The organism is Streptomyces sp. NPDC021562 (genome assembly GCF_040640875.1).
Lineage (GTDB): Bacteria > Actinomycetota > Actinomycetes > Streptomycetales > Streptomycetaceae > Streptomyces.
The window spans coordinates 135,459-247,941 of the sequence record NZ_JBFACN010000010.1; the positions used below are offsets into that span (position 1 = coordinate 135,459).

Annotated in this window: 107 protein-coding genes, 1 tRNA gene and 1 riboswitch (2 of these 109 only partly in view); of the genes, 64 read left to right on the forward strand and 44 right to left on the reverse strand. The window is 72.1% G+C overall.

Annotated elements, in window-relative coordinates:
• From AB0G52_RS17630 to AB0G52_RS17640, 3 genes are all read right to left on the reverse strand, one after another.
• Positions 1–1,040: the 5' portion of an MFS transporter gene (locus tag AB0G52_RS17630; RefSeq protein WP_132886506.1), read on the reverse strand. 442 nt of this gene lie to the left of the window's left edge; the window shows 1,040 of its 1,482 coding nt (coding positions 1–1,040); its start codon is at positions 1,038–1,040; the stop codon falls past the left edge of the window.
• A gap of 76 nt (positions 1,041–1,116) precedes the next feature.
• A complete protein-coding gene (locus AB0G52_RS17635) occupies positions 1,117–1,818 on the reverse strand; it encodes a methyltransferase domain-containing protein (protein WP_361337199.1) in 702 nt (233 codons plus the stop codon).
• A gap of 53 nt (positions 1,819–1,871) precedes the next feature.
• On the reverse strand, positions 1,872–2,351 hold the full coding sequence (locus AB0G52_RS17640; protein WP_361337200.1) for a hypothetical protein: 480 nt from the start codon (positions 2,349–2,351) through the stop codon (positions 1,872–1,874).
• 171 nt (positions 2,352–2,522) lie between these two features.
• Here AB0G52_RS17640 and AB0G52_RS17645 point away from each other — a divergent pair, with 171 nt between their 5' ends.
• Both AB0G52_RS17645 and AB0G52_RS17650 read left to right on the forward strand, forming a co-directional pair.
• Complete coding sequence (locus tag AB0G52_RS17645; RefSeq protein ID WP_132886509.1) at positions 2,523–3,779, forward strand: histidine kinase; 1,257 nt, start codon at positions 2,523–2,525, stop codon at positions 3,777–3,779.
• Positions 3,767–4,417: a response regulator transcription factor gene (locus AB0G52_RS17650; protein ID WP_132886510.1), complete on the forward strand. Its 651-nt coding sequence runs from the start codon at positions 3,767–3,769 to the stop codon at positions 4,415–4,417. The genes AB0G52_RS17645 and AB0G52_RS17650 overlap by 13 nt, the downstream gene beginning before the upstream one ends.
• Positions 4,418–4,652: 235 nt before the next feature.
• Here AB0G52_RS17650 and AB0G52_RS17655 read toward each other — a convergent pair whose 3' ends face one another.
• A complete protein-coding gene (locus tag AB0G52_RS17655; RefSeq protein ID WP_132886511.1) occupies positions 4,653–5,864 on the reverse strand; it encodes a lipid-transfer protein in 1,212 nt (403 codons plus the stop codon).
• Positions 5,865–6,023: 159 nt separating this feature from the next.
• Between AB0G52_RS17655 and AB0G52_RS17660 the strand changes: the two genes are divergently transcribed.
• From AB0G52_RS17660 to AB0G52_RS17680, 5 genes are all read left to right on the forward strand, one after another.
• Positions 6,024–7,766, forward strand: coding sequence for an MFS transporter (locus AB0G52_RS17660; protein WP_361337201.1), 1,743 nt, complete (start codon positions 6,024–6,026; stop codon positions 7,764–7,766).
• Positions 7,767–8,154: 388 nt separating this feature from the next.
• Positions 8,155–8,808, forward strand: coding sequence for a class I SAM-dependent methyltransferase (locus AB0G52_RS17665; RefSeq protein ID WP_132886513.1), 654 nt, complete (start codon positions 8,155–8,157; stop codon positions 8,806–8,808).
• Positions 8,809–8,831: 23 nt separating this feature from the next.
• On the forward strand, positions 8,832–9,758 hold the full coding sequence (locus AB0G52_RS17670; protein ID WP_361337202.1) for an N-acetylmuramoyl-L-alanine amidase: 927 nt from the start codon (positions 8,832–8,834) through the stop codon (positions 9,756–9,758).
• A 117-nt stretch (positions 9,759–9,875) separates the two neighbouring features.
• Positions 9,876–10,706, forward strand: a complete 831-nt coding sequence (locus AB0G52_RS17675; protein ID WP_132886515.1) for a DUF5336 domain-containing protein — start codon at positions 9,876–9,878, stop codon at positions 10,704–10,706.
• A gap of 98 nt (positions 10,707–10,804) precedes the next feature.
• Positions 10,805–11,815, forward strand: a complete 1,011-nt coding sequence (locus tag AB0G52_RS17680; protein ID WP_361337203.1) for an LLM class F420-dependent oxidoreductase — start codon at positions 10,805–10,807, stop codon at positions 11,813–11,815.
• On the opposite strand, the gene AB0G52_RS17685 is transcribed toward AB0G52_RS17680, so the two are convergent.
• Positions 11,812–12,381 carry a hypothetical protein gene (locus AB0G52_RS17685; RefSeq protein ID WP_132886517.1) on the reverse strand — a complete coding sequence of 190 codons (570 nt, stop codon included), beginning with the start codon at positions 12,379–12,381 and terminating at the stop codon, positions 11,812–11,814. The genes AB0G52_RS17680 and AB0G52_RS17685 overlap by 4 nt on opposite strands.
• A 137-nt stretch (positions 12,382–12,518) precedes the next feature.
• On the opposite strand from AB0G52_RS17685, the gene AB0G52_RS17690 reads away from it, so the two are divergent.
• A complete protein-coding gene (locus tag AB0G52_RS17690) occupies positions 12,519–12,806 on the forward strand; it encodes a hypothetical protein (protein ID WP_132886518.1) in 288 nt (95 codons plus the stop codon).
• Between the two features lie 128 nt (positions 12,807–12,934).
• Here AB0G52_RS17690 and AB0G52_RS17695 read toward each other — a convergent pair whose 3' ends face one another.
• Genes AB0G52_RS17695 through AB0G52_RS17705 form a run of 3 tightly spaced genes read right to left on the reverse strand, consistent with a single transcriptional unit; the run spans position 12,935 to position 16,160 of the window.
• Positions 12,935–14,005 (reverse strand): prenyltransferase, encoded by a 1,071-nt coding sequence (locus tag AB0G52_RS17695; protein ID WP_132886519.1) that lies wholly within the window; start codon positions 14,003–14,005, stop codon positions 12,935–12,937.
• Positions 14,002–14,772, reverse strand: a complete 771-nt coding sequence (locus AB0G52_RS17700) for a class I SAM-dependent methyltransferase (protein WP_132886520.1) — start codon at positions 14,770–14,772, stop codon at positions 14,002–14,004. The genes AB0G52_RS17695 and AB0G52_RS17700 overlap by 4 nt, the downstream gene beginning before the upstream one ends.
• On the reverse strand, positions 14,766–16,160 hold the full coding sequence (locus AB0G52_RS17705) for a glycosyltransferase family 4 protein (protein ID WP_132886521.1): 1,395 nt from the start codon (positions 16,158–16,160) through the stop codon (positions 14,766–14,768). Before AB0G52_RS17705 ends, AB0G52_RS17700 begins: the two co-directional genes overlap by 7 nt.
• 220 nt (positions 16,161–16,380) lie before the next feature.
• On the opposite strand from AB0G52_RS17705, the gene AB0G52_RS17710 reads away from it, so the two are divergent.
• Positions 16,381–17,010, forward strand: coding sequence for a TetR family transcriptional regulator (locus AB0G52_RS17710; protein WP_361337204.1), 630 nt, complete (start codon positions 16,381–16,383; stop codon positions 17,008–17,010).
• 9 nt (positions 17,011–17,019) lie between these two features.
• Positions 17,020–17,201, reverse strand: a riboswitch (TPP riboswitch).
• 135 nt (positions 17,202–17,336) lie between these two features.
• Positions 17,337–17,981: a 1,4-alpha-glucan branching protein gene (locus AB0G52_RS17715; protein WP_132886523.1), complete on the forward strand. Its 645-nt coding sequence runs from the start codon at positions 17,337–17,339 to the stop codon at positions 17,979–17,981.
• Between the two features lie 287 nt (positions 17,982–18,268).
• Here the strand turns inward: AB0G52_RS17715 and AB0G52_RS17720 are convergent, their stop codons facing one another.
• Positions 18,269–18,502: a ferredoxin gene (locus AB0G52_RS17720; protein ID WP_132886524.1), complete on the reverse strand. Its 234-nt coding sequence runs from the start codon at positions 18,500–18,502 to the stop codon at positions 18,269–18,271.
• Between the two features lie 6 nt (positions 18,503–18,508).
• On the reverse strand, positions 18,509–19,966 hold the full coding sequence (locus AB0G52_RS17725; protein WP_132886525.1) for an aldehyde dehydrogenase: 1,458 nt from the start codon (positions 19,964–19,966) through the stop codon (positions 18,509–18,511).
• 245 nt (positions 19,967–20,211) lie between these two features.
• Here AB0G52_RS17725 and AB0G52_RS17730 point away from each other — a divergent pair, with 245 nt between their 5' ends.
• The 6 genes from AB0G52_RS17730 to AB0G52_RS17755 all read left to right on the forward strand — a co-directional run bounded on the left by AB0G52_RS17730 (position 20,212) and on the right by AB0G52_RS17755 (position 26,587).
• Positions 20,212–20,730: a toxin gene (locus tag AB0G52_RS17730; protein WP_132886526.1), complete on the forward strand. Its 519-nt coding sequence runs from the start codon at positions 20,212–20,214 to the stop codon at positions 20,728–20,730.
• Positions 20,727–22,145: an MAB_1171c family putative transporter gene (locus tag AB0G52_RS17735; protein WP_361337205.1), complete on the forward strand. Its 1,419-nt coding sequence runs from the start codon at positions 20,727–20,729 to the stop codon at positions 22,143–22,145. Before AB0G52_RS17730 ends, AB0G52_RS17735 begins: the two co-directional genes overlap by 4 nt.
• Positions 22,142–23,332, forward strand: coding sequence for a DUF6545 domain-containing protein (locus AB0G52_RS17740; RefSeq protein ID WP_132886527.1), 1,191 nt, complete (start codon positions 22,142–22,144; stop codon positions 23,330–23,332). Before AB0G52_RS17735 ends, AB0G52_RS17740 begins: the two co-directional genes overlap by 4 nt.
• A gap of 13 nt (positions 23,333–23,345) precedes the next feature.
• Complete coding sequence (locus tag AB0G52_RS17745; RefSeq protein WP_361337206.1) at positions 23,346–24,824, forward strand: FAD-dependent monooxygenase; 1,479 nt, start codon at positions 23,346–23,348, stop codon at positions 24,822–24,824.
• A gap of 78 nt (positions 24,825–24,902) precedes the next feature.
• The gene (locus tag AB0G52_RS17750) at positions 24,903–25,478 is read left to right on the forward strand and encodes a GNAT family N-acetyltransferase (RefSeq protein WP_132886529.1); all 576 of its coding nucleotides are present in this window, start codon (positions 24,903–24,905) and stop codon (positions 25,476–25,478) included.
• A gap of 59 nt (positions 25,479–25,537) precedes the next feature.
• Positions 25,538–26,587 carry an MBL fold metallo-hydrolase gene (locus AB0G52_RS17755; protein ID WP_361337207.1) on the forward strand — a complete coding sequence of 350 codons (1,050 nt, stop codon included), beginning with the start codon at positions 25,538–25,540 and terminating at the stop codon, positions 26,585–26,587.
• Between the two features lie 147 nt (positions 26,588–26,734).
• Here AB0G52_RS17755 and AB0G52_RS17760 read toward each other — a convergent pair whose 3' ends face one another.
• On the reverse strand, positions 26,735–27,316 hold the full coding sequence (locus tag AB0G52_RS17760; protein ID WP_361337208.1) for an XRE family transcriptional regulator: 582 nt from the start codon (positions 27,314–27,316) through the stop codon (positions 26,735–26,737).
• A 269-nt stretch (positions 27,317–27,585) separates the two neighbouring features.
• Between AB0G52_RS17760 and AB0G52_RS17765 the strand changes: the two genes are divergently transcribed.
• The 8 genes from AB0G52_RS17765 to AB0G52_RS17800 all read left to right on the forward strand — a co-directional run bounded on the left by AB0G52_RS17765 (position 27,586) and on the right by AB0G52_RS17800 (position 36,112).
• A complete protein-coding gene (locus tag AB0G52_RS17765; RefSeq protein WP_361337209.1) occupies positions 27,586–28,611 on the forward strand; it encodes a hypothetical protein in 1,026 nt (341 codons plus the stop codon).
• A gap of 367 nt (positions 28,612–28,978) precedes the next feature.
• Positions 28,979–30,220 carry a prenyltransferase/squalene oxidase repeat-containing protein gene (locus AB0G52_RS17770; RefSeq protein WP_361337210.1) on the forward strand — a complete coding sequence of 414 codons (1,242 nt, stop codon included), beginning with the start codon at positions 28,979–28,981 and terminating at the stop codon, positions 30,218–30,220.
• A complete protein-coding gene (locus tag AB0G52_RS17775) occupies positions 30,217–30,870 on the forward strand; it encodes an SCO2322 family protein (RefSeq protein WP_132886534.1) in 654 nt (217 codons plus the stop codon). The genes AB0G52_RS17770 and AB0G52_RS17775 overlap by 4 nt, the downstream gene beginning before the upstream one ends.
• Positions 30,871–30,913: 43 nt before the next feature.
• Entirely contained in the window at positions 30,914–32,005 is a 1,092-nt protein-coding gene (locus AB0G52_RS17780; protein ID WP_361337211.1) for a CbiQ family ECF transporter T component, read from the forward strand.
• The gene (locus AB0G52_RS17785) at positions 32,002–33,780 is read left to right on the forward strand and encodes an ATP-binding cassette domain-containing protein (protein WP_361337212.1); all 1,779 of its coding nucleotides are present in this window, start codon (positions 32,002–32,004) and stop codon (positions 33,778–33,780) included. Before AB0G52_RS17780 ends, AB0G52_RS17785 begins: the two co-directional genes overlap by 4 nt.
• Positions 33,777–34,586 carry an ECF transporter S component gene (locus AB0G52_RS17790; RefSeq protein ID WP_361337213.1) on the forward strand — a complete coding sequence of 270 codons (810 nt, stop codon included), beginning with the start codon at positions 33,777–33,779 and terminating at the stop codon, positions 34,584–34,586. The genes AB0G52_RS17785 and AB0G52_RS17790 overlap by 4 nt, the downstream gene beginning before the upstream one ends.
• Before the next feature lie 279 nt (positions 34,587–34,865).
• Positions 34,866–35,279, forward strand: coding sequence for a transglycosylase SLT domain-containing protein (locus tag AB0G52_RS17795; protein ID WP_132886538.1), 414 nt, complete (start codon positions 34,866–34,868; stop codon positions 35,277–35,279).
• A gap of 143 nt (positions 35,280–35,422) precedes the next feature.
• Positions 35,423–36,112 (forward strand): YoaK family protein, encoded by a 690-nt coding sequence (locus tag AB0G52_RS17800; protein WP_132886539.1) that lies wholly within the window; start codon positions 35,423–35,425, stop codon positions 36,110–36,112.
• A 279-nt stretch (positions 36,113–36,391) separates the two neighbouring features.
• Here AB0G52_RS17800 and AB0G52_RS17805 read toward each other — a convergent pair whose 3' ends face one another.
• Positions 36,392–37,627 carry a cytochrome P450 gene (locus AB0G52_RS17805; protein ID WP_132886540.1) on the reverse strand — a complete coding sequence of 412 codons (1,236 nt, stop codon included), beginning with the start codon at positions 37,625–37,627 and terminating at the stop codon, positions 36,392–36,394.
• A gap of 261 nt (positions 37,628–37,888) precedes the next feature.
• Here AB0G52_RS17805 and AB0G52_RS17810 point away from each other — a divergent pair, with 261 nt between their 5' ends.
• The 3 genes from AB0G52_RS17810 (at position 37,889) to AB0G52_RS17820 (ending at position 41,799) form a co-directional block, all read left to right on the forward strand.
• Positions 37,889–39,058: a steroid 3-ketoacyl-CoA thiolase gene (locus AB0G52_RS17810; protein WP_132886541.1), complete on the forward strand. Its 1,170-nt coding sequence runs from the start codon at positions 37,889–37,891 to the stop codon at positions 39,056–39,058.
• Positions 39,059–39,359: 301 nt separating this feature from the next.
• Positions 39,360–40,739: an MFS transporter gene (locus tag AB0G52_RS17815; RefSeq protein ID WP_132886542.1), complete on the forward strand. Its 1,380-nt coding sequence runs from the start codon at positions 39,360–39,362 to the stop codon at positions 40,737–40,739.
• Positions 40,740–41,127: 388 nt separating this feature from the next.
• Positions 41,128–41,799 carry an O-methyltransferase gene (locus tag AB0G52_RS17820; protein ID WP_132886543.1) on the forward strand — a complete coding sequence of 224 codons (672 nt, stop codon included), beginning with the start codon at positions 41,128–41,130 and terminating at the stop codon, positions 41,797–41,799.
• 9 nt (positions 41,800–41,808) lie between these two features.
• Here the strand turns inward: AB0G52_RS17820 and AB0G52_RS17825 are convergent, their stop codons facing one another.
• A complete protein-coding gene (locus tag AB0G52_RS17825) occupies positions 41,809–42,198 on the reverse strand; it encodes an FHA domain-containing protein (RefSeq protein ID WP_132886544.1) in 390 nt (129 codons plus the stop codon).
• Positions 42,199–42,300: 102 nt separating this feature from the next.
• Between AB0G52_RS17825 and AB0G52_RS17830 the strand changes: the two genes are divergently transcribed.
• Positions 42,301–42,735 carry a DUF1992 domain-containing protein gene (locus AB0G52_RS17830; protein WP_132886545.1) on the forward strand — a complete coding sequence of 145 codons (435 nt, stop codon included), beginning with the start codon at positions 42,301–42,303 and terminating at the stop codon, positions 42,733–42,735.
• A 1-nt stretch (position 42,736) separates the two neighbouring features.
• On the opposite strand, the gene AB0G52_RS17835 is transcribed toward AB0G52_RS17830, so the two are convergent.
• Together AB0G52_RS17835 and AB0G52_RS17840 are read right to left on the reverse strand one after the other, a co-directional pair.
• A complete protein-coding gene (locus AB0G52_RS17835; RefSeq protein ID WP_361337269.1) occupies positions 42,737–43,267 on the reverse strand; it encodes a hypothetical protein in 531 nt (176 codons plus the stop codon).
• A gap of 332 nt (positions 43,268–43,599) precedes the next feature.
• On the reverse strand, positions 43,600–44,247 hold the full coding sequence (locus tag AB0G52_RS17840) for a hypothetical protein (RefSeq protein ID WP_132886546.1): 648 nt from the start codon (positions 44,245–44,247) through the stop codon (positions 43,600–43,602).
• A gap of 150 nt (positions 44,248–44,397) precedes the next feature.
• On the opposite strand from AB0G52_RS17840, the gene AB0G52_RS17845 reads away from it, so the two are divergent.
• On the forward strand, positions 44,398–44,895 hold the full coding sequence (locus tag AB0G52_RS17845; protein WP_132886547.1) for a GNAT family N-acetyltransferase: 498 nt from the start codon (positions 44,398–44,400) through the stop codon (positions 44,893–44,895).
• On the opposite strand, the gene AB0G52_RS17850 is transcribed toward AB0G52_RS17845, so the two are convergent.
• The gene (locus AB0G52_RS17850; protein WP_361337270.1) at positions 44,888–46,921 is read right to left on the reverse strand and encodes an MDR family MFS transporter; all 2,034 of its coding nucleotides are present in this window, start codon (positions 46,919–46,921) and stop codon (positions 44,888–44,890) included. The two genes, AB0G52_RS17845 and AB0G52_RS17850, sit on opposite strands and share 8 nt — an antisense overlap.
• 164 nt (positions 46,922–47,085) lie before the next feature.
• Between AB0G52_RS17850 and AB0G52_RS17855 the strand changes: the two genes are divergently transcribed.
• Positions 47,086–48,033: a peptidoglycan-binding protein gene (locus AB0G52_RS17855; RefSeq protein ID WP_361337214.1), complete on the forward strand. Its 948-nt coding sequence runs from the start codon at positions 47,086–47,088 to the stop codon at positions 48,031–48,033.
• 111 nt (positions 48,034–48,144) lie between these two features.
• Here AB0G52_RS17855 and AB0G52_RS17860 read toward each other — a convergent pair whose 3' ends face one another.
• Both AB0G52_RS17860 and AB0G52_RS17865 read right to left on the reverse strand, forming a co-directional pair.
• Positions 48,145–48,801: an HAD-IA family hydrolase gene (locus AB0G52_RS17860; protein ID WP_361337215.1), complete on the reverse strand. Its 657-nt coding sequence runs from the start codon at positions 48,799–48,801 to the stop codon at positions 48,145–48,147.
• A gap of 219 nt (positions 48,802–49,020) precedes the next feature.
• Positions 49,021–49,602 (reverse strand): TMEM165/GDT1 family protein, encoded by a 582-nt coding sequence (locus tag AB0G52_RS17865; protein WP_132886550.1) that lies wholly within the window; start codon positions 49,600–49,602, stop codon positions 49,021–49,023.
• A 415-nt stretch (positions 49,603–50,017) separates the two neighbouring features.
• Between AB0G52_RS17865 and AB0G52_RS17870 the strand changes: the two genes are divergently transcribed.
• From AB0G52_RS17870 to AB0G52_RS17880, 3 genes are all read left to right on the forward strand, one after another.
• Positions 50,018–50,671, forward strand: coding sequence for an HNH endonuclease family protein (locus AB0G52_RS17870; protein ID WP_361337216.1), 654 nt, complete (start codon positions 50,018–50,020; stop codon positions 50,669–50,671).
• A gap of 64 nt (positions 50,672–50,735) precedes the next feature.
• Positions 50,736–52,358 (forward strand): alkaline phosphatase D family protein, encoded by a 1,623-nt coding sequence (locus AB0G52_RS17875; RefSeq protein ID WP_361337217.1) that lies wholly within the window; start codon positions 50,736–50,738, stop codon positions 52,356–52,358.
• A 147-nt stretch (positions 52,359–52,505) separates the two neighbouring features.
• Positions 52,506–53,111: a VTT domain-containing protein gene (locus tag AB0G52_RS17880; protein ID WP_361337218.1), complete on the forward strand. Its 606-nt coding sequence runs from the start codon at positions 52,506–52,508 to the stop codon at positions 53,109–53,111.
• 16 nt (positions 53,112–53,127) lie between these two features.
• Here the strand turns inward: AB0G52_RS17880 and AB0G52_RS17885 are convergent, their stop codons facing one another.
• Entirely contained in the window at positions 53,128–53,352 is a 225-nt protein-coding gene (locus AB0G52_RS17885) for a DUF2277 domain-containing protein (RefSeq protein ID WP_132886554.1), read from the reverse strand.
• Between the two features lie 90 nt (positions 53,353–53,442).
• Here AB0G52_RS17885 and AB0G52_RS17890 point away from each other — a divergent pair, with 90 nt between their 5' ends.
• Entirely contained in the window at positions 53,443–54,417 is a 975-nt protein-coding gene (locus AB0G52_RS17890) for a 2-dehydropantoate 2-reductase (RefSeq protein WP_361337219.1), read from the forward strand.
• Positions 54,418–54,439: 22 nt separating this feature from the next.
• Here AB0G52_RS17890 and AB0G52_RS17895 read toward each other — a convergent pair whose 3' ends face one another.
• Positions 54,440–54,901, reverse strand: coding sequence for a GNAT family N-acetyltransferase (locus AB0G52_RS17895; protein WP_361337271.1), 462 nt, complete (start codon positions 54,899–54,901; stop codon positions 54,440–54,442).
• 404 nt (positions 54,902–55,305) lie between these two features.
• Positions 55,306–55,869, reverse strand: coding sequence for a hypothetical protein (locus AB0G52_RS17900; RefSeq protein ID WP_361337220.1), 564 nt, complete (start codon positions 55,867–55,869; stop codon positions 55,306–55,308).
• A gap of 133 nt (positions 55,870–56,002) precedes the next feature.
• Between AB0G52_RS17900 and AB0G52_RS17905 the strand changes: the two genes are divergently transcribed.
• The 3 genes from AB0G52_RS17905 to AB0G52_RS17915 all read left to right on the forward strand — a co-directional run bounded on the left by AB0G52_RS17905 (position 56,003) and on the right by AB0G52_RS17915 (position 59,112).
• The gene (locus AB0G52_RS17905; protein WP_361337221.1) at positions 56,003–57,940 is read left to right on the forward strand and encodes an SMI1/KNR4 family protein; all 1,938 of its coding nucleotides are present in this window, start codon (positions 56,003–56,005) and stop codon (positions 57,938–57,940) included.
• 140 nt (positions 57,941–58,080) lie between these two features.
• Positions 58,081–58,731: a hypothetical protein gene (locus AB0G52_RS17910; RefSeq protein ID WP_361337222.1), complete on the forward strand. Its 651-nt coding sequence runs from the start codon at positions 58,081–58,083 to the stop codon at positions 58,729–58,731.
• A gap of 51 nt (positions 58,732–58,782) precedes the next feature.
• Positions 58,783–59,112, forward strand: coding sequence for a hypothetical protein (locus AB0G52_RS17915; protein ID WP_361337223.1), 330 nt, complete (start codon positions 58,783–58,785; stop codon positions 59,110–59,112).
• Between the two features lie 47 nt (positions 59,113–59,159).
• Here the strand turns inward: AB0G52_RS17915 and AB0G52_RS17920 are convergent.
• Positions 59,160–59,231, reverse strand: a tRNA-Val gene (locus AB0G52_RS17920).
• Positions 59,232–59,309: 78 nt separating this feature from the next.
• Positions 59,310–60,851, reverse strand: a complete 1,542-nt coding sequence (locus AB0G52_RS17925) for an IS200/IS605 family accessory protein TnpB-related protein (protein ID WP_361337224.1) — start codon at positions 60,849–60,851, stop codon at positions 59,310–59,312.
• 264 nt (positions 60,852–61,115) lie between these two features.
• On the opposite strand from AB0G52_RS17925, the gene AB0G52_RS17930 reads away from it, so the two are divergent.
• Positions 61,116–62,528: a hypothetical protein gene (locus AB0G52_RS17930; RefSeq protein WP_132886560.1), complete on the forward strand. Its 1,413-nt coding sequence runs from the start codon at positions 61,116–61,118 to the stop codon at positions 62,526–62,528.
• A 99-nt stretch (positions 62,529–62,627) separates the two neighbouring features.
• The gene (locus tag AB0G52_RS17935; protein ID WP_132886561.1) at positions 62,628–63,179 is read left to right on the forward strand and encodes a DUF4383 domain-containing protein; all 552 of its coding nucleotides are present in this window, start codon (positions 62,628–62,630) and stop codon (positions 63,177–63,179) included.
• Here the strand turns inward: AB0G52_RS17935 and AB0G52_RS17940 are convergent.
• The 3 genes from AB0G52_RS17940 to AB0G52_RS17950 all read right to left on the reverse strand — a co-directional run bounded on the left by AB0G52_RS17940 (position 63,167) and on the right by AB0G52_RS17950 (position 67,922).
• Positions 63,167–64,339 (reverse strand): amidase domain-containing protein, encoded by a 1,173-nt coding sequence (locus AB0G52_RS17940; protein ID WP_132886562.1) that lies wholly within the window; start codon positions 64,337–64,339, stop codon positions 63,167–63,169. The genes AB0G52_RS17935 and AB0G52_RS17940 overlap by 13 nt on opposite strands.
• Before the next feature lie 126 nt (positions 64,340–64,465).
• Entirely contained in the window at positions 64,466–65,764 is a 1,299-nt protein-coding gene (locus tag AB0G52_RS17945; RefSeq protein WP_132886563.1) for a hypothetical protein, read from the reverse strand.
• Positions 65,765–65,813: 49 nt separating this feature from the next.
• On the reverse strand, positions 65,814–67,922 hold the full coding sequence (locus AB0G52_RS17950) for a transglycosylase domain-containing protein (protein WP_361337272.1): 2,109 nt from the start codon (positions 67,920–67,922) through the stop codon (positions 65,814–65,816).
• Between the two features lie 620 nt (positions 67,923–68,542).
• On the opposite strand from AB0G52_RS17950, the gene AB0G52_RS17955 reads away from it, so the two are divergent.
• The gene (locus AB0G52_RS17955; RefSeq protein ID WP_132886564.1) at positions 68,543–68,749 is read left to right on the forward strand and encodes a zinc ribbon domain-containing protein; all 207 of its coding nucleotides are present in this window, start codon (positions 68,543–68,545) and stop codon (positions 68,747–68,749) included.
• Here the strand turns inward: AB0G52_RS17955 and AB0G52_RS17960 are convergent.
• The 3 genes from AB0G52_RS17960 to AB0G52_RS17970 are packed head-to-tail and all read right to left on the reverse strand — an operon-like array spanning position 68,746 to position 73,327.
• On the reverse strand, positions 68,746–69,558 hold the full coding sequence (locus AB0G52_RS17960) for an HAD family hydrolase (RefSeq protein WP_132886565.1): 813 nt from the start codon (positions 69,556–69,558) through the stop codon (positions 68,746–68,748). The genes AB0G52_RS17955 and AB0G52_RS17960 overlap by 4 nt on opposite strands.
• Entirely contained in the window at positions 69,558–72,125 is a 2,568-nt protein-coding gene (locus AB0G52_RS17965) for a phosphoribosyltransferase (RefSeq protein WP_361337225.1), read from the reverse strand. The genes AB0G52_RS17960 and AB0G52_RS17965 overlap by 1 nt, the downstream gene beginning before the upstream one ends.
• Before the next feature lie 29 nt (positions 72,126–72,154).
• Positions 72,155–73,327: an HpcH/HpaI aldolase/citrate lyase family protein gene (locus AB0G52_RS17970; protein WP_132886567.1), complete on the reverse strand. Its 1,173-nt coding sequence runs from the start codon at positions 73,325–73,327 to the stop codon at positions 72,155–72,157.
• A 177-nt stretch (positions 73,328–73,504) separates the two neighbouring features.
• Here AB0G52_RS17970 and AB0G52_RS17975 point away from each other — a divergent pair, with 177 nt between their 5' ends.
• On the forward strand, positions 73,505–74,305 hold the full coding sequence (locus AB0G52_RS17975; RefSeq protein ID WP_132886568.1) for a TerD family protein: 801 nt from the start codon (positions 73,505–73,507) through the stop codon (positions 74,303–74,305).
• Positions 74,306–74,335: 30 nt separating this feature from the next.
• Here the strand turns inward: AB0G52_RS17975 and AB0G52_RS17980 are convergent, their stop codons facing one another.
• The 6 genes from AB0G52_RS17980 to AB0G52_RS18005 all read right to left on the reverse strand — a co-directional run bounded on the left by AB0G52_RS17980 (position 74,336) and on the right by AB0G52_RS18005 (position 78,903).
• A complete protein-coding gene (locus AB0G52_RS17980) occupies positions 74,336–75,073 on the reverse strand; it encodes a Tellurium resistance (protein WP_132886569.1) in 738 nt (245 codons plus the stop codon).
• A gap of 108 nt (positions 75,074–75,181) precedes the next feature.
• Positions 75,182–76,321, reverse strand: coding sequence for a DUF475 domain-containing protein (locus tag AB0G52_RS17985; protein WP_132886570.1), 1,140 nt, complete (start codon positions 76,319–76,321; stop codon positions 75,182–75,184).
• A 107-nt stretch (positions 76,322–76,428) separates the two neighbouring features.
• Positions 76,429–77,004: a TerD family protein gene (locus tag AB0G52_RS17990; protein WP_132886571.1), complete on the reverse strand. Its 576-nt coding sequence runs from the start codon at positions 77,002–77,004 to the stop codon at positions 76,429–76,431.
• Between the two features lie 118 nt (positions 77,005–77,122).
• Entirely contained in the window at positions 77,123–77,698 is a 576-nt protein-coding gene (locus tag AB0G52_RS17995; RefSeq protein ID WP_132886572.1) for a TerD family protein, read from the reverse strand.
• A gap of 171 nt (positions 77,699–77,869) precedes the next feature.
• On the reverse strand, positions 77,870–78,328 hold the full coding sequence (locus AB0G52_RS18000) for a peroxiredoxin (protein ID WP_132886573.1): 459 nt from the start codon (positions 78,326–78,328) through the stop codon (positions 77,870–77,872).
• A gap of 137 nt (positions 78,329–78,465) precedes the next feature.
• Positions 78,466–78,903: a DUF3052 domain-containing protein gene (locus AB0G52_RS18005; protein WP_207921612.1), complete on the reverse strand. Its 438-nt coding sequence runs from the start codon at positions 78,901–78,903 to the stop codon at positions 78,466–78,468.
• 433 nt (positions 78,904–79,336) lie between these two features.
• Between AB0G52_RS18005 and aceE the strand changes: the two genes are divergently transcribed.
• Together aceE and AB0G52_RS18015 are read left to right on the forward strand one after the other, a co-directional pair.
• The gene (gene aceE / locus AB0G52_RS18010; RefSeq protein ID WP_361337226.1) at positions 79,337–82,084 is read left to right on the forward strand and encodes a pyruvate dehydrogenase (acetyl-transferring), homodimeric type; all 2,748 of its coding nucleotides are present in this window, start codon (positions 79,337–79,339) and stop codon (positions 82,082–82,084) included.
• A 107-nt stretch (positions 82,085–82,191) separates the two neighbouring features.
• Entirely contained in the window at positions 82,192–83,016 is an 825-nt protein-coding gene (locus AB0G52_RS18015) for a potassium channel family protein (RefSeq protein ID WP_132886575.1), read from the forward strand.
• Between the two features lie 67 nt (positions 83,017–83,083).
• Here the strand turns inward: AB0G52_RS18015 and AB0G52_RS18020 are convergent, their stop codons facing one another.
• On the reverse strand, positions 83,084–83,374 hold the full coding sequence (locus AB0G52_RS18020) for a small hydrophobic protein (protein ID WP_207921613.1): 291 nt from the start codon (positions 83,372–83,374) through the stop codon (positions 83,084–83,086).
• Between the two features lie 222 nt (positions 83,375–83,596).
• A complete protein-coding gene (locus AB0G52_RS18025; protein WP_132886576.1) occupies positions 83,597–85,216 on the reverse strand; it encodes an MFS transporter in 1,620 nt (539 codons plus the stop codon).
• A 66-nt stretch (positions 85,217–85,282) separates the two neighbouring features.
• Between AB0G52_RS18025 and AB0G52_RS18030 the strand changes: the two genes are divergently transcribed.
• The 3 genes from AB0G52_RS18030 (at position 85,283) to AB0G52_RS18040 (ending at position 88,148) form a co-directional block, all read left to right on the forward strand.
• On the forward strand, positions 85,283–85,909 hold the full coding sequence (locus AB0G52_RS18030) for a TetR family transcriptional regulator (protein ID WP_132886577.1): 627 nt from the start codon (positions 85,283–85,285) through the stop codon (positions 85,907–85,909).
• A 102-nt stretch (positions 85,910–86,011) separates the two neighbouring features.
• Positions 86,012–87,229, forward strand: coding sequence for an alpha/beta hydrolase (locus tag AB0G52_RS18035; protein ID WP_132886578.1), 1,218 nt, complete (start codon positions 86,012–86,014; stop codon positions 87,227–87,229).
• Positions 87,230–87,296: 67 nt separating this feature from the next.
• Positions 87,297–88,148 (forward strand): DUF4429 domain-containing protein, encoded by an 852-nt coding sequence (locus AB0G52_RS18040; RefSeq protein ID WP_132886579.1) that lies wholly within the window; start codon positions 87,297–87,299, stop codon positions 88,146–88,148.
• Positions 88,149–88,245: 97 nt separating this feature from the next.
• On the opposite strand, the gene AB0G52_RS18045 is transcribed toward AB0G52_RS18040, so the two are convergent.
• Positions 88,246–88,713, reverse strand: a complete 468-nt coding sequence (locus tag AB0G52_RS18045) for a MerR family transcriptional regulator (protein ID WP_132886580.1) — start codon at positions 88,711–88,713, stop codon at positions 88,246–88,248.
• A gap of 149 nt (positions 88,714–88,862) precedes the next feature.
• On the opposite strand from AB0G52_RS18045, the gene AB0G52_RS18050 reads away from it, so the two are divergent.
• The 3 genes from AB0G52_RS18050 to AB0G52_RS18060 all read left to right on the forward strand — a co-directional run bounded on the left by AB0G52_RS18050 (position 88,863) and on the right by AB0G52_RS18060 (position 90,920).
• Positions 88,863–89,333 carry a GNAT family N-acetyltransferase gene (locus AB0G52_RS18050; protein WP_361337227.1) on the forward strand — a complete coding sequence of 157 codons (471 nt, stop codon included), beginning with the start codon at positions 88,863–88,865 and terminating at the stop codon, positions 89,331–89,333.
• Between the two features lie 19 nt (positions 89,334–89,352).
• A complete protein-coding gene (locus AB0G52_RS18055; protein WP_132886582.1) occupies positions 89,353–90,177 on the forward strand; it encodes a serine hydrolase domain-containing protein in 825 nt (274 codons plus the stop codon).
• Positions 90,178–90,332: 155 nt separating this feature from the next.
• Positions 90,333–90,920: a hypothetical protein gene (locus AB0G52_RS18060; RefSeq protein WP_361337228.1), complete on the forward strand. Its 588-nt coding sequence runs from the start codon at positions 90,333–90,335 to the stop codon at positions 90,918–90,920.
• 65 nt (positions 90,921–90,985) lie between these two features.
• Here the strand turns inward: AB0G52_RS18060 and AB0G52_RS18065 are convergent, their stop codons facing one another.
• A complete protein-coding gene (locus AB0G52_RS18065) occupies positions 90,986–91,639 on the reverse strand; it encodes a pirin family protein (protein ID WP_361337273.1) in 654 nt (217 codons plus the stop codon).
• 73 nt (positions 91,640–91,712) lie between these two features.
• Between AB0G52_RS18065 and fasR the strand changes: the two genes are divergently transcribed.
• The 5 genes from fasR (at position 91,713) to fabF (ending at position 96,687) form a co-directional block, all read left to right on the forward strand.
• Positions 91,713–92,918 (forward strand): fatty acid biosynthesis transcriptional regulator FasR, encoded by a 1,206-nt coding sequence (gene fasR, locus AB0G52_RS18070; RefSeq protein ID WP_132886584.1) that lies wholly within the window; start codon positions 91,713–91,715, stop codon positions 92,916–92,918.
• A gap of 89 nt (positions 92,919–93,007) precedes the next feature.
• Positions 93,008–93,919 (forward strand): ACP S-malonyltransferase, encoded by a 912-nt coding sequence (locus tag AB0G52_RS18075; RefSeq protein WP_132886585.1) that lies wholly within the window; start codon positions 93,008–93,010, stop codon positions 93,917–93,919.
• Between the two features lie 17 nt (positions 93,920–93,936).
• A complete protein-coding gene (locus tag AB0G52_RS18080) occupies positions 93,937–94,968 on the forward strand; it encodes a ketoacyl-ACP synthase III (protein WP_132886586.1) in 1,032 nt (343 codons plus the stop codon).
• A gap of 89 nt (positions 94,969–95,057) precedes the next feature.
• Positions 95,058–95,306 carry an acyl carrier protein gene (locus AB0G52_RS18085; protein WP_046425089.1) on the forward strand — a complete coding sequence of 83 codons (249 nt, stop codon included), beginning with the start codon at positions 95,058–95,060 and terminating at the stop codon, positions 95,304–95,306.
• A gap of 118 nt (positions 95,307–95,424) precedes the next feature.
• The gene (gene fabF / locus AB0G52_RS18090) at positions 95,425–96,687 is read left to right on the forward strand and encodes a beta-ketoacyl-ACP synthase II (protein WP_361337229.1); all 1,263 of its coding nucleotides are present in this window, start codon (positions 95,425–95,427) and stop codon (positions 96,685–96,687) included.
• A 133-nt stretch (positions 96,688–96,820) separates the two neighbouring features.
• On the opposite strand, the gene AB0G52_RS18095 is transcribed toward fabF, so the two are convergent.
• Positions 96,821–97,315 carry a DUF3145 domain-containing protein gene (locus AB0G52_RS18095; protein WP_093503479.1) on the reverse strand — a complete coding sequence of 165 codons (495 nt, stop codon included), beginning with the start codon at positions 97,313–97,315 and terminating at the stop codon, positions 96,821–96,823.
• Positions 97,316–97,566: 251 nt separating this feature from the next.
• On the opposite strand from AB0G52_RS18095, the gene AB0G52_RS18100 reads away from it, so the two are divergent.
• On the forward strand, positions 97,567–98,463 hold the full coding sequence (locus tag AB0G52_RS18100; protein ID WP_361337230.1) for an SGNH/GDSL hydrolase family protein: 897 nt from the start codon (positions 97,567–97,569) through the stop codon (positions 98,461–98,463).
• A gap of 22 nt (positions 98,464–98,485) precedes the next feature.
• A complete protein-coding gene (locus AB0G52_RS18105; protein ID WP_132886589.1) occupies positions 98,486–99,460 on the forward strand; it encodes an aldose epimerase family protein in 975 nt (324 codons plus the stop codon).
• A gap of 214 nt (positions 99,461–99,674) precedes the next feature.
• On the opposite strand, the gene AB0G52_RS18110 is transcribed toward AB0G52_RS18105, so the two are convergent.
• Entirely contained in the window at positions 99,675–100,463 is a 789-nt protein-coding gene (locus AB0G52_RS18110; protein WP_361337231.1) for an EI24 domain-containing protein, read from the reverse strand.
• A 173-nt stretch (positions 100,464–100,636) separates the two neighbouring features.
• Between AB0G52_RS18110 and AB0G52_RS18115 the strand changes: the two genes are divergently transcribed.
• Complete coding sequence (locus tag AB0G52_RS18115; RefSeq protein WP_132886591.1) at positions 100,637–101,794, forward strand: serine hydrolase domain-containing protein; 1,158 nt, start codon at positions 100,637–100,639, stop codon at positions 101,792–101,794.
• A gap of 49 nt (positions 101,795–101,843) precedes the next feature.
• On the opposite strand, the gene AB0G52_RS18120 is transcribed toward AB0G52_RS18115, so the two are convergent.
• Positions 101,844–102,842, reverse strand: a complete 999-nt coding sequence (locus AB0G52_RS18120; RefSeq protein WP_361337232.1) for an NADP-dependent oxidoreductase — start codon at positions 102,840–102,842, stop codon at positions 101,844–101,846.
• A gap of 117 nt (positions 102,843–102,959) precedes the next feature.
• Here AB0G52_RS18120 and AB0G52_RS18125 point away from each other — a divergent pair, with 117 nt between their 5' ends.
• Entirely contained in the window at positions 102,960–103,409 is a 450-nt protein-coding gene (locus tag AB0G52_RS18125; protein ID WP_132886593.1) for a MarR family transcriptional regulator, read from the forward strand.
• Between the two features lie 48 nt (positions 103,410–103,457).
• Here the strand turns inward: AB0G52_RS18125 and AB0G52_RS18130 are convergent, their stop codons facing one another.
• A complete protein-coding gene (locus AB0G52_RS18130; protein WP_132886594.1) occupies positions 103,458–103,931 on the reverse strand; it encodes a carboxymuconolactone decarboxylase family protein in 474 nt (157 codons plus the stop codon).
• Between the two features lie 192 nt (positions 103,932–104,123).
• Complete coding sequence (locus AB0G52_RS18135; RefSeq protein WP_361337233.1) at positions 104,124–104,891, reverse strand: hypothetical protein; 768 nt, start codon at positions 104,889–104,891, stop codon at positions 104,124–104,126.
• A gap of 303 nt (positions 104,892–105,194) precedes the next feature.
• Between AB0G52_RS18135 and AB0G52_RS18140 the strand changes: the two genes are divergently transcribed.
• The 6 genes from AB0G52_RS18140 to mmsB all read left to right on the forward strand — a co-directional run.
• A complete protein-coding gene (locus AB0G52_RS18140) occupies positions 105,195–106,352 on the forward strand; it encodes a mandelate racemase/muconate lactonizing enzyme family protein (protein ID WP_132886596.1) in 1,158 nt (385 codons plus the stop codon).
• On the forward strand, positions 106,349–107,356 hold the full coding sequence (locus AB0G52_RS18145; RefSeq protein ID WP_132886597.1) for an alcohol dehydrogenase catalytic domain-containing protein: 1,008 nt from the start codon (positions 106,349–106,351) through the stop codon (positions 107,354–107,356). The genes AB0G52_RS18140 and AB0G52_RS18145 overlap by 4 nt, the downstream gene beginning before the upstream one ends.
• 114 nt (positions 107,357–107,470) lie before the next feature.
• Positions 107,471–108,445: a hypothetical protein gene (locus AB0G52_RS18150; protein ID WP_132886598.1), complete on the forward strand. Its 975-nt coding sequence runs from the start codon at positions 107,471–107,473 to the stop codon at positions 108,443–108,445.
• Between the two features lie 105 nt (positions 108,446–108,550).
• A complete protein-coding gene (gene chvE / locus AB0G52_RS18155) occupies positions 108,551–109,660 on the forward strand; it encodes a multiple monosaccharide ABC transporter substrate-binding protein (protein WP_132886599.1) in 1,110 nt (369 codons plus the stop codon).
• Positions 109,661–109,704: 44 nt separating this feature from the next.
• A complete protein-coding gene (gene mmsA, locus AB0G52_RS18160) occupies positions 109,705–111,255 on the forward strand; it encodes a multiple monosaccharide ABC transporter ATP-binding protein (protein WP_132886600.1) in 1,551 nt (516 codons plus the stop codon).
• A protein-coding gene (gene mmsB, locus AB0G52_RS18165; RefSeq protein WP_132886601.1) for a multiple monosaccharide ABC transporter permease crosses the window boundary here: on the forward strand, positions 111,252–112,483 show its 5' portion. 13 nt of this gene lie beyond the right edge of the window; the window shows 1,232 of its 1,245 coding nt (coding positions 1–1,232); the start codon lies at positions 111,252–111,254; its stop codon lies beyond the right edge, outside the window. Before mmsA ends, mmsB begins: the two co-directional genes overlap by 4 nt.

Here is a 112,483-nt window from a genome sequence, read left to right on the forward strand (position 1 = left end):
GAGACCGCCACCGTGCGCACCCCGAACCTTCGCATCAGCCGGGGTGCCGACTTCGAGCCGACGAGCACCGCGACCGAGCTGGGCACGAGGGCGAGACCGGCCTCCAGGGGGCTGTAGCCGAGGACGTTCTGGGCGTACAGGGTCATGAAGTACCACATGCAGAACATGGCCGAACCGGAGACCAGCATGGCCGCGTTGGCCGACGCCACCGACCGCCGGCCGAGCAGCCCGAGCGGCATCAGCGGGGCCGTCGTACGCGCCTCGACGGCGAGGAAGAGACCGATCAGCGCCACCCCCGTCACCAGCGGGACCAGGGTGGCCGCCGCCGTCCAGCCCTTGGCCTCGGTCTGCGAGATGCCGTAGGCCAGGGTTCCCAGGCCCGCCGTGACCAGCAGCGCGCCGGGCAGGTCGAGCCGCCGGCCGTCCCCGGTCCTGCTCTCCGTCAGCCACAGCACGGACCCGGCGAGGACCAGCGCGCCCACCGGCACGTTGATCAGCAGGACCCAGCGCCAGGACAGCAGGTCCACCAGCACCCCGCCGACCAGTCCGCCCGCCGCGCCGCCGCCGGCGCCGACCGCCGTCCAGGTGGCGATCGCCCGCGCCCGCGCGGGCCCCTCCGGCACGGCGGCCGTCAGCAGGGTCAGGGTCGACGGCGCCAGCACGGCCGCGCCGAGCCCCTGCACGGCGCGGGCGAGCAGCAACTGCCAGCCGTCCTGGGCGAGTCCGCCGCCGAGCGAGGCCAGCGTGAACAGGGCGAGCCCGACCAGGAACATCCGCTTGCGACCGTAGAGGTCGCCGGCGCGTCCGCCCAGCAGCATGAACCCGGCGAAGGCGATGGCGTACGCGTTCACCACCCACTGGAGACCCGTGGCGCTCAGGCCGAGTCCGGCCCGCATCGACGGGAGTGCCACGTTCACCACGGACACGTCGAGCACGACCAGGAACTGCCCGGCGCAGGCCAGCGCCACGACCAGCCAGGTGGGGGGTGCCGTACGGCGGGGTATGTGTGCGGTGTCCACGGCTTCCAGCATGAGAGTCATGCTCTCAAGCACATTGCGGCCCTTGCATCGGCTTTTCGGGCCGCCCCTGTCGGCACCGCACCACGACAGCCTCGCCTCATCGCCGCCGCCCGCCGTCGGCGAGGTGCTCGCCCCGGGGAACGGGCGCGTGGGCTCCGCAGGGTCGGAAGCGGGCAAGGTACGCCGGACTTGGGCCGCGGCGCTCGGACAGGTGCAGGCCGGCGGCGTCGGCGAGCCGGTGCAGCCGGCCGAAGGGGATCCAGTGCCCGTCGAAGAACTCGCCGATCACCAGTCGCCCGCCTGGTGCCAGCACCCGTGCCGCCTCGCCCAGCACCCGATCCGGCTCGGGGATCTCGCCGAGCGCGGTCACGGCGTACACGGCGTCGAACGTCCCGTCGGCGTAGGGCAGCTCACGTGCGTCCGAGCAGGTGGGCGTGATCGTCGCCAGGCCTGCGCGCTCTGCGCGGCACATCACGTGGTCGAGCATCTCCTGCTGGATGTCGAGCACGTCGAGCCGGCCCTCCGGGCCGAGCTGCGGAGCGACGTGCAGCGACTGCAGTCCGGTCCCCGGGCCGATCTCCAGGATCCGCTCCCCCGGCCGCGGCCGCAGGACGGCGTCCGTCCGGTCGGCGGTCAGGAAGGGCAACGGCACTTCGAGCAGGCCGCGTTGGGCGTAGGGATAGGGCGCCGTGTCGCCCAGCCACCAGGTGGCGGCCAAGGCGGCACCGACGCCGGCGGCGACCGCCCAGCGGGTCCGGGCGGGGATCGGGGCGACGGGGGCGGTGGTGCTGCGGTGCATGGTGTTCTCCGGTGGATCGATGTGGTCCGTGGCGTGTGGCTGGGCGGTCGGCGTCACGCGGGCCGGCTCAGCGCCCGCAGCGCCAGCCGGCCGCACAGCGCGGCGAGCGGCAGTTCGGCGCCGAGCGCCATGGCGACCGCGGTGGCGAAGTCGCCGCCCGCGGCGGCGGTCGCGGTGTCGAACCAGGCGTCCACCGCAAGCAGCGTCGCGGTCGCGGCGGCTGCCAGGGCATGCCGCCGGTCGCCGCGGGCGGCGAGGAGGCCGGTGGCGATCAGGCCGAGCGCCTCCAGCGCGTCGAGCCCGACCCAGGCGACCGGCCAGTGCGCCGCGGTCGCGGTGGCCGGCAGGCCGGTGGCCAGCACGTACAGCCACGGCAGCAGGCCGAGCCCGCAGGCGACCAGCAGCCCCCCGGCCCGCCGCATGCCCCGCGCCGGGCGCGGCTCCTGCGCCTCTTCGCGCAGCGGGACGACCTCGGCGCGGCCGAAGCCCTCGGCACCGGCCAATTCGTCATTGCGCAACACCAGTTGACGCATCCTCTGCCTCCGCTCTCCGTCGGCTGTCCCCTTCACGTGTTCCAGCCTCCGCCGTGCACTGGGGCGCCGTCAGTCACGCAGGGTTCCGACCCGGGGTGGAGAAAAGTGCACCCCCGAACCGGGCGAGAACGTCATGGCACCCGGATGGCCTGCGGCTTTACCGTTTGACGCATGCAACTCACGACGTGGCTGCGGCTGGTGCCGGGCCGGACCTTCCGCGGGGCGGGACACCGGACCGCGCTCGTCGCCGCCGGCCTGCCGCTCCACCTCGCCGTGGTGCCACTGTGGCTCTGGCTGGCCGCCGCGATCGCGGGGGCGCCGGCCGTGATTCCGCTGCCCGTGCTGCTCACGCTCTGGGTGACACCCCTGCTGACCGTCGGGCAGCGGCGGCGCTACCGGGCGCTCGCCGGCAAGGACCTCCCGCGCCCCGCCGCAGCCGGGCCCGGACGCGACTGGAAGTCGGCGGTACGCCGGCTGGGCAGGCGGGCCTTGTGGCGGCAGGTCTGCTACCACGCCGTGGCGGGTCCGCTGCTCGCCGTCCTGGACCTCGCCGTCCTCGCCGTCTGGGCCGCCGCTCTCGTGGCCGCCTCCTTCTACGTGTGGATCTGGGCGCTGCCTGCGCAGTGGCGGGTCACCGACCTGGGGTACACCACGCAGGCCGTGTACGTCACCGCCGGCGGCCTCGCCCTGCTGTTCCTCGGGCCCCGGCTGACCGGCGCTCTGGTGCGGCTGGACACCCGTACGGCCGAGGTCCTGCTCGGCCCCAGCCGCACGGAGAAGCTGGCCCGCCGGGTGGCCGACCTCGCCGAGAGCCGGGCCGGGGTGCTCGACGCCGCCGACGCCGAGCGGCGGCGGATCGAGCGCGACCTGCACGACGGCGCACAGCAGCGCCTCGTCTCACTCGCCGTCAACCTGGGCCTGGCCAGGTCCACCCTCGGCGACCTGCCGGAGGACGCCCGCAAGGTGATCGACGAGGCGCACCGCGAGGCGAAGGAGGCGATCGCCGAGCTGAACAACCTGGTGCGCGGCCTGCATCCGGCCGTCCTTGAGGACCGCGGCCTCGACGCGGCGCTGTCCGGGGTCGCCGCCCGCCTCCCGATCCCGGTGCGCGTGGCGGTGGACCTGCCACAGCGCCCCTCACCCACGGTGGAGGCCGTCGCGTACTTCGTGGTCTCCGAGGCGCTGACGAACGTGGTCAAACACGCCCGGGCGACCCGGGCGGACGTGACCGTGGAGCGGATCGGGGAGACACTGCTGGTGGTCGTCGCGGACGACGGCGCGGGCGGCGCGGATCTCGCGGCGGCCGTCGGTGGCACCGGGCTCGCCGGGCTCGCCAAGCGCGTCGCGTCCGTCGACGGCACGTTCTCCTGCCGCAGCCCCGCCGGGGGCCCGACCATCATCACCGTGGAGCTGCCGTGCGGGCCGTGATCGCCGAGGATTCCGTCTTGCTGCGCGTCGGCGTGGCCAAGGTGCTGGAGGCGGCCGGCTTCGACATGTGCGCGCAAGTCGCCGACGCGGAAGGGCTGCTGGCCGCCGTCGAGGAGCACCGGCCCGACATCGCCGTGGTCGACGTGCGCATGCCGCCCGGTTTCACCGACGAGGGAGTGCGCGCCGCGCTGGTGATCCGCCACCAGTACCCGCGTACCGCCGTGCTCCTGCTGTCGCAGTACGTGGAGGAGCGGTACGCCGCCGATCTGCTCGCCGCCAACACCTCGGGCGTCGGTTACCTGCTCAAGCAACGGGTCGCCGACGTCGAGGAGTTCGCCGAGGCGGTACGCCGGGTGGCGGGCGGTGGCACTGCGCTCGACCCGCAGGTGGTCGCGCAGTTGCTGGTGCGCCGGCACAGCGATCCGCTCGACCGGCTGACACCGCGTGAGCGGGAGGTGCTGGAGCTGATGGCGGGCGGCCGGTCCAACTCCGGCATCGCCGCCGAGCTGGTCGTGAGCGAGAGCGCGGTCGCCAAGCACATCAACAGCATCTTCACCAAGCTCGACCTGCCCAAGGCCGACGCCGACCACCGCCGCGTGCTGGCGGTGCTGCGCTTCCTGGGGGTCGCGACCGCATGATGCGCGATCACGCCCGCATGCCCGGTCGGCAACCGTGCTGAGTCCTCGCGGCCGACGGCAACCGCGGGTCCCTGCCATCCCAGCTCACCGCCTTCCCTCCCCGACGGCGTGGACGGCCCCGTACCCGGCCGGCGCCAGCCCTCGCAGACAAGGCGTGTGCGTCGCGGGCCGTCCGTGAACACCTCAGGTGGCGTGCGACGCCCGCGACGGGAAGACAGCGGCCAAGCGAAACGGGCTAGACCCGCGGCCCTACGGCCCGCGTCGTCGCCCGCAGCAGCGTGACCACCGCCGCCCCGCCCAGTCCGATGTTGTGCGCGAGTCCCACCCGGGCGCCCGCGACCTGCCGGTCCCCCGCCGTGCCGCGCAGCTGCCAGACCAGTTCGGCGGTCTGCGCGAGACCGGTCGCGCCCAGCGGATGCCCCTTGGAGATGAGCCCGCCGGAGGGGTTCACCACCCAACGCCCGCCGTACGTGGTCGCGCCGGACTCGACGAGCGCGCCCGACCGGCCGGGCGCGCACATGCCGAGCGCCTCGTAGGTCAGCAGCTCGTTGACGGAGAAGCAGTCGTGCAGTTCGACGACGTCGACGTCCTCGATGCCGAGGCCCGAGCTGTCGTACACCTGGCGGGCCGCCGCCCGGGACATCGGCTGTCCCACGACGTCGATGCACGAGCCCGACGCGAAGGACTCCCCGGTGTCGGTGGTCATCGCCTGCGCGACGATCTCGACCAGGCCGGTGAGCCCGCGCCGCCCGGCGAACCGTTCGGAGACGACCACGGCCGCCGCCGCGCCGTCGGACGTGGGCGAGCACTGGAGTTTGGTGAGGGGGTGGTGGACGGTGCGGGCGGCGAGGACGTCGGCGACGTCGTGGACGTCCTGGAACTGGGCGTAGGGGTTGTCGGCCGAGTGCCGGTGGTTCTTGGCGGCCACCGCGGCGAGCTGCGCCTCGGTGGTGCCGTAGCGCTCCATGTGCTCGCGGGCCGCGTCGCCGAAGATCTGCGCGGTGGGCGGGGTCGTCTCGAAGCCGTGCCGGGCGGCCATGATCCCGTAGTGCCGGGCGACGGGCGAGGTGGCGAAGTCTCCCGTGTCGGCGCCGCCGCCGAGCGCGCCCTTCTTCATCTTCTCGAAGCCGAGGGCGAGGACGCAGTCGGCGGCACCGCCCTCGACCAGCTGCCTGGCCAGCATCAGGGCGGTCGCGCCGGTGGCGCAGTTGTTGTTGACGTTGTAGACGGGGACGCCGGTGAGACCCAGTTCATAGACGGCGCGCTGGCCGGCGGTGGAAGGCTGGAAGCAGTAGCCGACGGGAACCTGTTCCACGTCGTCATAGGCGATCCCCGCGTCGGCGAGCGCGGAGCCGGCCGCCTCCCGGACCATGTCCCAGTACTGCCAGTCACGAGTCTCGGGCTTCTCGAACCTGGTCATCCCGACCCCGGCAACGTAGGCCTTCATGGCGCGCACACTAGAACGTGTTCCACAAAGGCACCATCCCTGACGAAGGGTCAGTAACCCATGAGCCGGTCAAGAATTCGTTAGCAGCTCGAAGCAACGGAATAGTTGCCTGTGCATACGAGGTTTACCCGGCACTTATCAATCGGGAGGCCTCACTCAATGACGCACACGACGACCGACCAGCCCACCCGGGGCGCGAGCGGAGCCGTGGTCCCGGTCCTCGCCTTCGCGGGCATCGTGGTCGCGGTGATGCAGACCCTGCTCGTCCCGGTCATCAAGGACCTGCCGCAGCTGCTGGGCACCGAGCCCAGCAACGCCACCTGGGTCCTCACCTCGACGCTGCTGTCGGGCGCCGTGGCCACTCCGATCATGGGCCGCCTCGGCGACCTCTACGGCAAGCGCCGGATGCTGATCCTCAGCCTCGCCGTCATGGTGGTCGGCGCGCTGATCAGCGCCCTCACCAGCGACCTGCTCACGATGATCGCCGGCCGTACCCTCCAGGGCTTCGCCATGGGCGCGATCCCGCTGGGCATCGGCCTGATGCGCGACATGCTGCCGCGCGAGAAGCTCGGCTCGGCGATGGCCCTGATGAGCTCCTCGATCGGCGTCGGCGGCGGCCTCGCGCTGCCGGCCGCGGCCCTGGTCGCGCAGCACATGGACTGGCACGCCCTGTTCTACGGCGCCGCCGCTCTCGGCGTGCTCTCCATAGCCCTGACCCTGCTCGTCGTACCGGAGTCCCCGATGCGCGCGCAGGGTTCGTTCGACGTGCTGGGCGCGCTGGGGCTGTCCACCGGCCTGGTGCTGCTCCTGCTGCCCATCACCAAGGGCAGCGACTGGGGCTGGTCCTCGGGCACCACGCTCGGCCTGTTCGGCGCGTCCGTCGCGGTGCTGCTCCTGTGGGGGCTCTTCGAGCTGCGCCACCGGGCCCCGCTGGTCGACCTGCGCACCACGGCCCGCCCCGCGGTGCTCTTCACCAACCTCGCGTCGATCATGGTCGGCGTCAGCTTCTACGTCGTCTCACTGGTCCTTCCGCAGCTGCTCCAGCTCCCGAAGGCCACCGGCTACGGCCTCGGCCAGTCGATGGTGGTCGCCGGCCTGCTGGTCGCCCCGCTGGGCCTGACGATGATGTTCACGGCCCCGGTGTACGCCCGGCTGTCCGCCAGGTACGGCCCCAAGCTCACCCTCATCCTCGGCATGCTGATCATCGGCATCGGCTACGGCGCGGGCCTCGGCCTGATGAGCGCGCCCTGGCAGAGCGCGGTCATCGCGGTCGTCCTCGGCGCCGGCATCGGCCTCGCCTACTCCTCCCTGCCCGCGCTCATCGTCGGCGCGGTCCCGGCGTCGGAGACCGGCGCGGCGAACGGCCTGAACACGCTGATGCGGTCCATCGGCACCTCCGTCTCCAGCGCCGTCATCGGCATGGTGCTGGCGAACACCGCGAACCACGTCGGCGGGGTCGCCATCCCGACCATGCACGGCTTCCGGGTGTCCTTCCTGATCGCGACCGCCGCGGTGGCGGTGGGTCTGCTGCTCGCGCTGCTGCTGCCGAAGCAGCCCCGGCCGCAGCTCCACACGCAGCTGCGGGCCAGCAGCGAGGAGGACGCGGTGCTCGCGGGCGCCGAGGAGGTGCTGCGGGGCTTCCGCGGCCGCGTCCTGGACGCCGCCGGGGAGCCGGTGGCGCGCGCGAAGGTGACGCTGATCGACCGGCGCGGACGGCAGGCGGGGGCGACGCTGTCCGCCGAGGACGGCTCGTACGCGCTCACGGTGCCGACCGAGGGGGCCTACGTGCTGGCCGCGAAGGCGGCCGGACACGGACCGCACGCCTCGTCGGCGACCCACACGGGCGACCACCGGGCCATCGACCTGGACCTGTCGCTGCCCGGCGAGACGGTCAGCGCGTAACTCCTCACGCCGGGGGGCGGCCTCCGGCCCCGACCGGTACGCGGGCGGCGTTCCCTGCACGGGAGCGCCGCCCGCGCCGTTGCGCAGGTGCCCTCGGCACCACGGGGAGACGACGGCCGGCACCGGCGACCCGGCACCCGGCACCCGGCACCCGGCACCCAGCCGACCGAACACCCCCGGGCGCCCGACTCCGGGCGGCCGACTCCCTTGACCGACAGCTCACTTGGGGCTCACCCGGGCATCCGGCCGGCACCGGGGGCGCACCCGCCCCGCCGACGCCCGCGCCGCTCCCCCGCACCCCCCGTCGGGTGCCCGGCGGCGGGTGCGGCAGCATGGGCGGCCGGACCGTACGACACTCACCCCGCGTGAGACGAGTGAGAGGACGCCGATGACCGAGGCAGCCCCCAAGCCCGAGATCCTGACCGCGTTCGAGGCGGCGAAGGGGTTCATGCCCGTCGGCGAGGGCCTCGCGCTGTACGCGGCCGCCGTCGAGGCGGCGGCGCTCGGCCTGCCGCTGCTGGAGGTCGGCACCTACTGCGGGCGCTCGACGATCCTGCTCGCCGACGCGGCCCGCGCGGCCGGCGTCACGGCGGTCACCGTCGACCACCACCGGGGCAGCGAGGAGCAGCAGCCCGGCTGGGAGTACCACGACCCGGGGACGGTCGACCCCGAGCTCGGGCTCATGGACACCCTGCCGACGTTCCGGCGCACCCTGCACCGGGCGGGCCTGGAGGACCACGTGGTCGCGGTCGTCGGCCGGTCCCCGCAGGTCGCCGCGGTCTGGAACTCCCCCCTCGGCCTCGTCTTCATCGACGGCGGCCACACCGACGAGCACGCCACCGCCGACTACGAGGGCTGGGCCCCCCATGTGGCCCCGGGCGGGCTCCTGCTGATCCACGACGTCTTCCCGGACCCCGAGGACGAGTTCACCGGCCAGGCCCCGTACCGCGTCTACCTCCGGGCCCTGCAGTCCGGCGCGTTCACCGAGACCACCGCCCACGACTCGCTGCGCGTCCTGCGGCGAACGGGGGCGGGGATCTGAGGGCGCGGTCTAAAGTCGCAGACGTGTCGTACTCAGGCCCGGAATTCGATCTCCCCGAGCAGCGCCGGCGCCGCCGGGCGCCCCTCGCCGTCGGTCTCGCCGCGCTGGTGCCCGGAGCACTGCTCGGCTGGGTGGTGTACGAGGGGGTGGGCAGGCCCGGCGGGAGTGACCCCGCGCGGACGGACGCCGCGACACCCTGGTCGGAGCACGCCTCCGTCGGCGACGACGCCAAGGTGCCGGCTCCGAGCGCGTCGGCGCTGCCACTGAAGGGCAAGGTCGTGGTCATCGACCCGGGGCACAACCCGGGGAACTTCCAGCACCCGTCCGAGATCAACCAGAAGGTGAACATCGGGACGAACTGGAAGGAATGCGACACGACGGGGACGTCGACCAACGCCGGTTACACCGAGGCCCGGTTCACGCTCGACGTCGCGCACCGGCTGCGGGCCCTGCTGGAGCGGCAGGGCGCCACCGTGAAGCTGACCCACGACGGGGACCGGCCGGCCTGGGGGCCGTGCGTGACGAAGCGCGCGGGGATCGGCAACGACGCGCACGCCGACGCGGCCATCTCCCTCCACGCCGACGGCGCCCCCGAGGGCGACCGCGGCTTCCACGTCATCCTGCCGGCCACCGTGCACTCCGGCGGCGCCGACACCCGCCCGATCGTCGCCTCCTCGCGCACCCTCGGCGAGCGGGTGGAGAAGGACTTCGCGAAGGTCACCGGCAGCGCCCCGTCCAACTACGTCGGCAACGGCACCGGTCTCGACGTGCGCAGGGATCTCGGCGGTCTCAATCTGTCAACGGTTCCCAAGGTGTTCATCGAGTGCGGCAACATGCGGGACAGCAAGGACGCGGCGCTGCTGACCAGCGGCGCCTGGCGGCAGAAGGCGGCACAGGGGATCTCTGAGGGAATCGTGAGTTTCTTGGGCGGACAGGCATCCGGCGGCTGATCCGGGCGGACACCCTGATCGTCCGAACGATAGTGTCGTTCCTGCGATTCCTACCCTGAGGGGCCACCTCCGCGACGCGCCTCCTCCGCCGACGAGACGACCTACGAAGGACCTGAAGTGAATATCCGCTCTCTCACTAGAGGCGACGGCGTGGTGATCGGAGCAGCGGTATTGCTGTTGATCGCGTCGTTCCTCGACAACTATTCGTACGACGGTGTGCCGGACAGCGTCGACCTGCCGAGCCTGTGGTCGAGCGGACCCATCCTGTTCAGCGTCGTCCTGGCGGGCATCGCCGGCGCCGCGCTCGTCGTCGTCACGCGGGCGCTGCCGCAGCCGTTGAAGGTGGCCGGCCTCGATCTCGGCCCGTTCGGCGTCGCGTTGACCGTCTTCGCCGCGTGGAGCGCGCTCGGCAACGTCATCGACCCGGCGGGCGGCTTCGACAACCTGCCGAACGTGACCAACGGCCCCAGCGCGGGCACCGGTCTCATCCTCGCCCTGATCGCCACCCTGGTCATGGCCGGCGGAGCCGTCGCCACCCCGCTCGTCCCCGCCCTCAAGGCGGGCCTGATCCCGGAGCCCAAGCCGCAGGCCCCGCAGCCCTACGGCGCCCAGCCCCCCGGCGGCTACGGCTACCCGGGCGCCACCGGCCCGCAGCCCGGCCAGCCGTACGGCGCGCAGCCGCAGCCCGGCCAGCCGTTCGGCCACCAGCAGCCCCAGCCGCCCGCCGCCCAGCAGCAGCCGCCGGCCGCCGAGTTCTCGCCGTTCTGGTTCGCCGTTCCGGTGGCGCGGCCGCTGTTCGCGGAGGACGGCTCGACCGCGCCGATCGCCGAACTGGCGCCCGGTACCTGGTACCTGGCGGTCGAGCAGCGTGGTGCCGCCCTGGTGGCCCAGACGCAGGACGGCCGCCGTGGCGTGCTCCAGGACACCTCCGGCATCCAGCGCGGCTGACCGTCGCCGCCCCGCATGCGGCCCCGCACCCTTCCGGGTGCGGGGCCGTTGTCGTACAGTCACCCGGCGGTTGTCTGACGTCACGTCAGGAGGCGGGCATGCGACTGGGTCTGGCACTCGGTTACTGGGGGCGCGGCCCCTCTGCCGACCATGTGCCGCTGGCGCGGGAGGCGGAGCGGCTCGGGTACGACTCGGTGTGGACGGCGGAGTCCTGGGGGTCGGACGCCTTCACCCCGCTCACCTGGATCGCCGCGCGGACGTCGACCATCAAGCTGGGTACGGCCGTCGCCCAGATGGCCGCCCGGTCGCCGACCACGACGGCGATGCACGCGCTGACCCTGGACCACCTGTCGGGGGGCCGGATGCTGCTCGGGCTCGGCCTGTCCGGACCGCAGGTCGTCGAGGGCTGGTACGGCCGCCCGTTCCCGAAGTCCCCGCTGACGGCGACGCGGGAGTACGTGGACGTCGTACGGCAGGTGCTGCGGCGTCAGGCGCCGGTCACCTCGGACGGGCGCTTCCACCCCCTCCCCTACCGCGGCCCGGACGCCACCGGACTCGGCAAGCCGCTGAAGCCGATCACCCACCCGCTCCGCGCCGGCCTGCCCGTCCTGCTGGGTGCCGAGGGGCCGAAGAACGTCGCGCAGACGCTGCGGATCGCCGACGGGTGGCTGCCGCTGTACTGGGCGCCGAGCCGGCCCGAGGTGTACGGGCCGGCGGTGGCCGACCTGCCGGAGGGCTTCCTGGTCGCCCCCATGGCACAGGTCAGGGTCTGCGACGACGTGGCCGCCGGGCTGCTGCCGGTGAAGGCCATGCTCGGCTTCTACATCGGCGGGATGGGGCACGCGGCCCGCAACTTCCACGCCGACCTCATGGCGCGCATGGGGTACGAGGAGGCGGCCCGGCGGATCCAGGAGCTGTTCCTGTCCGGGCGCCGGGAGGAGGCGGTGCTGGCGGTGCCGGACGCGTTCGCCGACGAGATCTCACTGGTCGGCCCGCGCGAACGCATCGCCGAGCGGCTGGAGTTGTGGCGCAAGGGCCCGGTGACGGACCTGCTGGCCCTGGCACCGGACCCCGCCACCCTGCGGGTGCTCGCGGAGCTGAACTCCTAGCCGTGGGCAAGCTGTCCGGCGGACGGCACCTTGTCGGTGACCGGGGCGCCGGCGCTCTTGCCCGCTTCCTTCACGTTGTTGATGACGTCGTTGAACGCGCTCGCCGCGTTCCCGTCGCCCTGGCGGAGCTTGGACGGCAGGTTCTTCAGCGCGTCGATGCTCGCGGACAGCGGCGCGAGGGCCTTGGACAGCAGCGGGTCGCCCTGCGCGTTGCGTTTGGCGGCCTTGAGCCGGTTGTAGGCGAAGCCGCCCGCGGCGGCGGCCTTGACCAGGGCGAAGGTGCGGCCGTGGGCGCCCTTCTTGAACTTGCCCGCCTTCCACGGTTTCACGATCCACTGGTAGGTCGCTCCGGCCGCGAGACCCGCGTTGGCGACGAACCGGGTCTTGGCGAACTTCTGCTTCTCCGCGGACGTACTCGGACTGGGCGTGTCGGCCACGGGGACCGCCACCATGCCGGTGTCGGTCGACCTGCTCCGAGTACTGTCGCCGGCGCAGGCGGTGACACCCGCGACCAGGGTGCAGCAGAGGGTCAGCGCGACGACGAGGCGCCGTATCGGTACGGGCACGGGGTCCTCCCGTGTGTCTGTCGGTGTCCTCCCCGAGCGGATGCTTCTTCCGGCAGCCTCACCCGGATGGCGGCATCGCGCCACTCGGGACGATGCCCTACAGGTTTCAAGGACCGTCCGGCGGCAAGCCGCAGGGTATGTCCTCTGAACGCGGTGCCAACCAGGCCGGTAGAGTCGTCGCGCTCGTCGCCGACGTCATGGCGCTCATCCTGGGCCTGTGGATCCTGATGTATCTGCTGGACGCGAACCGGGCGAACAGCCTGGTCCAGTTCGTCCATGACGCCGCCGCCTGGCTCGCAGGCTGGTCGCGCGACCTGTTCACCTTCGACGAGGCGTGGGCGAGGGTGGTGGCGGGCTACGGCCTGGCAGCCATCGTCTACCTGTTCATCGGCCACGCCATAGCGAACCGCATGCACCGCCACTGATCCACACCGGTCAGTGGAGCGCCCCCGAAGGGGCGCTGGGGGTGCCCCCGGCCGAAGGCTGGGGGAGGAACTGCGCGACAAGCCCCGACGGCGCCGCACCCGCCGTAGCACAGAGCCCCCCCGCCCCACTAGGCGCAGCAATCCACCTCAAGCCCCGAAGGAAGCTCGCCGCCCCCGAAAACGGCGCACGTGGCATCATGCCCACCCAACGCGGCGACGGCGAGCAGCAACGACCCCGCGGTCCACGTCGTCAGCTCCCGCGGCCACACCGCGTCGTCCTCGTACACGTATCCGGTCCAGTACAGCCCCGACTCGGCGTCCCGCAGGTGCTGGATGGACTGCAGGATCTCCAACGCCCGGTCGGACTCCCCGACCGCCCACAGCGCCAGCGCCAGCTCCGCCGACTCCCCGCCCGTGACCCACGGGTTGGGGACGACGCAGCGCACCCCGAACCCGGGCACCACGAACCGGTCCCAGTCCTTCTCGATGCGCGCGCCCGCCTCCGCACCGGTCAACGCCCCGCCGAGGACCGGGTAGTACCAGTCCATCGAGTACCGGTCCTTGTCCAGGAACCGCTCGGGGTGCCTGCGGATCGCGTGCCGCAGCGCGCCCACCGCCAACTCCCAGTCCGGCTGCGGCTCCTCACGCTGCTCGGCGATGGCGAGCGCACAGCGCAGCGCGTGGTGGACGGACGAACTCCCGGTCAGCAGCGCCTCGTCGGCGGGCGTGCCGTCGTCCTCGCGGCGCCAGCCGATCTCACCGCCCGGCTGCTGCAACCGCAGCACCCATTCGACGGCCGCGTAGACGGCGGGCCACATCCGGTCGAGGAACGTGTCGTCCCCGGTGGCGAGGTAGTGGTGCCAGACGCCGACGGCTATGTAGGCGACGAAGTTGGACTCGCGGGCCCGGTCGGTGACGTCGTCGTGGGCGCCGTCGGCGTAGGCCGCGTACCAGGAGCCGTCCTCGTTCTGGTGCCGGGCGAGCCAGGTGTACGCCCGCTCGGCGGCCTCGTGCTCACCGGCCGCGTCCAGGGCCATCGCGGCCTCGGTGTGGTCCCAGGGGTCGAGGTGGTGCCCCCGGAACCAGGGGATCGCGCCGTCCTCCCGCTGCACGGCGAGGATGCCGCGGACGGTCGCGGCGGCCTGCTCGGCGGTGAGGACCCCGGGCAGGACGAGGTGTTCTGTCCGGGGTGTGGTCACTTGGCGGCCGCCTCGGTCTCCGAGGGGGCGTTCGTGTCGTCGCCGGCCGCGGGCAGGTGCGGTTTGGTCGCGTAGACCACGACGCTCTTGCCGATGACCGGGTTCAGCGCCTGCTCGGCGACCCGGGTGACCAGCGGCTTCTTCATGATGTCCCAGACCAGCAGCTTGTGGTAGGCGCGCACCGGCAGCGCCTTGTCGTTGTCGACGCCGAACGCGCACTTCAGCCACCAGTACGGCGAGTGCAGCGCATGCGCGTGGTGGGTGCCGTAGGGCCGCAGCCCGGCCTCCTTGATCTTCCCGATCAGTTCGTCGGCCTTGTAGATGCGGATGTGGCCGCCCTCGACCTCGTGGTAGGCGTCGGACAGCGCCCAGCAGACCTTCTCGGGGCCGTAGCGGGGCACGGTGACCGCGATCCGCCCGCCCGGCCTGAGCACCCGCACCATCTCGGCGAGGACGCCCTTGTCGTCGGGGATGTGTTCCATCACCTCGGAGATGATGACGACGTCGAAGGACTCGTCGGGGAAGGGCAGGGCGAGGGCGTCGCCCTCCATGGCGGTGGCCGTGGCGCCCGCCGGGGCCTCACCGGCCTCCTTCATCGCCGCGAACCACTTGGCGACCTCGCGGATCTCCTCGGCGTTCTGGTCGAGGGCCACGACCCGGGCGCCGCGCCGGTAGCACTCGAAGGCGTGCCGGCCGGCCCCGCAGCCGAGGTCCAGGACTCGGTCGCCCGGGGCGAGCGGGAACCGGGAGAAGTCGACGGTCAGCACGTGGCCCTGCTTTCGGGAGTGGATGCAACGTCTGCGCGGGGGGCGGCCGCGGGGCGGCCGGGGGTCGTGGACGCGGGGTGCGCCGCGGGGCGGCGGGCGATGGCCTCGCGGTAGCGGGCCACGGTGCCCTCCGCGGCGCGCGCCCAGGTGTAGTGCCGCAGCACCCGCTCACGGCCCGCGTGGCCGAGCCGGGCCCGCAGCTCCGGGTCGCCCAGCAGCCGGCCGAGTCCGGCGGCCAGCGCGTCGGCGTCGCCCGGCGGGACCGCCAGGCAGGTCTCCCCGTCGCGCCCGGCGACCTCGGGGATCGCACCGCCGGTGGTCGCGAGCAGCGGGGTACCGGTCGCCATGGCCTCGGCTGCGGGCAGCGAGAAGCCCTCGTAGAGCGAGGGCACGCAGGCGACCTCGGCCGAGCGGACCAGGTCGACGAGTTCGGCGTCGGAGATGCCCTTCACGAACTCCACGGCGCCGTCGAGGCCGTAGCGCTCCATGGCCTGGGCGACGGGCCCCTCGGCGGGCCGCTTGCCGACGACGACGAGGTGGGCGGCGGGGTGCTCGGTCCGCACCTTGGCGAGGGCCTCGACGAGGTACACCAGGCCCTTCAGGGGGACGTCCGCACTGGATGTGGTGACGATCCGGCCGGGCACCTGGGGCACGGCCGGATCCGGCGCGAAGAGGTCGGTGTCGGCGCCGATGTGGACGACGTGCACGCGGTCCTCGCGGACGCCGAGGTGGTCGACGATCTCCTGGCGGGAGGTGCCGGAGACGGTGAGCACGGAGGGCAGCCGGCGAGCGACCCGCTTCTGCATCCGGGTGAAGGCGTACCAGCGCCGTACCGAGTAGCGCCGCTGCCAGCCCTGGGCGGCGTCCAGCTCCAACTGCCGGTCCACGGTGATGGGGTGGTGGATCGTGGTGACGAGCGGGGCTCCGATGTCCCCCAGCAGGCCGTAGCCGAGCGTCTGGTTGTCGTGGACGACGTCGAACTCCCCGGCGCGGGCGCGCAGATGGCGGCGGGCGCGCAGGGAGAACGTCAGGGGTTCGGGGAAACCGCCGGTCCACATGGTCGCGACTTCGAGGGCGTCGATCCAGTCCCGGTACTCGTCCCGCTTCGGCGTCCGGAAGGGGTCCGGGGAGCGGTAGAGGTCGAGGCTGGGCAGCTCGGTGAGGGTGAGGCCGGGGTACCCCTCGTCGAGGACGGGGTACGGCTGGGAGCCGATGACCTCGACCCGGTGGCCGAGCCGGGCCAGCTCGCGGGACAGGTGCCGTACGTAGACGCCCTGGCCTCCGCAGAACGGGTTCCCTTTATAGGTGAGGAGCGCGATGTCGAGCGGTCGCTCGCCGTCGGCGGCGGGTTCCTCTTTGGTACCCGCCCGCCTGGCCTCAGCGGTCACTCCGGGCCCCCTTCTCCCTGCACTTTCCCGCGAGGTTACGCCGGGACGCTAATCTAGAACAAGTTACAGACTTGATCGTTCAGGAGGCTCTGAATCTACCGGCAGGTAGGGGCGGAGTGAGCAGTGGATCAGGTGATTCGCGCCACGACGCGAACCCCTGCCATGCTGTCTGATCACTCGCCCTGAGCACTGCCCTCACCGACTGTCACGGACGGGACCCATGCCTGCGGAAGCCAAGGTGGACATCAGCGCCCGGCCGGCCACTCCCCCGCTCACCGAGCGGCAGGAGGCACGGCGCCGCCGGATCCTGCACGCGAGCGCGCAGCTCGCCAGCCGGGGTGGTTTCGACGCCGTGCAGATGCGCGAGGTGGCCGAGTCCTCCCAGGTCGCGCTGGGGACGCTGTACCGCTACTTCCCGTCCAAGGTCCACCTGCTGGTCGCGACCATGCAGGACCAGCTGGAGCACATGCACGGGACGCTGCGCAAGAAGCCGCCGGCCGGCGAGACGGCGTCCGAGCGGGTCGCCGAGACCCTGATGCGGGCGTTCCGGGCGCTGCAGCGGGAGCCGCACCTGGCCGACGCGATGGTGCGGGCGCTCACCTTCGCCGACCGCAGCGTGTCCCCCGAGGTCGACCAGGTCTCCCGGCAGACCACGGCGATCATCCTGGACGCGATGGGGCTGACCGACCCGACCCCCGCCCAGCTCTCCGCCGTCCGCGTGATCGAGCACACCTGGCACTCGGCGCTGATCACCTGGCTCTCCGGGCGGGCCTCCATCGCCCAGGTCAAGATCGACATCGAGACGGTGTGCCGGCTGATCGACCTGACGGAGCCGGGCGGGCGGGCGTAGGGCACGCGAAGACCTACGAGACGGGTTCCCTTCGCCGGTATGGTCCGGATCAGGTGATGGGGGTCGCCGTCCGGCTCAACCACTGCCTTCCGGCCTCTCAGCCCGACCGTCGACGTCGGCACCGGCGGATGCCTCTGCATCTGCGTCACGCCTGAGTCGGCTACTCCGCTCGGACTCCCTCACTCGCCTCGTAGGCTGATTTCAGGATAGAACGCGCGGAGCGAAAGAGAACCCCCCGAAGCGCATTTTTTTACGTTTATCGGACATCAAGGCATCCGGCGTCGAGGTGTCCGACATCGAGGCCTGATCGCGGGGAGAATCGCCCCATGGCTCTCATCCACCGCACCACCCTCAAGCCCACCAAGGTCGAACTCCTCTCCGCCTGGCTGCCCACCCGCCCCTGGTACCACGGCCCCGCCGTACCGGAGTTGGCGAAGGCCGGCGGGTTCCGGCTCGACGACCCCGAGGGCGAGGTCGGGATCGAGTTCATGGTCGTCACCGACGGGTCGGCGGCATACCTCGTGCCGCTCACCTACCGCGGCGCACCCCTGGAGGGCGCCGAACACGCGCTCGTGGGCACCACGGAGCACGGGGTGCTCGGTACCCGCTGGGCCTACGACGGCTGCCACGACCCCGTGCTGACGGCGGAGCTGCTCGCCCTGGTCGAGGGCCGGGCCGAGGCGCAGGCGCAGAGCCTCACCGACACGCCCGACCGGGAGGTGGCCCGCGGATACACCGGCGACGGCCCCCTGGCCGGGCTCGGAGCCCCCGTCGACACGGACGGGGCCACCGAGTTCGCCGTACCGGACACCGACCTGGTGCTGCGCCTGCACCGCGTCCTGACCCCCGGCTCGACGCCCCCCGCGGACGCACTCGGCCACGTCACCGGCGCCTGGGACCACCCCGAAGGCACCCGCACCCGCACCGTCTTCGCCACAGTGGAACCCCGCCGAACCCACCGCCCCACCTGACCTCCGCCCCCGCGCCCCCTCCGGCCAGTCCCGCCACCACCGGCCGGCCTCGCGGCCCTTGCCGGGGGACCCACCGATCGACGCCGGCCGGCCCGGCTGCCGGCGTGCAGTCAGTCCTGCGGCCGGGCACCGCACGTCATCAACCCGCCGACCAGCCCCACGCACCTCCGCCCACCCCCGCGCCCCGCCGACCAGCCCCACGCCCCGTCCGGCCCCGTCGTCAGCTCGCGGGTGCTGCCGGACGGCCCTCCTGTCGGTCGCGCGGCTCCCGCCGGTCGGCCCTTCGGTCAGTCCTCCGGCGGGAAGACCGGCTCTCCGGTGTCCAGGAGGGTGATCGTGATGGCCTCCACCGGGCAGTTCTCCGCCGCGTCGAGGATCCTGCCGTTGGCGTCCGTCTCCGGGTCCACGGGGTGGGACTGCATGGCGGAGTCGAGGCGGAAGGAGCCGGTGGCGCGGTGGACGCACTGGGCCGAGCCGATGCAGATCGACCGGTCGACCTCGACGTGCCAGCGGTCACCCATGGTCCGTCACGCCTCCCACCCGGCCGGCAGATGGATCATCTTGTGCTCCAGGAACTCGCCGTACCCCTCCGGACCGAACTCCCGCCCCAGACCGGAGTTCTTGTAGCCCCCGAACGGTCCGAGCATGTCGAGGCTGAAGGTGTTGACCGAGTACGTGCCGGTACGGACCTGGCGTGCGACCTCGATGCCGTGCGCCACGTCCGCCGTCCACACGCTGCCGCTCAGCCCGTAGTCCGAGTCGTTCGCGATCTTGAGGGCCTCCGCCTCGTCGCCGTAGGGGAGCAGGCAGATCACCGGCCCGAAGATCTCCTCCCGGGCGATCCGCATGGAGTTGTCGACGCCGCCGAAGAGCGTCGGCTCGACGTACCACCCCTTGTCCAGGCCCGCCGGGCGCCCGCCGCCGGTGAGTATCTTCGCGCCCTCCTCCAGCCCGATCCGGATGTAGTCCAGGTTCCGCTGCTGCTGGCGCCGGGCGACCAGCGGCCCCACCTGGGTGGCCGGGTCGAGCGGGTCGCCGACCTTCAGGGCGCTCGCGGCGGCGGCGAAGGCGTCGGCGAACTCGTCGTAGCGGGAGCGCGGCACGAGGATGCGGGTCTGGGCGACGCACGCCTGCCCGTTGTTCATCCAGGCGGCCGGGACGATCCCGGCGACGGCGGCGGACACGTCGGCGTCCGGCAGCACCACCGCCGCCGACTTGCCGCCCAGCTCCAGGGTCACCCGGGTGAGGTTCCGCGACGCGACCTCCATCACCCGCCGGCCCGCGGCCACCGACCCGGTGAACGAGACCTTGTCGACGCCGGGACGGGACACCAGGTACTCGCTCACCTCCCGGTCCGCCGGCAGGATGGACAGGACCCCGTCCGGCAGCCCGGCCTCCCTGGTGATCTCGCCCAGGATGTACGCGTCCAGCGGGGACTCCGGGGACGGCTTGAGCACCACCGTGCACCCGGTGAGCAGCGCGGGGGCGAGCTTGGCGGCGGCGACGAACTGCGGCACGTTCCACGGCACCACGGCGGCCACCACCCCGACCGGCTCCCGCCGCACCAGGATCCTCCCGAGCACGCCGTCGCGCGTCTCCTCGTACGTGAAGTCACGCGCCACCCTGATCGCCGCGTCCCACACCATCATCGCGCCGAGGGCCTGCGCGAGGACGCTCCAGGAGTACGGGGAGCCGTTCTCGGAGGAGATCACCCGGGCGATCTCCTCGTGCCGTACGGCGATCGCGTCCTTGATCCGGGTGACGACCTCGATCCGCTCGTCCAGCGTCATCCGCGGCCAGGGCCCCTCGTCGAAGGCCCGCCGGGCCACCGCCACCGCCCGGTCCACGTCCTCCCGCGAGGCGTGCGGCACCCGCCCGAAGACCTCCTCGGTGTGCGGCGAGACCACCTCGATGACGTCCTTGCCGAGGGGGTCGGTCAACTCCCCGCCGATGAACAGCTGTCCGTGCTCCAGGAACTCGGTCATGGCGCCCCGCACCCTTTCTGACGGTGTCTCAGAACTGATACCAGTTCTAGTTCGACTAAGCCAGGGGCGTGAGTGAGCAGGCTCCGAGCAGCCGTTTCCCCGCCACTCGTGGCCGTCGTCAGGCCATCCGTCCCGGCCGGGTGCCCGTGGAGGTAGCCGAGTCGCGCGACACTTGGCATATTGCGATCCACCCGTGTCCACACCGCGGGGGTTCTGCACGGCGTTCGACGCTCCCGGGGAGAGGCGTGCGTAAGAGGAAAGAGATGCACCGGCTGGCGGACGCGCTGATCGAGCCGCTGCGGGTTCCGGTTCCGGCGGATCCCGACGTGCTCTTCGACGCCCTCGTCGACTCCGTGAACCGGTGGCGGGGCCGCCCCGTGCTCGTGCACAGGCGGTCGTTCCCCGCGTTCCTGCGCACGACCGGGATGTGGATGGAACAGCACCACCCCGACGCGGGCGTCGTCGACCACATCGTCATCGAGAAGGACGCCGCGGACTGGCACAAGCTCGTCATCTTCGGCCACGAGGTGTGGCACATGCACAAGGCGCAGTCGATCGGCCCGGAGCAGCTGGCCGCCGCCGCCCGTACGGACTTCGTCGAGGCCGCCGAGAAGGAGGCCGAGCGCTTCGGGCTGCTCGTCGCCCGGCGGCTGCGCCCCTGGCTGCGGGCGGCTCCGGACTCCGTCTACGCGGCGCGCGGCGGGGCCAGTGATCTCGCCGGCCGGATCGGGGCCGCTCTCGACCACCGGGGGACGCAGCCGTGAGCGGCCTGATCAACTACGGCAGCTGCAGCGTCCTGTGGGTGGGGCTGGCGCCGAAGCTGCGCGATCTGCTCGTGCACCGGCGGGATCCGTACCTGCGCGCCATCACCGCGGTACTGGCCCTCGCCAGCCTGTGCTTCCTGCTCGGGGCCCCGCCGACCGTGGGCGTGATCAACGAGGTCAGCCACGTCCCGAATCTCGCGGCTCCGCTGACCTACGCCAACATCACCGCCTACAGCGCCTCCTCACTGGTCCTCGTCGTGTACTGGCGGGGCGGCCCGCACGTGCACCGGACGGCCCGCCGCTGGACGCTCAGCTACGCCGCCGTGATCGTCGCCATCGGCATCCTGTTCGCGCTCGGGGACGCCTCCACGGAGCGCCGGTCCGACTTCGACACCTACTACGCCACCACGCCCTTCATCAGGGAAATGATCGTCCTGTACCTGGTGGCGCACCTGACGGCCGTCACCGTCACCGGAGTCCGGTCGCTGCGCTGGGCGAGGGCCGTGACCGGCCGGCTGCGCGTCGGCCTGGTGACGCTCGGCGTCGGCACCATGACCGGCGCCGGGTACAGCGTCTGCAAGCTCGTCGCCGTCGCCGCCCGCTGGAGCGGCCGCGACTGGTCGCCGCTCAGTACGGACCTTGCACCGGGGTTCGCCGGGATCGGCGCCTTCCTCTCCGTCACCGGCGTCCTCCTGCCGCTGCTGGGGCGACGCCTGACCCACTGGTACGGCTCCTGGCGGACCTACCGCCGTCTGCGGCCGCTGGAGCGGGAACTCGCCGACATCAACGTCCGCAGGTCGCTGCGCATGCCGCGGCCGCTCTCCCCGGGGCTGTGGCTCACCTGGCGCGAGACGAACATCCACAACGGCCTGAAGGCCCTGGAACCGCATCTCGATCACGACCTGTTCGACCGGGTGTACGCCCGCGAGAGCCGCCAGGCGGACGGCTCCCGGCGGGCGGGTACCGCGGCGTTGGCGGTCACGGTCGCCACCGCCGTCCGCAGCGAGCGCGCCGGCCGGCCCGCCTTCGCGTCGCGCGTGGACGACCTGCCGCTCCAGCTCCAGGTCGTGAAGAACGTGACGGACCTGGTCCACGTCGCCGACGCCCTCGCCGACTCGCCCTCCGCGTCCCCCGCGTCCTCCGCGTCCCTCGCGTCCTCCGCGTCCCCTGCGTCCTCCGCCGCTTCCACCTCGGCCCCCGCCGCCTCCGCCTCCGCTTCCGCGTCCTCCGCCGCTTCCGCCTCGGCCCCCGCCGCGTCTGCCTGCGCTTCCGCCCCCGCCGCCTCCGCCTCCGCTTCCGCCTCGGCCCCCGCCGCCTCCGCCTCCCTCTCCGTCTCCGTCTCCGTGGAGCCGGCACGCGCCCGCTCCGGCACCCTGCCCCCGCCGCCCGGGGTCGAGGGGGGAGCAGAGGCATGAGCTTCGTCGTCTACTCGGCGGCCGCGTTGTTAGCCGTGTCCGCCCTGCTGCTGTCACCGAGGCCCAGAGCCGCCCTGCGCCACCCGCTCACGGCATCCACCAGCGCGAACCTCGCCCTCGCCGCCTGCTGTTTCACGTGTTCCGCGCCGGTCACCCTGTCCGCGGTGAACTCGGCCACCGGCATACCGAACTTCGGCGCGCCGCTGACCTATTCGCTGATCTCGGCGTACAGCTGCTCGCTGCTCGTCCTGCTGATCACCTGGCGCGGCGGCAGTCCCGCCCGGGTGCGGCGGCTGGTCTGCCGTGTCATCGCCGGGTGCGCGTTCCTCATCACCGCGATCATCGTGGCGTTCGCCCTGGCCGATGCCCCGGTCGAGCGGTTGCAGGACCTCGACACCTACTACTCGACCACGCCCGGCATGCGCGAGATGATCGCCCTCTACCTGCTCGGACACGGGGTGTGCGCCCTGATCATGTGCGCGGTCTGCCTGAAGTGGGCGCGGACGGTGACGGGTCTGCTCCGGCGGGGCCTGTGGCTGATCCTCATCGGGATCCTCGTGGACGTCGTCGGCTTCGAGTTCGGCAAGATCACCGCCGTCGTCGCCCGCTGGACGGGCCACGACCTCGACTTCCTGTCCACCGACGTCGCCCCGCCGATGGCGTCCCTGGGAGCTCTGATCTGCAGCGTGGGCTTCGTACTGCCCCGGTTGCTGCCCGCGGCCCGGGAACAGTGGCGGAGCCTGTGGGACTACCGGGAACTCGCCCCCCTGTGGGCCGCGGTGCGGGAGCTGACCACCGCCCCCAAGCCGGCGCCGTCCTGGTGGCAGTTCCCCAAGGCATGGCTCCAGTGGCGTGAGTTGTCCATCCACGACGCGCTCCTCCAGCTGACGCCCGCCTTCGACAGGAACGTCGGCCGCGCCGCGTACACCGCGGCTCGTGCGCAGGGCCACACGCCCGAACAGGCCCGCGTGGTCTGCGAGGCCGCGATGGTCGTGACGGCGGCGCGCGGCGCCCAGGGCCCGGGCCGGGCACCCGCCCTGGACGCTCCCGGCGGGGCCGACCGTTACCGGCTGCGGGCCACCGCGGGCCCCGGCACCGGGGATCTGGTGCAACTGGCCCGCGCGCTGGGGCGGTTGCCGCTCACCGGCGAGGCGAACAAGGTTACGGTGAGGGCCTCACAGGAGTGACTTGAGGAGTCTCATGCCGCGCAGAGCCGTGGTCATCGGTGCCGGAACGGCGGGCGTTCTGGCCGCAGCCGCCCTGGCGACCGTGGTCGACGAGGTGATCGTGCTCGACCGTGACGACCTGCCCGGCGGCCCGGACCACCGCAGGGGGGTGCCCCAGGGACGCCACGCGCATCTCCTGATGGCCGGCGGCCTGGAGGCCATCGACGCGCTCGTCCCCCCGTCGGTCGACATACGGGAGCATCTGCGCGACGCCGGCGCCAAGGAGATATCCCTCGCCAGGGGCATGCTCGCGCTCACCCCCGAGGGGTGGTTCCGTCGCTGGAGCCGCGACGGGCACCACATGGTCACGTGCACACGGGCGCTCCTCGACTGGGCCGTGCGCACCGCCGTCATGACGTACCGCGGGATCAGTGTGCACCGGGCCCACGCCCGCGCCCTCCTCGGCTCGGCCGCGCGGGTCACCGGGGTGCGGGTCGCCGCAGTCGGCGGTGCCGGGTTCGCGCCGCGGTTCACCGCCCTGGAGGGGCTGCGGGTCTCGGCCGACGGTTCGGAGGCCGACCTCGCCGCGGACTTCGTGGTCGACGCGAGCGGCCGTGGGTCCCGCATCGTCACCTGGCTCGCGGAGGTGGGGATCACCGGGGTCCAGGAGCGCACGCTGGACACCGGGCTCGTCAACTCCACCCGGATCTTCCGGACTCCGCGCGGTGCGGAGGGGTGGCCGCTGACGCTCGTGCAGCCCAACCCGTTCACCGGTGAGCCCGGCCGCAGCGGGATGGTCGTTCCGATCGAGGACGACGCGCAGGGCGCCCGCTGGATGGTCAGCTTCGGGGGCTCGCGCGGCGGGGAGCCGCCGAAGGACGAGGAGAAGTTCCTGCAGTACGCGTTCGACCTGCCGCACCCGATCGTGGGGCAGCTGGTCGCCGGAGCCGAACCGCTGACGCCCGTCTTCACCAGCCACAGCTCCAGCAACGCCCGCCGCTACCTGGAGAAGGCGCCCGTCTGGCCGGACGGGCTCGTGGTGCTGGGGGACGCCCTGGCCACCTTCAACCCGCTGTACGGACAGGGCATGTCGGTGGCGGCGCTGAGCGCTCTGGCGCTCGCCCGAACGGTGCGCGAACGGTGGGGGACGCCCGGTCTCGCCCGGCGGGCCCAGCGGGAGGTGGCCAGGCCGATCGAGGCCGCGTGGACGCTGGCCGTCAGCTCGGACGTCCTGTACCCGGGCATCGTCGGCAGCGGCCCCACGCTCGCCGACCGGATCTCGGCGAAGTACACCCGGCGGCTGGTCCGGGCGGCGACCGGCTCCTACCCGGCCGCGTCCGCCCTCTGGGACGTCACCAGCGTCAAGGCCGGCCCGCTGCGCCTGTTGCGGCCGGCGGTGCTCACGGCCGCGCTGGCCGGTCCCCCGCTCCCCCGCCTGTCGGGACCGCCGCTCACGTCGGCGGAGCACGAGATCCTGCGCCGACTGACCGACGTGCCACGACCGACGCCGTAGTCCGCTCGCCGAGTGGAGCGGCGGGCGGGCGGTGGAAACCGATTGCCCGCGGGGGCGAGTACGCGTTGGCTGGGGCGCATGACCGAACTGCGTACCGAACGCCTCGTCCTTCGCCCCTGGCGCGACTCCGACCTCGGACCGTGGGCGGCGATGAACGCCGACCCCGAGGTGCGGGAGCACCTGGGCGACGTCCTCACCCGCGAGCAGAGCGACGCCTCCGTGGCACGGTTCCGGGCCGACCTCGACCGGCGGGGCTACGGGTGGTGGGCGGTCGAGGTGCGGGCCACGGGTGCGTTCATCGGCTTCGCGGGGCTGGACGACGTCGAGGACGGCCTGCCGTTCGGCGGCGTGGAGATCGGCTGGCGGCTGGCCCGTCCGGCCTGGGGCCACGGCTACGCCACCGAGGCCGCGCTGACGGTGCTGGCCCACGGCTTCGCGGCGCTCGCGCTGCCCGAGATCCTCGCCGTGACCACGGCCGGCAACCTCCGTTCGCAGGCCGTCATGGGCCGGATCGGCATGACCCGGGACCCGGCCGGCGACTTCGACGACCCCGCCGCGCCCGAGGGACCGCTCCGCCCGAACGTGCTGTACCGGATCACGGCGGCGGACGCGGCCGCGCGGAGCGGGAACTTCGCCGAGCGCCGTCCGATCTGAAACCAGTTCTAGTTATAGTGAGCGGTGGCCGTGGGACGGGCGGGCGCGGAGGCGGGCTGATGACGGACAGTCGGGGCGGTTCGACGGCGGTACGGGACCTCGGCGGGGGCGTGCGGTCCCTCGCGGTGCCGATCCCGGACAACCCGCTGGGCCACACGCTCGTCTACGTGCTCGACACCGATCGCGGGCCGGTGCTGGTCGACACCGGGTGGGACGACCCCGGCTCGTGGGACGTGCTGGTGGCGGGGCTGGCGGCCTGCGGCACGGGGGTGGCCGAGGTGCACGGGGTGGTGATCACGCATCACCACCCGGACCACCACGGGCTGTCCGGGCGGGTACGCGAGGCCTCGGGGGCCTGGATCGCCCTGCACGCCGCCGACGCGGCGATCGTGCGGCGGACGCGGGAGACCCGGCCCGAGCGGTGGTTCACCTACATGGCGGCGAAGCTGACGGCCGCCGGGGCGCCCGACGAGCACATCGCGCCGTTGCGCGGCGGTGGCCGGCGGAGCCTGCCCGGCCTGTCACCGGCCCTGCCCGACCGCGAGATCGTGCCCGGTGAACTGCTCGACCTGCCCGGCCGGCGGGTACGGGCGGTGTGGACTCCGGGTCACACCCCCGGCCATGTCTGCCTGCACCTGGAGGAGGAGCACCCCGCCCGGCTCCCGGGCAACGGACGGCTGTTCTCCGGGGACCACCTGCTGCCCGAGATCACCCCGCACATCGGCCTGTACGAGGACCCCGACGACGCCACCGTCACCGACCCGCTCGGCGACTACCTGGACTCCCTGGAGCGCATCGGCCGCCTCGCCCCCGCCGAGGTGCTCCCCGCCCACCAGCACACCTTCGCCGACGCGCAGGGCCGGGTCCGTGAGCTGCTGGCCCATCACGAGGAGCGGCTCACGGGACTGCTCGCCCTCCTCCAGGAGCCGCTCACCCCCTGGGAACTGGCGGTCCGCATGGAGTGGAACCGGCCCTGGGAGCAGATCCCCTACGGCTCGCGGAACATCGCCGTCTCGGAGGCGGAGGCCCATCTGCGGCGGCTGGTGAAACTGGGCCGGGCGGAACCGGTGCCGGGGAGCGACCCGGTCACGTACGTCGCGGCGCGGTAGGAGACGCGTGGATCCCGGGGCCGGGTCGGCGGCTCCAGAGTGCGTGCGGTGTCCCGGACGAGCCGGGCCAGGAACCGCTTGGGGGATCGGGGCGGGCTCATGCGTCGGCGTCCTCGCGGGCGGTCGGCGAGTCGCCCTGTCGAAGGGTTAGTTGACGGCGCTCTCGGAGGTGACGATCAGTTCTGCCAGGTCGGCGAGGGTGGCCAGCTGCCGGGGGTTCATCTGCGGGGCGCGGGCGGCCAGCCGGACCAGGCCGCTCTCCCGCAGCCGGGACAGCGGGTCGGCCTGCGCCTCCAGGCCCTGCAGCACCGGCTGGAGCGCCTCGTAGAGCGCCTCGGGCTCGTCGGCGGTGAAGAAGCCGGCCGGGAGGCCGAAGAACCGGCGCAGTCGGTCGGTGTGTTCGAGGCTCGGCAGGCCGCTCTTGCGCCACTCGCTCAGCCACTGCCTGCTGGTGCCGGCGATGGCGGCGAGTTCGCCCAGCGAGTACCGCTTGCCGTCGGGCCTGCGCCGGTTCTCACGGATGAAGTCGAGGCGCTGGCGCACCCGTTCGGCGAGCCCGGTCTCGGGAGCGGTACCACCGGCGAGCAGTTCGGCGACCACCGCGACCGGGATGCCGGTGCGGTGCGAGAGGTCGGCCACGTCCAGCGCCTCGGACAGCCGGCCACGGCATCCCGTCAGCTCGCCGAGCCGTTCCAGTACGCCGGTCAGCGGGGCATGGGCGTCACTCACCAAGGTCCCCCTGGACGCGTCGAAGGCCGCCCGGCGGCCGCTCGGCCGGGCAGACGCGAGGCTACCCAATCACCCGTACCGTCCACCAGACATGACAAGGTCCACTGCTGAATTGGGCAGCAATCGTTGACATATGACGCTTCGACAGGAAAGGATCACGATCCACCAGGCCACGGTCGTACCGAACCGCTCCGGGTGCCGCCGACGGGGGAGCGGCGGCCGGGGCGGACCGCCGCCCCGCCTCCTCCCCGCGAAGGTGAGGCGAACCGATGCCGCAGCCCGTCCTGCTCCTCGGCACCGGCCGCCGCCGCGCCTACGACGAGTTCGCGCTGGCCCGCGTCGCCGCGGCCCGCCCGGTGCTGCTGGTGGACGCCGCACCGCCCGCCTGGGCGCGCCCCCATCTGACCGGTCACCTCGCCGCGGACCCCGGCAAGGGCGGGGCGACGGCGTCGGCGGTGGTGCGGTTCGCGGCCCGGCACCGGGTCCGCGGGGTGCTGACCCTCTCGGACGAGTACGCGGTCGCCGCCGCCACGATCGCCGCCCAGCTGGGGCTGCCCGGCCTGTCCCCCGCCGCGGCCGCGGCCTGCGCGGACCCGGCCGCCCTGCGCGCCTCGCCGGCCGGGCGCGGCGTGCCCGCGGACGATCCCGCCGACCACCCCGGCGCGCCCCGCGTGTGCGCGGAGACCGTCGTCCTGGACGGCGAGATCCGGATCGCCGCGATCACCCGCACGACCCTGGGCCCGGCGCCCGCCGGGCAGCCGCTGCGGCACACCGTGCACGCCCACGACGGCCTGCTGCACAACCGCTTCCTCCGGCTGGCCGTCGACCGCACCGTGCACGCTCTCGGCGTCGACCTGGGCGTCCTGCACATCGGATTACTGCTCACCGACCGCGGCCCCCGGGTCACCGACGTCACCCCGCACCTGCCCGGCGACCTGATCCCGCTCCTCGTCAGGCGGGCCACCGGCGTCGACCTCGCACAGGCCGCGGCCGCGCTGGCCACCGGCGAGCTGCCCGACACCACGCCGACACGGCAGCGGGCGGCCGCGGTCCAGTTCGCCTACCCCACCGCCGACGGCCGCCTCGACCGCCTGGAACTCTCCCCCGACGCCGCCCGGGAGCCCGGCGCCGACCGCATGATCCTCACCCAGGACCCCGGCGCCCACGTCACCGTCACCGACCGCCTCGCCCTCTGGGCGGCGGTCGGCGACACCCCGTCCGACTGCGCGGACGCCCTGCACCGCATGGGCCGCCACCTGACAGCGGTGGTCGCGCCCCTGGCGACGGCGGCGTGACCGTCCGGCCGACGGCGGCGTGGTGGAGCGTCCGACGGCGGCGTGGCACAGCCGGCCGGCCGTGCCGGGGCGTACCCGCACAGCCGCCTCCCAGGCGCTGAGGACCGGCCGGTAAAGTAGCCGGGTCGTCAGCGCCCGTACGGGAGGAAGCCGGTGCAAACCCGGCGCCGTCCCGTCCCGCGCTCCTGGTTCCCGGCTTCGCCCGCACCGGGTGCGGGACGGCGAGCGGGACCGCCCCGTGCGGGACGTTGATCGGCTCATGTGCGCCGGCACCGCCGTCGTACGGCACCGTCGAGGTTTCACGGAGCCGGGTCGCCGGGGTGTCCCGCGCTGCCCGGCTCCCCGCAGGGAGAGGCACCCGCCGACCATGAACGTCCTCCGCCGCAGCGCCGCGGTGCTGGCCGCGACCGCCGTCATCGGCGTGGCCGCACCCACGATCACCGCGACGGCCGCGGACGCCGCCTCGCCGTCCCCGACCGCCCCGGCGGCGCTCCCCTCGGGGCTGTTCGGCGACTCGGACCCCAAGTACGACGGCGTCTGGCGCCAGTCCCTCGCCCTGCTCGCCCAGCACACGGCCGGTGAGACCCCGGCCGCCGCGGCGGTGGACTGGCTGGCCGGGCAGCAGTGCGCGGACGGCTCGTTCGCCCCGTTCCGCGCCGACCCGGCGGCGGCCTGCGACGCCAAGACCCCGGTCGACACGAACAGCACGGCGGCCGCCGTACAGGCGCTGGCGGCGGCCGGCGGACACGGCGGTGCCGTGGACAAGGCCGTGGGCTGGCTGAAGGCCCGGCAGAACCAGGACGGCGGCTGGGGATACGCCCCGGGCTCGCCCAGCGACACCAACTCCACCGGCGTCGTCATCGGCGCGCTCGCCGCGGCCGGCGCGAGCGCGGACAGGTCACCGTACGACCTCCTCGCCACGTGGTCGGTCCCCTGCGCCCAGGACGGCGGCGGCGGACTCGCCTACCAGCCCGGCAAGAAGGGGAAGCTGACCGCCAACGCGGACGCCACCGCGGCGGGGGTGCTGGGCGCCCTCGGCAAGGGGTTCGTGACGACGGCCGGGAAGACCCCGGCCGGGGCCCCTGCCTGCTCCGACCCCGGCTCCGGCGCCAAGGCGCTGACGCGCACCGAGGTGGCCCGCAACGGCGCCGCGTACCTGGCGGACGCGATGTCCGCCAAGGGGTACCTGGTCACCGCACTCGCCGGTGCCGCGCCGCAGCCGGACTACGGCAACACCGCCGACGCGGTCGTCGCGCTGGCCGCGCAGGGCTGGACGAAGCAGGCGCGCAAGCCGTACGCCTGGCTCACGGCCCATGCCGCGCCGTGGGCGAAGCAGAGCGGGCCCGCGGCCTACGCCGAACTCGTCCTCGCCGCGCACGCGATGGGCGCGGACCCGCGCGACTTCGGCGGTACCGACCTGGTGGCGGCCCTCGACGCGACCGGACCGGCACCGCGGCAGGCCGCGCCGCAAACGGGGGCGAAGACGGAGGCGAAGAAGGACGGCGGGAAGTCGTCGGGTCCGAGCGTCTGGTGGATCGTCGGGACGTGTCTCGTCGCCGGCATCGGCATCGGCTTCCTGCTCAGCGGCCGCCGGAAGCAGCAGCTGTGACCGCGGCCCGCCGCGCTGCCCCGCTGCTCCTGGCCGTGCTGCTGCTGGCGGCCTGGGGTTCGGCGGGGCGGGCCGAGGCCGCCGGCTACCGGTACTGGTCCTTCTGGGAGCGGGACGGCGGGCGCTGGACGTACGCCACGCAGGGACCGTCCACGGCGCAGCCGGCCGACGGCGCGGTGGAGGGGTTCCGGTTCGCGGTGAGCGAGGACTCCGGCGACGCGTCGCAGCCGCGCGGGACGGCGGACTTCCGGACCATCTGCGCCGGTATAGAAGCGGTCCGGGGGAAGAAGCGGGTGGCGCTGGTCGTCGACTTCGGTACGACGGCGGACGCGCCGTCCGGCGAGCGGCCGCCGGCGCGGCGGACGGCGTGCGCGGTGGTGTCCGCCGCCGTGACGTCGGCGGATGCGCTGGCCGCGGTGGCGAAGCCGTTGCGGTACGACACGAACGCGCTGCTGTGCGCCATCGCCGGGTATCCCGCGAAGGGCTGCGGGGAACAGGTGACGGCGGGCTCGGGCGGTTCGGGGCGTTCGCCGGCCTCGGGGGGCTCGGGGGACGGCGGGCCGTCGGTGGGGCTGCTGGCCGGGGCGGGCGTGGTCGTCGTGCTGGCGGCGGGGGCGTTCTGGCAGGCGCGGCGGCGCAGGGATGCCTGACCGTCACCGAGCGGGCGCGGCGGCGCTCCGGGAACGCGGGCGGGTGGAACCCCCCGTCCCCGGGCGCCGTCGCCGTTCCTCCGTCCACCCCGGCGCCTGGTGGGTCTGGTCGCTCTCCCTCGGCGTGGCCGCCTCCCGTACCTCCAACCCGCTGCTCCTCGCCCTCCTCGTCGCGGTGACCGCGTACGTCGTGGCCGGCTGCCGCGTCCCGTCCCCCTGGTCGCGTTCCTACGGTGCCTTCGCCAGGCTCGCCCTCGCGGTCCTGCTCGTCCGGCTCGCGTTCACCGTGGTCCTCGGCTCGCCCGTCCCCGGTGCGCACACCCTCGTCACCCTCCCCGAAGTCCCCCTCCCGCACTGGGCCCAGGGCATCCGGCTCGGCGGCCGGGTCAGCGTCGAGGCGCTCGTCTTCTCCCTCTACGACGGCCTCAGGATCGCCACCCTGCTGATCTGCGTCGGCGCCGCGAACGCGCTCGCGCAGCCGGCCCGGCTGCTGAAGTCGCTGCCCGGGGCGCTGTACGAGATGGGCGTGGCCGTGGTCGTCGCGCTCACCTTCGCGCCGCATCTCATCGCCGACGCCCAGCGGTTGCGGGCCGCCAGGAGACTGCGGGGCCGTCCCGACGCCGGTGTCCGCGGTCTGCTCCAGGTGGGACTGCCGGTGCTGGAGGGGGCGTTGGAACGTTCGGTCGCCCTGGCCGCCGCTATGGACGCGCGCGGTTACGGCCGCGGCGCCGACGTGCCCGCCCGGGTCCGCCGTACCACGGCCGCGCTCACCCTCGGGGGTCTGCTCGGGGTGTGTGCGGGAACGTACGGGCTGCTCGGCGTGGAGGGTGGCGGCTACGGGATGCCGGTGCTGCTGGCCGGGGTGGGGGCCGCGCTGGCCGGGCTGCGGCTGGGGGGCCGGCGTTCGCTGCGGACCCGCTACCGGCCTGATCCGTGGGACGCGCGGGCCTGGCTGGTGTCCGGGGCGGGGGCGGCCGTGGCCGGGCTGCTCGCGCTGGCCGCGGCCCGCGACCCGGACGCCCTGCATCCCGGGGTCGTACCGCTGGTCGCCCCGACGCTGCCGCTGTGGCCGGCGGCGGCCGTGCTGCTGGGGCTGCTGCCCGTGCTGACCGTTTCGAAGGAGGGGCCGTCGTGATCCGCTTCGAGGATGTCTCCGTGACGTACGAGGGCGCTGCCGGGCCGGCCGTCCAGGGCGTCGACCTGGAGGTGCCGGAGGGGGAACTCGCGCTGCTCGTGGGGCCGTCGGGGACCGGCAAGTCGACGGTTCTCAACGCCGTGAGCGGACTGGTGCCGCACTTCACCGGGGGGAGCCTGCGCGGGCGGGTGACGGTCGCGGGCCGGGACACCCGCACGCATCGGCCGCGTGAACTGGCCGACGTGGTGGGCACGGTGGGCCAGGATCCGCTCGCGCACTTCGTGACCGACACGGTGGAGGACGAACTCGCCTACGGGATGGAGTCGTTGGGGGTGGCCCCGGCCGTGATGCGGCGGCGGGTGGAGGAGACCCTCGACCTGCTCGGGCTCGCCGAGCTGCGGGACCGGCCGATCGCGACCCTCTCCGGCGGGCAGCGGCAGCGGGTGGCGATCGGGTCGGTGCTCACCCCGCACCCCCGGGTCCTGGTCCTCGACGAGCCGACCTCGGCGCTGGACCCGGCCGCCGCGGAGGAGGTGCTGGCCGTGCTCCAGCGGCTGGTGCACGACCTGGGGACGACGGTCTTCATGGCGGAGCACCGGCTGGAGCGCGTGGTGCAGTACGCCGACCGGGTCGTGCTGCTGCCGGAGGCGGGGGCGGCGCCGGTGACCGGCACCCCCGCCGAGGTGATGGCCGTGTCGCCGGTGTGTCCGCCGGTGGTGGAGCTGGGACGGCTGGCCGAGTGGTCCCCGCTGCCGCTGACGGTACGGGACGCCCGCCGCCGAGCGACCCCCCTGCGCGCCCACCTCGCCGACCGAATCCCCCGGCAACCCGCCCACACGCCGAAGCAGCCCACCGAAGCCACCCCGGAACAACGCCCCGAGCAGGCGCTCGCGCGCCCCGGCCGGCGCCTCCGGAAGATGGCCGGTGCCGACCCGGCGGGGTTTGCGGGGCGGGTGTGGAAGCGGCTCGGGGGGTGGGGGCCGGAGACGTTCGGCGCGGGCGCGCCTGAGCAGAGGGCGGCCGAGGTTCGGGGGCTGGCCGTGCGGCGGGGGCGGGTGGACGCGCTCCGTCGGGTCGATCTCGACGTCGCGCCTGGTGAGACGGTCGCGCTCATGGGCCGTAACGGCGCCGGGAAGTCCACGCTGCTCAGCGCCCTGGTCGGGCTGGTCGCGCCGGATTCCGGGTCGGTCCTGGTCGGCGGCGCCGTCCCGCACCGCACCCGCCCGCGGGACCTCGTACGCCTGGTGGGGCTGGTCCCCCAGGAACCCCGTGACCTGCTGTACGCCGACACGGTCGGCGCCGAGTGCGCGGCCGCCGACCAGGACGCCGGGGCGGCGCCGGGGACCTGCCGGGAGCTGGTGTCCGTGCTGCTGCCCGGGGTCGCCGACGGCACCCACCCGCGTGACCTGTCCGAGGGACAGCGGCTGGCGCTCGCGCTGGCCGTCGTACTGACCGCCCGGCCGCCGCTGCTCCTCCTCGACGAGCCGACGCGGGGTCTGGACTACGCGGCGAAGGCCCGGCTCGTCGGCGTGCTGCGGGCACTCGCCGCGGACGGCCACGCGATCGTGCTGGCCACCCACGACGTGGAGCTGGCCGCCGAGCTCGCGCAGCGGGTGGTGCTGCTCGCGGAGGGCGGGGTGATCGCGGACGGCCCGACGGACGAGATCGTGGTCTCCTCGCCGTCCTTCGCACCGCAGGTGACGAAGATCCTCGCGCCCCAGCGGTGGCTCACCGTGGCCCAGGTGCGCGCGGTACTGGCGGAGGCCCCGGCATGAGCGGCCCGGTCCGGCTCGGCCCCCGCTCCCTCGCCGCGCTGCTGCTCGTCAGCGCCGTCGGCGTCGTCGCGATCGGCTGGCCCTTCCTCGCCCCGCCCTCCTCCCGGATCGCCTCGCACGCCCAGGACGCGCCGTGGCTCTTCGCGGGTCTGCTGGTGCTGCTGGTCGCGGTCCTTGCGGCGACGATCTCGGAGTCCGGGCTCGGCCCGAAGGCGGTGGCCATGCTGGGTGTGCTGGCCGCGACCGGGGCGGCACTGCGGCCGGTCGGCGCGGGCACCGCCGGGATCGAGCCGATGTTCTTCCTGATGGTGCTCAGCGGGCGGGTGCTCGGGCCGGGCTTCGGGTTCACCCTCGGCTCGCTCACGATGTTCGCGTCGGCGCTGCTCACCGGCGGGGTGGGGCCGTGGCTGCCGTTCCAGATGCTGGCGATGGGCTGGTTCACGATGGGGGCCGGGCTGCTGCCGTGGCCCGGCCGGCTCCGCGGGCGGGCGGAGCTCGCCCTGCTCGCGGCCTACGGCTTCGTGGCCGCGTTCGCCTACGGCACGGTCGTGGACCTGGCCGGCTGGCCGCTGCTCGCCGGCACCGCCTCCAACCTCGCCTTCGACCCGCACGCCGGGCCCGCCGCCAACCTGGCCCGATTCATCGCCTACAGCCTGGCCACCGCCATGGGCTGGAACCTGGGCCGGGCCCTGTGCACGGTCGTGCTCACCCTGGTCCTCGGCCCGGCCCTGCTGCGGGCGCTGCGCCGGGCGACCAGGAGGGCCGCCTTCGAGACCGCGGTCACATTCGACGGTCCCCACCGGTGAAGCACCCCACATGACGCAGGTCACCTACGATCCGGAACAGTAGTCATACTTTTCCGATATGTCCGTTTCGCGACCCCCGCTGACCTGGGGTTTGAGAGCCACGCCACACAGCGGACGAACACCTCCTATGCGACCACCACTAGTAAAAGGGGTGATTGCGGACGGTTTTCCGGCCTGCTTCTCTGGACGACGTCGCCAGGCACCACGGCTTCCGGATCGCAGGCCACCACGGGCTCCCGGACCACGGCGACCCCCTGTCCCCGACGAACGAGGTTCTCCGTGTCCGTGTCCATCATCCGCCGCATCGCCGCCCCGAAGAAGGTCCTGACCGCCGCCGCCGTGGCCGCCGCCACCGCCGGTATGGCGCTGAGCGCGGCGCCCGCCCAGGCCGCCACCACCTCGGCCTCCTCCGCCCAGGCGATCGCACACAAGATGATTCCGGACGCCGCGCAGTTCGACGCGTTCAGCAAGATCGTCTCTCACGAGAGCGGCTGGAACCCCTCCGCCACCAACTCCTCCTCCGGCGCCTACGGCCTGGTCCAGGCCCTGCCGGGCTCGAAGATGGCGTCCGCCGGTTCCGACTGGAAGACCAACCCGGCCACCCAGATCAAGTGGGGCCTGGACTACATGAACTCCCGTTACGGCAGCCCGACGGCCGCCTGGAGCTTCTGGCAGGCCAACGGCTGGTACTGAGCCACCCGGCCCGCTCCCCCGGCACCGGCACCCTCCCCCCTCCCGGGGCGAGGGTGCCGACGCATGTCCGGACGTGGTGGACTGATCCCCGGAGCCATCGGGAACCGCCCGCCACGCCCCGCCCCACACGCCCCGGAGGAACGATGTCCGCGGTGACACCGGACCGCGACGACCCCGAGACCCGCGGAGTGCGGCTGGTGGTCGTGCTGCTGGCGCTCATGACGGTGAGCGGCCTGATCGACGCGGTGAGCTATCTCGGCCTCGGCCACGTCTTCACCGCCAACATGACCGGCAACATCGTGATCCTCGGCTTCGCCGCCGCCGGGGCACCCGGCTTCTCCGTCCCGCACTCCGCGACGTCGCTCGCCTGCTTCGTGGTGGGCGCGACGGTGGGCGGCCGGGTCGCGGGCCGGTTCGGCGGCGGTTCCCGGCGGACGTGGACACGGGTGATCCTGGTGGCGGAGGCCGCCCTGCTGGCCGGGTCCGCCGTACTGGCCTTCGTCCGGCCGCCCTCCGCGGCGACCACGTACTCCCTGATCGCGCTGACCGCCTTCGCCATGGGCCTGCGCAACGCGAACGTCCGCAAGCTGGGCGTGCCCGACCTGACGGCGACCACGGTCGTGACGACGACCCTGACCGGGCTGGTCTCCGAGTCCAGGTTCGGTGACGCCACCAGCAGCCGCACCCGGCGCCGCGCCGCCGCGGTCCTCGCCCTGGTCGGCGGAGCCGTGCTGGGCGCCTGGCTGGTCCTCCACCACGGCCTGGGCATTCCGCTGCTGGCCGCGGCGGCGGTCTCCGCGGTGTTCGCGGTGGCCGCCTCCGGCAGGGAGTGAACGACCCCGCCCGGCCGGAAGCGAGCGGACCCGTCCAGGCGGAAGTAGGGCCGCATCCGGCCGGAAGCGAGCTGCTCTGTCCGGGCGGAACCGGGGCCGCACCCGTCAGGCAGTGAACGACCCCGCCCGGCCGGAAGCGAGCGGACCCGTCCGGGCGGAAGTGGGGGCCCGTCCGGGCGGGAGGGTTGGGGGTCTCGGGGGAGGCAGGAACGGGGCGTAGGGAATGCTCCTGCCTCCCTCGGGACGGGCCGGCGGCGCCGGGAGCCGTCGGCCCGGGTCTCAGGACGTGCTGACCCGGAGGTGCTTCACGCCGTTGATCCACGCCGAGCGGAGCCGGTCCGGGGCGCTCACCAGGCGCAGGTCCGGCATCGCGTCGGCGATCGCGTTGAAGATCAGGTCGATCTCCAGCACGGCCAGGGACTTGCCGAGGCAGTAGTGCGGGCCACCGCCGCCGAAGCCGAGGTGGGGATTGGGGTCGCGGGTGATGTCGAAGGTGTCGGGGTCGGTGAAGACCTCGGGGTCGTGGTTGGCCGAGGCGTAGAAGACGCCGACCCGGTCGCCCTTGCGGATCAGCTTGCCGCCCAGTTCGGTGTCCTGGGTGGCGGTGCGCTGGAAGGAGTTGACCGGGGTGGCCCAGCGGACGATCTCCTCGGCGGCGGTCGCCGGACGCTCGCGCTTGTAGAGGTCCCAGGCCTCGGGGTGGGTGAGGAAGGCGTGCATGCCGTGGGTGATGGCGTTCCGGGTGGTCTCGTTGCCGGCCACCGCCAGCATCAGCACGAAGAAGCCGAACTCGTCGGAGTTCAGGTTGCCCTCGTCCTCGGCCGCGACCAGCGTGGAGACGATGTCCTTGGCCGGGCACCGCTTGCGGTCCGCGGCCATGTTCATCGCGTAGGCGATCAGCTCGGTGGCCGATTCGGCGCCGATCTCCTCGGTGATCGCGTACTCCGGGTCGTCGTACGAGATCATCTTGTTGGACCAGTCGAAGATCTTGGACCGGTCGTCCTGGGGGATGCCGATCAGTTCCGCGATCGCCTGGAGGGGGAGCTCGCAGGCGACCTCGGTGACGAAGTCGAAGGGGCCCGAGTGGGCGCGGGCGGCCTCGGTGATCGCCCCGGCCCTGGCGCGCAGCCGTTCCTCCAGGGCGCGGATGGAGCGCGGGGTGAAGCCGCGCTGGATGATCTGGCGGACCCGGGTGTGCTCCGGCGGGTCCATGTTCAGCAGGATCAGCCGCTGGGCGTCGATCGCGTCCCGCTGCATGTGCTCGCCGAAGCGGATGATCGCCGTGTTGAGCCAGGAGGAGAAGATCTCCGGGTGCGTGGAGACGTACTTGACGTCCGCGTGCCGGGTGACGGCCCAGTAGCCGTCGTCCGCGAACCCGGCGAGGCCGTGCGGCTGTTCGATCCAGCGGACCGGTTCCGCCCGGCGCAGCTCGGCGAACTCCGGGAGCGGCACCCGGTGATGCAGCAGGTCGGGGTCGGTGAGGTCGAACCCGTCGGGCAGCGCGGGACAGGGCATTGGCGACTCACTCCCACCGTGTACGAGCCTGGACAACACTTCTGACGGGCCATCAGACAGGCCCGGTTGCCGTGACCGTAGTAACGGGTTCTACAAGTCGCAAGAGGCGCGGTCGCCCCAATTGCCTGCAACCCCCTTGCGGTTGCGGACGAGCTGTCAGCAGACTGCACACAGAACTAGTACGCGTTCTAGTTCTGCGTGGCGGGCCGGGCCGGGACGCCCCTGCGCCGCGCGGGTGACGGAGGAGAGGACCGAGCCCCCATGGCCGCGGAACCCGTGATCGTCGAAGCCGTACGCACCCCCATCGGCAAGCGCGCCGGCGCGCTGGCCAACCTCCATCCCGCCTACCTCCTGGGCGAGACCTACCGTGAGCTCCTCGGCCGTACCGGCATCCCCGCCGACGCGGTCGAGCAGATCGTCGGCGGCACGGTGACCCACGCCGGCGAGCAGTCCATGAACCCCGCGCGCACGGCCTGGCTGACCATGGGGCTGCCGTACGAGACCGCGGCCACCACCGTCGACTGCCAGTGCGGCTCCTCGCAGCAGGCCTCGCACATGACCGCCAACATGATCGCCGCCGGGGTCGTCGACGTCGGGATCAGCTGCGGGGTCGAGGCGATGTCGCGGGTGCCGCTGGGCTCGGGCTCCAAGCACGGGCCGGGCAAGCCGTTCCCCGACGAGTGGCACGTCGACCTGCCCAACCAGTTCGAGGCCGCCGAGCGGATCGCCCGCCACCGCGGCCTGACCCGGCAGGACGTCGACGCGCTCGGGCTGCTCTCGCAGGAGCGGGCGGCGCACGCCTGGGCCGAGGAGCGCTTCAAGCGGGAGACCTTCGCCGTGCAGGTGCCGACGACGGAGGAGGAGCAGCACGCCGGACAGGGCATGTGGCGGCTCGTGGACAAGGACGAGGGGCTGCGCGACACGTCCGCGGAGGCGCTGGCGGGCCTGAAGCCCGTCATGCCCACCGCGATCCACACCGCGGGCAACTCCTCGCAGATCTCCGACGGCGCCGCCGCGATCATGTGGGCGTCGAAGCGGATGGCCCGCGCCCTCAAGCTCCGCCCCCGGGCCCGGATCGTCGCCCAGGCCCTGGTCGGCGCCGATCCGCACTTCCACCTGGACGGCCCGATCGACGCCACCCGGGCGGTGCTCGGCAAGGCCGGGATGACCCTCGGGGACATCGACCTGGTGGAGATCAACGAGGCGTTCGCGTCGGTGGTGCTCAGCTGGGCGCAGGTCTTCGGGCAGAGCCTGGACAAGGTCAACGTCAACGGCGGCGCGATCGCCCTCGGCCACCCGGTGGGGGCCACCGGCGCCCGGCTGATCACCACCGCCCTGCACGAGCTGGAACGCACGGACAAGGAGTTCGCCCTCATCACGATGTGCGCGGGCGGCGGCCTGGCCACCGGCACGATCATCCAGCGGCTCTGAGCGGCGCCCCGAGGCGCCGTCGCGGCCGGTCGCGCCGCCCGTAGCGCCCGCACCGCCCGGAAGCCGGCGGTGCGGGCGCGCGCGGTTCCGTCCGAGGAGCGCGACAAAGATCACAGTGTCGGGTCCGCGTAAGACGGCGGAAGTGGGCAGACGCCCCTGCGTACAGCACATTTAGTTGCACAATGCAGCGATGTACGTACGCGACGTAACAGGACCAAGTTCTCCTATCGTCGCTTACCGACCCGTCCGGCGCCGTACGGGCCACGCCCCTGTCCCCGACGAAAGGTAGGCGAGCCCCGTTTTGGCGACCGTCACCACCGTCACCCCGTCCGTCAAGGTCCCCGGCTCCCGCCCGGCCGCGTCCGCCCCCACCGTCACCGACCCCGCGCTGGTGAAGCGCGCCGTGAAGGCGGCGGCCCTGGGCAACGCCATGGAGTGGTTCGACTTCGGCGTCTACAGCTACATCGCGGTGACCCTCGGGAAGGTCTTCTTCCCGTCCGGAAACCCGACCGCGCAGTTGCTGTCGACGTTCGGCGCCTTCGCCGCGGCCTTCCTGGTCCGCCCGCTGGGCGGCATGGTCTTCGGCCCGCTCGGCGACCGCGTGGGCCGCCAGAAGGTCCTCGCCCTCACCATGATCATGATGGCGGCGGGCACCTTCGCGATCGGCCTCATCCCCTCCTACGCGGCGATCGGCGTGGGCGCGCCGCTCCTGCTCCTCGCCGCCCGCCTGGTGCAGGGCTTCTCCACCGGCGGCGAGTACGCGGGCGCGTCCACGTTCATCGCCGAGTACGCGCCCGACAAGAGGCGCGGCTTCTTCGGCAGCTGGCTGGAGTTCGGCACGCTGGCCGGCTACATCGGCGGCGCGGGCCTGGTGACGCTGATGACGGCGCTGCTCTCCGCCCACGACCTGACGTCCTGGGGCTGGCGCGTCCCGTTCCTGATCGCGGGCCCGATGGGCATCATCGGCCTCTACCTGCGGATGCGTCTGGAGGAGACCCCGGCGTTCGCGGCCGAGGTGGCCAAGGCCGAGAAGTCCCGCCCCAAGGTCCCCCTCCGGGAGATGATCACCGGCCAGTGGAAGGCCCTGCTCCTGTGCATGGCCCTGGTCCTGGTCTTCAACGTCACGGACTACATGCTGCTGTCGTACATGCCGAGCTACCTGACCAGCGAGCTCAAGTACGACGAGACGCACGGCCTCCTCGTCGTCCTCGGCGTGATGGCGCTGATGATGATCGTCCAGCCGTTCGCCGGAGCGCTCACCGACCGGGTGGGGCGCCGCCCGGTCATCGCCGCGGGCTGTGCGGGCTTCCTCGCCCTGTCCGTCCCGGCCCTGCTGCTGATCCGCCAGGGCAGCCTGCTCGCCGTCGCCCTCGGCATGGGCGCCCTGGGCCTGCTCCTGGTCTGCTTCACCGCGGCGATGCCGGCGGCCCTGCCGGCCCTCTTCCCGACCCGGGTGCGCTACGGCTCCCTGTCGATCGGCTTCAACGTCTCGGTCTCCCTCTTCGGCGGCACGACCCCGCTGGTGGTGACGGCCCTGATCGGGGCGACGGGCAACATGATGATGCCCGCGTACTACATGATGGCGGCGGCCGTGATCGGCGGCTTCGCGGCCTGGCGCATGTCGGAGACGGCCGGAAAGCCGCTGCCGGGCTCGGCGCCCGCCGTGGAGGAGGCCGCCTGAGGCGGCCCCCTCAGGGGCGCGGGGAACCGCGCGCTCAGGCCCCCACCGGGAAGGGCGGTGAGCGCCCGAGGGTCGTCCACGCCGGCCGGGTCGGCCGGCTGACGACCTGCGTGGGCTCGGGCTGCCTCCGCCACCCCGTTCCAGCAGGTCGTGCGCACGGACCGGCTGGCCGACGTGGCGGGTGTGCCGGCCTGGCTCTGACGGTGGGCGGGACGCCGCCGCCGTACGACGCGCCCGCCGCCCGGCCGCGCCGCCCCCCCCTGGGCCGATCGGCTGAGTTCCGGCCGCCGTCGGGGCGGTGGATCACCGGCGCGGCCACCCCCTCAGTAGTGCTATCCAGGTAGCTGTCAGTGGACAGCTACCTGGATATGCGAAAGGCAGCGGACGCATGAGCGGCTCTCAGCTCTGGGACGACGTCGACTTCTACTTCACCAGCCATCTGTCACCGGACGACGAGGCGCTCCAGGCGGCCCTGCGCGAGAGCGAGGCGAACGAGCTGCCGCACGTCAACGTCACCGCCAACCAGGGCAAGCTGCTCCAGCTCCTCGCCCAGATCCAGGACGCCCGCACCATCCTGGAGATCGGCACCCTCGGCGGCTACAGCACCATCTGGCTGGCCCGCGCCCTGCCCGCCGACGGCAGGCTGATCTCGCTGGAGTACAGCGCCCGGCACGCCGAGGTGGCGGTCCGCAACATCGCCCGCGCCGGACTCGACCGGCTCGTCGAGGTGCGGGTCGGCCCGGCCCTGGAGTCGCTGCCCAAGCTCGCCGACGAGAACCCGGCCCCCTTCGACCTGGTCTTCATCGACGCCGACAAGGCCAACAACCCGCACTATGTCGAGTGGGCGCTGCGGCTCACCCGGGCCGGCAGCCTCATCGTCGTGGACAACGTGGTGCGCGGCGGCCGGGTGGTGGACGCCGGCAGCGCCGAGCCCGACGTGGTCGGCACCCGCGCCGCGATCGAACTGATCGCCGCCCACCCGCGCCTGAGCGGCACGGCGATCCAGACGGTCGGCAGCAAGGGCTACGACGGCTTCGCCCTGGCCCGGGTCCTGGCCTGAGCGCCCGTATCAACCCTCGTGGTAGAAGCCCACGTTGACGCTGCGCGGGGCGGTGCGGTCACGGACGACGATCTCGCCGGAGCCGCCCCGGGGCAGTGCGACCGTGCCGCCGTAGGCGATGGTCTGGGCGTACTCCCCGACCTTCAGCAGCACCTCGGAGGAGGGGTCGGCCTGGGAGCCGCGCAGCCAGGTGACCTGCCAGCCGCCCTCGGCACCGCACAGGAACTCCAGGTGCACCCGGGAGACGAACAGCCAGTCGTCGGGGGTGGCGAGCCGGCAGGCGGCGGCGTCGCGGCCCACCCGCAGCACGGCGCCCGGGTCGCTCGGCGCGTCGGCCATCAGCATCCCGGCCGTCTCGCCCGTCTCCCCGGATACGGAGGCCATGGTGAGTTCGAGCACGTGCGTTCCCCCTGCGCGGTTCCTGGTCTTCCCCGAGACCCCTGCTGGATCTCGGCCGCATGATAAAACGCCCGGCGGACCGGCGTCCGGCACAATGGAGTCATGACCGAGCGAAAGCCACCCGGGGTGCCGTTCGAGTCCTGGGTGGACAAGCAGATCCAAGACGCCCAGCGGCGCGGGGAGTTCGACCGACTGCCGGGCGCGGGCGAGCCGTTGCCTGCGGTCACGGACGCGCCGTACGACGAACTGTGGTGGGTCAAGCGGAAGATGGCCCGCGAGGGGCTCGCGCTGCTGCCGCCGACGCTCGCGCTGCGCAAGGAGGCCGAGGACGCGCTCGCGGCGGCCTACGCGGCGCCCTCGGAGCGGATCGTCCGGAAGATCATCACAGAGGTCAACGTCAAGATCCGCGACATGATGTTCAAGCCGCCGCCCGGGCCCCCGCTGGGCAGGAAGCCGTACGACGTCGAGGAGGTCGTACGCGCGTGGCGGGAGCGCCGGGCGGCGGCGGGTACGGCGGAACCGGACCCGAAGGGGTGACTCAGATGTGCAGCAGCCGGTCGGCGAGTTCGCGGTAGTCGCGCAGGGCCAGCCGGAGCTGCTCGGTGTCGGCCGTGCCGGGCTGGTCACCGTCGGCCGACTGCCAGCTGCCGCGCAGGGTACGGCGGCGCCGGTCGATGGCGTCGGTGAAGCGGGCGGTGAGTTCCTCGACGGCCCGGTCGGCCTCCTCGACGGCCGCACGGGGCTCGTCGACGAAACCGGCGACGGCGTGCTGGAGCCGCCGCTCCACCTGCCCGCACTCCTCGTCCGGCAACAACTGCCCACCGCTTGCGCCCACGCCCGGCTCCCGCCCGGCGCGGGACTCACGGCCCGCGACCGATCCACCGCCCGGGACCGATTCACTCCCGGCGCCGGTCCCGCTCCCCGCGGGGAACTCCCCGCCCAGGCCGGACTCACGCCCCGCGACCGTCCCACCACTCACCGCGGACCCCCGCCCCTCGGCGGTCCCACTCCCGGCGGGGAACTCGCCGCCCACAGCGGACTCCCGCCCCGCAGCGGACTCGCCGCTCATGGCCGCCCCGCGGCCCTCGGCTGCCCCGCGTCCCGTGGCCGTCCCACCGCTCGCGGCCGTCCCACCGCTCGTGGCCGGCCCGCGGCCGGTGTCGGTCTCGTGGCCCGGGCCGTCGCCGGCCACCAGGACCGCCTGTCCGGGTGCCTCGGTGTCGTCGGCGCCGCCCGCGCGCGGCGGTGCCGTCTCCTCCTGTCCGGGGGTGACGCCGCTGACGGAGGCGTCGCCCCAGTCGGTGGTCTTCCCCTCACGCCCCGGCAGCTGCTCCTCGCCGGGGTACACGTCGCCGCCCGTCGGACGACGGCCCGGTCCTGTCCTCGCGTCGGTCATGTCGGTCAGCTCTCCTTCGGACGGCTCCGGTCCGGGGACCAGGGCAGATGGGCGCCGGTGTCGGCCCCGACACCGGCACGGTGGCGGCCGTGCTCACCGGTCGACGAGGCGACCAGGTCCTCGAAGAGGGCACGCGCCTCGATCATGGCCTTGCGCATCTCCTCGGTACTCGCCTGCGTCTGCGGAGCCCCGCCCACGGGCGCCCCGGCGACACGGTGGACGCGGCGGTAGCCGTCGACGTGGTCGGCGTGGTGCACGGAGAGCGCGGCGACCTGCTCCTCGTACTCGGCACCGGCCGGGAAGCCCCGGGCGGCAGCCACCTCGGCGAGCAGCCGGTCGATCTCGGTCACGGACTCCCGGGGCGAGTCGACGAAATGCTCCTGCGCGGTCGTCCAGCGGGCGGCGTAGCGCTCGCACTCCGCCGGTTCCAGGGGCCGCTCGCGCAGGCTGCCGTGGCGCTGCACCCGCTCGGCGAGCTCCCGTTCGGCCGCCTTCGTGTCGCCGCCGTGCTGGGCCACGGTCCGCTCGTACTCGGGTCCGAAGCGCCGCTTCAGACCGCCCGCACCGCTGCTCCTGGACCGCAGCGTCAGCACGGCCGCGACGACGACCACGGCGGCCACGATCACGATCGCGATGATCAAGCCTGTGGACATGGTTGCCTTCCGGTGTCTCGGCCCGACGGGCCGTCTCGCCCATTCGGGTGACCCGGACCACGCCTCGCAAACAGCTGTCAAAGAATCCCGGTCGGGGCGCACCCATATCCGCTTGCGCCGCCACCCCGGAGGGGCCCGAGACTACGGTCCATGACCTCCTGGACGATCACCCCGGAACCCCCCGACTCCCCGGCCGCGACAGCCCTGTGGCGGGCGTACTACACCGAGGTCAGCGACCGCTGGTACCTGCTGCACGAGAACCGGCGCACCGACCCGGCCGAGCTGCGGCGGGAGATCGCCGCCCGGACCGGGGCCGAACTCGTCCCGCCCACCGGCCTGTTGCTGATAGCCCGGTACGACGGTGAGCCGGCCGGCAGCGCGGGTGTCCGGCTTCTCGACCCGGTCACCGCCGAACTCACCCGCGTGTTCGTGCCCGCAGGGCTGCGCGGCAGGGGCGGTGCCACGCTCCTCGTCGCGGCGGCCGAGGACGCGGCCCGCGCCCTGGGCGCCGAACGGATCGTCCTGGACACCCGCAGCGACCTGGTGGAGGCCCGTGCGCTGTACGCACGGCTCGGTTACGTCGAGGGCGAGGCGCACAACGACGACCCCTACGCCGAGCACTGGTTCCGCAAGGACATCGTCAACTGACCCGGCCGGGCGCCGGGTTCTGAGGCTGTTCGCGTTCGGTGCCGCAGAGTTCGTCGGTCAGGTCGCGTACCAGGCGGTCCAGGTCGGTGGGGCGGTCCGGGCCCCACCAGTCGCCGAGGAGTTCGGCCAGGGACTCCTCGCGGGCCCTGGCGAGCCGCTCCGCGGTCTCGCGGCCCCGCTCGGTCAGCGTCAGGTCGAGGCCGAGGCGGTCGACGAGGCGCCGCTCCTCCAGCTGGCGGGCGCCCGCCAGCACCACGGTCAGCGGGACGGCCCCGCGCTCGGCGAGCTGCCCCGGCTCCACCGAGCCGTACCTGCGGATCCGCAGCAGCAGCCAGCCGGCCGCGGGCAGCAGGTCCACCCCGGCCCGCTCGTTGATCTTCCGGTACACCTCCCGGCGCCCCTCGCGCGTCCCGAGCAGCGACAGGGCCCGGCAGCACTCCTCGTACGACGACCGCTGGACCGGGTTGGGCGGGAAGGTCTCCGAGGCGTCGGGTGCGGTGACCGAGCCGCGCAGCCGGTCCTCCTTCAGGAACCAGGCGAGGACGAAGCCGAGGGCAGCCACTGGCGCGGCGTACAGGAAGACGTCGGTGATCGCGGACGCGTACGCGTGCAGGGCCGCCGGGCGCAGCGCGGGCGGCAGGGCGGCGATGCCGCGCGGGTCCGCCTTGAGGGCGCCCGGGGAGACGCCGGGGGGCAGGTGCACGCCCCGGAAGGCGTCGGCCAGTTTCCCGGCGAGGCGGCTCGCGAACACGGAACCGAAGACGGCGACGCCGAAGGACGCGCCGATCGAACGGAAGAAGGTGGCGCCAGAGGTGGCGACGCCCAGATCCTCGTACGAGACGGAGTTCTGCACGATCAGCACCAGCACCTGCATGACCAGGCCGAGTCCCAGCCCGAAGACGAAGAAGCAGACGCTCATCCGGGCGGTCGAGCTGTGTTCGTCGAGCCGGTGGAGCAGCAGCAGTCCGATCGTGGTCACGGCGGTGCCGGCCACCGGGAACACCTTCCAGCGGCCGGTGCGGCTGACGATCTGGCCGGACAGCGTGGACGACAGCAGCAGACCGACCACCATCGGCAGCATGTGCACGCCCGACAGGGTCGGCGAGATGCCGTGCACGACCTGGAGGAACGTCGGCAGGTAGGTCAGCGCGCCGAACATCGCGAAGCCGACGATGAAGCTGATCAGCGCGGCGAGCGTGAAGGTGCGGATGCCGAAGAGCTGCATCGGGAGCACGGGTTCGGCGGCCCGCCGTTCCACGGCGACGAACGCGACGGCGAGGACCACCCCGAGCACCGCGAGCCCGATGATCCGCGCCGATCCCCACGCCCAGCTCGTGCCGCCCAGCGAGGCGACCAGCACCAGGCAGGTGGCGACGGCGGTGATCAGGACGGTGCCGAGGTAGTCGATGACGTGGTGGGCGGTGCGGCGCGGTATGTGCAGGGCGGCGGCGATCACGGCGAGCGCGACGACGCCGACGGGCAGGTTGACGTAGAACACCCAGCGCCAGCTGAGCTGCTCGGTGAGCACCCCGCCGAGCAGCGGCCCGAGCACGCTGGTCGCTCCGAAGACGGCGCCGAACAGGCCCTGGTAGCGGCCGCGTTCACGCGGCGGGACGAGGTCTCCCACGATCGCCATCGACAGCACCATGAGCCCGCCGCCGCCGAGCCCCTGCAACGCGCGGAAGCCGATCAGCTCGCCCATGTTCTGCGCCATCCCGCACAGCGCCGACCCGATCAGGAAGATCACGATCGCGAGCTGGTAGAGGCGCTTGCGCCCGTACTGGTCGCCGAGTTTGCCCCACAGCGGGGTGGCCGCGGTCGAGGCCAGCAGGTAGGCGGTGACCACCCAGGACAGGTGCTCCAGGCCGCCGAGGTCGCTGACGATCGTCGGCAGCGCGGTGGACACGATGGTCTGGTCGAGCGCGGCCAGCAGCAGACCGAGCAGCAGCGCACCGATCGGGACGAGCACCCCGCCGGGGACGCGCTCCACTTCCTTCGCCGTCGCGCCTGTGGTGTCCACGGCCATGGAGACCTCCCGGGGGTCCGTCAACCATTGTCCATCGTGGCCGGTGCAACCCGTTATGGCCTGTCGAGTCCTGTTCGAGACTCGTTGAGAAGGGGGGTTCCTGCGAACGTATGTGTGGGCGCTCCGCATAATTCGTGGAGTTTGCAAGGGGAGGGACTTACGCCGTGACGGATACACCCGAGGGCCGGCTGTGCCCGGAGTGCGGGACGCCGAGGCGGCCGGACGGCTCACCCTCCTGCGACTGCAACCAGCGGACGTCCGACGCGTTGCGCGACGCCCGTTCGGCCGAACAGGCGGCGGCGGAGGACTTCGACCCGCTGCGCATACGGCCGTACATCGACCTCCAGGGCGGCGCGGAGGGCACGGGGGCCGCCGAAGGCGCGGAGACCGTGCCGGTGCCGGTGCCGTCAGGGGAGCCGACGGTGCCGATGCGGGCGGTGCCGGTCGCCGACGCGGGGGCGGCGCAGGAGGACGGGACGCCCGACCTGCTGCCCGACGTGCCCGCTCCCGGGGAACGGCCCCGCCGGCGTTCCCGGCGGACCCTGCTGCTGTCCGTCGCCGGGGCGGTGGTGGCGGTCCTCGCCGTGGCCGGGTTCGTCAGCGGGCTCTTCGCCCAGTTGACGCCCACGCGGGACGGGGCGGCGCCGGAGGACGTCCGGGAGAGCGTGCCGGACGTGACGCCGAGGCCACCCTCGACCACGGCGCCGACGACCCCGACGGCGTCCGCGACCTCGGCGTCACCGTCCGTGTCGGCGAGTGCCGACGCCTCGGCGGAGCCGTCCGCCACCCCGTCCGGCGCGAGGCCGTCCCCCACCCCGTCCCGCTCGGCCACCCCGACCAGGTCGGCGCCGGCGACCGGCATGCCGGCGTCCCCGCGGCCGTCGGCACCGCCGGTGCTGCGCCCCGGCGACAGCGGCGCCGAGGTCACGGAGCTGCAGCTCCGGCTGAAGCAGGTGGGGCTCTGGTCGGGGGACGCCTCCGGCGAGTACGACAGCAGGACCGAGAGCGGGGTCCGTACGTACCAGGTGACGCGGGGCGTCCTGACCGACGAGTCGGGGGTGTACGGGGCGGCCACCCGGGCGAAGCTGGAGGCGGAGACGACCAAGCCGTAGGGGTCGGGCCGGGAGGGGTACACCCCCTGTGGTCGACGTGCGGGTGAGTGGGGGCTTGTCGCGCAGTTCCCCGCGCCCCTTACGGGGCAGCTCCTCGGTGCGGCATGACCCCTAACCGACGTGCACCCGCAGCGAACCGTCGCCCAGTGCCTCGACCCGTACCTCGGTGAGGTCCCGCACCACCGCGTCCGGCCCGTGCAGAGCGGCCCGCGGGCCGACCCCCACCACGCGCATCCCCGCCGCGCGCCCCGCGGCGATGCCCGCGGCCGAGTCCTCGAACACCACGCAGTCCGCCGGGGCGACGCCCAGTTCGGCCGCCCCCTTCAGGAAGCCCTCGGGGTCCGGCTTGCTCGCGCCCACCGACTCCGCCGTGACCCGCACCTCGGGCAGCGGCAGCCCGGCGGCGGCCATCCGGGCCGTCGCCAGCGGCACGTCCGCCGAGGTGACCAGCGCGTGCGACAGCCCGGCCAGCGAGGCGAGGAAGGCCGCCGCGCCCGGGATCTCCACCACGCCGTCGGTGTCGGCCGTCTCCTCCGCGAGCATCCGCTCGTTGTCCGCGAGGTTCTGCCGCACCGGCCGGTCCGGCAGCAGCAGCGCCATGGAGGCGTGCCCCTGCCGCCCGTGGACGACCTTCATCACCTCGTCGCCGTCCAGCCCGTGCCGCTCGGCCCAGCTCCGCCAGATGCGTTCGACGACGGCGTCGGAGTTGACGAGGGTGCCGTCCATGTCGAGCAGGAGGGCGCGGGCGGTGAGGACGGTGGCCGTCATCGAACAGCTCCTAAACAGGCCGGGGAACGGGCCGGAAGAACGGCCGGGCAGGCGGGCCGGGAGAAACGGCCGGGCAGGGACAAGGCGGCCCCGCCCGCCGGTCAGGGAAAACGGACGGGAGCCACTTTGTTTCTCCACGGTACAAAACAGAGCGGCCTCCCGCCACCACCTTCGCCGACCGTTCACCGACTCTTCAGCTCGACCGGACCGGCGTCCGGCTCAGCCGGCGACCGCCTCCCACAGGCTCCAGACGCCGAGGGCCAGCATCAGCACGGCGGCGATCTGCGTGATCAGCCGCAGCGGCACCTTCTTCATCAGCGCCTTGCCGCCGACGATGCCCAGCCCGGCCACCGCCCACAGACCGAGCACCGCGCCGAGGCCCACGGACAGCGGATCGTCGTAGCGCGCGGCGAGGTTCGCCGTCATGATCTGCGTGAGGTCGCCGAACTCCGCGACCAGGATGAGCATGAAGCCGGTACCCGCGACCTTCCAGAAGGACTGGTCGGCGGGCCTGCGGATCTCCTCGTCCTCCTCGCCCTTCTTCATCAGCAGCACGGCCGCGCCGCCGAGGAAGAGCACGCCGGTGATCGCGTGCACGATCTGCTGCGGCAGGAGGGTCAGCACGCTGCCGGCCGCGACGGCGAGCACGACGTGCAGCAGGAAGGCGGCGGCGACGCCTGCGAAGACGTACGACGCCCGGTACCGCGTGCCCAGGACGAGGCCGGCGAGCGCGGTCTTGTCGGGCAGTTCGGCGAGGAAGATGACGCCGAAGACGAGCGCCGTCACGGTGATGCTGATCAAGGGTCCTCAATCGGTCGGGCCGCCGCCCCACCGAGAGCACCGCGCTTCGCAGACGACCACCTCGGCAGGGCAGCGCACACGTTTCACCCGTGCCGTACGGCACGGGCGTGCACTGCTTGCCGAAGGTCTCGCTGGCGGCCCCCTGACCGAGGTCGCCTCCGGGCGCCGGCTCAGACGCGCTGAGCAGTATGTCGACGGTCCGGCGAAGAGCTACTCCCCTTCAACGCCGACCACAGTACGCGACCCTCCGGCCGATCCCCAAGGCCGGAGCCGGGACCTGTGAGTGAGGTCGCACCCCTTGGCATGTCATGAGCACGTCATTAACTTCTTACCGAACGCTCACCCCGCGGCAACACGGCGGCGCGAGCATTCCCACGCCCGCGCTCCACCACCCCACGCCCACCAGGGAGTTCGCATGGCCCGCAGCTCAACGTTCTACGCGCGTCGACGCATCAGCATACTCGCGGCTCTTACCGGACTCATAGCCTCTGCCGTCCTCCTCGACCCGCCGAGCGCCTCCGCCGCCCTCCCCACCCCGGTCAGCGCCGCCACCGCCCGCTCCTACCTCGCCTCGCTGACCGTCGCCGCCGAGAACCGCACCGGCTACAGCCGCGACCTCTTCCCGACCTGGGACACCATCAGCGGCACCTGCAACACCCGGGAGTGGATCCTCAAGCGCGACGGCACGAACGTCGTCACCAACTCCGCCTGCACCGCCACCAGCGGCAGCTGGTACTCCCCCTACGACGGCGCCACCTGGACCGCCGCCTCCGACGTCGACATCGACCACCTCGTCCCGCTCGCCGAGGCCTGGGACTCCGGCGCGAGCAAGTGGACCACCGCCCAGCGCGAGGCGCTCGCCAACGACGTCACCCGCCCCCAGCTGCTCGCCGTCACGGACAACGTCAACCAGTCCAAGGGCGACAAGGACCCGGCCGAGTGGATGCCCTCGCTCACGTCCTACCGCTGCACGTACGTCCGCGCCTGGGTCCAGGTGAAGTACTACTACAACCTGTCCGTCGACTCCGCCGAGAAGAGCGCGCTCACCAGCTACCTCGCCGCCTGCTGAGCGCCGGAACCTCCCCGCCCTCCCCCGTCGTTCCGTACCGTACGGGGCGACGGAGGAGGGGACTGTGGCCGGACTGCGCCTGGGACCGCTGCTGAGGTACACCGACGGCTCGTCGGCGACGATCTGGGTCGAGACGAGCCGTCCCTGCACCGCCGAGGTGCGCTGCGCCGACGGCGCCCGCGGCACCGCGCGCACCTTCCAGGTGGCGGGCCACCACTACGCTCTGGTCCCGGTCACCGGGCTGACCCCGGGGACCGCCCCGTCGTACGACGTCCTGCTCGACGGTGCCCGGGTGTGGCCGCCGCCCGGCTCCCGCTTCCCGCCCTCGCGGATCCGCACCCCGGCCGCCGGCGAGGCCCTGCGGGTGACCTTCGGCTCCTGCCGCTGGGCCGCGCCCCCGGCCGACGGCGACGACCCGGTCGGCCCCGACGCCCTCGACAGCCTCGCCGCCCGCGTCGCCGCCGGCGGCGAACGCCCGGACGTGCTGCTGCTCCTGGGCGACCAGGTGTACGCCGACGAGACCTCGGCGGCCACCCGCCGCTGGCTCGGCGCCCGCCGCGACCTCGCGGACGCCCCCGGCGCCGAGGTGGCGGACTACGAGGAGTACACCCGGCTCTACCACGAGTCCTGGCTGGACCCCGAGGTCCGCTGGCTGCTGTCCACCGTGCCCACCTGCATGGTCTTCGACGACCACGACGTGATCGACGACTGGAACACCTCCGCCGCCTGGCTGGCCGGCATGCGCGCCACCCCCTGGTGGCAGGAGCGGCTGCTGAGCGGACTGATGTCGTACTGGGTGCACCAGCACCTCGGCAACCTCTCCCCGGCCGCCCTGGCCGCCGACCCCCTCTACGCCGCCGTCCTCGGCTCCCCCGACGGCACCGACGCGCTGCGCGCCTTCGCCGCCGCGGCCGACGCCGACCCGTCCTCGGTGCGCTGGAGCTACCGACGGGACTTCGGGCGGGTGCGGCTGCTGATGGTAGACACCCGGGCGGCACGCGTCCTCGACGAGCAGCACCGCGCCATGCTCCACCCCGGCGAGGCCGCGTGGCTGCGCGAACAGGCGCTCACCGACCGGGAGTCGTACGACCACCTCCTGGTCGGCACCTCGCTGCCCTGGCTGCTGCCGCACCTCGTACACGACCTGGAGACCTGGGACGCGGCCCTGTGCCGGGGCGAACGCGGCCCGCGCTGGGCCCGGTTCGGGGAGCGGCTGCGCCGGGCGGCCGATCTGGAGCACTGGGCGGCCTTCCCCGCCTCGTTCGCCGAGCTGGCCGACCTGTTCGCCCGCACCGGTTCCGGGCCCGCGGCGCCCGCCTCCGTCTGCGTGCTCTCGGGGGACGTCCACCACGCGTACGTCGCCGAACCCGCCTGGCCCGCCGGCACGGCGCCCCGCTCCCGGGTCCTGCAACTCACCTGCTCCCCGGTCCACAACTCGGTGCCGCCGACGATCCGGTTCGGCTTCCGGTTCGGCTGGAGCGCCCTGGCCCGCTTCCTGGGCCGGCGGCTGACCCGGCACGGACGCTGCCCGCGGCCGCCGGTGAACTGGCGCAAGCAGGGCGGCCCCTGGTTCGGCAACCAGCTCATGACCCTGACCCTGCACGGCCGTTCGGCCCGGCTGCGACTGGAGCGGGCCCGGCGCGACGGCACCCTGGCGACCGTGCGGGAGTCCGTCCTCACGGAGTGAGGCGTCCGCGGACGGCACCGGACTGATAACGCTTTGCGCATCCCTCACGCCTCTGGGGACACTCTGTCACCGCCCCGCGTACGCTGTATGGCTGTCGTCGGGGGGCGCACCAGGCAATCAAGCGGGGGAACCGTCGTGTGGGAAAGCATGGGGTCACTGGAGGCCGGACCCTGGATATACGCCATGGTGGCCCTCTCCGTGCTGCTTGATGTGTTCCTGCCGGTACTGCCGAGCGGGGTGCTGGTCATCACCGCGGCCACGGCGGCGGCGGCCGGTTCCGGCGCGTCCGCCGGCCAGGTCCCGCACGCCGTGCCCGACATCCTCGCGCTGACCTTCTGCGCGGCCGTCGCCTCGGTCCTCGGCGACTTCGTCGCCTACCGGCTCGCCTGGCGCGGCGGGGCCCGCCTGGACCGCGCGATCGCCCGCTCCCGGCGGCTGAGCAGCGCGCAGGAACGTCTCGGTGAGGCCCTGTCCCGAGGCGGCGGCGCGCTGGTGGTGCTGGCCCGGTTCGCGCCGGCCGGCCGCTCGCTCGTCTCCCTCGGCGCCGGCGCCGCCCACCGCCGCGTCCGCGACTTCCTGCCCTGGTCCGCCCTCGCGGGGCTGAGCTGGGCGGTCTACAGCGTCGCCCTCGGCTACCTGGGCGCCCAGTGGCTGGGCGCGACCTGGGTGGCGACGGCGGTGTCGGTGGCGGCGCTGTGCGGGGCGGGCGCGGCCGCGGGGTACCTGATGCGAAGACGCGGCCCGGTCGCCTAGGGGTGGCGCGTCCCGCTCAGCCGCGGGCGGCCTGGCCCCGTACCTCCAGCGTGCCCAGCAGGTCGGCGGTGGCCGCCGCCACCGCGTCCACCGCCCGCTCGAACGCCTCCCGGTTGTGCGCGGCCGGCGCCCGGAACCCGGACACCTTCCGTACGTACTGCAACGCGGCAGCACGGATCTCCTCCTCCGTGGCCTCCTCGGCCAGCTGGGGCGGACGCAGGGTCTTGATACTCCGGCACATGTCCCCAGTCTCCCGCAGCCCTCCTCCTCCTGCGAGGATCTTCCCGAGGCGGCCACCGTTCCGGGGCCGACCGACGAGAGGACCGAACCCATGACGAACGCATCCGACACCTCCGGTGCGCCGAACACACCGTCCACGCCCACGCCGGACACGCCGACCACGCCCGCCGGACCCCGGCTCACCGTCGCCGTCCTCGGGCCCGGTGGTGTCGGCGGTCTGCTCGCCGCCCTGCTCGCCCGCGCCGGCCACCGCGTCCTGTGCCTGGCCGGCGAGGACACGGCCCACGCCCTGCGCACCACCGGACTGCGCGTCCACAGCACCGTCTTCGGCGACTTCACCGCCCCCGTGGCCGCCGACACCGCCCTGCGCGAACCGGTCGACGCCTGCCTGATCACCGTCAAGGCCACCGCCCTGGACGCCGCCCTCACCCGGATCCCGCCCACCGCCCTCGGCGACGCCCTCCTCGTGCCCTTCCTGAACGGCGTGGAACACCCCGCGCTGCTGCGCGCCCGCTACTCCCCCGACCAGGTGGCGCCCTCCGTGATCCGCGTCGAGTCCACCCGCCGGGCCCCCGGCCTGATCGAACACACCAGCCCCTTCGCGGAGATCGACCTGACCGGCGCCCAGGTCCCCCGCGACCGCCTGACAGCCCTGGCCGAAACCCTCACCGCGGCGGGCCCGGCCACCCGGGTGCTGGACGACGAGACCACCGCCCTCTGGGCGAAGATGGCGTTCCTCGCGCCCTTCGCCCTGCTCACCACCCGTTACCGCCTCCCGCTCGGCGAGGCCCGCACCCGGCACCGCGAGGAACTGGCCTCCCTCGTCGCGGAGACGGCCGCGGTCAGCCGCGCCTGCGGCGCCCCCGTCGACCCGGCCCAGGCCCTGGCCCGCTACGACGCCTTCCCGGTCGCCACCAAGTCCTCGATGCAGCGCGACGCGGAGGCCGGCCGCCCGCTCGAACTGGACGCGATCGGCGGGGCGTTGCTCCGCGCGGCGGACCGCCACGGCGTACCCGTGCCGGTGACGGCACGCCTCGTACGAGAACTGCGCGAGGCGGCCCGCTGACCCCCGAAGAGGGCACGGACCGTCACAGGGGCGCCGCGTAACAGCGGACGGACACCGTCTGCCGGGGGCTCCACCGCTGTTCCACCGTGGCCAGCAGCTCCCACCCCAGCCGCTCGTAGAGGGCTGCCGCGGCGGTGTCGGACGCGACGACGTCGAGCACCGGATGCAGGCCGTGCCGCCGCGCTTCCGCCACCGCCCGGCCGATCAGCAGGGCGCCGATCCCGTGCCCCCTGGCCCCCGGGGCGACGAACAGCCTGCCGACCACGGCGGCCGCGCCCGGCGTCGTCCCGTTCCGCTCGCTCCACAACGCCGGGGCCGCATCCCCTTCGCCACTTCGCGACAGACCGACGTGCCCGACCGGACACCCGTCGAGTTCGGCGACCCAGGAGCCCAGCAGGGGCCCCTGGGACAGCCACGCGCCCGGCTGCGCGGGCCAGTTCACCGGATAGCCGTCGAGCCGGTGGACCTCCGCGAGGACCCGCACGCAGTCCTCGACATCGGCGTCGGCCCGCTGCCGGACGCGGGGGCGCACCCTCTCGTCGGGTCTTCCGTAGCTCTCGATCTCCACTCCGGTATGGAAACACAGCCCCCCGATCGGCCAACGGCTCACCAGGCAGGGCGCACCGGCCCGCCGACGGGAACCGCGCCAGGCCGGCGACGAGTACGCCGAAGCGCGCCTCGCCCCGCACGTCCCGCCACGGCACGACCGCCGGCCGGGCCGCCCGGCCGGCGGCACGCGCGGCGGCCCGGTGAAGCGACGGCCGCCAACACCCCCCTCCGGCCCGCGCACAGGTGGGTCACCAGCCGGGCGGTCGCACCGCTCAACTCGCCGGCGGCAGCGTCCTCGCACCGCCTGGGCGTGCCGACCCGGCAGCGGCCCGCGGCGGGCTACCGCCCCGGCGTCCGGGCGGCGGTGAGGAAGGCGGCCATCTTCTCGCGGCTCTTGATGCCCGGCGCGGTCTCGACGCTGCTGGAGACGTCCACCCCGTAGGGGGCGAAGGCCTCGACGACACCGGCCACGTTGTGCTCGTCCAGGCCGCCCGCGATCACGACCCTGCCGGGCAGCTCCGCCACCCAGGCCGGGATGTCCGCGAACACACCGCTGCCCGCGCTGGCGTCGTAGAAGAAGTACTCCAGTTCCTCCGGGCGCTCGGGCGGGGTGCCGGAGGCGAGGGCGAGGTTCGGGATGTCGGCGGTCTCGTAGATCTGGACGGTGTCGAAGTGCTCGGCGACGGCCGCCGTCTCGGCGTACGTCAGGGCCACGGCGAAGGCGGGGATCCGGCCACGGGCGTACCGGGCGAGCCGCACGGCCTGCTCGGGCGGGCAGTAGCGCTTGCTCTTCGGGGTCACGACGATCCCGATCGCGTCGTACCCCAGCTCGACGGCCCAGTCGATCTGCTGCTCCCGGGTGAGTCCGCACACCTTCACGAACGTCGGCCGTTGCCCGCTCATCCTGTCCCCTGCTCCGTTCTCCCGCCGAGCGGGAAGGCGATCGTGCCGACCAGGGTCTCATCACGGGAGCCGCGGCACGGAAGTCGCGCCACGGGGCGGGGTGTTGTCAGTGGCCGCTGGCAGGATCGCCCGCATGACGGACACGAGCGAGGACTGGCGGTCCCTGCTGACGCGGTGGAGCCAGGAGTGGGCGGACGCGCGGGCCGCGGAAGTGGCGCAGGACGAGGCGGCGGCCCGGGACGAGGAGTCGTCGCAGACGCGCGGGCTGGGCTTCCCGGGCGCCCCGGAGGAACGGATACGGGCCATGGAGGAGCGGCTCGGGCACCGGCTGCCGCCGTCGTACCGGACGTTCCTCGCGGTGAGCGACGGCTGGCGGCACGCGGGCGGCTTCGTCTGGCTGCTCGCCGGCACCGACGGAGCCCGGTGGCACGAGGACTCGGCCGGGCTGTCCGAGTACTTCCCCGGCGAACTGGACGAGAACTCCACCCCCCAGGACGAACTCCTCGCCGGGATGTGGGGGCGGGCGCTGCAACTGGACGTCGAGTCGGATGCCCTCTACGTCCTGCTGGACCCCGGGGACGTGGACGACGCGGGCGAGTGGGCCGTCTACACCTGGGCGCCCTGGCACGCGGACAATCCCACGCGGTACGGGTCCTTCCGCACGTTCATGGATGCCATGTACCGGCAGTTCCACCACCTGGAGGTGAGCCGCGCCGAGCGGACGGGCGCGGTGTTCGCCAACGCCACGACCCGGGCCCAGGACGCGGCCGTCGGCACCGCGCGGCTGGACGCGCTCGGCGGGCGGTACGAACAGGCCGCGGCGGCTCTGGCGGAGGCGGTCTCCTACGGCCGGCCACGGGCGACGGGCCTGCGTGACCAGATCCGCAGGCTGCTCGGCGAGACGTACATGGTGTACTTCCACGGCCTGGCCGACGACCCCGTGTACGTCCCGGAGGTCGTGCCGGTGCTGCTGGCGGAGCACGTGCGCACGGGACGGGACGGCGACCTCCCGCCGCACGCCCTGCCCGGCGCGTCCGACGCGGTGCGCGGGACGGCGGACGGGATCCTGGGGCAGCTCCGCGAGGGCACCTACCGCTACACCGCCGAGGGCCCCTTCGGCCGGGCCGTCGAGAAGGCCCGCGAGCAGGCCCGCTGGGGCGAGACCGACGCCGCCTGGCACACCCTGCGCGCCGCGCTGCCCGAGTGGCGCCCGCTCAGCGCCGACCACCTCGCCCCGGTCGGTCTCTGCGCCGACCCGCTCCTCGGTCCCCTGATCACCCCGGAGCGCGGCCGGGAACTCCTGGCCACGCCCCGCGCCGGGCAGCCCGGGGACACCCCGCCGCCGGCCGCGGACCTGGACCCGCCGGGCCTCGCCTGGCCGGCGGACGGCGACCCCGGCCGCCCCCGTGACCCGTACCGCTTCCTCCTGCTGGAAGGGGTCGCCCCGGCCGGGCTGCCCGCCCTGATCGGCGCCGACGGAACCACCGCCCTCGACGCCCCGGCGACCCGCTGGGAGGCACGGCGCCTGCCCGCCGACGCCCCGGACTCCCCGCCCTGGGCGGACCTGGCCCGCATGGCCGTGGGCCGGGCGGGCCCCGACTGGAGCTTCGCCTTCGAGTCCCGCCCGAGCGGACACTTCGACGAACGGCGCTTCACCTCCCCGGCCCTCGCCGCCTCCGCCGCCACCGGCGGCCGCACGGTGACCGTGTGGAGCCGGCCCTCCACCGGGCACCGCCCCGCCGTCTTCCACCTCTCCGTCGCCCAGAACGGCGCGGAACGCTACGCCCTCACCACCGACGGCACCACGACCACCACCCGCGGCCCGGTCCCGGAGTTCCTCCTGCCACCACCCGGCACACTCTCCGGGGACGACGGGCTCCGCCGGGCCGAACGCCACGTCCTCGAAGCCCTCGCGCGGCACCTCGCCGTCCGCCTGCCCCGCTTCGCCCTCACCCAGGGCCGCCTGCACACCCTCCTCACCCGCCCCTGGAACCGCCCACCGGGCCCCGGAGAGGGCTACCTGACCGTCCGGGTCGTGCCCGGAGGGGCGCCGCAGGGCACGCCGTCGTAGCCACCGGAGTCGAACGGTGGTGCTGGGCCCACCCCGTTTCCGGTGTCCAGGACCAGCGACGGCACCCCCCGGCGGAGGGCACGCTGCACAACGTCGGCGAACGGGCCGGCGAAGCGCTCACCACCCACCGGGGGACTCCCATGACCGAAACCCTCACGCGGCGCCTGACCGGCGTCTCGTGCATCGCCGCCGCGGCCGCCCTCATCGTCGAGGTACCCCTGTACTTCGTCTACTCGGGCCCGCCGCCGGACGCGAACGTCCTGAGCAGGCTGCTGATCGGGATCGTCGCCCTCGCCTGCCTGCTGGTGTCCGTGACCGCCCTGCGGGAACTGATCCGGCGGGCGGACCCGGCCTACGAGTGGGCCGGCTCCCTCGTCCTCGCCACGGGACTGGTCTATGTGACGATCACGCTGGTCTCCAGCGGCCTGGAAGCGGGCGCCGTCATCGCCGCCGACCACCCGATCGACCCGACCGTCGCGGTCAGCGGCACCTACGTCCTGTACGGGTCGATCTCCCGGCTGATGCTGGCGATGTTCCTGGCCGCGCTGGGCTTCGCCGTCTCGCGCACCCGGCTGCTGCCGCCGTGGGCCGGCCGGTCCGCCTACGCCCTGGCGGGCGTCAACCTGGCCTTCGTGCCGTCCCTGTTCTTCGGCAACACCCCCGCGCACTTCTACGCGGCCAACGGCTGGGGCACCACCGCGCTGATGGGGGCGCTCCTCGGTTACTGGCTGCTGGCGCTCGGCGTCTGCGTCTACCGCAGCGGCACCCGGCCCGTCCGTTCGAACGCATGAACCCCACGAACGAACTCGCCACCTAAAATCGAACAGGCGTACCATTGCCGTGTGGCTGCGACCTATGACTTTCCGAGTGACCTCCTCGCCGGTCAGGAGGAGCTGCATCAGGTCCGGGCCGAGCTCTCGGCCCTGCTGAAGCGGCTCCCCTGGTCGGTCGTGCCCCTGGACGGATTCAGCGACGAGGGCGGCTGGCGCAAGGTGGAACGCCCCGCCTCCCCGGGCTGGACCGAGGACGAACAGGCCGAGGTGGAGAAGCTGCGCCGACGCGAACACGAGCTCGCGGTGTTCGTCAGCGGCCACCGCTTCTGGGCCGAGGTGACGGCCCCGGACCGCATGGACGCCCGAAGCCGCCTCAAGCACACGCACGAGGAGGACTGAGAACGGCAGAGGACCCCGGCCGGATCGGCCGGGGTCCTCTGTTCACGTGGGCGCGGACGGTTTCGAACCGCCGACATCCTGCTTGTAAGGCAGGCGCTCTACCACTGAGCTACGCACCCGGGACGAGTCGACAGCCTACATTGTCCCGGGCTCCGTCCGGCAATTCCGTTTCCCGGACCGGCGAGGCGTAGCGATTCCTATGGACCGAGCGGAAGTACGCCGTGCTCAGCCGCGTGCTCCGAGTGGTGTTGAGCACGCTGGTTCCTCGCGTTCGCTCCGCCCCCGGGCGGCACGGATCGAGTCCGCGGTCCGGATGGGCGGGGGCGAGGTCCCTCACGCCGTCCGGGCTCCGACTCGGCCTGGAGGGTCCGATGCCCGTAACCATCACTCCGGTGGGTACGGGGCGGTGCCTTCCGTCGCCTGATCGAGTGCCCGAGGGCGCGTCGTCCGATCGCCAAGGCCGCAGCGTCGTGGCGAGTGGTTGGACGAGTTCTGGTGGTGAGAGGCTTCTGCCAGTGCTGAGCCCCCCATTGACTGGTGTAGGCGGGGTCGACCGCAACGACCGTGATGTTCTGCTCGGCCGCCATCGCCACCAGCCGCGTCCTGAGCCGAGTCGTGGGGAAACGGGACAGGAGCCGACGGAAATGCTTGGCGCGGCCGTGCTTCTCGCGGGTTCCGGCGTCGGTGAAGTCGAGGTCTTCGACGGCGATGGACGCCGCTCCGCGGCGCCGGGCGTAGTGAAGCAGCTGTGTCAGCGCGTGCCTGATCTGGGCGTCACGATGCGATGCGCCGCCCGACAGGTCATAGGGGAAGCGCCTCGGCTCGCCCACAGGATTGCCGTGCACGTCCACGTACCAGGCCGCGAGATGATTCTCGTTCATGTCGACCGCGACCACGCCTCGTGCCAGAGCCGCCGGGAGGGACAGTGCGGGGACCACCGCTCGCTGCCAGACGGCGGTGAGATACCAGCGACCGCGTTGGACGTCGTAGTGAATGCGATAGGCCACCGCTCGGTCCGCGGTGATCCGGTCTCGCCACTCCTCGGCCCGGTGGCCGAACGCCACCGTCGAGGCCAGCGCGTACCGGCCGTGCGGCGCGTTGGCCAGGTGGGCCAGAGCAGCCGGAAGCCGGATCGAGACGTGTCCGCCGTCGGTGACGCGGATGGTCTCGTTGCCGTACCGCTTGCCGGACTCCCCGTCCGCCGAGAGGAACATACGGGCGGCCTTCCAGCGCCGCCTCATGGCCTCCCGGCTCGGCCCGCTCTCGTCCAACCGGTTCCACAGGCGGGCGAGTCTCCTGCCACCGCGTACGACGCGCACCCGCCCGGATGCCCAGTCAGCCTGCACGGACGCCAGACGAACGCGGAGCGCCTGCAGACGGCGAGCCTTGGCGTGCCATTCCGTCCGGTCGGCATATCCGCGCGGTAGTGCGGTCAGTTTTTCGGCCTTGGCGCCCAAAGGTCTGGCCAGGCGCGCCTCGATGCGGGCGGTCTCGGCGCGCAGCCAGCGCATCTCCGCCGCCTGCCCGCGCCGCGCCAGTGCCCACTGGTCGTGCGTGGCCTTGGTGATGCTGCCCGCCCACCTCGCCGACGAGGAGACAGTCAACTCGCGCTTTCGGTCCGCCCAGGCGCCGGCGCTCGGCTCCGCCCCCTGCCGGGACCGTACGGCGAGATCCCGTGATGCCAGAGAGCCCAGAAGTGCACCGACCTCGGTCAGTACCGCGACGTCCCGCTCGGACAACCGGAGCCGCGTCCGGACACTCGTGCCCGTGGGGGCGGCCACGAGGAACGAGGCCCTGATCTGGCGCACCGCACCCCCTCTGCCGATGACGAGACGATCTCTTCACCTCCCCCAACGAGCTTCCTCCCAGATGGTCACTCGTGCGAGTAGCGAACCTTTGACCCCCGTGATCGTGAACTGACCGGCCCGTGTGTTCGTCTTCCCCGGGTGGGACAATGTCATCACCGCACGAACACAGGGCGTACCGCGGCACGGGAGAGGGAAGTGACGGCGACAACGGCGACACCCGGGCAGTCGTACTCGCCTCCCCCGCGCTCCCGGCTGCGCCGGGGTGCCGGTGGGTCCGCGCGGTCCCGGGCGGTCCTGGACTCGCTCGCTCTGGCCGGTCTGCCGCTGCTGGCGCTGCTCGTGGTGCCGGGCGCCTTCGCCGGCGGCGGGACGCGGCGCTGGTTCGGGGGGCGGGCCGAGGGGCAGCGGGTGGAGGCGCAGGCGGCCAAGGACGCCGCCGCCGCCGCGTTCTACGAGCTGGACACCGCGCAGCGGGACCTGCGGATCTCGATGGAGACCATCTCGGCCGTCGACGACTCGCCGGCCGCCCACCGGGCCGTCTCCGACTTCGAGGCTCTGGGCCGGCGGATCGACGAGGTGAGCAACCGCTACATCCAGGCCATCGACGCCTACGACCTGGACCGGGACGACCTGGAGGCGTCCGTCGCGGCGCGGGCGCGCACGGAGATCACCCAGGCGAAGGACGAGCTCGTCGGGGTCAAGCGGGAGCTGGACCGGTTCGGGGAGTCGCTCGGGCCCCTGCTCGGCAAGGCCGAGACGCAGCTGGCGCGGCTCGCGCCCGCCGTGGAGCGGGCCCGGCAGGCGCTGCTGGCGGCCAGCAACGCGCTCGACGCGGTGCGTGCGACGCGGCTCAGGGCCGACGACCTGGCCGCGCGGCTGGCGGCGCTGTCGCCGGAGCTGACGAAGCTGAACCAGGGCGCCGGCCGGCACGGGGCGCAGGCGACGCTGGAGCGGGCCGGGCGGGTGCAGCGGGAGGCGGAGGCCATTCGGGCCGCGGCGGAGCGGCTGCCCGAGCAGGCGGCCGAGATCGACCACCGGCTGGTGAGCCTGCGGACGCGCGCGCAGGCGCTGACCACCCGGGCCGGGCAGGTGGACCCGGTCCTGAGCGAGCTGCGGCGGCGGTTCTCGGCGGCCTGCTGGCAGGATCTGCAGCAGGTGCCCGAGCAGGCCGCGGCGAACGTCCGGCAGGCCGAGGTGAGGCTGCGGGAGGCGCAGGCGGCGCGGGACGCGCAGCAGTGGGCGGACGCGACCTCGCTGCTGTCCACGGTGCGGGCGCTGCTCAACGGTACGGACGAGGCCGTTTCCGCCGCGGGTGAGCGGTTGTCCCGGCTGAACGCCGTGCAGAAGGATCCGCAGGCGGAGATCGAGCGGACCCGGTTCGCGATCCGGGACGCGCAGCGGCTGGCGATGGCCGGGCGGACCAGTCCCGACCCGCGGCACGCGCGGCCGTTGGACGACGCGGTGGCGCGTCTCGAGCGGGCGGCCGGGGCGCTGGAGGGGCGGCATCCGGACTACTGGCGCTTCCTCATGGAGACGGAGGCGGTACGGCAGTCCGTCGCGCGGGTGGTCGCCCAGATCCGGGAGGACCGCGGAACCGCCGGTCACTGACCGCGCGGTGCCCGGCCCGCTTCGGCGGGGCGTTTGCCGGGCGGCGCCGGGGGGCGGATATTGGGGGGAGCGACCCGTAATCCAGAGCAGGAGGCGGAGATGGCCTCACACACGGCGCGCTCGGGGACGCGGCGGCGGATCACGTTCGACGAGGCACTGCCCGTCGACCACCGCCTGAACAGGGTCTACCGGATCGGTGCCGGTCTGATGGGCCTGTTCCTGCTGGCCTTCGGCATCCTCGGTCTGACCGACAACATCGGCTTCTTCGACACGGGCGGGAACACCGCGATCGGCCTGAACACGAACGGCGCGCTGAGCGTGCTGTCGATCTGTGTGGGGCTGCTGCTGTTCGTGGGGATGGTGATCGGCGGGAACTTCGCGTCGACGCTGAACCTGGTCCTGGGGGTGCTGTTCATCCTGAACGGCTTCCTGTTCCTGGGCCTGCTCGGCACGGACTCGGACTTTTTGGCCTTCAGGATCCAGAACGTGCTGTTCAGCTTCGTGGTGGGTCTGGTGCTGATGGTGTTCGGGATGTACGGCAGGGTCAGTACGAACCTGCCGCACGACAACCCGTACTGGCGGGCCCGCCACCCCGAGGCGGAGCAGCGGGCCGCACCGGCGGCCGGGGCGGCCGACGATCAGGTGCGGTAGGCGTAGTAGTACGCGTTCGGGTAGGACGCGATGAGGCTCGCCAGCGACCTGCGGTAGGTGTTGTTCGAGTGGTAGGTGACGTACGGGATGCCGTTGGCCTTGTACGTCACGATCATCGTGTGGTCCTTCGAGCCGTCGCGGTCGAAGTCCATCTGGATGACGTCGCCGACCTCGGCCTGGTAGACGTTGGCGAGCGGGGTGGTGCGCTTGGAGTTCTGGGCGAACCAGGACCACTCGTTGACGCCGACGAACGAGTCCGACTGGATGTCCGCGTTGCCGAACCACTTCGTGTAGTCGTACACGTAGCCCGGGACGTGCTTCCAGCCGCCGGCCTTGAGGGACTGGCTGACGAAGTTGGTGCAGTCGCCGCCGGCGGTGTGGTTGTTGAAGTCCGGGTAGTCCGGGTTGTAGTTGTTCCAGTACTTCTCGGCGTAGGCGGCCATCGCCTTGTAGTCGTACGTGCCGCCGGTCAGCGTCTTCGGCACGGCCACCGGGTTGCGCGTGGTGGCCGCGCGCGGGGCGTCCGGGGTGGTGTTGCCGTCGTCGCCGGTGGCGGGGGCCTTGACCGAGGGCTTGGACAGCGTGTTGACGGCGAGGCCGCCGTCGTCGGTGTCCTGGATCCTGGTGAGCTGCCAGACGCCCTGCCGGTCCGCCTTGAAGGTCAGCTCGTGGTGGGCCTGGAAGCCGGTGTTCTTCGGCTGGCCCTTGGCGGCCTTCGCGTAGGTCAGCGTCGTGGTCTCGGTGACGTCGGCCTTGGCGGTGCGGCCGGTGACCCGGGTCGCGTCGAGCGTGACCTGGGTGCTGCCGGCGCTGTAGGTCTCGCCGAGCTTGGCGATGCTGCTCTGGCGGCCGCGCAGCTGGCTCAGCGCCTTGTTCTCGTCGCGCGTCTGGGTGCTGGAGAGGCGGACGTCGCCGGAGAAGCGGGAAGTGGTCTGCTGCTGGGCGGCACCGTGGACGAGCGCCTGCGTGCGGTCGGTGAAGACCGCGTCGGCCAGCTTCTGGAACGTCGCCTTGGTCGCGGCGTTCACGGTGGGGTCGTCGACGACGGCCGCGCCCGCGCTCCAGTTGGGCACGAGGGCGACGCCGGCGACGACCGACGCGGCCGCCGCCGTGACTATGGCCGCGCGGCTCCGCCTACGGCTCAGTTTTCTGGATTTCAATGGTGATTCCCCTCTACGCCGGTACACCTACCGGGCGACGGCATCTTCGCACGGCGTGTGTGACCCCTGTGAAGGGGGTTGCAGAATCGGAATGCGCGTGCCGCCGCGCCGACTTGAACCGGCCGTTCACTTCACGATGGTGGACCAGTCCGCGGGTGCCTGGGCCGGGTCAAGGGTGCGCAGCCGGGCCAGGGTCCCCGGGTCCTGGGCGTCCATCCAGTCGGCGAGTTCCTTGAAGGAGACGCACTTGACGCCCTTCTTGGTGCATATCTTCGGGACGATCTGGTCGATGGCCTTCATGTAGATGCCGCCGTTCCAGTTCTCGAAGTGGTTGCCGATGAACAGGGGGGCGCGGCTGCCGTAGTAGACGCGGTTGAAGCCGTCCATGTAGGACTGGACGGTCTGCTGTTGCCACTGGGCGTACTTGGCGGGGTCGCCGTCGGTCTCGCCGTTGGACTGGTTGTAGAGGAAGTTGAAGTCCATCGACAGGCCCTGGTAGTCGCCGCCGGGGTAGGGGAGCATCTCCAGGGGGAAGTTCCACAGGCCGTCCTTCTTCGACGGCCATATCTGGAAGTCGCCCGGGGAGCTGGCGTCGTACTTCCAGTTGTAGCCGTACTTCTGGAGGGCCTTGAGCAGGTTGGGCTGGCCTTCCAGGCAGGGAGCACGGCCGCCGACGACCTCCTGCTTGAAGTCGAAGGGGAGGGCGGGGATGTCCTTGAAGCCGGTGTTGGTCTTCCAGTTCTCCACGAAGTCGTAGAACTGGTCGATCTCGCTCTTCCACTGGGCGACGCTCCAGTCGCCGCCGCCCTTGGCCTCGCAGAAGTGGCCGTTGAAGTGGGTGCCTATCTCGTTGCCCTCTTCGTAGGCCTCGCGCAGCTGTTGCAGCGTGGTGCGTATGTGGGCGTCGGTGGCGTAGTCGATCGCGGCGTCGCCGGGCTTGTGCATGGGGCCGGTGTAGAGGTCCTTCTTGCTCTTGGGCAGCAGGTAGATGCCGGTGAGGAAGAAGGTCATGTGGGCGTTGTACTCCTTGGCCATCTCCCGGTAGTGCGAGAAGAGATGGTCGTCGCCCTCCAGGGCGCCGTCCCAGGAGAAGACGACGAACTGGGGCGGTTTCTCGCCCGGCTTGAGCTTCTCGGGCTTCAACTGGTCCTTCTGCGGCCCGGTGTACGACGTGGAGCCGTCCCCGAGGATGTGGGTCTTGCCGTCCCACTTCGGGGAGGGGGTGGCCGACGGGCTGGCCTTGCGGGTGCCGGCGGCGGTGGGGGTGGTGTCGTCCTGTCTGCTGAGCACCAGGTAGCCCGCGACGAGGGAGGCGACGACCAGGAAGGCGGCCAGCGTGATGAACTCCGGGCGGGCGGGGCGGCGGTCACGGGTGGGTGCCTTGCGGCGGTGGCCGCCGGTTGTCGGTTTCGTACGGGGCTTCATGCGGGGCTCATTCTGCGCGGGTGGCGGGGGCGGCTCGGGGCTTCGGTGGTCATTCAAGGCCCATCGCCTGCGCCCAGACCGTGTACGGGACGTTGTCGGTGCCTGTTCCGGCCAGTCCCTGGAGCGGGAGCGGCTCCAGGGACTTGTTCAGGTCGATGCGGTATACGACGACCGATGTCGTCACGTTCGAGGAAGTGCCCGTGTACCAGGAGGCGATGTCCTTGCCGGTGGCGTCGGTGGTGCCCGCCTTGCCCGCGGCCCGGGTGGTGAGGGCGGTCGTCGGGTGGGCCAGGCGGAAGGACTCGGTGAGGGCCTGCTGGACGTTTTCGGCGACGTCGCCGCGGACCGCGCGGGTGGGCCGGGGGGTGTCCAGGGCGACCCGGCGGCCGTTGCGGGTGATCTTGGCGACGGAGTACGGCTCGGTGTGGTCGCCGCCGGCCGCGAAGGTGGCGTATCCGCTCGCCATGCGGATCGCGCTGGGGGTGGAGTTACCCATGGAGAGGGCCGGTACCTGCGCGCCGATGGTGTCGGAGAGCAGTCCTGAGGCGATCGCGGTGGAGCGCACCTTGTCGAGTCCGGTGTCCATGCCGAGTTGCATGAACGGGGTGTTCACGGACAGTGCGAGGGCCTTGTCCAGGCTGATCTGCCCGTAGGACTTGCCGTCGTCGTTCTTCGCGAAGACCTTCTTGCCGCTGCGGTCCCAGTACGGCCCGTCGAGCGTGGTGACGGGGACCTTGTCGTCGCCGTCGTAGACCGTCCCGGGCAGGACGTCGGTGACGGCGGCGCCGCGTTGCTTGTGCACGCCGTTCTGGAGCCCGGCGGCGTAGACGAAGGGCAGGAAGGAGGTGCCGGCCGGGACGGTGGTGGCGTTGGACTCGTTGTAGCCCTGTTTACGGTGGTCGGGGCCGCCGTAGACGGCGAGGATCCGCCCGTCGGTGGCGACCGAGGCGGCGCCGTAGTGGGCGGCCGCGGCGAGCTTGGGGTCGCGGTCCTTGGCCGCCTTGCGGGCCTTGGTCACGGCCTTGGTGAGGGTGGCCTCCTTCGTGCGGTCGAAGGTGGTGTAGATCTGGTATCCGCCGAGGTCGAAGTCCTTGTCCGAGATGTGCGCGGACTTCTTGGCGTACTGCTGGGCCAGTTCCACCAGGTAGTCGCTCTGGCTGCCGGTGTCGTACACCTTGTTGGTCGGGATCGGCTCGGGGAACTTCGTGTACGTGGCCCGCTCGGCCGGTGACAGCTTGCCGATCTTGACCATCCGGTCCAGGATCCAGGACCAGCGCTCCACCGCCCGCTTGTGGTTGGCCTTGCTGAGCGTCGGGTCGTAGAGGCCGGCGCCCTTGAGCAGTGAGGCGAGCATGGCGGCCTCGCTGGCGTTCAGCTTGCTGACGTCCTTGCCGTAGTAGGCCTGGGCGGCGCGCTGGATGCCGTACGTCCCGCGGCCGAACCAGCTGGTGTTGAGGTAGCCCTCCAGGATCTGGTCCTTGCTCATCTTGTTGTCGAGCTTGAGGGAGATCATGGCTTCGGTGAATTTACGGCTGACCGTCTGATTCTGCGAGAGGTAGACGTTCTTCACATATTGCTGGGTAATGGTGGAGCCACCTTCGGTGTCTCCTTCGCCAACTGTCCGCCACAGGGCGCGAGTTATGCCTCTGACGGAAATACCGGGGTCCGAGTAGAAGCTCTCGTTCTCCGCCGCGAGCACCGCCCACCGCACGTCCACGGGTATGTCCTTGAGCGGCATGTCCTGCCGCTGCACCCAGCCGGTCCTGGCCATCGGCGTGCCGTCGGACCAGAAGTACACGTTGTCCTGCTGGGTGGCGTAGCTGTTGAGGTTGGACGGTATGTCCGTGGTGGCGTAGGCGACGACGAGGAACATCCCGGTCAGTCCGATGCCGCCCAGCCAGGCACCGAGCCACTGCCGCCAGGAGGGCATCCAGCGCCGCCAGCCGGTCCGGCCCGGCCGCGGGTACATGGGCCGCAGCCGGCGCGCGTAGGGCGCCAGGGGGGCCAGCCTGGGCCCCACGTGGGCCCAGAGGGCCGCCCACGCCGCCAGCACCCGTTCCCACGGCGACAGGCGCGCGCTGCGGCGCCGCTCGGCGCGGCTCGCGGGGGCCGCCGGCTCCGGCTGCGGGTGGGGTTGTCCGGGCACCCGGATCTGCATCGTGGCGTCCGCCCGCAGGGCTGCCACCTTCAGGTGCAGGGTCTCGTCGTGGACCGGCACGTCCGGCTTCTCGCGCCGGGCGCCCGCGCCGTCGCCGCCCTTGGGCTTCGCCTCGCCCTTCGCCTGGGCCTTCGCCGCGTCGCCGTCCTCGGCCCGCAGGGCGTGCAGCTCGTTCCACAGAGCCTCCGCCTTCTGCCGTGCAACCTCCTGCGCACGCTGAGCGTCGTCGCCCTTCTGCCACAGAGCGTGCTCCGCCCGCAGCGCGTCGACCTTCAGATGCAAGGTCGCGTCCGGCTCGAACGGCTTCTTCCCCCGGGACTTGGCCTGGTCATGGCCCTTCTCCGGGCCGCCCGTCCGCTCCGTTGCGTCCGTCACGACTGCGTCTCCCCTCGCACTCGGTCTTGCGCGCGCGGTTAGACGGGTCAGGTGGACAGGCCGCGACAGGCGCGGCGCTTCGAGCCCCCCTCTTCCCCCGGTCTTTCGGCTCCTCGCGGCCAGCTCAAATTATCAGCGATCTTTTCAAAATCTCCGCACAAGTATCGGACAGAAAGGAACACTCATGAAATTCTGAGGTGTAGTGATGCCCGTCACTCCCGCATCACTGCCGTTAGCCTGTTCCCATGCCCCGCTACGAGTACCGCTGCCGCACCTGCGCCGCCACCTTCGAACTCGCCCGTCCGATGGCCGACTCGTCGGCTCCGGCAGTCTGCCCCGAAGGGCATGAAGACACTGTAAAGCTCCTGTCCGCGGTCGCGGTGGGCGGGACCGGGTCCGCGCCCGCCGCCGCCCCCCAGGGCGGCTGCTGCGGCGGCGGCTGCTGCGGTTAACCCTCCGTACGAACCGTCTTCAGGAATTCCCGCAGGATGCGTTCCCCGGCGAGCACGCCCCGTTCCGGCAGCGCGCTGATGGCCGGTGCCGTCCACCCGGCGTCGGCCAGCTCACCGTGGCCGGGGCGCCAGCCGCGGTCCGCGGCCAGCAGCAGGTCGGCGTCGAGCAGCGAGTCCCCGGCGGCCAGCGTCAGCCGGGCCCCGGTCCTGCGGGCCACCTCCCGCATCGCCGCGCTCTTCGTCAGCGGCTTCGGCACGGCGTAGATCTTCCGCCCCTGCAGGGACACCGTCCAGCCGCGGTTCTCCGCCCACACGGCCAGATCCTTCACCCACTCCTCGGGCAGCAGCTCCCGCTCCACCACGAGGTAGGCGAACAGGTCCTCGGCGACCCGGTGCTTGCGCAGCCACAACGGGTCGGCCCGCTCCGTCAGGTACGCCCGTACCTCCTCCAGCGGCGCGCACTCGTCGGCCAGCCGGGCCAGCACGCGCGCGTGCCAGTCCCCGTCGGACACCCCGTCCACGAGCAGGTGCCCGCCGTTGGCGCAGATGGCGTACGTGGGCGCGGGCCCCGGCAGGTTGATCCGCTGGTACTGCTTGCGGGTCCGGGTCGTCGTCGGCACGAAGACGGCCGCGTCCCCCAGCTCGGTCAGCAGCCCGGCCGCCGTCTCCGTGAGGTACGACAGCGGCCTGGCCTCGTGCACCTCGACGCAGAGCAGCCGGGGAGCCCGCGCGTCCGGCACGGTCAGCGCCAGCGCGCCCGCGGAGTAGATCAGCGTACGGTCCAGGTCGCTCGCGACGAGCACCGTCATCAGAGGTTCACCGCCCGGCCGTCGGCACCGGTCGCGCCGCGCGTGTACTTGGGGTGGATCAACCCGACACAGGTGTAGGGCAGTTCGCCGACCTCCTCTACGGGCACCCCTCTCTGCTCCGCGAGCAGCCGCACGTGGTCGAGGTCGGCGCCCGCCCCGGCCCGCGCCAGGATCTTCCAGGGCACCCGGCGCAGCAGCACGCGGGTGGTCTCGCCGACGCCCGGCTTGACCAGGTTCACGTCGTGGATGCCGTACTCCTCGCTGATCCGCTCGACGGCCGCCCAGCCCTCCCAGGTCGGCGTGCGGTCGGCGACGGCCAGTTCCTTCACGGCGGCGTCCACCGCGTCCACGACCTCGCCGAAGCGCGCGGCGACCGCGTCCAGGAAGGCCACCGACACGTCGGCGCCGGCCAGTTCGCGGTAGAACTTGGCGCCGTGGAAGTCGTGCGGGCCCACCAGGTCGGCGCGCAGCACGGTCCGCGAGATCAGCCCGGAGACGGTCGAGTTGAGGCACGCGGAGGGGATCAGGAAGTCCTCCCGGGTGCCGTACGTCCGCACGCACGACCCGGGGTCGGCGAGCACCGCGATCTCCGGGTCGAAGCCGGTGACGCCGGCCTGTTCCTCGAACTCCTCGATCGCGTCGGCCAGTTCCCTGGTGATGGCGCCCTTGCCGGTCCAGCCGTCCACGAAGACGACGTCCCGCGGGTCGTGGTGGGCGGCCAGCCAGCGCAGGGCGTTCGCGTCGATGCCGCGGCCGCGCACGATCGAGACGGCGTAGTGCGGCAGGTCGAGGCCGTACCGGAACTGCGCCCAGCGGCGCATCAGTACGCCCACCGGGGTCCCGGCGCGGGCCAGCGACACCAGCACGGGGCGCGGGGAGCGCTCCGCCAGCACGGTCTCGGTGACGACCCCGACCGCCTGCGCGATCCTGGCCGCCGAGGTCCCGAGGGCCGCGTGGAAGAGGGCCTGGTACCGCTCGCTCGGCTGGTACTCCACGGGCAGCGACTCGGCGTAGTGCGCGCCGCCGCTCTGGATGGCCTCCTCGCGTTCCTCGGTGGGCGCCTCCAGCGTGACGTCCGAGAGGTCCTGGAGCAGCCAGCCGACGTCGTCGGGCGCGTAGGAGGAGAAGGCGGGGCCGCGGAGGGGCTCGGGCAGCATGGCGGGGCTCTCTTCGGACAGCGCGGGGACGTACGACGGTACAACCGCGAGCAGGACGTGCGGGACATGCGCGCCGAGGCGGGCCAGCAGGCCGTCGGGGGCGTGCAGTTCGGGGGTGTCGCCGGTGGAGTCGACGAAGAGGACGACGGCGTCGAAGCCGGCGCCCGCGACGTTGTAGGCGTAGCGCTCGCCGGGGCCGTCGGCGGGGTTGTCGTGGGCCGGGAACACGAGGCGGCTGCGGATGGCGTAGCCGGGGTCGTCGACGGCCAGGACGGGTGACCGGGTGGTGGTGGAGTACCGCACCTCGGCGGTGACCAGGGCCTCCAGCTCGCGGGCGACCCTGAGGGGCGTGTACATCAGCTCCTCGAAGCCGAGCGTCAGCACGCGGCGGGCGTCGGGGGGCAGGGCTTCGGCGAGCCTCGCGGCCATGAGCGGGAGGGCGGACTCCAGGCGTATCCGGTGGGCGGGGGTGAAACCGTGCCGCCCGCCGTCGGGGAGGCCCGGGGGCCAGTGCAGGTCGACGCGGTGGCAGGTGGTGCGGTCGTCGGTCGGGTGCGGGTACGTGGGGGCCGGTCGCGCAGTTCCCCGCGCCCCTGACGGGGCGCTCGGCAGCGCTCCCTGAAGGGGCGCGGGGAACTGCGCGCTCAGCCCCGGCGCACCCGCACCCGGCAGATCAGATGTCGCCGCACCCCCTTCGTACCGCGCCACCAGTTCCTGTCCCTTTTCCAGCACGCCCTCGGGCAGCCGCACCGTCCCCGAGGCCGCCGCCACCAGGTCCACCTCGGCGCCGATCTCCTCGGCGAACGAGGTCAGTCGCCCGGCGTCGGCCGGGGAACGCATATCCACCAACGCCACCACGACGTAACGTTTCCGCGGACAACGGGCGTGCAGGTCGCGGATGGTGTTGAGGACCGTGTTGCCCGTGGAGAACTCGTCGTCGACCAGGACCAGCGGGCCGTCGGAGGCGAGCAGCGCGGGGTCCTCCGGCAGCAGCAGGTGCGACGTGGCGTGGGAGTGGGACTCCTCGAAGCCGCCCGCGGGGGCCACCCCGGCAACCGGCCGCCGCGTGGAGTGCAGGTACGGCGCGAGCCCGATCCCGTCGGCCACCGAGTGCCCCAGCCCCGTGGCGGTCTCGGCGTAGCCCAGCACCACCGACCGCGCCGCCTCCCGCTCGCCGAGCAGCTCGCGCACCCGCCGGCCCAGGCCGAACCCGTGGCCGTACACGACGGACGGCGCCTGCGGGACGTGCTTGCCGAGGACGTGGGAGACCAGCAGGTGGGCCCGCTTCGGGTTGCGGCGCAGGGCGAGGCCCAGCAGGGCCCGCAGCCCGTCGTCGCCCACCAGCTCGACGCCGAGCCGCTCCGCGACCCAGCTGCCGGACCAGACCCCGTCGTTCGCTGAGATGTTCATGCGTTCCCTGTGTCGTCCCCTAGGGCCCGTCACCCGGGTATCCCGGCCGCGAGCAGCTCCACGAAGCCGACGTCCTCGTTGGCGACGCCGAACACCTCGGCGCGGAGCATGGTCCGCTCGGCCCAGGCGCGGTGCGGCTTCACCTCGTTCATCTTGTTCGTGTAGGCCGAGCGAAGTACACCCCCGCCGCCGCGTTCCGGCCGCAGGATGTCCTGGGCGTCGGAGAACTCCTCGTGACTGACGACGGACAGCGCGTGCACGGGGATCACGTGGGACGGGTGGATGCAGGTCTTGCCGAGCAGTCCGTTGGCGTGGTCGAGGGAGATCTCCCGCAGCAGACCGTCCATGGCGTGCTCGATGAGCCGCTCGCGCAGCTCCACGGCCTGCCCCTCCAGGAACGGGCTGGAGCGCAGCATCGGCTTGAACATGCGCTCGGGGACCCGGAAGTACTCCCAGACCGGCCCGGTCACCGTGAACCCGGTGCCGTCGGCGCGGCCCAGCATGTTCACCACGTCGGCGATGACGGAGGCGACGATCTGGACGTCGTAGGCGGTCATGTCGGGCGCCCGGCGCAGCCCGTAGGAGGAGCAGAAGTCGGTGACGCCGAGGCGCAGGGCCAGCACCCTGTCCCGGTACTTGCCGACGGCGCGGGCGATGCCCTCCAGGGCGTCCACGCGCGTCTCCCGGTACATCAGCTCGGGGGTCTCCAGCACGGGCATCCCGAACAGCCGGCGTCCGCTGCTCGCCTCGGCGTCCTCAAGGGCCTGGAGGAAGGGGATGCCGCGCTCCTCGGTGAACTTCGGGAACACGAACCCGGACAGCAGCGACACCGTGCCGCCGAGGCGCCGTACGAGGTCGGGGATCTGCTCGGCGTCGCGGACCCGGATGAACAGCAGCGGCAGCTCCGTCCCGGCCCGCTCCCGCTCGGCGAGCTCGGCGAACTGCCGGACGAGGTTCTCCTCGCCCGCCGGGACGTCCTCGTCCCCGATGGAGTCCTCCAGGCACAGCACCATCGAGACCACGCCGAGCGCCGCCTGCTTGACGATGTCGTCGGCCAGCCGCGGCCGGGTCGCCGGGCTGTAGAGCGTGGCGCCCAGGGCCGCGGAGAGCAGCCGGGCCGGGGAGTCGGCGGTGAACGCGCACGGCTCCTGGTGGAAGAGATGCCGGCGCACCTCAGGGGCGACGTGCCCGAAATGACGCATGAAGCTCCCCCGCGGTGGTGTGCTGAGCCTGTGGAATTGGTAAAGGCTGGCCGGTAATAGTACGTACAAAGCCATGTCCTGGGTTCCCGGCGGGCATGAACTTCAGGTAACCCGGCTGTGTCGTTCGCGAGCCACCCCGCGTTGTCGTGACCAGGACCGAGAAGGCAGGATGACCGCATGACGCACGCGATGCTGAAGGGGTCGAACGTCCCGGTGGCGGCCACCACGGTCCGGGCCGTGCTGCGCTGGACGCCCGGCCAGGACGTACCGGACGTCGACGCCTCGGCGCTGCTCCTCGGCCCCGACGGACGGGTGCGCTCCGACGAGGACTTCGTCTTCTACAACCAGCCCCGGCACCCCTCCGGGAAGGTCTGGCGACTCGGCAAGAAGCGGGTGGCCGAGGGCCTGACCGACACGATCCAGACGGATCTGCCCGGTGTCGAGTCCAGTGTCGGCCGAATCCTCCTGGTCGCGTCGGCGGACGGTGTCCCGTTCGAACACGTACCCGCCCTGCGCATCCTGCTGTACGACGCGAGCGCCCCGGACGCCGAGGCGCTGGCCCATTTCGACATCAAGCCGGAGACCGGCGCGGAGACGGCCCTGATCTGCGGGGAGCTGTACCGCAGGGGCGAGGGCTGGAAGTTCCGGGCGCTGGGCGAGGGCTACAGCAACGGTCTCAAGGGCCTGGCCACGGACTTCGGCATCTCGGTGGACGAGTCGGAGCCGACGGAGGAGCCGTCGGCGTCCCAGCCGCTGCCCCCCGAGCAGCCGACCACGGTCCCCGCCCAGCCGGCCTACGGCTACCCCCAGCCGGCCTCGCCGGCCCAGCCGACCTACGGCTACCCGCAGTCCCCGTACACGCAGCAGCCGCCCCAGTCGGGCTACGGCTATCCCCCGCCGGCCCCGATCCCGGTACCCACGGTCCCGAACCCGGACTTCCGGCTGCCGCCCCAGGGCCCCCAGTTCATCGGACGCTAGGCACGCCCGCAGGGCCGCCTGTCTGCGGGGCTACCTGTCGGCCTTCGCCTTGTACCCGCGCCCCCACTGCAACCCCCACCCGTAGAGCCGGTCCAGTTCTCCCTGGAACCCGTACACGAACTTCACCTCGCGGCGGACGACCAGCTCACCCTTGACGTTCTCGATCATCACCACCGCGCAGGACCGCGCCTGCGGATGCCGTTCGTCGAGGCCGATCTCGATCCGCGGTCCGTTGCTCGGGTACAGCGTGACGACCGCGTGGGTGCGGTCGAACGCCGGCGTCTGGTCGTAGATGTAGACGAACACCAGCAGCCGCTTTATGTCGTCCCGGTGGTCGAGGTTGACGTACATCGTCTCGCCGGACGCCGAACCGAACCGGTCGTCGCCGCTGAGCTTGACGTACGGCGGCGCGTTCACGTCCCCGAGCAGGCCGCCCAGCGGCTGTACGACCCCCTTGGTGCCGTCGGACAGCTCGTACAGCGCCCCGAGGTCGAGGTCGACGTTGACCATGCTCTGGCCGTGGCCCATCACCTCGGGCGGCCTGAGCGCCTTGAAGGGGTGCCGGAACAGGCTCTCCCGCTGCTCCCCGTCGAAGTCGGAGGTCCGCATCCGCCAGGTGAGGTTGACGCGCAGGTTGCCGGTGGCCGCGCCCTGCTTGGTGAGGGACACCTGCTGGTGCCGCTTGGTGAGCTCGATGGAGTTGGACGCCGCGCTGCCCGAGTCGAACTCGGCCGCCCTTCCGCCCAGCAGTCCGTCGAAGAAACCCATTCCCGCCCCCAGTGACTCCTGCCGACGCCTCGGGGCGACCGACCGTGTCGGTCGCCCCGAACAGAGCGTTCCTCGCCCAGAAGGGTGTCACACCCCGTTTTCGGTCGGTCAGACGGAGACCTCAGCCCTCTCGTCCGACCCCGCTTTTCCCTCGGCCTCCGCGAGCCGCTGGTTGCGCCGCACCGAGGACCAGAACGACCAGCCGATCAGGACGACGCCGACCAGACCGGTGATGACCTCGTTGATCTGGTACTGGATGGTGACCATCAGGATGACCGCCAGCGCGCCGATCGCGTAGTGCGCGCCGTGCTCCAGGTAGACGTAGTCGTCAAGGGTGCCCTGCCGGACCAGGTACACGGTCAGCGACCGGACGTACATCGCGCCGATACCGAGACCCAGGGCCATCAGCACGATGTCGTTGGTGATGGCGAACGCGCCGATCACGCCGTCGAAGGAGAAGGACGCGTCCAGGACCTCCAGGTAGAGGAACATGAAGAACGCGGCCTGGCCGGCCAGCACCACCGCCGACTTCTTCTTGCCGGTGCGCTCGGCCTCCTCGTCCTCCTCGTGCTCGCGCTCCTCCTCGGCCTCCAGGCGGTCCTCGAAGAAGCCGGAGAGGCCGCCGACGACCAGGTAGGTGATGAGACCGGCGATACCGGCGATCAGGACCGTCTGCGCCTTGTCGACGTGCCCGCCGCCGTGCTGGTGGGCGTGGGTGGCGAAGGTGAAGGAGGTGATCAGCAGGACGATCAGGGAGATGCAGACCGACAGCATGTCGACCTTGCCGAGCTTGGCCAGCGGGCGCTCGATCCAGCGCAGCCACTGGATGTCCCGGTCCTCGAAGATGAAGTCGAGGAAGATCATCAGCAGGAACATGCCGCCGAAGGCCGCGATCGCCGGGTGGGCGTCGGTGACCAGTTCCTGGTAGCGGTCCTTGTTGTTGAGCGCGAGGTCGACGGCCTCGATGGGGCCCATCTTGGCGGTGACCGCGACGATGACGACGGGGAACACCAACCGCATGCCGAAGACCGCGATGAGGACGCCGACGGTGAGGAAGATCTTCTGCCAGAAGGCGTTCATCTTCTTCAGGATTCCGGCGTTGACGACCGCGTTGTCGAACGACAGGGAGATCTCGAGGACGGCGAGGATCGCGACGATGCCGAAGGCCTCCCAGCCTCCGTAGAAGACCGCGGCGACCAGGCCGAGCGCGGTGATCGCGAACGACCAGCCGAAGGTTTTCAGAAGCACTGGCTACCCAATCATCGTGTACTCGGCTTTACTCACTGTTGACCGAAGTCTAGAGGGCGCCGGTGTCCTGCACGTCCCGCGGGCCCCACATCCGGACCGCGGAGCGGCTACGAGACGTTCACACCGAAGTCGAGCGCGATGCCCCGCAGCCCTGACGCGTACCCCTGACCGACGGCTCGGAACTTCCACTCGCCCTGGTAGCGGTAGAGCTCGCCGAAGATCATGGCGGTCTCGGTGGAGGCGTCCTCGCTGAGGTCGTAGCGGGCGAGCTCCTGGCCGTCGGCCTGGTTGACCACCCGGATGAACGCGTTGGAGACCTGGCCGAAGGTCTGGCCGCGCTCGTCGGCCATGTGGATGGAGACCGGGAAGACGATCTTGTCGCAGGTGGCCGGCACCTTCGGAAGGTCGACCAGAATCGATTCGTCGTCGCCCTCGCCCTCACCGGTGAGGTTGTCGCCGGTGTGCTCCACCGAGCCGTCGGGGCTCTTGAGCTGGTTGTAGAAGACGAACCACTCGTCGCCGAGCACCCGTCCGCCCTGGCACAGCAGCGCGCTGGCGTCCAGGTCGAAGGGGGCGCCGGTGGTGGAGCGGGCGTCCCAGCCGAGTCCGATCAGGACGTTGGTGAGGTTCGGTGCGGCCTTGGAGAGGGAGACATTGCCTCCCTTGGCGAGCGTGACGCCCATGATTGCTGGTCCTCCCCTAGCGGTGGTTCTCCGGTTGTCCTGCGCGTCCGGCGCCGCCCGTAAACGGTGCGGCGCCGGACAGAGCGGACTTTCGAACGCCCCGGGGCGTTCTGCTGCCTCAGACGTTGACGCCGAAGTCCTGGGCGATGCCGCGCAGACCCGAGGCGTAGCCCTGGCCGATGGCACGGAACTTCCACTCCGCGCCGTTGCGGTACAGCTCGCCGAAGACCATCGCGGTCTCGGTCGAGGCGTCCTCCGAGAGGTCGTAGCGGGCGATCTCGGTGCCGCCCGCCTGGTTGACGACGCGGATGAACGCGTTGCGGACCTGGCCGAAGGACTGCTGGCGGTTGTCGGCGTCGTAGATCGACACCGGGAAGACGATCTTGTCGACGTCGGCCGGGACCGCGGCGAGGTTGACCTTGATCACCTCGTCGTCGCCCTCGCCCTCACCGGTGAGGTTGTCGCCGGTGTGCTCCACCGAGCCGTCGGGGCTCTTGAGGTTGTTGAAGAACACGAAGTTCTGGTCGCTGGCGACCTTGCCGGCCGCGTTCAGCAGCAGCGCGCTGGCGTCCAGGTCGAAGTCGGTGCCGGTGGTGGTCCTCACGTCCCAGCCGAGACCGACGAGGACCGCGGTCAGACCGGGGGCCTCCTTCGTCAGCGATACGTTGCCGCCCTTGCTGAGGCTGACTCCCACGAGTCCTCCCATGTGGTGTCCAGGGGCGGGTGCCCCCGTCGTGCTTCGGATACCGGATCAACGATTCGATCCTAGTGACGGGTTCCCACCGCTCGCAGGCCCTGGACCCCGAAGAATTCCCGGGTGTCGGCCGTCTCGCCCCCTAGGGGAAGCGGTGGGGGCCGTCCGGGCCTACAGGGTGTCGAGCGCGGCCACGTACTCGTTCAGGTCCCGGGCGTCCGGGAGTCCGTTGACCACGGTCCAGCGCACGACGCCCTCCTTGTCGATGACGAAGGTGCCGCGGACGGCGCAGCCCTTGTCCTCGTCGAAGACGCCGTAGGCGCGCGAGGTCTCGCCGTGCGGCCAGAAGTCGCTGAGCAGCGGGTACTCCAGGCCCTCCTGCTCGGCGAAGACACGCAGGGTGTGGATGGAGTCGTTGGAGACGGCGAGCAGCTGGGTGTCGCGGTCCTCGAACCTGGGCAGGTTGTCGCGCAGCTCGCACAGTTCGCCGGTGCACACACCCGTGAAGGCGAACGGATAGAAGAGCAGCACCACGTTCTTCTCGCCTCGGAACTCGGACAGCTTCACGGTCCGGCCGTGGTTGTCCTTGAGCTCGAAGTCGGGCGCCTTGTCGCCGACCTGGATCGCCATCGCACTGTATCCCTTCGTCAGGGCCTGTTCGGGTGGTGACACCCTATGCGGCGGCCCCGCGGGACGACCGGGACGGCCCGGCGGACGGCGGCGGGCCGGCGGCCGGACCGGGTGGCCGGTCCGGACGCCGACGGGGCTCAGCGCTTCTTGGCGGCGGCCTTCGGCGTGTTCAGCCGGCTGCCGTTCCAGTCCTTGCCCACGCTGACGCTCTTGGTCTGCGAGAGGCCGGCGGTCGTCACGGCCTCGCCGATGTCGCTCGGCTCGACGTAGCCGTCGCGGCCGGTCTTCGGGGTCAGCAGCAGGATCGAGCCGCCCTCCTCGAGGAAGCCGAGGGCATCGACCAGCGCGTCCGTCAGGTCGCCGTCATCCTCACGGAACCAGAGGACCACGGCGTCGGCCACGTCGTCGTAGTCCTCGTCCATCAGCTCGTTGCCGATGGTCTCTTCGATGGACTCGCGGAGCTCCTGGTCGACGTCGTCGTCGTAGCCGATCTCCTGGACCACCTGGTCTGGCTGGAACCCCAGCCTGACGGCAGGGGTGGTCCGCTCCTCCGCGTGGTCCGCGGTCGCGCTCACGGGTTGCCTCCTGATCATGTCTTGGTGATGAACTCAGCCACGCGCGTGCGCGAAGCATTGGCCGTAGTCCACACGGGCGGGGCGGATCGCGCAAGTACCCGGCCGTCCGGACCGCCGAAACGGTGACGATCCCGGCCGTGTCGCCGCAACTCCCGGCACCGTATCGCGAACGGCTGTGACACACACCACTCCCTTTTGCCCGCAATGTACCTTTCGGAATCATCCTCACACACGACGGTCGAACGAGTTTGCCAAGCGCGTCACACCCCGGGCGTATCGTTGCGTTTTGGCCGGTCCCGAGTTACCTCGCGGTAGAGATGACGTGCGCTGCCCCGGGGTGGACGATGGACAGCGGCGCAGGCCAAGCACGGGAAAACAGCCAAAAACAGGGAAAAACAGAGACTCAGTGACCCTCTGACAGGTAAGGAACAGCGTGGCTTCCGGATCCGATCGCAACCCGATCATCATTGGCGGCCTTCCGAGTCAGGTTCCTGACTTCGATCCCGAGGAAACCCAGGAGTGGCTCGACTCGCTCGACGCCGCCGTGGACGAGCGCGGCCGGGAACGGGCCCGCTATCTGATGCTCCGCCTGATCGAGCGGGCGCGCGAGCGACGGGTGGCCGTGCCCGAGATGCGCAGCACGGACTACGTGAACACGATCCCGACCCGGGCCGAGCCGTTCTTCCCGGGCAACGAGGAGATCGAGCGCAAGGTCCTCAACGCGACCCGCTGGAACGCCGCCGTGATGGTCTCGCGCGCGCAGCGGCCGGGCATCGGCGTCGGCGGCCACATCGCCACCTTCGCCTCCTCCGCGTCCCTCTACGACGTCGGCTTCAACCACTTCTTCCGCGGCAAGGACGACGGCCTCGGCGGCGACCAGGTCTTCTTCCAGGGGCACGCCTCCCCCGGCATCTACGCGCGCGCGTTCCTGCTCGACCGGCTCAGCGAGGCCCAGCTGGACGGCTTCCGCCAGGAGAAGTCGAAGTACCCGGACGGCCTCTCCAGCTACCCGCACCCGCGCTCCATGCCGGACTTCTGGGAGTTCCCGACGGTGTCGATGGGCCTCGGCCCGATCGGCGCGATCTACCAGGCGCGGATGAACCGCTACATGCACGCGCGCGGGATCGCCGACACCTCGAAGTCGCACGTGTGGGCGTTCCTCGGGGACGGCGAGATGGACGAGCCGGAGTCGCTCGGCCAGCTGTCCATCGCCGCCCGCGAGGGCCTGGACAACCTGACGTTCGTCGTCAACTGCAACCTCCAGCGCCTCGACGGCCCGGTGCGCGGCAACGGCAAGATCATCCAGGAGCTGGAGTCGGTCTTCCGGGGCGCCGGCTGGAACGTGATCAAGCTGGTCTGGGACCGCACCTGGGACCCGCTGCTCGCCCAGGACCGCGACGGCGTCCTGGTCAACAAGATGAACACGACCCCCGACGGGCAGTTCCAGACGTACGCCACCGAGTCCGGCTCGTACATCCGCGAGCACTTCTTCGGCGACGACCACCGGCTGCGCGCGATGGTCGCCAACATGACGGACGACCAGATCCTGCACCTGGGCCGCGGCGGCCACGACCACCGCAAGATCTACGCGGCGTTCAAGGCGGCCACCGAGCACAAGGGCCAGCCCACGGTCATCCTGGCCAAGACGATCAAGGGCTGGACGCTGGGCCCGAACTTCGAGGGCCGCAACGCCACGCACCAGATGAAGAAGCTGACGGTCGCCGACCTCAAGGGCTTCCGGGACCGGCTGCACCTGCCGATCTCCGACAGGGAGCTGGAGTCCGGCCCGCCGCCGTACTACCACCCCGGCCGGAACTCGGAAGAGATCCAGTACATGCACGACCGGCGCAAGGGCCTGGGCGGCTACGTCCCGACCCGCGTGGTGCGCTCGAAGCCGCTCGCCCTGCCGGACGACAAGGCGTACGCGACCGTGAAGAAGGGCACCGGCCAGCAGTCCATCGCGACCACCATGGCCTTTGTGCGCCTGCTCAAGGACCTCATGCGGGACAAGGAGCTCGGCCGCCGTTTCGTGCTCATCGCACCGGACGAGTACCGGACCTTCGGCATGGACTCCTTCTTCCCGAGTGCGAAGATCTACAACCCGCTCGGCCAGCAGTACGAGGCCGTGGACCGCGATCTGCTGCTCGCCTACAAGGAGTCCCCGACCGGCCAGATGCTGCACGACGGCATCTCGGAGGCGGGCTGTACGGCGTCCCTGATCGCGGCGGGCTCGGCGTACGCCACGCACGGCGAGCCGCTCATCCCGGTCTACGTCTTCTATTCGATGTTCGGTTTCCAGCGCACCGGCGACCAGTTCTGGCAGATGGCCGACCAGCTGTCGCGCGGTTTCGTCCTGGGCGCGACCGCCGGCCGTACGACCCTGACCGGTGAGGGCCTCCAGCACGCGGACGGCCACTCCCAGCTGCTGGCCTCCACGAACCCGGCCTGCGTGGCCTACGACCCGGCCTACGGGTACGAGATCGCGCACATCGTCCAGGACGGCCTGCGCCGGATGTACGGCGGCGACGCCGAGCACCCGCACGGCGAGGACGTCTTCTACTACCTGACCGTCTACAACGAGCCGATCCAGCACCCGGCCGAGCCGGCCGACGTGGACGTCGAGGGCATCCTCAAGGGCGTGCACCGGATCAGCGCCGGCACGGCGGGCACGATCCCGGCGCAGATCATGGCGTCGGGCGTGGCGGTCCCGTGGGCGGTCGAGGCGCAGCAGATCCTCGCCGCCGACTGGAACGTGAAGGCCGACGTCTGGTCCGCCACCTCCTGGAACGAGCTGCGGCGCGAGGCCGTGGCCTGCGAGCAGCACAACCTGCTGCACCCGGAGGAGGAGCAGCGGACGCCGTGGGTGACGCAGAAGCTGAGCGGCGCCGAAGGTCCGTTCGTGGCCGTGTCCGACTGGATGCGATCGGTTCCGGACCAGATCGCGCGGTGGGTGCCGGGCACGTTCCAGTCGCTGGGCGCCGACGGGTTCGGCTTCGCCGACACGCGGGGCGCGGCGCGCCGCTTCTTCCACATCGACGCCCAGTCGATCGTGGTCGCGGTGCTGACCGAGCTGGCCCGTGAGGGCAAGCTCGACCGCTCCGTGCTCAAGCAGGCCATCGACCGCTACCAGCTGCTGGACGTGACGGCGGCGCACCCGGGCGTGGCGGGCGGCGACGCGTAGCGGCCGCGCTCGGCCCGAACGGGCGGTGGGGAACCGCGGCGACGTCACGGCTGGTCGCGCGGTTCCCCTCGCCCCTTCGGGGCGCTGACGGCGCCTACGATGCCTCCATGGAGCGACAGTCCGCACAGGTGCGCTGGGAGCAGTGGACCCAACGGCCGTTGCTGGCGCTCGCGGTCGCCTTCGCCGTCGCGTACGCGCTGCCGATCGTGGACAGTTCCGCGGGGCACGTGCTGACGTCCGCGTGCACGGCGGCGGAGTGGGTGGTGTGGGGGTCCTTCGCCACCGACTATCTCGTGCGGCTGACGCTGACGCCGCACCGTCGGGAGTTCGTGCGGACGCACTGGATAGACCTGTGCGCGGTGGTGCTGCCGCTGCTCCAGCCGCTGCGGCTGCTGCGGCTCGTGGCGACGCTGACGCTGGTGGGGCGGCGGGCCCGGATGGCCGAGCAGATCCGGCTGACGACGTACGTCGTCGGCGCGGTCGTCGGCCTGCTGATGTTCGGGTCGCTGGCCGTGCTGTCGGTGGAGCGCGACTCGCCCGACGGGAACATCCGGACGCTGGGTGACGCCCTGTGGTGGTCGTTCACGACGATGACGACGGTGGGGTACGGGGACCACGCGCCGACGACCGGGCTGGGCCGGATGATCGCGGTGGGCCTGATGCTGTCCGGGATCGCCCTGCTCGGTGTGGTGACGGCGAACATCGCCACGTGGTTCATCGCGCGCTTCGAGAAGGACGACGACGAGGAACGGCGGCAGACGGAGGCGATCACGGCCCTGGCCGAGGAGGTACGGGCGCTGCGGACGGAGGTGGTTGCTCTGCGCGCGGGGGTGGGGGCTGGCGCAGCCGTGCGCTCGCCGGCGCCGGCCGGGTGCCACTGCGCCCACCAGCACGACTGTCCGCAGAAGAGACGGCTGAGGAGCGCCCCGTAGGGGCGCTGGGGGCGCCCCCGGCCGGAGGCTGGGAGGAACTGCGCGATCAGCCCCCACCGGCCCGCGCCTAGAGCGATACGCCGCCCAGGAACAGCAGCGCCAGCAGCGTGTCGATCGCGCCCAGCACCACCGCGACCAGCGCCGGTATCGAGCTCTTCGGGTTCCACGCCCGGCCCATGGAGAGCCAGCCGCACACCAGTGCGGCCGGGCCCAGGATGATTCCCAACGTGAAGAAGCCGGCGACGGCGCAGATCGTGCCGATGATGCCCAGCGTCCCACGGTCCAGCCCGTCCCGCACGCCTGCGCGGCCACGTGAACGGGGGTACCCGCGTGTTCGTTGGCCGAAGCTCGCCATCATCAACTCCTCTGTCCTCATGGACTGTTCGGGTGTGATGACCGGGTACCCCTGTTCCGCGTCCGCAGACCTGCCCGCGCGCTGCCCCCCTCCAGCAGCGCGCCGCGGCCCGGGTGTCCCCCATGCCCTGCGGAGGACGTGACCCACTGTGAACCGCGGCGCGTGCCGAACGCGAGGGATCTTGAGCGGAGTCACCTTGATAGGTGAACCACGCCTGAACCAGGGTCAGATGTGGCCCACGCCTGCGCCGCTGTCCGCGTTCTCGCCCCGCTTCGTGAGCAGCGCGACGAGGATCGCGACCGCCGCCACGCCCGCCGCGACGAGCGAGGCCAGGCTCATCCCGGAGATGAACGTGTCGTGGGCGACACCGGTGATCTTCGCGGCGACGGCCCCGGGCGTGCCCTTGGCGATCGGCGCGACCCCGACCTGGACCGCCTCCGAGGCCTGGGCCAGCTGCGCCGAGGTCAGCTTCGGCAGCCCCGCGTGGGCCCAGTTGCCCGGCAGGTCGTTGTCGACCTTGGAGGCCATCACGGCGCCGAGGACGGCCGTGCCGAGGCTGCCGCCGATCTGCATCGCGGCCTGCTGGAGACCGCCGGCCACTCCGGAGAGCTCCATCGGGGCGTTGCCGACGATGACCTCGGTGGCGCCGACCATGACCGGCGCGAGGCCGAGGCCGAGCAGGGCGAACCAGACGGCCATGATCCCGCTGCCGGTGTCCGCCTTCAGCGTGGACATGCCGTACATGGCGATCGCGGTGGCCGCCATGCCGCCGGCCAGCGGGATCCGCGGGCCGAGCTTGGTGATCGCGGCGCCCGCCAGCGGGGAGCCGACGATCATCATGCCGGTGAGCGGGAGGAGGTGGAGACCGGCGTCGACCGGGTCCATCCCGTGCACGTTCTGCAAGTAGAAGGTCACGAAGAACAGGCCGCCCATGAAGGCGATGGCCATGAGGACCATCAGGACCACGCCGGCCGACAACGGCACGGAGCGGAACAGGCCGAGCGGGATCAGCGGTTCCCTGACCTTCGTCTCCCAGAAGGAGAAGAGGGCGAAGCCCAGCACCGACACGACGAGGAACGACCACGTCCTGCCGTCGCCCCAGCCCCAGGCCGGCGCCTTGATGAGCGCCCAGACCAGGCAGAACATCGCACCGGAGAGCAGGCCGATGCCGAGCAGGTCGAAGGAGCGCGGGGCGTTCTCCGCGCGGTGGTCGAGCAGCATGACCACGCCGAGCACGAGGGCGATCAGCCCGACCGGCACGTTGATGAAGAACACCGACTGCCAGCTGACGTGCTGCACCAGCACACCGCCGAGGATCGGGCCGCCCGCGGTGGAGGCGCCGATGACCATGCCCCAGATGCCGATCGCCATGTTGAGCTTCTCGGCCGGGAAGGTGGCCCGCAGCAGGCCGAGCGCGGCCGGCATCAGCAGCGCGCCGAACAGGCCCTGGAAGACGCGGAAGGTGACGACCAGGCCGATGCTGTCGGACAGCCCGATGGCGCCGGAGGCGGTGGCGAAGCCGACGACGCCGATCAGGAACGTCTGCCGGTGGCCGAAGCGGTCGCCGAGCTTGCCCGCGGTGATCAGGGAGACGGCGAGGGCGAGGAAGTAGCCGTTGGTGATCCACTGCACCTGGGCGAAGGTGGCGCCGAGGTCCTTCTGGATCGCCGGGTTGGCGATGGCCACGATGGTGCCGTCGAGGGCGACCATCATGACCCCGACGGCGACGGTTATCAGGGTGAACCAGGGATGGCCGCGCAGGCCGGCGGCCGACGGCTGCTGCGACGGGGCTGCCGACGCCTTGTCCCCCGACCCCGTCGCGTCGAGCGTGGTCTGACTAGTCATGCTTTCGAGGCTAGTGACAGCCGCTGACAGTTGACAAACAATTTCACTAGTCAGTAACTGTCAGGCATGGAAACGCTGCGCGAACGCAAGAAACAGCGCACCCGGGACGCCCTGCTCCGGTCCGCGCTCGAACTGTTCGCGGCCCAGGGGTACGACCGGACCACCGTCGACGAGATCACCGAGTCCGTCGACGTCTCACAGCGCACCTTCTTCCGCTACTTCGCCAGCAAGGAGGACGTGGCCTTCTTCGTGCCGCGGCTCACCGAGGCGCACTACGTGGCGGCGGTGCGCCGCCGACCGCCCGGGGAGACTCCGCTGGAGGCGCTGCGCGGGTCCGTCATGGACAGCTGGGAGACCATCGAGGAGGCCGTCGAGCGGTACGTCCCGGTCGAGCTCCTCATGCGCACGTACAAGATGATCGAGGCCACCCCGATCCTGTTCGCGGCCCATCTGCGGCGCCAGGCCGAGACCGAGGAGGAGATCTCGCGGATCATCGCCGAACGGGAGGGCGTCGACCCGGACTCCGACCCCCGTCCCCGGCTGGTGGTCGCCGTCTTCGGCGCGGTCATCAGGGTGACCGAGCGGCACTGGTCGGTCGGCGACGACTTCAGCGCCGCGGCGATCCGCGAACTCACCGCGGCGTACCTCGATCAGCTGGGGCCGGCGCTCACCGGCGACTGGCGCCGGGCCTGAGGAGTGCCACAACGGCCCAAGATCGGCCCGGTGCTTGTCGAAACGTGATAACTGTCACTCGGTTACCGCGAGACCCCTTCGTTCTCCTAGTGTGTCCTCCCAGTGACTTCCTTCGACACCTCCCCGCCACTCAACGTCTGGCGCGCGCTGCTCGCCCTCGCCGTGGTGTTCGTGATGCTCGCGACCACCGGCTGGACCGCACTGCGCACCCACCGCGAGACCACCGCCCTGCAGTCCTCCCTCGACAGCTGGGAGCACGGCAGCGTCCACGGTCTGCGGCTGCCGGACCCGGAGGCATCGCCCGCGCGGCTCACCCGTTTCTTCGCCTCGCTCACCGCACCGGAGCGCGACCGGCTCGCCCACCGCTACCCGCTGGCCGTCGGCAACATGAACGGCGCCCCGGTCGAACTGCGCTACCTCGCCAACGCCATCGCGCTCGACCAGCAGCGCAAGGTCGAGAAGAAACGCATGCACGACCCACGGCTCAGCGCGGCGGGGCAGCAGGACGCGGGCCGCCGTATGCACCGCTACGAGGCGCTGCTCACCAAGGGCCGGCAGATCCTCGCCTTCGACCCGGACGGCGACGGCCGCGTCGCCGAGGTGCTCGGCGACCTCACCAGGGCCGAGCGGATCTCGGTGGTCGTCCCCGGCGTCGACACCGACCTGCTCACCTTCCAGAGGACGAACCGCGAGTACACCGCCCCGGTCGGCATGGCCAAGGCGCTGTACCGGGCGGAGCACGCGGCGAGCCCCTCGACCCGCACGGCGGTGATCGCCTGGGCCGACTACACCGCTCCCGACGGGCTCGGCGTGGGCGCGGCCACCGGCACGGCCGCCGAGCTGGGTGCCGTACGTCTCAACGCGCTGCTGCGGGCGCTGCCCGGCAAGGCGCCGGTGTCGATGTTCTGCCACAGCTACGGCTCGGTGGTCTGCGGGGTGGCCGCGCGCGGCATGCCGGGCCGGGTGGCCGACATAGCCGTGGCCGCGAGCCCCGGCATGCGCGTCGAGAACGCCTCGCACCTGGGCAGCACGGCCCGGGTCTGGGCGATGCGCGACGCCACCGACTGGATCCAGGACGTCCCCTATCTGGAGCTCGGCGGGCTCGGCCACGGCGCCGACCCGGTCTCCGCCTCCTTCGGGGCCAGGGTGCTGTCGGCGCACGACGCACAGGGACACGCCGGGTACTTCGTGCCCGGCACGGACAGCCTGCGCAACCTCGCGGACATCGGGGTCGGCGCATACGGCGCGGTCACCTGCGCCCACGACGATGACGGGTGCCGGGCGGGTCTGCCCGACACGTTGATGGCCGAACGCGCGTAGAAACAGCAGGAAGTGCGGTGCGCGCGGGGATGGGACTGAGAAGCACGTGCCGCATACGATGAGCCGCATGGGTGACGTACTGGCCGGATTTCATGCCGCCTGGGAGTTCGAGTCCGACTCCGTGCGCATCCGTTACGAACGCGGGATCCGCACCCCCAAGCTGTTCCAGACCCTGGGCGAGCGGCTGGTGCCGCTGGCCGCGCTGGAGTCCGTGACCGTCACCCCGGGCAAGCGCGGCACGGTCGTCCTGCACGCCCGGCCGCGTCCCGGCGCGGATCCGCTGCTGGAGGCGGCGGCCGGCCAGCTGAAGGACGGCAGCGACCCGTACCGGCTGGTGCTCCCGGCCGAGCGGGCGACCCTCGCCGAGTACTACGCCGACGAGCTGCGCACGCTCCTCACCGAGACGGGCCCCGCGGAGAAGTTCCTGGTGGCCGCGCCGGAGGCGCCCCGCCAGTTCAAGGCGTACGACGGGAAGGCGAGCTTCGACGGCACCGCCGTGCACTTCCGGTGGTCGTGGACGGGAGCGTCGACGGCCAAGTGGAAGGCCGGCGACCAGCGGTTCGCGGTCGCGGACCTGGGCGGTGTGGAGTGGCGGTCGCCGGAGGTCTTCGAGGGGCATCTACGACTGCTGCGGCGGGACACCGCGGGGGCGGCGGCGCCGGTCCCGGCGGACCAGGACCCGGCGACCGTGGTGTTCGGGCTGGGGTACGGGCCGGTGCACGAGTCGCTGCCGTTCGCCGCGGCGGTGCTGGAGGCGGTACGGGCCAGGGGGACGGCCGCGGTGCCGGCGCCGGCGGGGCGCCGGGACCCCGCCGACATCGCCGAGCGGATCCGCCATCTCGGGGAGCTGCATCAGGCGGGGCTGGTCACCGACGAGGAGTTCACCGCGAAGAAGGCGGAGTTGCTGGCCGAGCTGTGACAGGCCGTACTCGGCTCTCCGTCCGTGGGGGCCGGTCGCGCAGTTCCTCCCCCGGCCTTCGGCCGGGGGTACCCCCAGCGCCCCTTTCAGGGGCGTTTCAGTTGCCGCCTGTTTCATAGAAACTGATCTTGCGGTCCAGGACCGACAAGGTGTCGTGCAGCTCGGCGATGCGGGCCAACACGTCCCTTCTCGTCTGCTCCAAGAGCTCGCGGCGCTCGGGGTAGGTCGTCTCGCCCTCCCGTACCAGCTCCGCGTAGCGCACCATGTCCGCCACCGGCATGCCGGTCAGCCGGAGCTTGGTCACGAAGTCCAGCCAGTCCAGGTCGCGGTTGGTGTAGCGGCGCTGGCCGGTGTGGGAGCGGTCGATGTGGGACATCAGGCCGATCCGCTCGTACCAGCGCAGAGTGTGGGCCGTCAGCCCGGTGAAGGCGACGACCTCGCTGATCGTGTAGCGGTCCTGGCCCTCGGGGCGCGGGTGCCGGCGGGGCGGGGCGGAACAGATGTCGGCGGGCTCGCGGTCGGACTGCTCGGTGGGGGCCGCGGTCGTGGTCTGCATCACCGTCATGACGCCCACGCTATGACCTTCGAGTGCACTCCAAGCAAGGGGAACCGGTAAGAAAGCGGCACCGGCTGGAGAGCGGGACCGGCAGGAAAGCCGAACCGGTGAGAAATGCGGGCGACGCGGCCGCGGGAACCTGGCTAGCGTGCGTGGCCATGAGTCTCGTACGCCGTGCCACGCCCGCGGACGCACCCGAAGTACTGCGGCTGCGCCAGGTCATGATCGACGCGCTTCCCGGCGGGGACACCTCCACCGGCTGGCACGCCCTGGCGCTGCCGGGGCTCACGGAGCGGCTCGGCGAGGCGGACGGCGACTTCGCCGCGTTCGTCGTGGACCGTCCCGACCGGCCGGGGGCGCTGGCGGCGCTGGTCGCGGGGACGATCGACTACCGGATCGGCAAGGCGGGCAATCCGCACGGGCGCTGCGGGTACGTCTTCAGCGTGGCCACCGACCCGCGGGCGCGTCGCCGCGGGTACGCGCGCGCGTGCATGGAGGAGCTGCTGGCCTGGTTCCGGGAGCGGGGCGCGGGGCAGGTCATGCTGACCGCGTCCGCCGAGGCCGAGCCCCTCTACGCCGCGCTCGGCTTCACGCACAAGCCGGACCCCACGATGATGCTGACGCTCTGAGCCGCATAGGCTCGACGGCATGTCCTTGCAGAGCCTCGCGCTGATCGAGAAGTGGCCGGTGCCCACCGCCGCGGCCGGTGCCGTACGGGCCGACGGGACGGTCCTCGGCACCCACGGACCGGTCGGTCACCGCTTCCCGCTGGCCTCCGTCACCAAGCCGCTGGCCGCGTACGCGGTGCTCGTCGCGTACGAGGAGGGGGCGGTCGAGCTGGACGAGCCGGCGGGACCCGAGGGGGCGACGGTACGGCACCTGCTCGCGCACACCTCGGGGCTGGCCTTCGACGAGCACCGGGTGACGGCGCCGCCCGGGGAGCGGCGGCTGTACTCCAACGCCGGGTTCGAGGTCCTCGGGGACCATGTCGCCAAGGCGACGGAGATCCCGTTCGCGGAGTACCTGCGGCAGGCGGTGCTGGAGCCGCTGGGCATGACGTCGACGTCGCTGGCGGGCTCCCCGGCGAAGGACGGGGTCTCCTCGGTGGCGGACCTGCTCCGCTTCGCCGCGGAACTCCAGGCACCGCGGCTGCTGGACCCGCGCACGGTGGCGGAGGCGACGCTGACCGTCCACTACCCGGGCACGAAGGGCGTGCTGCCGGGCTACGGCCACCAGAACCCGAACGACTGGGGCCTGGGGTTCGAGATCCGCGACGCCAAGTCACCGCACTGGACGGGCTCTTCGTCCTCGCCCCGCACCTTCGGCCACTTCGGCCAGTCGGGCACGTTCCTGTGGGTGGACCCGGACGCGGGGATCGCCTGCGTCGCCCTGACGGACCGGGCGTTCGGCCCCTGGGCGGTGGAGGCGTGGCCGGCGTTCACGGACGCGGCGCTGACGGAGTCCCACGCCTGAGGTCCGGCGCCTCGGCCTGCACGACGCACAATGCGGACCACCTCCGCGCCGGCCTTCGAGGCGAGGATCATGGTCCCGTGATGAAGTGGACGAAGGAAACGCCTTCCGCCGGGCGATCCGAGCACGAGCCCGAACTCTCGGCCTACCAGCGGGCGATGAGGAACCGGCTTCTCGCGGCCCCGGTGGTGCCCGCGCCCGAGCCCTGGCGGCCCGTCTTCGCGTACGAGTACGGCGTCCCTGTCGGCGGACTGCTCGGGATCGGCTTCGCGACGGACCCCGACACCGGCGACGATCTGGTGATGGCCGTCTCCCACGACGGGCTCGGTCTCTTCGACGCCGTGACCGGCGAGAAGATCGCGCGGGATCGTGACGCGGACCCCGAGGACAGCAGCCAGGACGCGGATCCCGCGCTGTGGTGTGCCGGGTTGGGGCCGGTCGCCGGAAGCAGGGTGCGCATTGCCGGACTTTTCGGCGGAGGACTGCACACCACCAGCGGAGACGGTTGGAAGCTGGAGGTCGTTGCCCCGGCCTGGCCGAACGAACGTGTCCTGCTATCCCGCGACGGCGGACTGCCGCACTCCGGCCCGCACGGGGAGCGCTGGTGGCACATCTTCCACTCCGACTGCTCCGAGCTCCGTGCCGCTGGATTCTCACCCTCCGGGCAGACCCTTGCCGTAGCGACGAGCAGCGATCTGTCCCTGTGGACCCGCGGCGCCGGCCGCAGTCGCGCCGCCGGCGACTGATGACCAGCCAGGGCCGCTCCGACGACCGCAGCCACCGCCAACCCCTGGACCCACCTGGCCGGCACCTACCCCGGCATCTCCCACATCAGCAGCTCCGCCGGCGTCAGTCCCTCCGCCTCCAGGCCCTCCGCGGCAGTGATCCGGGCCGCGTCCCCGGGGCCCAACGACTCGCCCCCCAGCCGCACTTCACCCCGGACGACGTGCACGTACCCGTACGCCGCGTCCGGCACCGCCGTCCGCTCACCCGGCGCCAGGCGGCGGACGTGCAGCATCGCCCCGGCCTCCGGGACGGCGTACGGCGTCGAGTCCGCGATGCCCCGGACGATCTCGTACGACGGCTCACCGCCCACCCGCACCGGCGCCAGCCACATCTGCACGAACGTCAGGGGCCCGGCCCCGTCGTTGCGCTCCACGTGCCGCACGCCCCCGGCGGAGCTGAGGCGCTGCACGTCCCCGTGGCGGACCACCGTCTCGTTGCCCTCGGAGTCGCGGTGGGTCAGCTCGCCCTCGACCACCCACGTCACGATCTCGGTGTGGCTGTGCGGATGCTCGTCGAAACCGGCCCCCGGCGCCAGCCGCTCCTCGTTGCAGGCGATGAGCGCGGCGAAGCGCAGGTTGCCGGGGTCGTAGTGGGGGCCGAAGGAGAAGGCGTGGCGCGACTCGATCCCGGCCGCCGGGTCCCCGCCCCGGTAGCGCTGCGCCGCGCGCCTGACGTCCATCACGGGACCACCGTAGACCGCGGTCGGCACCCGGCGGCGCAGGTGCCCGCCCCGATGAGGCAGTCTTGTCCCCGTGCCCGAACCCGTAACGCGCAAGTCCGACCCCTCGGCTCATGACGTCCACCCGCACTCCGCGACCCTGAAGCGGCTGGAGAAGTCGTCCGGCAGCCTCGCCGCCCAGGCCATCGCACGCATGGACGAGACCCTGCCGTGGTACCGGGCGATGCCACCGGAGAACCGCTCCTGGATCGGGCTGGTCGCCCAGGCGGGCATCGCCGCCTTCACCGAGTGGTTCCGGCGCCCCGACGCCCCGCAGGCCATCTCGACGGACGTGTTCGGGACCGCGCCGCGCGAGCTCACCCGGGCGATCACGCTGCGGCAGACCGTGGAGATGGTGCGCACCACCATCGAGGTCATGGAGAGCGCCATCGACGAGGTGGCGGCCCCGGGCGACGAGAGGGTGCTGCGCGAGGCGCTGCTCGTGTACGCGCGGGAGATCGCCTTCGCCACCGCCCAGGTGTACGCCCAGGCCGCCGAGGCACGGGGTGCCTGGGACGCGCGTCTCGAGTCACTGGTGGTGAACGCCGTGCTGAGCGGCGAGGCGGACGAGGGCGCGGTGAGCCGGGCCGCCGCGCTCGGCTGGAACTCCCCGGACCACGTGTGCGTCGTGCTCGGCACCGCGCCCGACGGGGACAGCGAGCTGACCGTCGAGGCCATCCGGCGGGCCTCACGGCACGCCAAGCTCCAGGTGCTGACCGGGGTGCTCGGGGACCGGCTCGTCGTGATCGCCGGCGGCAACGACAACCCGCTGGCCGTCGCGAAGTCGCTGATCGGGCCGTTCGCCGCCGGGCCGGTCGTCGCGGGGCCCGTCGTACCGGACCTGCTGGCCGCCACCCGGTCCGCGCAGGCCGCCGCCGCCGGGCTCAAGGCGTGTTCCGCCTGGCAGGACGCGCCGCGGCCGGTGCTGGCGGACGATCTGCTGCCGGAGCGCGCCATCGCGGGCGATCCGAGCGCGCGCGAGCAGCTGGTGGAGGAGATCTACAGACCACTGGAGGAAGCCGGCTCGGCGCTGCTGGAAACACTCAGTGTCTATCTGGAACAGGCGAGCAGTCTGGAGGGCGCCGCCCGGATGCTCTTCGTCCACCCGAACACCGTGCGCTACCGGCTCCGACGTGTGACAGACGTCACCGGATGGTCGCCGTCCGATGTAAGATCCGCCTTCACGCTACGGATCGCGCTGATCCTGGGGCGTCTGGTCGATGGAGATCTCCAGGCATAGCGCTTTGTCAGGGGCCCACAAAACCCCCTCGTGTTCTTCGTCCCTGTCCCCACGGGCGGCCGTGGCCGTCCACAAGAGAGAGTGTGAGAGTGCTCGTACTCGTCGCTCCCGGCCAGGGCGCCCAGACGCCCGGCTTCCTGACCCCCTGGCTCGACCTTCCCGGTGTCGAGGACCGTCTGCGTGCCTGGTCGGACGCCATCGGTCTCGATCTCGTGCACTACGGCACGCACGCCGACGCCGACGAGATCCGGGACACCGCGATCGCCCAGCCGCTGCTGGTCGCGGCCGGACTGGTGTCCACCGCGGCACTCGGTGCCGTCACCCCGGGCGCGGTCGCCGGGCACAGCGTCGGTGAGATCACCGCCGCCGCGGTCGCCGGAGTCCTGACCGACGACGAGGCGCTCGCCCTCGTCCGCACCCGGGGTCTGGCCATGGCCGAGGCCGCCGCGATCACCGAGACCGGCATGTCGGCGCTGCTCGGCGGCGACCCGGACGTCTCCGTCGCGCACCTGGAGAAGCTCGGTCTGACCCCCGCGAACATCAACGGCGCCGGTCAGATCGTCGCCGCGGGCACCCTGGAGCAGCTCGCCGCGCTCGCCGAGGACAAGCCCGAGGGCGTCCGCAAGGTCGTCGCCCTCAAGGTCGCCGGCGCCTTCCACACGCACCACATGAGCCCCGCGGTCGACGCGCTGGCCGAGGCCGCCAAGAAGCTCTCGCCCGCCGACCCGAAGATCACCTACGTGTCCAACAAGGACGGCCGGACCGTCGCCGCCGGCGGCGAGATCGTGGACCGTCTGGTCGGCCAGGTCGCCAACCCGGTGCGCTGGGACCTGTGCATGGAGACCTTCCAGGAGCTCGGCGTCACCGCCGTCCTGGAGGTGTGCCCCGGCGGCACCCTGACCGGCCTGGCGAAGCGCGCCCTGCCCGGCGTGCGGACGCTGGCCCTGAAGACCCCCGACGACCTCGACGCGGCCCGCGAGCTCATCGCCGAGCACAGCTGAATCAGGAGCCAATTGCGATGTCGAAGATCAAGCCCAGCAAGGGTGCCCCGTACGCGCGCATCCTCGGCGTCGGCGGCTACCGGCCGACCCGTGTGGTGCCGAACGAGGTGATCCTCGAGACGATCGACTCGTCCGACGAGTGGATCCGCTCGCGCTCCGGCATCGAGACCCGGCACTGGGCGGGGCCCGAGGAGACGGTCGCCGCGATGTCGATCGAGGCCGCCGGCAAGGCGATCGCGGACGCGGGCATCTCCGCCGAGCAGGTCGGCGCCGTGGTCGTCTCGACCGTCTCGCACTTCAGCCAGACCCCCGCCGTCGCCACCGAGATCGCCGACAAGCTGGGCACCGACCGGGCCGCCGCCTTCGACATCTCGGCCGGCTGCGCCGGCTTCGGCTACGGCCTGACCCTCGCCAAGGGCATGGTGGTGGAGGGTTCCGCCGAGTACGTCCTGGTGATCGGCGTGGAGCGGCTCAGCGACCTCACCGACCTGGAGGACCGGGCCACCGCCTTCCTGTTCGGCGACGGCGCGGGCGCGGTCGTGGTCGGCCCCTCGAAGGAGCCGGCGATCGGCCCCACCGTGTGGGGGTCGGAGGGCGACAAGTCCGAGACCATCAAGCAGACCGTGTCCTGGGACCGTTTCCGGATCGGTGACGTGTCCGAGCTTCCGCTGGACAGCCAGGGCAACATCAAGTTTCCTGCGATCACGCAGGAGGGCCAGGCGGTGTTCCGCTGGGCCGTGTTCGAGATGGCGAAGGTCGCCCAGCAGGCGCTGGACGCGGCCGGAATCAGCGCGGACGACCTGGACGTCTTCATCCCGCACCAGGCCAATGTGCGGATCATCGATTCGATGGTGAAGACTCTCAAGCTGCCGGAGCACGTCACGGTCGCCCGTGACGTCCGCACCACCGGCAACACCTCGGCCGCCTCGATCCCGCTCGCGATGGAGCGGCTCCTGGCGACCGGCGAGGCGAAGAGCGGCGACACCGCGCTCGTCATCGGGTTCGGGGCGGGTCTCGTCTACGCCGCCACTGTCGTTACCCTCCCCTAGGCACTCCGTGCCGGATCATGCATCCGGTGCGGTCCGCCGACTGCAACACCGCAGCAACCGTCTGGAACATCTAAGAAGGAGCGCCTGACATGGCCGCCACTCAGGAAGAGATCGTCGAAGGTCTCGCCGAGATCGTGAACGAGATCGCCGGCATCCCGGTTGAGGACGTCCAGCTGGACAAGTCCTTCACCGACGACCTGGACGTCGACTCGCTGTCCATGGTCGAGGTCGTCGTCGCCGCCGAAGAGCGCTTCGACGTCAAGATCCCGGACGAGGACGTCAAGAACCTCAAGACCGTCGGCGACGCGACCGACTACATCCTCAAGCACCAGGCCTGAGCATCCCGCCCGGGACTCGGGCGCCTGACCTGAGTCCCGCCCGGGTCCCCGGCCGCCAGGCCACGCCACCCGGCGGTGGCGCCGTCGAATCCCGTATCCGTTGGAGAAAGAATTCCCGATGAGCCCGACCAATCGCACCGTGGTCGTCACCGGTATCGGCGCAACCACACCGCTGGGTGGCGACGCAGCTTCGTTCTGGGAGGCCCTGGTCGCCGGCAAGTCCGGCGTCAGCCTCCTGGAGCAGGACTGGGCGGCCGAGCTGCCCGTCCGTATCGCGGCGCAGATCGCCGTCGAACCGGGTGAGATCCTGCCGCGTCCGCAGGCCCGCAAGCTGGACCGGTCCGCGCAGTTCGCGCTGATCGCCGCTCAGCAGGCCTGGACGGACGCCGGTTTCACCGCCAAGGCCGGTGAGGACCAGTCCGCCAACCCCGACCGGGTCGGCGCGGTCATCGCCTCCGGCATCGGTGGGGTGACCACCCTGCTGGACCAGTACGACGTGCTCAAGGAGAAGGGCGTACGCCGGGTCTCCCCGCACACCGTGCCGATGCTGATGCCCAACTCGCCGGCCGCGAACGTCGGTATCGAGCTGGGCGCGCGGGCCGGCGTCCACACCCCCGTGTCGGCGTGCGCCTCCGGCGCCGAGGCCATCGGGTACGCCATCGAGATGATCCGCACCGGCCGTGCGGACGTGGTGGTGGCCGGTGGTACCGAGGCCGCCATCCACCCGCTGCCCATCGTCGCCTTCGGCAACATGATGGCGATGTCCAAGAACAACGACGACCCCGAGGGGGCGTCGCGTCCCTACGACTCCGGCCGGGACGGCTTCGTGCTCGGTGAGGGCGCGGGCGTGATCGTCCTGGAGTCCGAGGAGCACGCGAAGGCGCGCGGGGCGCGGATCTACGTCGAAGCGGTCGGCCAGGGCATCTCGGCCGACGCGCACCACATCACGCAGCCGGAGCCGTCCGGCAACGGGATCGCGCAGGCGCTGCAGAACCTGCTCGACAACACGGATCTGAAGCCGGCCGAGATCGTGCACGTCAACGCGCACGCGACGTCGACGCCGCAGGGTGACGTCGCCGAGATCAAGGCGCTGCGCAAGGTGTTCGGCGACGACGTCGACCACATGGCGATCTCCGCGACCAAGTCGATGACCGGGCACCTGCTGGGCGGCGCCGGCGGTATCGAGACCGTCGCGTCGATCCTGGCGCTGGTGAACCGGACGGCTCCGCCGACCATCAACCTCGACGACCTCGACCCCGAGGTCAACGCGGACGTGGTGCGCGGTGAGGCCCGGGAGCTGCCCGCGGGGCGGATCGCCGTGCTGAACGACTCGTTCGGGTTCGGGGGCCACAACGTGGTCCTCGCGTTCCGGACCGTGTGAGAAGAGCTGCACTGAGGCGTGTGGCCCGGACTCCGCTGGACGGAGTCCGGGCCACAGTGCGTTTCGTTGTCGGCTACGGGCCGGTGGGGGCTGTTCGCGCAGTTCCCCGCGCCCCTGAAGGGGCGCGGGAGCGCTAGACCACCTGGTGGAGCCATCTCACCGGTGCGCCCTCGCCCGCGTAGCGGAAGGGCTCCAGTTCGTCGTCCCAGGGCTTCCCGAGCAGCTTGGCGATCTCGGCCTCCAGAGCCGTCTCGCCGCGCTGGGAGCGGGTCAGGGCGGCCCGCAGACGGTCCTCCGGGATGAGGATGTCGCCGTGGATGCCGGTGACCGCGTGGAAGATGCCCAGGTCGGGGGTGCAGCTGTAGCGCTCGCCCTCGGCCTTCGCGCAGGGTTCCGCGGTGACCTCGAAGCGCAGCAGGTGCCAGCCGCGCAGCGCGGACGCCAGTTTGGAGGCCGTGCCGACCTCGCCCTGCCAGGAGAACTCGGAGCGCCAGGTCCCGGGGGCGGCGGGCTGCCGGATCCAGTCGAGGTTGACGCGCGTGCCGAGCACCCCGGCGACGGCCCACTCGACGTGCGGGCACAGCGCGCGCGGCGCGGAGTGCACGTACAGAACTCCACGTGTCGTCACCGGAACCTCCGGGCAGAGCGGGACATCTTGCTGGCTGGCTGGCGGCAGTGGCACGACGGCCGCTTGATGGCGAGGCTACCGTGCGGCGGGGCAAGGAGTGTGACGTACCGTCGGTCCCACAGCCAGGAAACCCCCGCCATTCACCCATGGGGACGCTTGTACGGGGGTGGTCCGTTGCAGGGCGCGGGCGGGAACTCCCCTGCGTTGTTATGAAGGGGGACGAACCAGGCGACGGAGAGGACCAGCGGGGTATGCGCAAGCAGCGGCGTCGGCGTTCGCGCGCTCTGGTGGGGATCGTCGCCGCCGGTACCGCGCTGGGGGTCGCCGGGTGTGATGTCGTCGGCGGTTCCTCCGGCTCGCCGGACGGCGGGCGGACACGGGCGCGGGCCGTGCAGGTGTGGAACCGCAGCCCGGCGTCGATCGCGGCCGTCGGGGACTCCATCACGCGTGGCTTCGACGCGTGCACGGTGCTCTCGGACTGCCCGGAGGTGTCCTGGGCGACCGGCACCAGCGAGCAGGTGGACAGTCTGGCGGTCCGGCTGCTGGGGCGGGCCAGGGCGGTCGACCGGAGCTGGAACTACGCGCAGACCGGCGCCCGGATGGCCGACCTGTCCGGACAGCTGGCCGACGCGGTGGTGCGCCGCCCGGAGTTGGTGACGGTGATGGTGGGGTCCAACGACGCCTGCCGTTCGTCGGTGCGGGCGATGACGTCGGTGGCGAAGTTCCGCAGCCAGTTCGAGGAGGCGCTGGGCACCCTGCGCAAGGCGCTGCCGAAGACGCAGGTGTACGTGGCGAGCGTGCCGAACCTGAAGCGGCTGTGGTCCGAGGGGCGGACCAACCCGCTGGGCAAGCAGATCTGGAAGCTGGGCATCTGCCCGTCGATGCTGGGCGACGCGGACGACCTGACCAGCGCGGCGACCCTGCGCAGGGACCGGGTGCAGCAGCGGGTCGAGGACTACAACAAGGTGCTGGCGGAGGTCTGCGCCAAGGACCGGCGGTGCCGGTTCGACGGCGGGGCGGTGTACCAGTACCGCTTCGGGACGGAGCAGTTGAGTCACTGGGACTGGTTCCATCCGAGCACCGACGGCCAGTCGAAGCTCGCCGCGATCGCCTACCGGACCGTCACCGCCGAGGACCCGGTGGACTAGACCCTTGGCTTATGGTTTCCGCATGAGCGAACTTTTCGGCACACTTTCGGACGGCACCGAGGTCCATCGCTGGACGCTGGAGCGCGCCGGTACGCGGGTGCGGATCCTGTCGTACGGCGGGATCGTGCAGTCGGTCGAGGTTCCGGACCGGGACGGGCGGACGGCGGACGTGGTGCTGGGGTTCGCCGATCTCGACGGGTACGTGGAGAATCCCGGCCCGTACCTGGGCGCCCTGGTGGGCCGTTACGCCAACCGGATCGCGCACGCGCGTTTCCCGCTGGACGGCGTGACCTACGCCCTGGAGCCGAACAACGCCCCCAACTCGCTGCACGGCGGCAGCGGCGGCTTCGACAAGCGGGTGTGGGACGTGACGGCCGTCGAGCACGGGGTACGGCTGAGCCGGGTGAGCCCGCACGGCGAGGAGGGCTTCCCGGGGCGGCTGGAGGTCTCCGTGACGTACACGCTGGACGCCGCGGGCGCGCTGCACATCTCCTACGAGGCGGTCACCGACGCGCCGACCGTCGTGAACCTCACCAACCACAGCTACTTCAACCTGGCGGGCGCCGGGAACGCGACCGGCCAGGAACTGCGCATCGCCGCCTCGCGCTACACGCCCGTCGACGGCGACCTGATCCCGACCGGGGTCCTGGCGGACGTCTCGGGCTCCCGTTTCGACTTCCGGACGGCCCGCAAGGTGGGCTCCGGGTACGACCACAACCTCGTCCTCGACAAGGGCGTCACGGACTCCCCGGTGGAGGTGGCCGAGCTGCACGACGCGGGCTCCGGCCGCACCCTCACCGTGGCGACCACCGAACCGGGCGTCCAGCTGTACACGGCCGAGCACCTGACGGCCCCGTTCGCCCCCGGTGACGGCGTGGCCCTGGAGACGCAGCACTTCCCGGACTCCCCGAACCACCCGGAGTTCCCCAGCACCCGCCTGGACCCGGGCGGGGTGTACCGCTCGGAGACGGTGTACGGCTTCGGCGTACGGGACTGACACCGCGGGGCGCCCCGCACGCAAGCCCCGGTCCAGGGGTCAGGTCCCGGACCGGGGCTGCTCAGGGGGGACTTGTCCCGGATCACACCCTAGCCGCGCCGGTGAAACGGCGACCGCCGATCGAGCGCCCCCGGAAGATCCCGTACGAACCCTTCACAAACCGGCCCCGACCACCGCCACGACCGTGACGCGGCCGGGGCCCGGGACGGGGGTCTCAGGGGCTGACGGGTTCGTCGTCGGGGGTGTCCTGTCGTGTCGTCTCCTCGCCCAGGAGGTCGCGGGCGAGGAGGGTGGCGCCCGCGACCGCTCCGGGCATCAGGAACACCGCGACGAACGGGACCAGGAAGGCGAGGCCCAGCGGGGTGCCGAAGCCCCACACCAGGGTCTTGCGGGAGCGCAGCAGGGCGAGCCGGGCGCGCAGGTCGACGCCCCGGCGCTGGAGGGCGACGGCGGTGAGTTCCTCGGTGAGGAAGAAGCCGGTCACGAAGAAGCCGACGACGGGTACGGCGGTCTGCCCGACGACGGGGAGGAAGCCCAGGGCGAACAGGAGCAGGCCCCACAGCCCGGCGCGGAGCAGGATGCGCAGGCTGTCCCGGGCCGAGATCCACAGTTCGCGCCAGAACGGCAGCCCGGACTCGGGCGCGGTGCCGTCGGGCGAGACGTCCGCGTCGACCTTCTCGGAGAGGTTCTCGTAGAACGGCTGGCCGACCAGCAGGGTCACGGCGGTGAAGGTGAGGACGGCGCCGAGCAGGCCCAGGGCGAACAGCACGGCGGTGAGGAAGCCGCGGAACAGGCCGCGCCAGGGGCTGGACCAGGCGTCGGCGAACGGGGTCGACCAGGCGACCAGGTCCGCTCCCCATATCGCCAGCGCGACCAGCGCGGCCGCGTACAGGACGAGCGTGATCAGGCCGGGCAGCAGTCCGAAGCCGTACTGCCTGCCGTGCCGGCCCACCCACCGCTGGCCCTTGAGGAGATATCCGAAGCCCACCCCGAGATCACGCATGGCGAAAACTTTACCGGGGTCGCGAACGGCCCGGTGGGGGCTGTGGACGCGGACCGCGGGCCGGCCGGGGCGGCGGTGCGGCGGGCCGCCTTGCCGCTGTTGAGTCGAACGGGTAGGTCTCGCCGTACCGACCTACGGAACCACACAGGTGGCGGCTCGGTTGAGGAGAGCGGATGACGCAGGAGATCACCGTCCAGGGCACGGTCGCGGAGGGCTTCGAGGCGGTACGCGAGGAGTTCGCCGCGTTCGTCGCCGAGGGACCGGCCGACTACGAGGGACAGCTGTGCGCGTACGTCCACGGCCGGCGGGTCGTCGACCTGTGGGCCGGTGCGGGGGCCGACGGGGACACCCTGTACGGGGTGTTCTCGTCCACGAAGGGTGCGGCGCACCTCGTCGTGGCGATGCTGGTGCAGGACGGCACGCTGGAGCTCGACCGCAAAGTCACCTACTACTGGCCGGAGTTCGGCGCGGAGGGCAAGGGCTCGCTGACGCTGCGGGAGCTGGTCGCGCACCGGGCCGGTCTGGTCGGCACGGACGCCGGTTTCAGCGCTCAGGACCTCGCGGACGACCGGGCGATGGCCGAACGCCTCGCCGACCAGCGGCCCTTCTGGCGCCCCGGCACCGCCTTCGGGTACCACGCCCTCGTCATCGGGGCGCTCACCGGCGAGGTCGTGCGGCGCGCGACGGGCCGCACCCTCCAGGACGTGTACGAGGAGCGGGTCCGGGCGCCGTACGGGCTCGACTTCTTCCTGGGGCTGCCGGCCGCGCACGAGCCGCGTTTCCGCACCACCCAGCCGATGCGTCCCACGCCCGCGGAGCAGGCACTGCTCGACTCGGTCCCGTCCGGCCCGCACACGCTGGCCGCGATCGCGTTCAACGAGCACACCGCCGAGCCGACCGACCTGGGGTCCCTGCCCAACGACCCGCGGGTGCGCGCGAAGGGCCCGGCGTCGTTCGGCGGGGTGGCGTCGGCGCGCGGCCTGGCCGGGATGTACGCGGCGCTGCTCAGCGAGATCGACGGCAAGGCCCCGCTGCTGAAGGAGGACACGGTGGCGGAGTTCGGCCAGTTCCACTCCGTGGGGTACGACCTGGTGGCCCGCGCCCACAAGTCGTACGGCCTCGGCTTCCAGGCGACGGCGGACGTCTGGCACCCCTTCCTGGGCGCCGGCACGATCGGCCACAGCGGGGCGGCGGGCTCCCAGGCGTTCGCGGACCCGAGGAGCGGCATCGCCTACGGCTACACGAGGCGACGGTTCGCGTTCCCGGGCGGTGCGGCCCCGGAGAACGGCCGGCTGGCCCTGGCCGTGCACAGGGCGGCACTCGCCCGGTAGCCCGCGCGCGGCGGTCGGCGCCCCCGTCACGGGGGCGCCGGACGGGTGTTCAGAGCTTGACGATCATCTTGCCGGTGTTGTCGCCGCGCAGCACCCCGAGGAACGCCTCCAGGTTGTTCTCGATGCCCTCGACGACCGTCTCGCGGTACTTCAGCTGCCCGGACGCCACCCACGGGCCGACCTCGGCGACGAACTGCGGCTGCAGGTCGTAGTGGTCGCCGACCAGGAAGCCCTGGATGCGGCCGCGGGTCTGGATGAGGCGGGCGAGGTTCTTCGGGCCGGGGACGGGCTCGGTGCTGTTGTAGACGGAGATCATGCCGCAGACGGCGATGCGGCCGTCCCGGTTCAGCTGTCCGATCGCCGCCTCCAGGTGGTCGCCGCCGACGTTGTCGAAGTAGACGTCGACACCGTCCGGGGCGGCGGCCCGCAGCTGCTCGGCGACCGGGCCGTTCTTGTAGTTGAAGGCCGCGTCGAAGCCGTACTCCTCGACGAGCAGCTTCACCTTCTCGTCGGAGCCCGCCGAGCCGATCACCCGCGAGGCGCCCTTGAGCTTGGCGATCTGCCCGACCTGGCTGCCGACCGCACCGGCCGCGCCGGACACGAAGACGGAGTCGCCCTCCTTGAAGGAGGCGGTGCGCAGCAGGCCCGCGTAGGCGGTGAGGCCGGTCATGCCGAGGACACCGAGGTACGTCGACAGGGGCGCGGCCTCGGCGTCGACCTTGACCGCGTTCTTCGCGTCCACGACGGCGTACTCGCGCCAGCCGAAGAAGTGCAGGACGTGGTCGCCGGCCGCGATGCCCTCGGCGTTGGACTCCAGGACCTCGCCGACCGCGCCGCCCTGCATGACCTTGCCCAGCTCGAAGGGGGCGACGTAGGACTTGGCCGAACTCATCCTGCCGCGCATGTACGGGTCGACGGAGACGTACTTGTTCCGTACCAGCACCTGTCCCTCACCCGGCGCCGGGACCTCGGCCTCGACCAGGGCGAAGTCCTCGGGCTTCGGCCAGCCGACGGGACGGCTGAGCAGGTGCCACTCGCGGTTGATCATGACGGTGCGCCTTTCCTCTTACTGCTTCCGGTTACTGCTTCCGAGAATACTTCAGTACCTGAAACAACCATGCTCCTGAATATTTCAGCATGTCAAGTAACGGGGTACCCTCGGAGCATGTCGTCCTCACAGTCCAGCCCCACGCCTACCCCCCGTCCGGACGCCCTCACGCTCGAGGTCGTCGAGCTGATCGGGGACGTCGTGGCCCGCTTCTACGCGGACTACGAGGAGGCGGCGGGCGAGCACGCGCTCACCGGGGCGCAGGCGCGGCTGCTCAGCCTGCTGTCACTGGAGCCGCTGCCGATGCGGAAGCTGGCGCAGAAACTGAAGTGCGAGCCGTCGAACGTCACGGGGATCGTGGACCGGCTGGAGGCGCGCGGGCTGGTGGAGCGGCGGCCCGATCCGGCGGACCGCCGGGTGAAGCTGGCCGCGGCGACGGACGAGGGCCGGCGGGTCGCCCGTGACCTGCGGGAGGGGCTGCGCTTCGCGCGCGAGCCGCTGGCGGGGCTCTCGGACGCGGAGCGGCTGTCCCTGCGGGACCTGCTGCGCCGCATGCTGGAGGACTGACCGCGGCCCGGGGACCGGCGCCCGGTGGCGCCGGCCCCCGTCGGAGGGTCAGGCGAACTGGCCGGGCCGGTAGTCTCCCGCCGGCTGCTGCAAAATGACGTTCAGCCGGTTGTAGGCGTTGATCAGGGCGATCATCCCCACCAGGGCGAGGAGTTCCTCTTCGGTGTAGTGCTTGGCCGCGTTCTCCCACACCTCGTCGGGCACACCGCCCGCCGCGTCGGCGATCCGCGTGCCCTGCTCCGCCAGTTCCAGGGCGGCGCGCTCGGCCTCGGTGAAGACGGTCGCCTCGCGCCAGGCGCCGACCATGTGGAGGCGCTGCTGGGTCTCGCCGGCCGCGGCCGCGTCCTTGGTGTGCATGTCGAGGCAGAAGCCGCAGCCGTTGATCTGGCTGGCACGGATCTTGACCAGTTCCAGGGTGGCGGCGGGGATCGACGTCCCCTCGACGGCCTTGCCCGCCCCGTTGAAGGCCTTGATGAGCTTGTTGGCGACGGGGCTGGCGAAGGGGTTCAGGCGGGCTTCCATGGGGGCTCCCTGCGGTGTCGTCGGTGGCGCTTCAGTTGGTTGCACACCTATGACGGAGCGGGGGCGGCGCGTGTGACACGTTTGCTGAATTTGCTTTGGTGGCGGGTCGGGTGCGGGCCGGTGGGGGCCGAGCGCGCAGTTCCCCGCGCCCCTGGGGGAGCACCACTCACGGCGGCCGAAAGCGGCCACCCCTCACGTGCACCACCAAAGGAAGCGGTTGCAGTGGTCCGTCGGGGACGGGTCGGGGGACGGGGCCGGTGCCGTCGGGGTGGCCGTCGGGGGCGAGTCCGGCGTGGCGGTCGCCGTCGCCGTCGGCCTGCCGCCGGCCGGGCCCGTGGTCGCCGACTGGGCGGCGGGGTCCTTCGGGGACGCCGACGGGGAGCCGGAGGCCTCGCTCTTCGACGCGGAGGGGGACGGGGAGGCCGAGGGGTCGGGCGAGGCGGACCGCGACGCGTCCGGCGCGCCCGACGCGTCGGCCGCACCCCCCGCGGGCCGGGCCGTCGTACCGGGGGACGACGTGGCCGTACCGCCGTCGGCCGTCTCGCCGCCCGCCGAGGCCGAGCCGGGGCTGGTGAAGGGTATGGCGTCGGTGCCCAGTTCGGCGAGGCTCAGGGCACCGGCCGCGAGGACGCAGGCCGCGCTCACGAGCAGGATCCTGCGCCGCCGTCTTCGATGGGCCGCGGCCTTGCGGTCGCGGCGGCTCCCGTCGGCCTCGGAGGGACCCGTGGGGGCGTTGCCGGCGGGGCTCGCGGAAGGCCCGGCGGGATGCTCGGCGGCCCGGCCGCGCCCTCGGCCGCGGGTGGCGCGGCGCCGGTCCGCCCGGCCGCCCGGCCGGAGTTCGCCGGGGCCGTCGGCCCCGTCCCCCTCGTCGTCGCCGGCGTCCGGTCCGACGGCGGGGTGGCCGGGGGCCGGGGGGCCGTCAGGTGCCGCGCCGGTGGACTCCACCCCCTCGTACGGCATTTCGACGCTCCCGGACGCCTGGCGGGTTTCGACCGGGGCGCCGCACCCGGGGCAGGCGAGGGCGCCGTTGAGGTGCCGTCGGCACGGGTGGCAGTAGTCCATGACGCGGGAAGACTAAGTTCCCCGCGGGTCTCATCACCAGCCGCCACTGTGAAGGTTCTGTGGGAGACCGAAAGAACTATCGAAAGCCGTGCCGAAACCGTTACCTGTTCGACCCATTGACACTGCCCTCACCCCGTCCTTACTGTCACGCCAGCATTTCGAACGCGTGACGAAATCTCGAACAGCTGAGGGGCAACTGCCGTGCGCATCACCGGAATCAGCACACACGTGGTCGGGACGCCCTGGCGCAACCTGACCTACGTCCAGGTGCACACCGACGAGGGGATCACCGGAGTCGGCGAGACCCGGATGCTCGGTCACACCGACGCGCTGATCGGCTACCTCCGGGAGGCCGAGGCCAACCACATTCTCGGTTCCGACCCGTTCGCGTTGGAAGACCTCGTACGCCGGATGAAGTACGGCGACTACGGCCGGGCGGGCGAAATCGTCATGTCCGGGATCGCCGTGATCGAGATGGCCTGCTGGGACATCAAGGGCAAGGCGCTGGGCGTGCCGGTGTGGCAGCTGCTCGGCGGCAAGGTGACCGACAAGGTCAAGGCGTACGCCAACGGGTGGTACACGACCGAGCGGACGCCGGAGGCGTACCACAAGGCGGCCCAGGGGGTGATGGAACGCGGCTACAAGGCGCTCAAGATCGACCCCTTCGGCACCGGGCACTTCGAACTGGACCACGAGCAGACGCTGTACTCCGTGTCGCTGATCGAGGCGGTGCGGGACGCCATCGGCCCGGACGCCGAACTGATGCTGGAGATGCACGGCCGCTTCTCCCCCGCCACCGCCGTCCGGCTGGCCAAGGAGCTGGCCCCCTTCAAGCCGGCCTGGCTGGAGGAGCCGTGCCCGCCGGAGAACCTGAAGGCGCTGGAGAAGGTCGCCGCCAAGGTCGACGTGCCGGTCGCCACCGGTGAGCGCATTCACGACCGCATCGAGTTCCGCGAGCTCTTCGAGAGCCAGGCCGTCGACATCATCCAGCCGGACGTCGGCCACATCGGCGGCATCTGGGAGACGCGCAAGCTCGCCGCCACCGCCGAGACGCACTACGTCCTGGTCGCCCCGCACAACGTCGGCGGCTCCGTGCTCACCGCCGCCTCCCTCCAGGTCGGGTTCAGCTCCCCGAACTTCAAGATCCTGGAGCACTTCAACGACTTCGCGGACGCCGAGATCAAGAAGGTCGTCAGGGGCGCGCCCGAGGTGGTCGACGGGTACTTCCACCTGTCCGACGCGCCGGGTCTCGGGGTCGAGTTCGACGCCGACGCGGCCGCCGAGTTCCCGCAGCAGCAGGCCCGCTTCGACCTGTGGGCGGACGGCTGGGAGCAGCGCAGGCCGAAGGGCACCAAGTGAGCGCGAGCCAGGTCGTCATCGAGGCGCCGGGCGCGCACCGGGTCGAGGAACACACGCCCCGCGAGCCCGGTCCCGGTGAGGCGCTGGTCACGGTGCACGCGGTCGGCATCTGCGGGAGCGACCGCGAGGTGTACCAGGGGAACCGGCCCGAGGGGTACGTCCGCTACCCGCTGACGCCGGGTCACGAGTGGTCCGGGACGGTGAGTTCGGTGGGCGCCGGAGTGCCCACCGGGCTGGTCGGCCGCAAGGTCGTCGGCGAGGGCTTCCGGAACTGCCAGGTGTGCGACCGCTGCCATGCCGGCGAGACCACCCTGTGCAGCTACGGCTACGAGGAGACCGGCTTCACCCAGCCGGGCGCCATGGCCGCCACCCTCACCCTGCCGGCCCGGCTGCTGCACCCCCTGCCGGACGACGCCGACCTCACCGCCGCCGCGCTCCTGGAGCCCGCCGCCTGCATCGCGGCCGCCGCCCTGAAGGGCGACGCCCGGCCGGGCGAGCGGGTCGCGGTGGTCGGCACCGGGACGCTGGGCATGTTCGCCGTGCAGTTCCTGCGCGCGGTCTCGCCGGGCGAGCTGCTGGTCGTCGGCACCCGCGGCGACCGGGAGGCGCTGTCCCGGCAGTTCGGGGCCACCGACTTCCGCACCAAGGGCCAGGAACTGCCCGACGACTTCGACGTGGTCATCGAGACCGCCGGGTCCGCGTCCGCCGCGCGCACCGCCGCCTCTCTGCTCAGGCGCGGCGGACGCCTGGTGCTGACCGGTATCCCGGCCCCGGGCGCCGACGGCCTGGACCCCACCGATCTCGTCGTACGGCAGCTGGAGGTGCACACCGTCTTCGGGGCCCCGCCGGACGCCTGGGCGCACACGGTACGGGTCTTCGCAGCCGGTCTCCTCGACCCGTTGCCGCTGGTCACGCACGAGCTGCCGCTGACCGAGTTCCCGCAGGCCATCGAGCTGATGGGGGCCGGTGATCCCAAGGTGGGCAAGGTGCTGCTCCGCCCCTGAGTCGTACGCCGGTCGCGGCGCGCCCTGATCTCGCCGGGGCCGGCGTACCACCACACCCTTTTCACACCCCGAGCCGCGAACCTTGTCCGATATACCGAACATGAAGGACAGCTTGTGACGACCGACGCTTCCGCTGCGGCCCGCCGACCCGGTGAGCAGGCGCTCGCCGCCCTCGGCCTGGGCGCGCCCGCCCTCGACCCCGCCGACGCCTCCGCCCACAGCTTCCCGGGCGGCGGCACGTGGCGCACCGAGATCCCCTCCTGCGAGGGTCCCGAGGCGCTTGCCGTCGTACTCAAGGAGTCCTCGCGCCTGGACGTGCCGATCCACCGGATCAGCCAGGGCAGCGGCGTGTGGATGCTCACCGACGCCGAGATCACCGAGATGGTCGAGGCGACCGGCGAACGGGACATCGAGCTGTGCCTGTTCACCGGGCCGCGCGGCACCTGGGACATCGGCGGCTCGGTGCGCTCCGACTCGCGGGGCGCCGGACTGCGCGCCCGCGGCCACGACGCCGTCGCCGGCTGCGTGGAGGACGCGGTCCGGGCGACGGAACTCGGCGTCAAGTGCCTGCTCGTCGCCGACGAGGGCGTGCTGTGGACGCTGCACCGGGCGCGCGAGGCCGGGATCATCCCGGCGGACACCACGCTGAAGGTGTCCGCGCTGATCGGTCCGGTCAACCCGGCGTCGTACTCCGTCTTCGAGCACCTCGGTGCCGACTCGATCAACGTGCCGAGCGACCTGACGCTCGATCACCTCACCGAGATCCGGCGGGTGTCCGGCGCTCCCCTGGACATGTACATCGAGGCCCCGGACGACCTCGGTGGCTACGTCCGGATGTACGAGGTCGCCGAGCTGATCCGGCGCGGCGCGCCGGTGTACCTGAAGTTCGGCCTGTCCAAGGCCCCCGGGATCTACCCGTGGGGCACCCACCTGCGGGACGTGACCCTCAGCACCGCCAAGGAGCGGGTGCGGCGGGGGCGGCTCGCGCTGGACCTGCTCGCGCGGCACGGGGCGGACGGGGGGATGGCTCCGCTGGGGTCGCGGCTGCCCGGGGTTCTGCGCCGGTTCCCCGTCGAGGGTTCCGCCTGACGAAACGTTGGGGACTGCGGGTCCGTTGTGGCTGGTCGCGCAGTTCCCCGCGCCCCTTCGGGGCGCTTCAACCTCTCAACGACGAGAAGAACAGGGACGATCATCATGCGCACTCGTAGAAGCGCCCTCACCCTCATAGCCGGGGCCGCCTCGCTCGCCCTGACCCTGACCGCCTGCGGCCAGAGCAGCGAGGGCGGCAGCAAGGAGAACGGCGGCAGCGCCAAGGGCGGCACGATCGGCATCGCGATGCCGACCAAGTCGTCGGAGCGCTGGATCAACGACGGCAACAACCTCGTCAAGGACATCAAGGCCAAGGGCTACAAGACCAAGCTGGTCTTCGGCGAGGACAACCCGGACACCCAGGTCTCGCAGATCGAGAACCTGATCACGCAGGGCGTCAAGGGCCTGGTCATCGCGGCCATCGACAACAAGTCCCTGAACAACGTGCTCCAGGAGGCCGCGGACGCCCACATCCCGGTCATCGCCTACGACCGGCTGATCCTCGGCACCAAGAACGTCGACTACTACGCGTCCTTCGACAACGAGAAGGTCGGTGTCGAGCAGGGCACGTACATCGTGCACAAGCTCGGCCTGGACAGCGGCAAGAAGGGCCCGTTCAACATCGAGCTGTTCGCCGGCTCGAACGACGACAACAACACCAAGTACTTCTTCAACGGCGCGATGAGCGTGCTCCAGCCGTACATCGACAAGAAGCAGCTGGTGGTCAGGTCCGGCCAGACCGCGCTGAACAAGGTGACCACGCTGCGCTGGGACGGCGCGACCGCGCAGTCCCGCATGGAGGACATCCTCACCTCCTCCTACAAGTCCGCCAAGGTCGACGCGGTGCTCTCGCCCTACGACGGCATCTCGATCGGCATCATCGCCGCGCTGAAGTCGGACGGCTACGGCTCCGGCAGCCAGCCGCTGCCCGTCATCACGGGCCAGGACGCCGAGCTGGCCTCGGTGAAGTCGATCATCGCGGGTCAGCAGACGCAGACCGTCTACAAGGACCTCCGCAAGCTCGCCGAGGTCGCCGCGACCATGGTCGACGACGCGCTGAACAAGAAGACCCCGCAGGTCAACGACACCAAGACGTACGACAACGGCACGAAGGTCGTCCCCGCCTACCTGCTGCAGCCGGTGAGCGTCGACAAGTCCAACTACGAGGAAGTCCTCGTCAAGGGCGGTTACTACACCGACGCCCAGCTCAAGTAAGCCCGCCAAGCCCTGACCGACAAGCACTGATTGGAAGGCAGACCATGGCGGGACCCGTCCTGGAAATGCGCTCGATCGTCAAGACCTTTCCCGGCGTCAAGGCGTTGTCGGACGTCACCCTGACCGTCCGCCAGGGCGAGGTCCACGCCATCTGCGGGGAGAACGGCGCCGGCAAGTCGACCCTGATGAAGGTCCTCTCCGGCGTTCACCCGCACGGCAGTTACGAGGGCGAGATCCTCTTCGAGGGTGAGCCCTGCGCGTTCGGTGACATCCGGGCGAGCGAGCAGCGCGGCATCGTGATCATCCACCAGGAGCTGGCGCTGTCGCCGTACCTCTCCCTGGCGGAGAACATCTTCCTCGGCAACGAACACGCCAAGGGCGGGTTCATCGACTGGCGGGAGACCCTGCGGCACGCCACCGAGCTGCTGCGCCGGGTGGGTCTGGACGACCACCCGGAGACCCGCGTCGCCGACATCGGCGTGGGCAAGCAGCAGCTGGTGGAGATCGCGAAGGCGCTGTCGAAGAAGGTGAAGCTGCTCATCCTCGACGAGCCGACCGCGGCCCTGAACGACGAGGACAGCGGCAAGCTCCTCGATCTCATCCTGGAGTTGAAGAACCAGGGCATCACCTCGATCATCATCTCGCACAAGCTCAACGAGATCCGCCGGGTCGCCGACTCGGTGACGATCATCCGGGACGGCCACTCCATCGAGACCCTCGACGTGAAGTCGGAGGAGACCACCGAGGAGCGGATCATCTCGGGCATGGTGGGCCGCGACCTGGACCACCGCTTCCCGGAGCGCACCGCGTACGAGGGCGAGGAGGACGCGGCGCCGGCCCTGGAGATCCGCAACTGGACCGTGCGGCACCCGATCGACCACGAGCGCAAGGTCGTCGACGACGTGTCGATCCACGTCCGGCGCGGCGAGATCGTCGGCATCGCGGGCCTGATGGGCGCGGGCCGCACGGAACTCGCGATGAACGTCTTCGGGCGGACGTACGGCCGTTACGACGGCGGCACGGTCCTCAAGGACGGCACGGAGATCCGTACCAAGTCCGTCGCCGAGGCGGTCGGGCACGGCATCGCGTACGTCACCGAGGACCGCAAGCACTACGGTCTCAACCTCATCGACACCATCAACCGCAACATCTCGCTGACCGCCCTGAAGAAGGTGGCCAGACGCGGGATCGTGGACGAGCACGAGGAGCGGCAGGTCTCCGAGGGCTACCGCACGTCCATGAACATCAAGGCGCCGACGGTGTTCGAGCCGGTGGGCAAGCTGTCGGGCGGCAACCAGCAGAAGGTCGTCCTCAGCAAGTGGATCTTCGCGGGTCCCGACGTGCTGATCCTGGACGAGCCGACCCGCGGCATCGACGTGGGCGCCAAGTACGAGATCTACACGGTCATCGACCAGCTCGCCGCCCAGGGCAAGGCAGTCGTCTTCATCTCCTCCGAACTGCCCGAACTGCTCGGCATGTGCGACCGCATCTACACCATGGCCGCGGGCCGTCTGACCGGTGAGGTGCCCAGGGCCGAGGCCACGCAGGAAGTGCTGATGCGCCATATGACGAAGGACAAAGAGGTAACGCGATGAGCACGGATGTCACCGCCAAGAGCCCGGCGCCCGCGCCGCCGGGCAAGAGCGGATCGGCCGCCGAGGGGAACCTGCTCCAGCTGGTCCTCGACGGGCTGCGCCGCAACATGCGCCAGTACGGGATGCTGATCGCCCTCGGTCTGATCGTCGCCCTGTTCGCGGTGTGGACCAACGGCGACCTGCTGCTGCCGCGCAACGTCTCCAACCTGGTGCTGCAGAACAGCTACATCCTGATCCTCGCCATCGGCATGATGATGGTGATCATCGCCGGGCACATCGACCTGTCGGTCGGCTCGCTGACGGCGTTCGTCGGCGCGTTCGCGGCCGTGCTGACGGTCAACCACGGAATGGCCTGGCCGCTGGCGCTGGTCCTGTGCCTGGTGATGGGTGCCTTCGCGGGCGCCGCCCAGGGCCTGTTGATCGCCTACTTCGGCATACCGTCGTTCATCGTCACCCTCGCCGGGATGCTGCTCTTCCGCGGTCTCACCGAGATCCTGCTCCAGGGGCAGACCATCGGCCCGTTCCCGAACGGCCTGCAGAACCTGGGCAACGGCTTCCTGCCCGAGGTCGGCCCGAACACCAACTACCACAACATCACGCTGCTGCTGGGCCTGGTGCTGATCGCCGCCGTGGTCTGGCAGGAGTTCCGGGACCGGCGCCGCCAGCAGGAGTTCGCGCTGGAGGTGCCGCCCACCCGGCTGTTCCTGCTGAAGCTGACCGCGCTGGTCGCCGCCATCCTCATCATGACGATGCTGCTGGCCAGCTACAAGGGCGCGCCGATCGTCCTGATCGTGCTGGGCGTGCTGGTCGTCGGCTACGGCTACGTGATGCGCAACGCGGTCTTCGGCCGGCACATCTACGCGATCGGCGGCAACCTGCCGGCGGCCAAGCTGTCCGGCGTCAAGGACAAGAAGGTCACCTTCTACGTCTTCCTCAACATGGGCGTGCTCGCGGCCCTGGCCGGGCTGGTGGTCGCCGCCCGGCTGAACGCGGCCTCGCCGAAGGCGGGCGACGGCTTCGAACTGGAGGCGATCGCCTCCTCGTTCATCGGCGGCGCCTCCATGAGCGGCGGTGTGGGCACCATCCTCGGTGCCATCATCGGCGGTCTCGTCCTCGGCGTGCTGAACAACGGCATGAACCTCCTCAGCGTCGGCACCGACTGGCAGCAGGTCATCAAGGGCCTCGCCCTCCTCGCGGCGGTCGGCTTCGACGTGTGGAACAAGCGCAA

Coding starts and splice junctions, on each gene's coding strand:
- AB0G52_RS17660 (WP_361337201.1), top strand. CDS start 6,024: ATGACGCACACGACGACCGACCAGCCCACCCGGGGCGCGAGCGGAGCC.
- AB0G52_RS17800 (WP_132886539.1), top strand. CDS start 35,423: ATGTCCGCGGTGACACCGGACCGCGACGACCCCGAGACCCGCGGAGTG.
- AB0G52_RS18025 (WP_132886576.1), bottom strand. CDS start 85,216: ATGACTAGTCAGACCACGCTCGACGCGACGGGGTCGGGGGACAAGGCG.
- AB0G52_RS18100 (WP_361337230.1), top strand. CDS start 97,567: ATGCGCAAGCAGCGGCGTCGGCGTTCGCGCGCTCTGGTGGGGATCGTC.
- AB0G52_RS17635 (WP_361337199.1), bottom strand. CDS start 1,818: ATGCACCGCAGCACCACCGCCCCCGTCGCCCCGATCCCCGCCCGGACC.
- AB0G52_RS18135 (WP_361337233.1), bottom strand. CDS start 104,891: ATGCCGTACGAGGGGGTGGAGTCCACCGGCGCGGCACCTGACGGCCCC.
- AB0G52_RS17850 (WP_361337270.1), bottom strand. CDS start 46,921: ATGGCCGTGGACACCACAGGCGCGACGGCGAAGGAAGTGGAGCGCGTC.
- AB0G52_RS17710 (WP_361337204.1), top strand. CDS start 16,381: ATGCCTGCGGAAGCCAAGGTGGACATCAGCGCCCGGCCGGCCACTCCC.
- AB0G52_RS17720 (WP_132886524.1), bottom strand. CDS start 18,502: ATGGGTGACCGCTGGCACGTCGAGGTCGACCGGTCGATCTGCATCGGC.
- AB0G52_RS17680 (WP_361337203.1), top strand. CDS start 10,805: ATGCGACTGGGTCTGGCACTCGGTTACTGGGGGCGCGGCCCCTCTGCC.
- AB0G52_RS18065 (WP_361337273.1), bottom strand. CDS start 91,639: ATGGACGTCAGGCGCGCGGCGCAGCGCTACCGGGGCGGGGACCCGGCG.
- AB0G52_RS17745 (WP_361337206.1), top strand. CDS start 23,346: ATGCCGCGCAGAGCCGTGGTCATCGGTGCCGGAACGGCGGGCGTTCTG.
- AB0G52_RS17770 (WP_361337210.1), top strand. CDS start 28,979: ATGAACGTCCTCCGCCGCAGCGCCGCGGTGCTGGCCGCGACCGCCGTC.
- AB0G52_RS18045 (WP_132886580.1), bottom strand. CDS start 88,713: ATGACGGTGATGCAGACCACGACCGCGGCCCCCACCGAGCAGTCCGAC.
- AB0G52_RS17980 (WP_132886569.1), bottom strand. CDS start 75,073: ATGGGTTTCTTCGACGGACTGCTGGGCGGAAGGGCGGCCGAGTTCGAC.
- AB0G52_RS18060 (WP_361337228.1), top strand. CDS start 90,333: ATGAGGAACCGGCTTCTCGCGGCCCCGGTGGTGCCCGCGCCCGAGCCC.
- AB0G52_RS17945 (WP_132886563.1), bottom strand. CDS start 65,764: ATGAAGCCCCGTACGAAACCGACAACCGGCGGCCACCGCCGCAAGGCA.
- AB0G52_RS17965 (WP_361337225.1), bottom strand. CDS start 72,125: ATGAACATCTCAGCGAACGACGGGGTCTGGTCCGGCAGCTGGGTCGCG.
- AB0G52_RS18125 (WP_132886593.1), top strand. CDS start 102,960: ATGTCGTCCTCACAGTCCAGCCCCACGCCTACCCCCCGTCCGGACGCC.
- AB0G52_RS17970 (WP_132886567.1), bottom strand. CDS start 73,327: ATGCGTCATTTCGGGCACGTCGCCCCTGAGGTGCGCCGGCATCTCTTC.
- AB0G52_RS17750 (WP_132886529.1), top strand. CDS start 24,903: ATGACCGAACTGCGTACCGAACGCCTCGTCCTTCGCCCCTGGCGCGAC.
- AB0G52_RS17910 (WP_361337222.1), top strand. CDS start 58,081: ATGACCGAAACCCTCACGCGGCGCCTGACCGGCGTCTCGTGCATCGCC.
- AB0G52_RS17690 (WP_132886518.1), top strand. CDS start 12,519: ATGTCCTCTGAACGCGGTGCCAACCAGGCCGGTAGAGTCGTCGCGCTC.
- AB0G52_RS18000 (WP_132886573.1), bottom strand. CDS start 78,328: ATGGCGATCCAGGTCGGCGACAAGGCGCCCGACTTCGAGCTCAAGGAC.
- AB0G52_RS18110 (WP_361337231.1), bottom strand. CDS start 100,463: ATGCGTGATCTCGGGGTGGGCTTCGGATATCTCCTCAAGGGCCAGCGG.
- AB0G52_RS17960 (WP_132886565.1), bottom strand. CDS start 69,558: ATGACGGTGCTCGTCGCGAGCGACCTGGACCGTACGCTGATCTACTCC.
- AB0G52_RS18085 (WP_046425089.1), top strand. CDS start 95,058: ATGGCCGCCACTCAGGAAGAGATCGTCGAAGGTCTCGCCGAGATCGTG.
- AB0G52_RS17990 (WP_132886571.1), bottom strand. CDS start 77,004: ATGGGCGTCACGCTCGCCAAGGGAGGCAATGTCTCCCTCTCCAAGGCC.
- fabF (WP_361337229.1), top strand. CDS start 95,425: ATGAGCCCGACCAATCGCACCGTGGTCGTCACCGGTATCGGCGCAACC.
- AB0G52_RS17840 (WP_132886546.1), bottom strand. CDS start 44,247: ATGTCCACAGGCTTGATCATCGCGATCGTGATCGTGGCCGCCGTGGTC.
- AB0G52_RS17880 (WP_361337218.1), top strand. CDS start 52,506: ATGGGGTCACTGGAGGCCGGACCCTGGATATACGCCATGGTGGCCCTC.
- AB0G52_RS17845 (WP_132886547.1), top strand. CDS start 44,398: ATGACCTCCTGGACGATCACCCCGGAACCCCCCGACTCCCCGGCCGCG.
- AB0G52_RS18030 (WP_132886577.1), top strand. CDS start 85,283: ATGGAAACGCTGCGCGAACGCAAGAAACAGCGCACCCGGGACGCCCTG.
- AB0G52_RS17725 (WP_132886525.1), bottom strand. CDS start 19,966: ATGACCGAGTTCCTGGAGCACGGACAGCTGTTCATCGGCGGGGAGTTG.
- AB0G52_RS18015 (WP_132886575.1), top strand. CDS start 82,192: ATGGAGCGACAGTCCGCACAGGTGCGCTGGGAGCAGTGGACCCAACGG.
- AB0G52_RS17905 (WP_361337221.1), top strand. CDS start 56,003: ATGACGGACACGAGCGAGGACTGGCGGTCCCTGCTGACGCGGTGGAGC.
- AB0G52_RS17975 (WP_132886568.1), top strand. CDS start 73,505: ATGACGCACGCGATGCTGAAGGGGTCGAACGTCCCGGTGGCGGCCACC.
- AB0G52_RS17755 (WP_361337207.1), top strand. CDS start 25,538: ATGACGGACAGTCGGGGCGGTTCGACGGCGGTACGGGACCTCGGCGGG.
- AB0G52_RS17955 (WP_132886564.1), top strand. CDS start 68,543: ATGCCCCGCTACGAGTACCGCTGCCGCACCTGCGCCGCCACCTTCGAA.
- AB0G52_RS17665 (WP_132886513.1), top strand. CDS start 8,155: ATGACCGAGGCAGCCCCCAAGCCCGAGATCCTGACCGCGTTCGAGGCG.
- AB0G52_RS17830 (WP_132886545.1), top strand. CDS start 42,301: ATGACCGAGCGAAAGCCACCCGGGGTGCCGTTCGAGTCCTGGGTGGAC.
- AB0G52_RS17935 (WP_132886561.1), top strand. CDS start 62,628: ATGGCCTCACACACGGCGCGCTCGGGGACGCGGCGGCGGATCACGTTC.
- AB0G52_RS17740 (WP_132886527.1), top strand. CDS start 22,142: ATGAGCTTCGTCGTCTACTCGGCGGCCGCGTTGTTAGCCGTGTCCGCC.
- AB0G52_RS17765 (WP_361337209.1), top strand. CDS start 27,586: ATGCCGCAGCCCGTCCTGCTCCTCGGCACCGGCCGCCGCCGCGCCTAC.
- AB0G52_RS18040 (WP_132886579.1), top strand. CDS start 87,297: ATGGGTGACGTACTGGCCGGATTTCATGCCGCCTGGGAGTTCGAGTCC.
- AB0G52_RS17645 (WP_132886509.1), top strand. CDS start 2,523: ATGCAACTCACGACGTGGCTGCGGCTGGTGCCGGGCCGGACCTTCCGC.
- AB0G52_RS18105 (WP_132886589.1), top strand. CDS start 98,486: ATGAGCGAACTTTTCGGCACACTTTCGGACGGCACCGAGGTCCATCGC.
- AB0G52_RS18120 (WP_361337232.1), bottom strand. CDS start 102,842: ATGATCAACCGCGAGTGGCACCTGCTCAGCCGTCCCGTCGGCTGGCCG.
- AB0G52_RS17820 (WP_132886543.1), top strand. CDS start 41,128: ATGAGCGGCTCTCAGCTCTGGGACGACGTCGACTTCTACTTCACCAGC.
- AB0G52_RS17790 (WP_361337213.1), top strand. CDS start 33,777: ATGAGCGGCCCGGTCCGGCTCGGCCCCCGCTCCCTCGCCGCGCTGCTG.
- AB0G52_RS18080 (WP_132886586.1), top strand. CDS start 93,937: ATGTCGAAGATCAAGCCCAGCAAGGGTGCCCCGTACGCGCGCATCCTC.
- AB0G52_RS18130 (WP_132886594.1), bottom strand. CDS start 103,931: ATGGAAGCCCGCCTGAACCCCTTCGCCAGCCCCGTCGCCAACAAGCTC.
- AB0G52_RS17950 (WP_361337272.1), bottom strand. CDS start 67,922: ATGCAGATCCGGGTGCCCGGACAACCCCACCCGCAGCCGGAGCCGGCG.
- AB0G52_RS17640 (WP_361337200.1), bottom strand. CDS start 2,351: ATGCGTCAACTGGTGTTGCGCAATGACGAATTGGCCGGTGCCGAGGGC.
- AB0G52_RS17810 (WP_132886541.1), top strand. CDS start 37,889: ATGGCCGCGGAACCCGTGATCGTCGAAGCCGTACGCACCCCCATCGGC.
- AB0G52_RS17655 (WP_132886511.1), bottom strand. CDS start 5,864: ATGAAGGCCTACGTTGCCGGGGTCGGGATGACCAGGTTCGAGAAGCCC.
- AB0G52_RS17885 (WP_132886554.1), bottom strand. CDS start 53,352: ATGTGCCGGAGTATCAAGACCCTGCGTCCGCCCCAGCTGGCCGAGGAG.
- mmsA (WP_132886600.1), top strand. CDS start 109,705: ATGGCGGGACCCGTCCTGGAAATGCGCTCGATCGTCAAGACCTTTCCC.
- AB0G52_RS17835 (WP_361337269.1), bottom strand. CDS start 43,267: ATGAGCGGCGAGTCCGCTGCGGGGCGGGAGTCCGCTGTGGGCGGCGAG.
- AB0G52_RS17870 (WP_361337216.1), top strand. CDS start 50,018: ATGGCCCGCAGCTCAACGTTCTACGCGCGTCGACGCATCAGCATACTC.
- AB0G52_RS17900 (WP_361337220.1), bottom strand. CDS start 55,869: ATGAGCGGGCAACGGCCGACGTTCGTGAAGGTGTGCGGACTCACCCGG.
- chvE (WP_132886599.1), top strand. CDS start 108,551: ATGCGCACTCGTAGAAGCGCCCTCACCCTCATAGCCGGGGCCGCCTCG.
- AB0G52_RS17890 (WP_361337219.1), top strand. CDS start 53,443: ATGACGAACGCATCCGACACCTCCGGTGCGCCGAACACACCGTCCACG.
- AB0G52_RS17860 (WP_361337215.1), bottom strand. CDS start 48,801: ATGACGGCCACCGTCCTCACCGCCCGCGCCCTCCTGCTCGACATGGAC.
- AB0G52_RS18020 (WP_207921613.1), bottom strand. CDS start 83,374: ATGATGGCGAGCTTCGGCCAACGAACACGCGGGTACCCCCGTTCACGT.
- AB0G52_RS18050 (WP_361337227.1), top strand. CDS start 88,863: ATGAGTCTCGTACGCCGTGCCACGCCCGCGGACGCACCCGAAGTACTG.
- AB0G52_RS18055 (WP_132886582.1), top strand. CDS start 89,353: ATGTCCTTGCAGAGCCTCGCGCTGATCGAGAAGTGGCCGGTGCCCACC.
- AB0G52_RS17715 (WP_132886523.1), top strand. CDS start 17,337: ATGGCTCTCATCCACCGCACCACCCTCAAGCCCACCAAGGTCGAACTC.
- AB0G52_RS18115 (WP_132886591.1), top strand. CDS start 100,637: ATGACGCAGGAGATCACCGTCCAGGGCACGGTCGCGGAGGGCTTCGAG.
- AB0G52_RS17805 (WP_132886540.1), bottom strand. CDS start 37,627: ATGCCCTGTCCCGCGCTGCCCGACGGGTTCGACCTCACCGACCCCGAC.